The following is a 100,334-nucleotide window of genomic DNA, read 5'->3' as shown; positions in this document are numbered from 1 at the left end:
AATGCCGGGCCCTCGACATTAAACGCCACCACACACCCCCAACCGGCGCACCATCATCACCAAGACGAGTCAGTCACCCCGGACTGCGACGCATCCCGGTCGGTGGGTGCGCTGTTGATAAGCGTCCTGCAGCGATTTCCTACTCGCCTGGACGTCCTCCAGCATCTTGGCCAGCAGTTCCTCATCAGCGTTGCTCACGCCTTGCCTCCTCCCCCGACTCCTTCGACGGCAGACTCCGACCACCCGATCGGCGTCACGTTCCCGATCGCTCTCCGTCTCTCGACGTCGATGTTATGGAGCAGCTTCACGCTCTTGTCGATTCCACCGGCGAAATCTTCATTCAGGAGCTTCTCAAATGATTCGCCGCCCTTGCAAATGGCCTCGTTCTGCTTACTCCAATCCTTTTTGAAATGATCGCCCGACGCATTCGTGTCGCACAGTGGCTGCGCCATAAGCGGTTCCGTCTTCACATTCAGCGTGTCGAATACGTCATGAATATTGCTCGCAATATCTTTCAAGTCGACCGACAGTCGGCTCAGCTCGGCTTCGACCCTGATCCTTTTCGCATCCACATCCATGCCGTCCGCCTCTACCTGTCTATCCACCGACCCGATGATCCTATTTTCATATAGACCGAAGTACGGTGGTTCACCAACGCCGGGGAACGACCTACTTCAGGATGTGCCGAGCTTCTCGGTTTACGCCTGCGCCCCCTGCCGTTCCTGGAACCGCTGCTCGAAACCCTTCACAAAGGTGGTCGGCGCGATCGAGGACGAAGAGTGTTCCAGCACACCGTCATCGGCGATGTAGAAGATGGCCCGGCCGATCGCGATCTCGCCGCGCGGCACCGGCACGTACACCATCCATCCACAGCTGAACCGGTCGCCGACCAGTTGGTCCAGCGGGTAACCGGTGGTGTCGAGACCGCGGCTCTCGATGTAGCCGCGCACCCGGAAGATAGCTTCTTCCTCCGGCATCTGTTCCGGCAGCGAGGCCATCACCCCGGCTAGGGTCAGTTGGTAGATAGCCCCGTCGATGTCGAACCGGCCGTCCTCGCCGAACAGGTTCTCCACCGTCTCTTGGGTGACCACACCGACCTCGGCCGCCGACACCAAAGCCGCAGCGGCAGCGCGCTGTTCCGCGCTCGGCGGCTGGGCCGCCAGGCCCGCGACAATGCCGACCACGGTGTTCGCCGTCCACACACCGGGAACCGCGGTGGCGCACTGCTCCGCGGACGGAGACTCGCCCCGGTACCAGCGGCCACCCTCCCACCAGTACACAAACGACATCAAACCGGTGGCCGCACGGGGATTGAGCACCGGATCGGCCACCCATCCCGGCGCACCGGCATAAAAGTTCGGCATCGGCGCGCCGTCGTTGTAAGTGGCATCCAAATTCGGCGACTCCCACACCCCACCGGACAGCACCGCCCTACCACCGGGCAGCGAGTACAGCGTCGCACCGCCACGGCGCGAACTCTCGAACCAGCCCATGGACGGCAACACCCGCGGACCCCAATCCGAGCGGGCCGCGACGAACGCCGCCGAAATGCACGCCCACCGCGCCCACATCTCCGGGAAATCGGGAAACTCGTTCTCCGCCAACACCGGCCACACCTTGGCCGCCTTATCCGCCCGCGCCGCCACAGCAGCGTCCTGCGGAGTACGGGCCTGCCTGCCGCCGTGGCCGATATAGGCAGCCAACCATACTGGCAGCGTCTCGCGCGGGTACTCCTCCAGATCGGCGCGGTAGGCCTCGGGATCGAACAGCTGCCCATCCGGGAACGGCTCGTCACCGAAGTCGTAGTCGACCTCGAACTCACCCTCGGCGCTCAACCGGACCAACAACCGCCACCACGGCTCACCGTCCAGCTCCGCGACCAACGCGCGGTGCTCGCGCACCTGATCGAGAACCGGAGCGGGCGGCTCGGCCCGCATCGAACGCTCACCGTCGGCGTAGACAACCTCGGCAAAACCGGTGGTAGTGGTCAGCGCGAACACCGCATCCAGCTGCTGCCAACCCTCCGGACCGACCGCGGCCATCGCATCGGCAATCTGCCGCGCCAGCACCCGATCCCGGCTCTCGGCGGCCTCGTCCCTCTCCGGAGCAGCGGTCCCGTCCGCCCCCTCTGCCCCGTCCGGCGTACCGAAGGGCAGGCTGAAACCAACGTCCGGCGTCTCGTTGTTTTCACCAGCGTTGTCCGGGTTGTCTTTGTTCTGCTCGCTCACAGTCCGCTTCCGCTGATCGTCCGCACTCTTACGCCCGACATTTTTACACATATGAGGCCGTAACCGACTCCCAACACCGGGAAGCCTCGTCGGTAGGCGAAAATTACCCTGTACGCACCATTGTCCAGCGAGGTTGTGTTTGGCGAGACAATCCGCACTGCCATCGACACCGCGGATACCTTCGACTCCGATCACGAGCTACCGACAGGCTGCGCACCTGCGCGCCGATAACCTTCGGGAGGCCGCACTTCGAATATTCCGGCAATCAGTTCGAGCATAATCTCGGCGTTTCGATCGACGGTCATCGGGTGCGGCATCGAAATGGCCAGCGGCACTGGGAATGGCGAAAGTTCATCCACTGACCGGACACGATGTCACCACTGTTTCGGCTCGAATGATTCCATTGCCGGCCAATTGCATTCGTTGCCGGCTGCCATAACGACCGCCGCGTACGGCCCGGGTCCGAATCCAGCGGCCGGGCTGCCCATCGCGCACCGCACGATGGGCATCGCCAGTGCGGCCAACCCGGAGAGATGGAACAGTCAGCGACGGGCTTTGGCCACCACCGCGTCCACGGCCGAGGCGGCGGATATCTCTTCCGCCTCGCCGGTGAAACGGTCGCGCAGTTCGACCTTGCCCTCCGCCCAGCCGCGGCCGATGACCAGGACCAACGGCATGCCGAGCAGCTCGGCGTCCTTGAACTTGACGCCGGGCGAGGCAGTGCGGTCATCGAAGAGCACATCCAAGCCGTGGGCGTGCAGCCCGGCCACCACCTCTTCGGCCCCCGCACGCGCCGCGTCGTCCTTGTTCGCGATGACGACGTGCACGTCGTACGGCGCGACCTCGGCTGGCCAGCGCAGCCCCTTGTCGTCGTGCTGCTGCTCGGCGATCACCGCGACCATGCGCGAGACGCCGATGCCGTAGGAGCCCATGGTGAGCCGCACCGGCTTGCCGTTCTCGCCCAGCACGTCGACCTCGAACGCGTCGGTGTACTTGTTGCCGAGCTGGAAGATGTGGCCGATCTCGATGCCGCGGGCCGTGACCAGGGTGCCGCGCCCGTCCGGTGAGGGATCACCGTCGCGGACCTCGGCGGCCTCGATGGTGCCGTCGGGCGTGAAGTCACGACCGGCGACCAGGCCGACGACATGCTTGCCCGGCTGGTCGGCGCCGGTGATCCAACTCGTCCCGGTGCCGACGCGGGGATCGACCAGGTAGCGAACACCGTTGGCCTGCAACGCCTTCGGTCCGATGTATCCCTTCACCAGGAATGGGCTCTCGGCGAAATCGGCTTCGGTGAGCAACTCGACCTCGGCCGGTTCGACCGAGACGCCCAGGCGCTTGTCATCGACCTCTCGATCGCCGGGGACCCCGATGCCGAGGATCTCGGTCTTGCCGTCCGGGTGGCGCAGCTTCACCATGACGTTCTTCAGTGTGTCGGACGCGGTGACCGGGCGACCGTAGCGCTCGGCGATGCCCGCGCTGTTGGCCCAGTCGACCAGGGTCGCGATGGTCGGGGTGCCGGGGGTGTCGTGCACGACGGCCGCGGGCTGTCCTTCGATCGGCAACGGCGCGGGAGCTGACGTGACCACCGCCTCCACATTGGCCGCGTAACCGGATTCGTGGCAGCGCACGTAGGTGTCCTCGCCGACGGGGCTGTCGGCCAGGAACTCCTCCGACGCGCTGCCGCCCATCGCACCCGAGGTTGCCGCGACGATGACGTACTTGACCCGCAGCCGATCGAAGATGCGCTGGTAGGCCTCACGATGTGCGTCGTAGCTCGCCTTCAGTCCGTCCTCGCTCAGATCGAAGGAGTAGGAGTCCTTCATAACGAACTCACGCCCGCGCAGGATACCCGCGCGGGGGCGCTCCTCGTCGCGGTACTTGGTCTGGATCTGGTACAGCGTGACCGGAAGGTCCTTGTAGGAGCTGTACTCGCCCTTCACAGTGAGCGCGAACAGCTCCTCATGGGTGGGGCCGAGCAAATAGTCCGCACCCTTGCGGTCCTGCAACCGGAAAAGGCCGTCACCGTACTCGGTCCACCGGTTGGTGGTCTCGTACGGGTCCCGCGGCAGCAGCGCGGGCAGCGAGATCTCCTGGGCGCCGATCGCGTCCATCTCCTCGCGCACCACGTCCGCGACCTTGCGCAGCACTCGTAGGCCCAGCGGCAACCACGAGTAGACACCTGGGGCGACGCGGCGCACATAGCCGGCGCGAACCAAGAGTTTATGGCTGGGCACCTCGGCGTCGGCGGGATCGTCGCGGAGGGTTCGCAGGAACAGGCGGGAGAGGCGGGTGATCACGGAAGCACAGGGTAGTCGCCGACCGGATGCTGTCGACAGCGCATTACCGTATTCGTTCGTGCTGGTGCTGCTACCTCCTTCCGAAACCAAATCCGACGGCGGCGCGGGCGCGCCCCTCGCGCTGGACACCCTGGCTATGCCGCAGCTCACAGCGGTGCGTGCGCGCTTGGTCGACGAAGTGGTGCGGCTGGCGGCCGACCCGGACAACGCCCGCTCGGCGCTGGGGCTCGGCAAGGGGGCTGAGGGCGAGATCGCCCGCAATGCGGCGTTGCGCACGTCACCGACCCGGCCCGCGCTGGAGCGCTACACCGGCGTCCTCTACGACGCGCTCGACGCGGGCTCGTTCACGAAGCTCCAACGAGCCAAGGCGTATGCCCGGCTCGGTATCGGCTCAGCCCTGTTCGGCGCGGTCCGCGCGGGTGACCCCATTCCCGCCTACCGGCTCTCCGGCGGCTCCAAACTGCCTGGACTACCGACCCTTTCGGCGGTCTGGCGCGACGCGCTTGCCGAGGCGTTGCACACCGAGGCCGCGGGTGAACTCGTAGTCGACCTGCGCTCCGGCACCTACCAGCAGCTGGGCCGCGTTCCGGGCGCCATCACCGCGAATGTGCTCACCGAGCACCCCGACGGGTCCCGCACGGTGGTGAGTCACTTCAACAAGCACCACAAGGGCCTGCTGGCCCGGGCCCTCGTGCTCACCAGGGCCGAGCCGACCGACGTCCGCCGCGTCGCGCGGGTGGCGGCGAAGGCCGGGTTGCGAGCCGAGATCGCCTCACCTACTGAACTTCTCGTCATCACCTGAGCGCGGGTGCGGTCACCCGGTCACCGACGGGCGGCCGACCTCGGCGAGATCGTCGGCGTGGTGAACGCGGGGGCGGTGCGGAACCAGAGCACCCGCCGCTCGCTGCGCTGATCTGCCCGACAACCGCTACCGCTGGTCGGCCTCCTCCGGTGCGCGTGAAGCCGGAGGAGGCCGTTGTGGGTCGTCCAGGACCACTGGGAGGAATGCGTGTGAAATCCTCGGCCAGTTGTGCTGCCACCGGCCTTCACGAAGATCGTGTTCAAGCGCATGAAGCAGGCGTGTGATCCAGGGGCCTTCGTCGCGCAGTGGCCGGATCAGGCCGGTGTCAGCACAGGTCGCGACGACCGGCACGAGTGTGTTCTTGGCGTCGTCGGTCTGTCCGGCCGCCGCAAGGCAGGACGCGAGCAGCAGTTGGGCGTGTAGCGCCGCTCGTGGGCGGCGAGCGGCGTCGATGGAATTACGCAACCGTGTGGCCCGTGCGCAGGCGGCGGCGATCTGGGCGGGGATCTGGTCACGTAGCAGCACGCGTATCGCGGAATCCTCGATCAGTTCGCCGGTCAGGATCGCGATGCCGTTGTCACCCGTTGCCATTGCACGGCGGCCGGCGCCTGCCTGGTCGGGTGCTTCTACGGCCGAGGTTGTGGTGGTCGTCAGTCCGAGGCGTACCCGCTCGTTGGTGATTCGCGCGGCAAGTCGCGGCACGGCAAGCGTTCTGGCGGTCCTCGCGCCTTTGTCCAGGCGTCGCGCCGCGGCATCGAGATCACCACGCAGTGCTTTGATCCGGGCGCCGGTCGCGTAGGTGGCCATCATGAATTCCACCGGGCCGCCTTCGACTCCGACACCGCTGACTTCATCCAGCAGTTGCTCGGCCTCATCGAGTTGATCGCGTTCGTAGAGCAGCTCGCCGAGCAGCGCATCAGCCAACGCCGGGTAGGACTGGTAACTGGAGGAGCTCCTGGCGATCTTGCGAGCCTTGCGGAAACTGTGTTCGGCGGCGGAGACGTCGAGCTGTTCACGGGCCACGAGACCCAACAAGCTGTGGTTGATTATCTGGCTGAACGTTCCGCCGATCCGCTGCTGGTAAGGAGCGGCCCAGTCGAACCACGCATGTACTTGATCGAACTCGAAACGGCGGAAGGCCAAATACGCTGCGGTGCTTGCCGCAGCACCCAGTGCCCACGGACTCAACGTGTCGGTTCTGGACAGGCAATCGGCCACTACAGCGTCTACGCCCTCGAGATGGTCGCTCATCGCGCGCCCGGCGCTCTCGATGAGGGCTGCTTCGGCCGCGAGATCGGAATCGGGCCCCTCGATCGACGCGCCCGCGAGCCGCAGTGCGGTATTCAGCTCGGCGGGTCGACGCAGCAGCGTATATGTCCAGGCGAGCGCGAGTTGCAGACGCGGACGGGTTGCCACGAGCGGCGGCGGAAGCTTCGCTACCAGGCCGAGCAGCGTCGCGAACCGGGCATGCGCGACGTGGTCCATGGCCCGCTTCTCAACGAGGTCCACTGCGTGTTCGCCGTCGCCGCAGGCGAGGGCGTGATCGATGGCCTCGCTGATCATCCCGTGCTCGCCGAACCAGGTGGCGGCAGTGCGGTGCAGTTCGTCCACTTGATCGGGGCGGTCGCGCGCGAGCCGCTGACGCAGGAATTCCACGAACAAGTGGTGATAGCGGAACCATTCCCCATCCTCGTCGATACGGCGCAGGAACAAATTCCGCCGCTCGATGTTTTCCAGCAGCGCCTGCCCGTGCCGCTGCCCGGTCAACGCGGTGGCGAGGTCACCGCAGATCTTTTCGGGCAGGGAGGTCTCCAGCAGGGCAACCAACAGCGCCGGATCCACCGTGTCGAGCACGTTCTCGGCGAGGTACTCAGCGATAGCGTGATGGCGTCCCGATATGTGGCTGATCAATGTACCGGGGTCGTGGTGTCCGCGCAGTGACAGCGATGCGAGCTGCAATGCCGCGACCCAGCCTTCGGTGCTGTCGCGCAACTCCGCGACCTCACCGTCATCCAGGGGCAGACCACCCAGCTCCACCAGAAACGAGCCCGCCTCGAGAGCGTCGAAACGCAAAGCACTGGAGTCGATCTCGACGAGCTCATTGCGAACACCCATAGTCGCCAGCGGCAAGCCCTCCGACGATCTGCTGGTGACGATGATCTGCAAATGGTGGCAACCGTTCTCCAGCAGGAACCGCAGGGCGGCAGTGGCGGCGGGATCGGTAATCCGATGCCAATCATCGATTACCACCGCCACACGTTCGTGGTGCTCATGGATGTCGTTGATCAACGTCGTGAGCACATAGCGAGTTGCCTCCGAACCTTGCTCCTCGAGCATCCGGCCCAGCTCGGGCACCAGCGCCGGACGCACCCGGTGAATCGCCTCGATCAGATGCAGCAGGAACCACACGACGTTGTTGTCGTCGCGATCGGCGTTCAACCACGCGACCGCCACCTGCTGCTCCTCGGCAAGGTGTCCGGCCCACTGCGCGGCCAGAGTGCTCTTACCGAACCCGGCCGGAGCGTGGATGACAGTCAGTCGCGGTCGGGAAGCGGTCCGCAATCGATCGATCAGTCTGCCGCGATGCACCAACGCCCGCGCGGACATGGCCGGGCGGAACTTTGTTTCGGGGGTGGGCGGCGTCGTGGTCCGCCGGAATGACGGTGACCGGCCGGTAGGAGCCGATCCCGGTGCGCCGATGTCTTCCACAGTCGACGTCAGGTCGCCGTAGTCGTCGGTGCGCACCGTCATATCCTGCACCGGCATACCGTGGGACTTCTCGACACCGCGCAGCGATTCACCGAACTCGGCGGCTGACGCCGGGCGTTCGGCCGGGTTGTGCGACATACTCGCCTCGATGGCGGCACAGAGGTCGTCGGGCATGCCATCGGGCCGCAGATCCGGCAGCGGCTCGGCGGCGATCCGCAGGAACTGCGCGACCACCTGCTCGCCGGAGCGGCGCTCGAACGCGGCATGGCCGGTGATCATGCAGAACAAGGTGGCGCCCAGACCGTATACGTCGGACGCGACCGACGGGTTTCCGGATCGCAATACCTCGGGGGCGGTGAACGCGGGCGAGCCGGTGATCACGCCGGTGGTCGTCTCGAAACCACCCTCGATGCGGGCGATCCCGAAGTCGGTGAGCTGTGGCTCGCCATAATCGGTGAGCAACACATTTCCCGGCTTGATATCACGGTGCAGAATCCCGGCCCGATGCGCCGTCTCGAGGGCGCCTGCCATTTTGATCGTGATACGGATTGCGTCGTCGAGCGGCAGGCGTCCCTCTCGGCGAATACGGTCTTCCAGCGAGCCGTGGGAGTGGTACGGCATGACCAAGTACGGGCGTCCGCTGCGGGTGGTACCGACTTGGAGGATGTGCACGATGTTCGGATGGCCGGACAATGCGCCCATCGCTTGCTGCTCGCGCAGAAATCGTTCGACGTTTTCCGGCTCGAGATCCGCCGTCGCAAGCAGGATCTTGACCGCGACGTTGCGGTTCAGCGCCCGCTGCGTACAACGGTAGACCACCCCGAAACCTCCCCGCCCGATCTGTCGCGGGCCGTCGAGACCGGTGCCCTCCAGCTCTCTATCGATGTCTGGAGGCCGGTCACTCTGCGTCGCGAATGGGTCCTGGTCGGCCATCGTCTTGTCTGTGTCGGGCGCCGCGGTGCTGCCGCGCTGCCTTCCCAGTTTATGCCCGGCGAACCACCGAACCCGGGCAGATCGGGACCAGGAGGCAACTGTCGCTACGGCTGTAGCAGGTCACCGCTCCCGAATGCTCCGTATCCGGGAGCTGACGGCGGTCGGCTCATAGCTTGTCGCCCGCCGTCTGTTCGGCAGCTCGCTGACGTGCACCCCAGCGTGCGGCCGAACCAGCGATCCCCCGCCGACGACCTCGGGTTCACCGGCGTGGACCACCGACCTCGCCCACACGTCGGCCACCGAGGAAAGCACCGATGAATCGGAATAGACAGCGCGAAATCACCTACAGATCGTCGGGTCATCGGGAAGGCTTGATCAGAGTGGTATCAGCGACGTCGCGCCGCCCGAGGGAACCGCCGCACGTGGCGACGAGAGACGGCACCGCCCACGCTCACGATCGAATCGAGGAGATATGCAGACCATCGCGCACTGGCTCGACGGCAAGACTTTCGCGGGCACCAGCGAGGCGACGGCACCGGTGACCAACCCGGCGACCGGCGTGGTGACCGGGCAGGTCGCGCTGGCGAACGTGGCGGACACCCGGGCGGCCATCGATTCGGCGGCCGCGGCATTCCCGGCCTGGCGGGACACTTCGCTGGCCCGGCGCACCCAGATCCTGTTCCGCTTCCGCGAACTGCTCAACGAACGTAAGAAAGAACTCGCACACCTGATCACGGCCGAACACGGCAAGGTCCTGGCCGATGCCATGGGCGAGGTGAGCCGCGGCCTGGAGGTCGTCGAATTCGCCTGCGGCGTGCCGCATCTGCTCAAGGGCGGCTACACCGAGAACGCCTCGACGAAGGTGGACATCTTTTCCCTCCGCCAACCGCTGGGCCCGGTCGCGGTGATCTCCCCGTTCAATTTCCCCGCAATGGTGCCGATGTGGTTCTTCCCCCTCGCCATCGCCGCGGGCAATACGGTGGTGCTCAAGCCCAGTGAGAAGGACCCGTCGGCCTCGCTGTGGCTCGCCCAGCTGTGGGATGAAGCAGATTTGCCCGCAGGGGTTTTCACCGTGCTGCAGGGCGACAAGGTAGCGGTCGACGAGCTGTTGGACAACCCGGGCATCAAGGCCGTTTCGTTCGTGGGCTCCACGCCGATCGCGCGGTACGTCTACCAGCGTGGCACCACGGCCGGTAAGCGGGTGCAGGCGCTCGGCGGCGCGAAGAATCACATGGTCGTGCTGCCGGACGCCGATCTGGACTTGGCCGCCGACGCCGCGGTGAACGCCGGGTTCGGCTCCGCGGGCGAGCGATGCATGGCGATCAGCGTGGTGGTCGCCGTCGGCGGCACGGCCGACGAGCTGGTCGGCAAGATCGCCGAGCGGGCCGCGACCATCAAGACCGGCGACGGAACCCGTGCGGCCGACATGGGCCCGCTGGTCACCCGCGCGCACCGTGACCGGGTCGTGGACTACCTCGTGGCAGGCGAAACTGCCGGTGCCACAGTGGTTCTCGATGGCCGCGGCGTCGAAGCCGACGGCGCGGCCGACGGGTTCTGGCTCGGACCGACGATTCTCGACCACGTCGACACGGATATGAGCGTTTACACCGACGAGATCTTCGGCCCGGTCCTGTCGATCGTGCGGGTCGACAGCTACGACGACGCACTCGCCTTGGTCAACGCCAACCCTTACGGCAACGGCACCGCCCTCTTCACCAATGACGGCGGCGCGGCCAGGCGCTTCCACCACGAGGTGGAGGTCGGCATGGTCGGGATCAACGTGCCGATCCCGGTACCCATGTCCTATTACAGCTTCGGCGGCTGGAAGAACTCGCTGTTCGGGGACGCGCACGCGCACGGCACCGACGGGGTCCAGTTCTTCACCCGCGGCAAGGCGGTCACCACCCGCTGGCTGGACCCGAGCCACGGCGGGCTGAACCTCGGGTTTCCGCAGAACAAGTAGGTCGCCGACGAGATGACGTCCGGTTTCGGCCGCACCCAGCGGGAATGCCCTGGCGCACCGGATTGTTCGCTCAGAACGTGACCAGTACCGCTGTTCTTTCCGATGCCCTGAAGAAGTACCTGGACGAGGAGCGCGTGTTCGCCACCGCGGCCACGATCGGGCCGAACGGGCAGCCGCACCTGACCGTGATCTGGATCAAGCGCGACGGCGACGATCTGTTGTTCTCCACCACCACCGATCGCCAGCAGGGCAAGAACCTCGCACGCGACCCGCGGATCACGGTGTTGATCAACCCACCGGACAACCCCTATGTGTACGCGGAGATCCGCGGCAACGCGACGCTCACGCCGGATCCGGACAAGTTCCTGCCCGACGAGCTTTCACTGAAATACACCGGCCAGAAGTATCTGGATTTCAACCCCGCCTCGGCGCACGACGGACCGAGGGTCATCGTGCGGGTGACACCGCGCAAGGTCGCCGGCCGGCTGTAGTCCGCGGACCCGGTGGTCTCAGGCCTGCTGGGCCTCTTCCTGCGCGTGCTGCGCCAACGCCAGCTGTTGCGGGGTGAATCGCAACGTCAACGCGACCAGTCCCGCCGCGAAGGCGATCAAAGCGCACACGAACAAAACCAGGGTGTAGCCATTGCCCAGCGCGGCGATCTCGGCGGGCGTCATACCCGCCACCTTGCCGGTGCGGCCGCCGAGTGACAGCGTGCGCGAGGCGGCGATCGGCGTAAGCAGGCCGATGGCGACCGGGGTGGCGAGGTTCATGAACATCTGCCCGACCGCGGCCAACGGACCGATGTTCGCCGGTGGCACGCCGACCAACACACACAGCGGCGCGAGCACCATGGCCATGCCGACGCCCAGACCGATCACGACCAACAGGGGCAGTAGCGTCGCGAAGTACAGCACGTCTCCGTCGAGGGTCGAGCCGAACAGCAGCCCGAGGCCGAGCACGAGGGCCGCGCCCGCGAGTAGCCAGCGCGGCGCGATGTACAACGCGGCCTTGGATGCCAGCGCGCCGCCGATACCGATGCCGACAGTGAACGGGATGGCCGCGACGCCCGCCTTCAGCGGGCCGTAGCCGATCACGTTCTGCATGAACTGGGCGACGAAGAAGGTCATCGCGCCGAGTACGCCGCCGGCAAGGAAGATCAGCAGAAAGGTGGCGACGCGGTCGCGGCTGTCGAACAGCGACCACGGCAGCAGTGGGTCTTCCACCCGCCGCTCCAGTGCGACGAAGACGATCAGCAGCACGACACCCGCGATGAGTGAACCGATGATGGCCGGGTGGCCCCACCCCATCTCGGGGCCCTCGGTGGCGCCGAACACGATGGCGGCGCAGGCGAGGGTGCCGAGCACCGCGCCGGGCACATCGAGCGACGAACGGTGGTGTTCTGTGTCGGCGAGCTTGTAGACCGCGCCGAGGATGATCAGCGCGCCGATCGGAACGTTGATCAGGAAGATCCACCGCCACGACAACTGGGTCAGCGCGCCGCCGACCACCAGGCCACCGACCGAGCCGATTCCGACCATCGACCCGACGATCGCGATCGCTTGATTGCGCGCCTTGCCCGGCGCGAACGTCGTTGCCACGAGGGCGAAGGCCGTCGGCGCCGCCACCGCCGCGCCCGCGCCTTGGAGCGCGCGCGCCGCGAGCAGCATGGCCTGGTTCTGCGCGAGCCCGCAGGCCAGCGAGGCGACGGTGAACAGGACGACACCGAGGACGAGCATGCGTTTGCGCCCGAAGGCGTCGCCGAGCCTGCCGCCGAGCAGCATCAGACCCGCGAAGGTGAGCCCATAGGACGTGACCGTCCACGCGCTGCCTGCGCTGGACAGCCCCATCTCTTCCTGCAGCCGGGGCAGGGCGAAGATCACCACCGTGCCGTCGAGAACGACCATGAGCTGCAACCCGCTCAGTACGAGGATCGCGAGCCCGAAGGCCCGCTGCGTCACCGGATACTGCATCGTCGCAGCGGGATTCTGGAGCACAGTGAGCCACTGTAATTGATGCAGCCACCGCCGCCTGCGCCACGGACCCGGTGGGAAGGCCATGAACCACGATCGGGCACCACCGACCGAACTCGATCAGCCACCGCTCGAGCCGTCCGATTGCCAGCGGATCGACTCGGCCCGCCGCTGAGCGCGCTATCCGGCAGCGGAGTCGGCGTGCGATGCGGCGGAGTCGGCCGAGAATCCGGCGGTCGGTCCGATCACCACGATCGCGGGCGGCCGGATGCCTTCCGCCCGCACCCGTGCGGCGACCGTGCCGAGATCGGCGCGCAGTACGCGCTGGGTGCGCAGCGTGCCCTCCTGGATGACCGTGGCGGGCGTGTCGGACGGGCGACCACCTTCCTGCAGCACGGTGGCGAACTGCTCGATCCGTTCCACCGCCATCATCAGCACGAGGGTGCCGCGCAATCTGGCAAGCGCGGGCCAGTCGACCAGCGAGTCCGGATGATCCGGAGCCACATGCCCGCTCACCACGACGAACTCGTGGGTGACGCCGCGATGCGTCACCGGAATCCCCGCGACGGCCGGCACCGCGATGGGGCTGGTCACGCCGGGCACCACGGTGACAGGCACCCCGGCATCGACACACGCCTCCAGCTCCTCGTAGCCGCGTCCGAACACGTACGGGTCGCCGCCCTTGAGCCGCACCACGAACTTGCCCGCCTTCGCGCCCTCGACCAGCGTGCTGTTGATCGCCTCCTGCGCCATCGCCCGCCCGTACGGGATCTTCGCGGCGTCGATCACCTCGACCTCGGGCCCGAGTTCGGCGAGCAGTTCCGGCGGGGCCAGCCGGTCGGCGACGACCAGATCGGCCCTGGCCAGCAGCCGCCGCCCGCGCACGGTGATCAGGTCGGGATCGCCGGGCCCGCCGCCCACCAGCGCGACACCCGGCGCGATCGGCGTCGAATCATCGATCACCACACCGGATTGCAGTGCCTCCAGCAGCGCGTTGCGGACCGCGGCGGAACGCCGGTGCTGCCCGCTCGCCAGCACGCCGAGCGTCAGTCCGTCGTAGCGCGCGGTAGCCGGGGTCACCGCGGTGCCGAGCCGGGCGATGTCGGCGCGCACACAGAAGATCCGTCGCCGGGTCGCCTCCGCGACGACCGCCGTGTTGGTCTCCGGCTCGTCGGTGCAGGCGATCGCGTACCAGGCGCCCTCGAGGTCTCCGTCGGCATACCCGCGCAGCGTGACGGAGATCTGGCCGGAGGTCGCCATCGCCTCGACCGCGGGCGTGACCGCACGGCTCACCACATGCACGTGGGCGCCGGAGGCGATCAGCAGTCCGAGCCTGCGCTGCGCCACCGAGCCACCGCCGACCACGACGACACGCCGCCCGTTCAGATCGAGCCCGACCAGGTAGTTCGGGTCGCCGGTGGGCTGCTCCTGCGTTACGTCTGACGTGTTCGGCACAAGTTTCGAGCCTACGGCCTGTCCGCACGCCCCCATCAATCGACCGCGCCCCGAATCCCACCGCGCCTTGGCGAGCCGAACAGCGAGTCAGACACGCCAGTCCGCGTCGTCGCCGTGGAACCGGGCGGTACCAGCGTCGGCTGCTTCGCGGCCCAGCCGTGCGGACGAACTGTACGTTGCGGCCAGGGGTGGCTTGCTTGGACAGTGGACGTATGACGCAGGTGACATCGGCACAACAGCTGCTAGAGGTGGCGTACGACCAAGCGCTGCGCGGGCTCGCCGAGGGCGGAATCCCGATCGGCGCCGCCCTGTTCGACGCGGATGGCACCCTGCTCGGACGCGGCCACAACCGCCGGGTGCAGTCCGGCGATCCCAGCGTCCACGCCGAGACCGACGCCTTCCGCGCGGCGGGACGGCGACGCGACTACGGTTCCACGATCATGGTGACCACGCTCTCACCCTGCTGGTACTGCAGCGGTCTGGTTCGCCAGTTCGGCATCGGCTCGGTTGTCGTGGGGGAAGCGCGGACTTTCTCCGGCGGGCACGATTGGCTCGCCGAGCACGGCGTCGCGGTGACCGTGCTGGACGATCGCCGCTGCATCGACCTGATGACCACCTTCATCGCCGAGTATCCGGCGCTGTGGCATGAGGATATCGGCGTCGCCGACGGAATCGAGGGCTATGAGCACCAGAAGTAGGCTCGGTCCACCCTGCCCGACGGATCGTTTCGAGGCGCCGCTGCCACCCAGTGGGCCGGTTTTCCGCCCGCCATGAGACTGGAACGCGTTACAGTCTCGTATCCCAGCGCGTCGCGGGTCTGGGGTTCCTGCGTCAGGAGGACAACGATGACCGACGATCCTGATCCGGCACAGCGACAGCAACTGACCGTCAGCGAACGCGATCTCGACATGCTCGCCGAGAACCTCGCGCGCTGGCTGGATTCGAAGGTTTCCGCCGACCGTCCGCCGCGGATCTCGGAACTGTCGCGCCCGCAGTCCGGTGGCATGTCCAGCACGTCGATCCTGTTCGACGCCGAGTGGAGCGTCGGAGGCCGAGGGGAAAGCGGGTCGTTCGTCGCGCGGATGGCGCCCGACGCCGGATCGTTCCCCGTGTTCGAAACATACGACCTGGCGACCCAGTACCGGGTGATGGCGGGCGTCGCCGCCGCCACCGACGTGCCGGTGCCCGAACTGTGCTGGCTGGAGAACGATGACAAGCCGCTCGGCGCACCGTTCTTCGTGATGCGCCGGGTCGACGGGCGAATACCGACGGACAACCCGCCGTACGTGTTTGTCGGCTGGCTGTTCGAGGCCGGCCCTGCGGAGCGCCTCCGCCTCACCCACAACACCGTCGAAGTGATCGCGAAGATCCACGACATCCCTGACCCCGCGGCGCGTTTCCCGATGCTGAGCGGACCGGGCCAGTCGCTGCACCGGCATGTCGCTGCGCAGAAGGCCTGGTACCGATGGGCGCTCGCGGATGACGGCTTCGAGATCCCGCTCATCGAGCGAACTTTCGCATGGCTGGCGGAGCACTGGCCCGCCCAGCCCGAACCAGACGTGCTCAGCTGGGGTGACGCACGCCCCGGCAACATCATCTACCAGGAGTTCGACCCCGTGGCGGTGCTGGACTGGGAGATGGCCGCGCTCGGGCCGCGCGAACTCGACTTGGGCTGGGTGATCTTCATCCACCGGTTCTTCCAGGACCTCGCCACTCGCTTCGGGCAGCCCGGGCTCCCCGACTTCCTGCGCCGCGACGACGTGGTGACGAAATATCAGGAGCTCACCGGGTATATGGTGCGCGACCTCGACTTCTACCTCGTCTACGCCGCACTGCGGCACGCGATCGTCATGGCCAGGGTGAAGCGCAGGATGATCCACTTCGGCGAGGACACCGACACTCCCGACCGCGACGATTACGTCATGCACCGCACCAGCCTGGAAGCGCTGCTCGACGGAACCTACGAATGGGACTGACCATGCCTGTGCCGTTGGACGAATACCCGATCCACCAGACTCCGCTGTCGCTGGCCCGAGTGGCCAGCAGTGACCGGAACTTCTACGACCGCGCCTACTTCAACGCCCACGACCGCGACGGTGGCACGCTGCTGATCACCGGCCTCGGCGTGTACCCCAACCTGGGGGTGATCGACGCCTACGCCGCCGTCCGGCGCGGTGACACGCTGCGGGCGGTGCGGTTCTCGGACGCGCTCGGCGCACGCAGCCTCGATCAGTGCGTGGGCGGCTACCGCGTCGAGGTGCTCGAGCCGCTGCAACGCATCCGCGTGGTGTGCGAGCACGACGAGTTGGGCTTCGACCTGACCTGGACCGGCGCCTTCCCCGCCGTGCAGGAACAGCCGCACCTCATGCTCACCGGCAACCGGCCGATCATCGACGCGTCCCGGTTCGCGCAGACCGGCTCATGGGCGGGAACTCTGCACATCGACGGCGACGACATCGCGGTCGACCCGACGGTGTGGACCGGGACCAGGGACCGCTCGTGGGGCATCCGTCCGGTCGGCGAGACGGAGCCGCCCGGACGCGCGGCCACCGAGCCGTCCGGTGGTTTCTGGTGGCTGTATGTGCCGCTGCGGTTCGAGGAGTTCGCTGTGGTGGTCATCGTGCAGGAGGACCCGGACGGCAGGCGCACGCTCAACGACGCGACGCGGATCTGGCCGGACGGACGCACCGAGCAACTCGGCTGGCCGCGAATAGCGATCGAATATCGTTCCGGGACAAGACTTCCCGTCGCAGCCAGGCTGTCCATGACCACACCGGACGGCAAGCCGCTGGAAATCGAGATCACACCGGGCATCGGTGTCCCGCTGCACGTCGGCTGCGGCTACGGCGGTGACCCCGACTGGCAGCACGGCCAATGGAAGGGCCGAAACTGGGCCTCCTCCAGCCGATACGACCTCACCGACCCGTCCATCGTCGCCCGTACCCCATATGGCGTGATCGACCACGTCGCACACGCCCGCTGCGGCGACGCCGAAGGCTGGGGCCTGTTCGAACACGCCAGCATCGGTCGCCACGACCCCACCGGCTTCACCGACTGGGGCGCGGTCGCACCGTAAGTCGATGCGCCGACGTAGTCGGTCCGCCCGACCCCCGCGCACGGCCCGGCGTTCGGAAGGCTGCCCACCACGCCGATCACGCTCTACCGACACCGGGTCGTCGTAGCACCCTTGCGTGACTGGTCACATCTCGTCGAGCCTCGTCCATCCAGTGCGAGCTACGTCGTTTCGGCCCGCGGATCGGCGACCTCGCCCCTCCAGCCGCTTGCCCCATGGAGCCGGCACGTCGTCTCGACCGGAGGCGGTGTGGGCCACGACCGAAGACGAGTCGGCGGCGCTGCCGGGACGAGGTCGGCCAGGTCGGGTGGCCACGCATTCGATCAACCGAGCGCAGGCCAGAGCCGCCGTGCTACCTGGGGTGGCCCACACGCGCCGCCGCGATCACTACACCCTGCACGACCCGCTTGCGCACCACCAGCGGCCCGCCATCGGCGGCGAGGACAGCGGCGGCCTCGGCGACGCTTGCCGTCGCGACCGCCTCCAGTGTCCGGCTCGCCGGATTGGGGACATCGATCATCGCCAGGTCGGCGGCGGAGTAGGGCATGACCGGCACACCCAGCTCGGCGGCTACGGTACGCAGGCCGGGGTCCGCCGCGCGTTGCTCGAGCGTGGCCAAGCATCCGATCACCTTGTCACCCAATGCTTCTCGGAGCGCGGCGCGGATGCGATCGGCCGAAGTCCGTGGCCGAAGTCCGATGCCGACCACCAGTTCAGCAGACGGCACGAGAACTCGCGAATTCCGCCGCGGCGGTAACGAAGCGAGCTACGGCTTCGGGGTTTCCGGCGGGATGGGTATGCAGGTATGAGGCGTGCACATGCCGGACCAGCGCACCTTCACGGATGCGCTCACCGTCGGCGCCGTGCCAACCCCACGCCGAGGCGGCCGACGGCGCCGACACCAGGCGGGTCCGATGGAACTCGTGCCCGCGCACCCGCTCCCCGGCCCGCCACAGCGGGGAGTCGGCCAGCGCCACGGCATCTCGGTAACCGAGGGTCAGGCGCGGTCCGAACTCGGCGTCGGCGGCCACCACGCCTGCCATGGGGTGCCCGTCGAGAGAACGGGTCAAATAGAGCAGCCCAGCGCATTCGGCGTGAATCGGCATTCCCCGCCGGGCCGCCTCGGCCACCGCCCCCAGCAGTCCGGTATTGGCGGCCAGCTCTGCGGCATGCTCCTCCGGAAACCCGCCCGGCAATACCAGCCCAGCAGTGCCGGTGGGCAATTCGTCTCGTAGCGGATCGAACACGACCACCCGCGCGCCTGCCGCCACCAACAACTCCCGATGCTCCGCGTACCCGAAAGTGAACGCCGCCCCACCCGCGATGGCGATCGGTGGGCCCACTCGGTCGACGACATCGCGGGCGGCGACCGCGCCGTGGGTGTTCCCGGCGGATGCCTTGGAATCACCAGGACCATCGCGGTCGGTACCGACGGATGCCTGGTAACCGTCGAGACCGCGCACGGCGGCAGCGGGTTCCCATGCCGGGCCGGTGGTCGACGATCGGGCCAGCGCCGTGATCGCGGGCAAATCCACGTGGGCGGCCACGAGTTCCGTCATCGCGGAGACCGCTGCCGCTGCTGCGGCACCGTGTTCCACCGCGGGAATCAGCCCCAGATGTCTGGAGGGGACTTCCAACTCGGCCATCCGCGGCAGCGACCCGAGCACCGGCAGACCGACACGATCGCACGCCGCGCGCAGCACCAGGTCGTGCCGCGCGCTGCCGACCCGGTTCAGAATCACCCCGCCGAGCCGGACCCCGCTGTCGAAGGTGGCGAACCCGTGCAGCAGCGCGGCCAGGCTCTGACTGTGACCACGGGCGTCCACTACGAGCACCACCGGCGCACCGAGCAGGCTCGCGACCTGCGCCGTCGATCCCTCCGCCACCGGCCCGGAGTGATTCGGGTCGATCCGCCCGTCGAACAACCCCATCACGCCCTCGACCACCGCGAGATCACACCCCTGTGCCCCATGCCGATAGAGCGGCACAACACGTTCCGCCCCCACCAACACGGGATCCAGATTTCGTCCCGGCCGCCCCGCCGCCAACCCGTGATACCCCGGATCGATGTAATCCGGCCCCACCTTGAACGGCGCCACCCGATGCCCCACGCGCCGCAACGCCCCCACCAGGCCGGTAGCCACCGTGGTCTTTCCACTCCCCGAAGCCGGAGCCGCAACCACCACAGCCCTCACCCCGACCACCCCTCCGGGGCGAGTGGCACACCATGGCTGGGGCTGCTCGCGAGTTGCCCCAGCGTGGTGCCACTCGATGGAGTGCGGGTTACCATTCGATGCCTCTTTGGCCTTTGCGACCGGCGTCCATAGGGTGTTTGATTTTGGTCATTTCGGTGACCAGGTCGGCGGCTTCGAGGAGGGGTCGTGGAGCGTCGCGGCCGGTGATGACGACGTGTTGGTTGCCGGGACGGGTTCGGAGAGTGTCCACCACTTCGGCGACATCTATCCAGCCCCACTTCAGAGGGTAAGTGAATTCATCCAGGACGTAGAAGCGGTGCTGTTCCGCCTTCAGACGCCGGGCTATTTCCTGCCAACCCGCGAGCGCGGCCGCAGCATGGTCCTCGTCGGTGCCCTGTTTGCGGGTCCACGACCAGCCTTCCCCCATCTTGTGCCACTGGACGGCCCCGCCGGCGCCGGTTTCCTCGTGCAACTTGCCGAGGGCGCGGAAGGCCGCCTCCTCCCCCACCTTCCATTTGGCGCTCTTCACGAATTGGAATACCGCGACGTCGAAGCCTTGGTTCCAGGCCCGCAGCGCCATCCCGAACGCGGCTGTCGACTTACCCTTGCCAGGCCCGGTGTGCACCGCGAGCACCGGCTGATTGCGTCGCTGTCGCGTGGTCAGCCCGTCGTCGGGCACGGTTTCCGGAACGCCCTTGGGCATCGAATCTCCTTGCTACTGCTCGGCCCACCATGAACCCGACTTCGATCCGATACCGATTCACCCGGCTCGAGCGGGCCGCACCGACGCACGCCCCGAGCCGGCGCGGACAATGTCGGCGACCGAATCTCCGGTCAGCTCGGCCAGCCTCAGATATCCGCCGCGCAGGTCACGAGCGAGGTCCGCCGCGAGGCCGAGACGGATCATGCCGCGTTCGCAGTCGACCACGATCGCGGTGACCGCGTCCTTGGCGAGCAGTCCCGCGGCGGCGCGACCGCGCCCGACCGGATCGATGCCGCCGGTCGCGCGACCGTCGGTCAGCAGCACAAGCATCGGCCTGCGGCGCGGGTCGCGGACGCGCTCGCGGCGCACGACGTCGCGCGCCTTCAGCAGGCCTGCCGCGAGCGGCGTCTTCCCGCCGGTGCGCATCCCGGACAAGCGGCGCACCGCGATGTCGATCGAGGAGGTCGGCGGCAAGACGAGTTCGGCTTCGGTGCCGCGCACGGTGATGACGGCCACCTTGTCGCGACGCTGGTAGGCATCGCGCAGGAGCGCGACCACCGCGCCGGTCACGGCGGACAGCCGGTCCCGCGCGGCCATGGAACCGGACGCGTCGACCACGAACACGACGAGATTGCCTTCCCGCCCTTCGCGATATGCGCCGCGCAGATCATCGGCGGCAAGCTTCAGCGGCCCCGCACCGCGCCCACGGGCGCGCTGGTGCGGTGCGGCGGCGAACACGGTGCCGAGCAGGTGCAGGCCGGAGGAGGTGTCGGCGCTGGAACGCACAACCCGCCCGTGCCGCGATTCGGCTCGGGAGCGACGGCCGGGGGCGCCCTCACCCACACCGGGCACTTCCCAGCGCGGCGGTGCCGCTGCGGCGGACACCGGGGCGCCACTGAGCCCTTCCGGCGCCTTGCCGCCACCGGGACCGTTCGGTGGGGAAGGATCCTCCGGGTCGTCGGAGGGCCCACGTTCCCCCGGTTCCTCGCTCGACGGCGACGCGAGCTCGGATTCGCCGGTCTGCGCGGGCGACTGCGCCTCGGCCGCGGCCGCACGCATGGCGTCGTCCAACTGCTCGTCGCTGATGCCTGGCTCGTCGAACGGATCGCGCCTGCGCCGATGCGGCAGCGCCAGCTCGGCGGCGACGCGCACATCCTCTTCGGCCACCGCATCGTTGCCACGCCATGCAGCGTGCGCTGTCGCGGTCCGGGCGACCACGAGGTCGGCCCGCATCCCGTCGACGTCGAACGCCGCGCACAGCGCGGCGATCCTGCGCAACTCGACGTCGTCGAGCACGACCTGGCCGATCCGATCGCGGGCCGCGAGAATCTTCTCGGCTACCTCGCGGTCAGCCCCGGCGTACCGCGCCGCGAACCCGGCCGGGTCCGCCTCGTAGTCCAGTCGGCGGCGCACTACCGCCATGCGGACGTCCACTTCTCGCGATGCGGCCACGTCCACGGTCAGCCCGAACCGGTCCAGCAGCTGCGGACGCAGCTCGCCCTCCTCCGGGTTCATGGTGCCGACCAGGACGAACCGCGCCGGATGCGAGTGCGAGACGCCGTCGCGTTCGATGTGCACCCGTCCCATCGCGGCCGCGTCCAGCAGTACGTCCACCAGGTGGTCGTGCAGCAGGTTGACCTCGTCCACGTAGAGCACGCCGTGATGCGCGGCGGCCAGCAGGCCAGGACGGAACGCTTGCTCCCCGTCGCGCAGCACCCGCGCCAGGTCCAGTGAGCCGACCACACGGTCTTCTGTCGCGCCGACCGGCAGCTCCACCAGTCGAGCGGGACGTGCCCCGGTCTCGTCCACGACGGGCGGCAGCAGCTGGGCCAGCGCGCGCACCACAGTCGACTTGGCGGTGCCCTTCTCGCCGCGCACCAGCACACCGCCGATACCGGGATGCACCGCGCACAGGATCAGCGCCAGCTGCAGCTGCTCCTGCCCGACGACGGCCGAGAACGGAAACCCGGCCTCGCCATCCGAAGTCGGACGAACTCCGCTCAGCTGGTCGGACATCGACGCGGTTTCGGCATGGGACACGGACACGCCCCAACTCTAGGCACGCCCCGATAGCCACCGACCGGCAGCCTCCATCCGCCCCCGAACCGACCGAATCGGCCCCGCAGCCACATCCCTTGTTCCCCTCGCCCTGCCCCGGCTTTCGAGTGACGCGAGGCAGAGCATCCCGTTCGCAGCCCGAGTAAAAAGGGACAGCGAACACGCCGCGCCGCAGGCGCGCAAACCAACCGGGCTCGAGTCGTGGCCGACTACAAAACCACCGTTCCACGACTCTCAACCCATCGGGAGCGAGTCTTACGAGCGACGTTCGCGGCCCCGCTCGAACGCGAGCCATCAAGGGGCCGCGAACACGCCGCGCCGCCGGCGCGGCAAATCAGACAGAGCCCTTGCGCATGGGCAAGTGGGGGGTGCCGTCTTCGTCGAATTCGTCGCCGTCGACCTTGAAGCCGTGCTTGCTGTACAGGTCGCGCAGGTAGCTCTGCGCGTTCAGCCGTACTGTCGCCGAGCCGACCTCGGCCAGTGCCGCCTGCAGCAGCCGCGTGGTGTAGCCGTGGCCGCGTGCGGGCACCGCGGTACAGAGCCTGCTGATGCGGAAGCTCTTCACCCCACCTTCGTGCTCCTCACACAGGCGCAAGGTCGCGATGACCTCACCCTCGTCGTCGAGCCAGAAATGCCGGGTTTCGGGAAGCAGATCCTTCCCGTCCAGCTCCGGGTACGCGCACTTCTGCTCGACGACAAAAACTTCGACGCGAAGTTTCAACAGCTGGTAGAGCGTGGCGGTGTCGAGATCCTGCGCCCATGACCGTTTGAGAGCAACCGTTGACATCATCGCGCCTTGCTATCACACCTGAGCGTTCGCCGCGACCCCTACGTACTTCGGCGTGTTCGTGAGGTTCAGCGCCTTGGAGGTCCAATCCCATACTTCCTGGAACAGAGCCGGGTTGTCCGACAGCTCAATGCCCAGCGAGGGAACCATTTCCTTCAGCTTCGGCGTCCACTCGGCGTATTCCTGCGGGAAGCAGCGTTGCAGCACATCGAGCATGGCCGTGACACAGGTCGAGGCGCCCGGTGAGGCGCCGAGCAGTCCGGCGATGGTGCCGTCCTGCGCGGCGATCACGGCGGTGCCGAATTCGAGTACTCCACCGGCGCCCTTGCGGCGGATCACCTGGACGCGCTGGCCCGCGGTGATCAGCTCCCAATCCTTCGCTTCCGCGCGCGGGATGAACTCCGACAGGGTGTACACCTTGCCCGCCTCGGACTTCAGCAGCTCGCTGACCAGGTATTTTGTCAAGCCCAGCTCGGTAACGCCGACACCGAGCAGCGAGAAGATATTGTTCGGCTTCACCGACTTGAACAAGTCGGTATTCTTGCCGTCCTTGAGGAATTTCGGGGTCCAGCCCGCGTACGGACCGAACAGCAGCCCGGGCTTGCCCTTGATCACGCGAGTGTCCAAGTGTGGCACCGACATAGGCGGCGCGCCCACCGCGGCCTTGCCGTACACCTTGGCCTCGTGCCGGTGGATGAGCGCCGGGTTGACGCAACGGAAGAACTGGCCGCTGACCGGGAAGCCGCCGAATCCCTTGGCCTCTTCGATGCCTGCCTTCTGCAGCAGCGGGAGCGCGCCACCGCCCGCGCCGACGAACACGAATTTGCTGACCACCGTGCGGGTTTCGCGGGTGCGCAGGTTGCGCACCTTGACCAGCCAGGAACCGTCGGACTGTTTGGACAGGTTGCACACCTCATGGCCGAAGGCCAGGTCGGCGCCGGTGGCGCCGAGGTAGGCGAGCAGTTCCTGAGTGAGCGCACCGAAGTCGATGTCGGTGCCGCGGTCGGTCCAGTTCAGCGCGATCGGATCGGAGAAATCCCGTCCGCGCGCCATCAGCGGCAGGCGCCGGGTGAACTCCGCGGGACTGTCGATGTACTCCATGCCCTCGAACAGCGGGTGCCGCGCCAACGCCTCGTATCGTCTGCGCAAGTACTGTACGTTTTCGGCGCCGTGCACGAAGCTGACGTGCGGGATCGGGTTGATGAAGGTGGACGGATCACCGAGGATGCCGTTCTCCACGCCGTAGGACCAGAACTGGCGCGAGACCTGAAACCGCTCGTTGATGTCGATGGCTTTGCTGATGTCCACCGAGCCGTCGGCGTTCTGCGGGCTGTAATTCAGCTCACACAGCGCGGAATGTCCGGTGCCCGCGTTGTTCCACGGGTCGCTGCTCTCTGCCGCGGCGGCGTCCAGCCGCTCGAACAGGGCGATCGACCAGTCCGGCTGCAGCTGCCGCAGCAGCGCGCCGAGAGTGGCACTCATGATGCCGGCACCGATGAGTACTACATCGGTCTTTTCAGTCATGGCAGCGTTCCGCACGAGTAGATCGACTTCCTTGTCCTTCTGCGCGGGCCCACCGGGCGGGTGGACCTGCCTGGGCACGGTGTGTTGTTGTGGCCCGGGTCCGGCGTCCGCCTTCCCGAACAGCATGGCGGAGGTTAGGTTACCCGCCGTTCACCTACGCCCAATTGTGCACCTCACCACGCGCATCCCTGGCAGTCAGCCTGGGAAATGTGCGGAATGCGACAAAGATCGTCATCACTCCGAGGCCTGGAAAAGACCATGCCCTGCCTGGTCGGAGCTACCGTCAAATAGATTGGTCGGGTGACGAATGAACAGTCGCTTGTCGAGCCGGTCAGCACCTCCCCGGAGGGCGGAGGCTGGCGCACCGACGTCCTGGGCCCCCAGTACGAGCAGCGCACACTTCCGCTGGGGACCGATCCCGACGGCGAAGGCGACGTGGTCGCCACGCTGGTGCGCTACGTACCGAACGGGAGTGTCGAGCAGACCGCGGGCGCGGTGCTCTACGTCCACGGATTCACCGATTACTTCTTTCAGGAGCATCTCGCCGAGCACTTCGCCGCACGCGGTTTCCAGTTCTACGCGCTCGATTTGCGTAAGTGCGGCCGATCGCTGCGGGAGGGGCACACTCCGCATTATGTGACGGATCTCGCTTTCTACGACCGGGAACTGGACGAGTCGCTGCGGATCGTCCAGGAGGAGACCGGCGCTCCTGTGGTGCTCAACGCACACTCCACCGGCGGTTTGATCGTCCCGCTGTGGCTGGATCGGCTGAACCGCACACGCGGAACGGCCGCCGCGGGGATCACCGGGCTGGTACTCAACAGCCCGTGGTTCGACCTGCACGGCCCGTCCTACTACCGGACCATCGGAACGCCGATCATCAAGGGGCTCGGGCGGTTCCGGAGGATGGTCGAGCTGCCGGGCGGCAAGGTCAGCACCTACGGGGACAGCCTGCACCGGTCGGTGGCCGGCGAGTGGGACTACAACTTGGACTGGAAACCTTTGCATGGCTTCCCCGTTCGGCTCGGCTGGCTGCGCGCGATCCGCAACGGCCACGCGCGGCTGCACGCGGGCCTCGATATCGGGGTGCCGTCGCTGATCCTGCGCTCCAGGATGACCAAGTTCGCCAGGGAGTACGGGCCCGCCGTGGACGTGGCCGACGCGGTGCTGGACGTCAGGCAGATCCAGCGCTGGTCGGGCTGTCTGGGCGACCGCACCAATATGGTGCCGATCGACGGCGCCAAGCACGACGTGTTCCTGTCCGGCCCCGAGCCGCTCGCCAGCGCGTTCGCCGAACTCGACAGCTGGTTGGACTGGCTGGAGGCCTACCGGGTCGGCGCTGGCGAGAACTCACCAGAGGCTTGTGCGTAGCACGATCTCGGTGGCCAGCTCGTGGTCGGCTTCGGTCGCCACGTTGGTCACGTCGACCTCCACCACCCGGAACTCGCCGTAGACGAACCGCCCGGACGTGTCGGCCACCGAACGGGGCAGGTTCTTGGTGACCAGCAGCGTCGTCGGCACCTCCACCGGACGAGTTTTCGCGTCCAGCACCGTGCCGTCGGCGCCTGGAACAGCGGGGTGTCCGCGGTCGGCGACGACGAGGCTCTGGAATCGACCGAAGCCGCCCGCGCACACCTGCCAGGCCAGCGCTGCGCCCGCTCCGCGCCCGGCGACGTTCACCCAGGGCAGCCCGAGTTCATCCAAAATCGCGGTGACGCACGCCGCGTCCAGGCCTTCGATCGACTCCAGCACGAACGTGCGCAGATCCGAGGTGTGCAGGCGTGCGCACACCTGGTCGTAGACGTCCACCGCATCGCCCGCATCGGGCAGCAGCAGCACACTGTGCCGGGACTCCGGCCCGTCGATACGCACGGTCCACGCCCCGTCACCAACCGTGATCTGCCGAGATTTCATGCCGAATCACGCTACACGGATCACCGCGGCAAGGAGGGGTGTCGAGTGCGGTCGACTCAGGCGAGCAACCGCATTCCCGCCCGCTCACCCGCGTCGTGATCGAAGGTGACCGTCCTCTCACACCCCGCCTCCTGACCGACCTGCTGGATCAACGCGTCGGCGAAATCCGCGCCGTCGGCGGCTTGGCGCAGCGCCTGGCGCACGGTGTCGGCGCGCTCGACCACGATCTCAGTGCAGTCGAGCAGACCGAGCAGCACGTCGGTGACCGCCTCGGGGTCCTGCTTGTAGCCGCGGCGCAGCACCCAGTGGATCTCGGCGAGCACGAGCATCGTGACGTAGCCCGGACTGCTCTCGCTGAGTCCATCGATCACCTGGTTGGCCCGAGCGGACTGCACAGGGTCGTCCTGGGTGAGGTAGCGGATGAGGACATTCGCGTCCAGACCGATCATTGCTGCTTGCCTTCCACGACGTTGCCCGCGATCGCCTCGTTCATCTCCGCGAGGCCGATCGGCGAGCCGGACCAGCCGACGATGCCTTTCATGGACTTGATCGTGCGTGTCTCGGGCACCAGCTCATAGGTGCCGTTGGGAGTGGGTACGAACGCGACCCGCACCCCCGCACGCAAGCCCATGGCCACACGCACGTCGATCGGGATGGTGATCTGGCCTTTGCTGGTCACGGTCGCCGACACCACGTTGCCCCCTCTGCTGGTGGGCCGCTTTTCTGTCGCCATCTACCTCACCGACTGTGATCGTGTTCGCGCCGCTGGGCCCGGCGCCTTACCCGAGACCGAATTCCTTACTGCAAGGTAAGGGGCCAGCTCGGCTGCGTCAACCGATACGGCGGCAAGCTACCTGGCGTAGGGGGAAGGCTGCGGCGGCATGCCGTTTCGGGCGCCTGGCGTGGCGTCCAGAAACCGATGGAGGGAGGCCGTCATGCTGGTGACGAACGTGTCGCGAATCCGGTCGGTGACACAGTCCAGGGAGAGGTAAGGGTTGAGATCCTCCAGCTCGACCAAGAGCAGTTCACCGTCTCGGGTGCGGCAGGCGTCCACCCGCTGGATCCCGTGGTCCAGGGCATTCCAGTCGATGAAACAGCGGGCGAAGCTGAGGTCGGCGTCGGTGGGCTCGTAGGGTTCGAGGACCCAGCGTCGGGTGGGGTCGGGGGCATGGAGGGCGTAATGGAAGGTGTCGTCGACATAGTAGAACGACACCTCGTAACGGAAGTCGATACGCGGCTGGACCAGGATGTCGCCGTAGGCGAGGCCGCCCAACTGATCCCGTGGCATGAAGGTCAGGCCGATGGAGTCCGCTCCGGCCTTCGGCTTGACCGCGTACTGGCCGGTCTCGGGCAGGCAACTCAAATTCTGGGGCAGGTCGATCGTGGGGATGACCGGGTATCCGGCGGCGGTCAGGTCCAACAGATACTGCTTGCCGGCCATGTCGCCTCGGCCGGACAGCGGGTTGTAGACCCGTGTGCCGCGCACCGCGGCCTCTTTCCGGAAGGCGTCGTACTCCTTCTGGTAGTGCAGCACGGGACCGCTGTTGCGGACCACGACAACGTCGAAGGAGTCCATCAGCGCATCGACATTCCGCGGGTGGCACAGGGCGATATCGAAGTCCTCCCGGAGTCGGGAGGTCAGGAAGATGTCCTCGTCGCAGTAGCGCCGTCCCGACGCCTGGTAGGCGAGATCGGTCACGAACAGAACGCTGGGGCGGGCGAGCACGGTGGATCTCCTTCGTCGGGGTGCACCAACCTATCCATCCGCTCGGCGGTGTAGGGCCGTGCCCCGCCACTTACCGGGTGGCGCAGAGGTTGTCGCCGGCCAGGCGAGTTGGGAGCTCGAAGGAGCACCTTCCTCAACACTCACCGGAAATCAAGTACGAGCGGACTCGGTGACCAGGGTGGGCAGATCCGCGGGCGCCCCGTCGGCGAGGAGACGTTCGAACTGGGCAAGGTCGAGGTGATCTTCGACCAGGTCGGCCAACAGATCGAGCTGGGCATCGCGCACTGCGGAGACCGAGACATCCTCGGCGACAACGAAACCCGTGCGCCCCGCGGCCGACGCGACCGCGCGCAGCCAACTGCGGCGAAACCGGTCCGACTCGAGCAGGCCGTGCAGGTGGGTACCCCACACCGCGCCACGCACGCTGCCCTCCGTTTCGCCATTGATGGACAGCCAGGCCCGGTCGCCGCGGTGGACGACGCGGCCATGATGAATCTCATAGCCTCGCACGGCAATTCCCGCGCCATGTCCCTCGCTTCGGCGCAGCACTTTGGGTTCGGCGAACTCGATGGCCAGGTCGAGCAGCCCGAGCCCCTCGACCACACCCGCGCCGGACTCGACCCGGTCCACGATGCGGGTCCCGAGCATCTGGTACCCACCGCAGATGCCGAATATCGGCGCGCCCGCAGCCGCACGCGCCCGCAGCGCGTCGGCAATACCGGTGCGCCGTAACCACTCCAGATCCGACACCGTCGCCTTGCTGCCCGGCACGACCACCAAATCGGCGCCCGCCAGCCGGGACGGCTCGGTCGCCCAGCGCACCGCGACGCCCGGCTCGCAGGCCAGCGCCTCGACGTCGGTGGAGTTGGAGATGCGCGGCAGCCGGACCGCCGCGACGGTCAGCCACTCGGTGCCCACCGGCGGACGCGGGCGACCAACCGGCGCGTCGGCGACTGTGCCGAGCGAGTCCTCCGCATCGATCCAGAGGCCCTCGACGTAGGGAAGCACCCCGAGAGTAGGGCGGCCGGTGAGCTCGGTGAGGCGCTCCAGACCGGGCCGCAGCAGCTCGACATCGCCGCGGAACTTGTTGACGACGAACCCTGAGATCAATTCCTGGTCTTCCGGTTCCAGGATGGCGACGGTGCCGAACAGGTGCGCCAGCACGCCGCCGCGGTCGATGTCGCCGACGAGCAGCACCGGCAACTCGGCGGCCCGCGCCAGACCCATGTTCGCCAGATCGGTGGCCCGCAGATTGATCTCGGCGGGCGATCCGGCGCCCTCGCAGATCACCACGTCGAATTCGGCGCGCAGCGCGGCGAGTTCGGCGGCGACGACATTGCGCAGCTCCCGCCGGTGCCGGAAGTAATCGCCTGCGCCGACGGTACCGACCGCCGTGCCCCGCACCACCAGCTGTGAGCGCCGGTCGCTGCCCGGCTTGAGCAGGACGGGATTGAATCGCACGCTCGGTTCCAGCCCGCACGCCCGCGCCTGCGATGCCTGCGCACGCCCGATCTCCCCGCCGTCCAGCGTGACCACGGAATTATTGGACATGTTCTGCGCCTTGAACGGGGCCACGCGGACGCCGCGCCGCGCCAGCATCCGACAGATTCCGGCCACGAGGACGCTCTTGCCCGCATCGGAAGTCGTGCCCGCAACCAGGAGCGCGCCCTTCACCGCGGCACGCCGATCTCGAGCGCAGACCCGAAAGCAGTCGACGCACCGCATCTGACCGGAATCCGCGGCACAAAGGCAGTCACGCGCACCACCAGGACCGCCCACGTCGCGAGCCGACCTCCATCCAGCGACCCGCGCCCGGTCAGGCGACGGTTCATGGCAGGGTCAGAATCTCGGCCCCCGACTCGGTGACGACCAGCGTGTGCTCGAACTGCGCGGTCCACCTGCGGTCCTTGGTGACTACCGTCCAGCCGTCGTTCCAGATCTCGTAGTCGATGCCGCCGAGGTTGATCATCGGCTCGATGGTGAACGTCATGCCGGGTTCGATGATCGACTCCACTGCGGGCTGGTCGTAATGCAGGACGATCAGGCCGCTGTGGAAGGTGGGGCCGACGCCGTGACCGGTGAAGTCGCGCACCACGCCGTAGCCGAAGCGGTTGGCGTAGGACTCGATCACCCGGCCGATCACGTTGAGTGCCCGGCCGGGGCGGACCGCCTTGATGGCCCGTTTGGTGGCCTCCTCGGTCCGCTCGACGAGCAGGCGCACCTCCTCGTCGACGTCGCCGGCGAGATAGGTCTTGTTCGTGTCGCCGTGCACGCCGTGGATGTAGGCGGTGACGTCGATGTTGACGATGTCGCCGTCCTCGATCACGGTGGAATCCGGGATGCCATGGCAGATCACCTCGTTCAGCGAGGTGCAGCAGGACTTCGGAAATCCCTTGTAGCCCAGGGTCGACGGATACGCCCCATGGTCGCACATGTACTCGTGCGCGATCCGGTCCAGCTCGTCGGTGGTGACGCCGGGCGCGACCGCCTTACCCGCCTCTTCCAGCGCCTGTGCGGCGATCTTGCCCGCGATCCGCATCTTCTCGATCGTCTCCGCGGTCTGCACCCAAGGCTCATGTCCCTCGTTGGCGGTTTTCTTCCACGCGTATTCCGGGCGTTCGATGGTGCGGGGAACATCGCGGGTGGGCGACTGCGTGCCGGGGACAAGCGGCTTACGGGTGCGGACAGACATAGCGAACAGCGTAATGGGACGACCGAGCCGATGCCGAGAGCCAGGCGGAATAGCATCGGACCGCGGTCCGTTTAAGATGGTTGACATCGAAACAACTCAGGAAAGAGGCTCGACCGTGGAACTGGGACTCACGACGTTCGCCGAGCTGTACCCGGTCGACGACCAGCCCGCACCGACCGCGGCCGAGCGGCTGCGCGAAGTGGTCGAGGAGGCCGTCGCCACCGAGCGAGCCGGACTCGACGTCTACGGCGTCGGCGAACACCACCGCAAGGACTTCGCCGCCTCCGCACCCGCGGTCGTGCTTGCGGCGATTGCGGCGCGCACCGAGAAGATCCGGCTGACCAGCGCGGTCAGCGTGTTGAGCTCTGATGATCCGGTACGTGTGTATCAGGATTTCGCGACGCTGGACGGACTATCCAACGGTCGTGCGGAGTTGATGGCCGGACGCGGCTCGTTCACCGAGTCGTTCCCGCTCTTCGGCTACGACCTAGGCGACTATGACGAGCTGTTCGAGGAGAAACTGGCACTGCTGCTGCACATCCGGGAGGAGGGGCCGGTCACCTGGAACGGGAAGTTCCGGGCGCCGCTGCGCGACGCCGTCGTCTATCCGCGCACCGACAACCGACCGTTGCCGGTCTGGATCGCGGTGGGCGGCAGCCCGGAATCGGTGATTCGCGCCGGGCTGCTCGGGTTGCCATTGGCCATTGCGATCATCGGCGGTGAGCCCGCACGATTCAAGCCGCTGGTCGATCTGTATCACCGGGCACTGGAAGAAGGCGGGCACGCGAAGCAACCGGTGGCGGTGCACGGGCACGGCTATGTCGCCGATACCGAAGAGCAAGCCGTTGCGGATTTCTATGAGCCGTACGCGTTGGCGATGAGCACCATTGGGCGGGAACGCGGTTGGGGTCCGATGACTCGTGCCCAGTTCGATGCTCTTCGCTCGCCAAGCGGCTCGCTGTTCGTCGGCACGCCGGATGCTGTGGCGGAGAAGGTCGCTGACGTCCGCGACACCCTTGACCTGGATCGCTTCATGCTGCACACCAGCGTCGGCACGCTGCCGCACGAGAAGGTGCTGCACAACATCGAACTACTCGGCGAGAAGGTCGCGCCACGAGTTCGCTGAGCCGGTCCTTGCCGAGCTGAGCCTCGAAGGCTTCGCGGTCCGCGATACCGGGACCCTGCCGGATGACGCGGGAGCTGTCGTTGCGCCCGAAGATCTCGATCCCACGCACGCAAATCCTCCTCCACTCGCACGAGACAAGCGGTCTCCGGAAGAGGAGGTGTACATGGCCAGACTGCGTCCACGCTGGGCGGCCACGGCTACCAGTGGGCACAGGATTCGGCCGCAGTGAACAAGCCGACGGGACACTTCGAGCGGGATGGGCGCCCGCGTGCCCCGCCGGTCGACCCTGCGACACGCCGGGCAGGACGCCCCGCCGCGCTCGCCGTCACCGCCACCGGCGGCGTGAACATCCTCCTCGACGGGCTTACATTGTGGGGAGTTGTTCTCCTTGTACTACTTCGATGTCCAGGTCGATTTTGACCGTGGTTCCGATGGCGGCGACTCCGGCGCGGACCACCGCGTTGTAGTCGATGGCGAAATCGTTGCGGTGTAGCACTGTTTCGGCGTGGAACGCGGCACGAACACCACCCCACGGGTCGGGTCCGTAACCGCCATAGGTCACCTCGAGATCGACCGGACGACGCTGCCCGTGCAGGACCAACTCACCCGGCATCACCCACGTGTCAGCACCGGTACGGCGCAACCCGTTGCTGGTGAAGGTGATCACCGGATAGCCCTCGACATCGAGGAACTCCGGCGAACGCAGATGGTCGTCGCGCATCGAGACACCGGTATCGATACTCGCCGCAGCGATCTCGGCCAGCCCCGAAGACCGCTCGAACACCTCCGCGACCTCGATCCGCCCACTCACCTGCCCGAAACGCGCTTTGATACTCGCGATACCCAGATGACGCGCGGTCGCCATCACTGTCGAATGCACCGGGTCGATCGTCCACGGCCCCGGTGGCGGCAACGCGACCGCACCTGCCACCGGTACCAGCACGACCTCGCCGAGCACACCCGTGCCCGCCGTAGAGATCTGCGCGGTCCGGGCCACCGGCTGATACCCGGCGGCGGTGCATACCGCGGTGTGCGTGCCCGGGGGCAGCGGCTCGGTGGCCACCGCCCCGGTCGCGTCGGCGACCACGCGAGCGATCTGACGCCCGCGCATGTCGGTCACCGTCAGTACCGCCTCCGCTACCGGCCACCCCTCGGCAGTGCGTAGGTGAGCGGTCAACCCGCTCACGCGCGGTCCTGCGGCCCGTAACCGAGGCGCACATCGTGGGCGATGTGTCCACCGGACACGGTGACCTGACTGGTCACCGGCGGGTAGCCGCGGGCGACGATCGTGTACTGCCCCTCGGGCAGATCGGTGACCGCGTAGCGGCCCTCGTCATCGGTACGTGCCGTGGCGGTCACCTCACCTGCCGCGTCGAGCACCGTGATCTGGATATCGGCCACCGCGCGGCCGCTGTCAGCCCACGCCGATCCAGCCACGACACCCATCGCGGCCAACTCGATGTCGTGGCGCAGCAGACCGGTGTCGGGCACCGTCAAAGTGGTTGCGTGCGGGCGCCGATGCGCGGCGACAGCCACCAGCGTGTAAGTGCCCGAGACCACCTCGTGGCACACGTAGGAGCCGTCACCACCCGAGACGGCCGCCGCGACGACCTCACCACGCGGATCGGTCAACGTGATCGTCGCGCCCGCCAGCGGCTCACCACGACCGGCGCTGCGGACCACACCCGACAACTCACCCGACCCGGTCAAGGTCACATCCAGCTGCTGCGACCGCCCAGAGAGCGCCACATTGACCGCCGCGGGCTGATGCCCCGCCGCCGACACGATCAACACATAACCCCCCACCCCCGGTGCGCTGATCACATAACCACCATCGACAGCCCCCGTCGCCCGCGCGACCTGATGACCACGCTGGTCGATCAACGTCAACGCCGCACCCGCCACCGCACGACCGTCCTCACGACGGATACGACCACCCAGCGACCCACCATCGACACCGGCCCCGGACAACTCCGCGGTCACCAGCCCAGACTCCGACGAAACACCCACCCGATACCCACCATGACCATTCCGATCAACCGACGCATGCCGCCCAACCACCCCGGCAAGCACCGGCTCGGGCTCGGGCTCGGACTCGGGCAGCGCCCGCGCGGCGTCCTCCCAGACCGGGTCCTCGTCCCAGCTCGACTCGGCAACGGCCGCCGCCTCCGGCTCGCCGGTCGGCGCGGGCACCACCGCGGTCGGATCGTCCTGCAGCGGAATCTCTTTCATGAACATCAGCACCACGCAGGCCAGCAGCGCGACCGCGGCAGCAGCGTAGAACACACCGTGCATGGAGTCGGTGAAGCCGGTGAGGATAGGCACCTTCAGTTCGTCGGGCAAGGCGGCGATTCCGCTGGTGTTGCTCTGCATGCTGCTGAGCTGCTCGGAGTCGAACCCGGGCGGCAGTTGGCCACCGAAGGCGTCGGTGATCCGGTGCGGCAACAGGTTGAACAGGATGGTCAGGAACACCGCCACGCCGAGTGTGCCGCCCATCTGCCGGAAGAACGTGGCCGCCGCGGTCGAAACGCCCATGTCCGAGCGGGGTCCGGCGTTCTGCGCGGCGATGATCAACGTCTGCATGCAACAGCCGAGCCCGAGGCCGATCAGCCCGCAGTAGACCAGAGGCTGCCACAGGGCGCTGTCGTAGTGCACCTGCGCGTACAGCGTCGCGCCGATCGCGATGATGAAGGTGCCGGCCACCGGCAGAATCTTGTAGCGGCCCGTCTTCTTGGTGATCCGGCCGGCCGACTGCGAGCCGATCATGATGCCGAACACCAGCGGCAGCAGCAGCAGACCGGCCTTCGTCGGCGAGTAGCCGCGAACCACCTGGAAGTACTGCGGGACCATGGTCATCGCGCCGAACATCGCGACACCGACGATGAACCCGCCCGCGATGGTGACGCTGAAGGTCGAATTCTTGAACAGCCGCAATGGAATCAGCGCCGCGTCCTTCATCAGGAACTCGACGAAGACGAACAGCAGGAAGCCGACCGCTCCGATGCCGTAACAGATCAGCGACCGCTCGTCGGTCCATCCCCAGTTGCGGCCCTGCTCGGCGACGAGCAGCAGCGGCACGACGAAGATCGCCAAGGTCAGTGCACCGAACCAGTCGATGCGGTGGTTCTGGCGCTGGTGGGGCACATTGAGCACTTTGGCGACCACGAGCAGGGCAATCACGCCGACCGGCACGTTCACCAGGAACACCCATCGCCAGCCCTCGATGCCGCCGAGCTGGTCGTAGTCGGAGAAGAAGCCGCCGAGCACCGGGCCGAGCACGGTCGCGGTGCCGAAGACCATCATGAAGTAGCCCTGGTAGCGCACCCGCTCACGGGCGGGCACGATGTCGCCGATGATGGTGAACGCCAGCGACATCAACCCCCCGGCACCGAGGCCCTGGAAGGCGCGGAAGCCGGCGAGCTGGTACATCGAGGTGGCGAAGGTGCATGCCACCGAACCGATGACGAACAGGCCGATCGCGGTGAGATAGAACGGCTTGCGGCCGTAGATGTCGGCCAGCTTGCCATACAACGGTGTGGTGATCGTCGCGGTGATCAAATACGCGGTGGTCGCCCACGCCTGTTCATCGAAACCGTGCAGGCTGTTGGCGATCTTCACGATCGCGACGCTCACGATGTTCTGATCGAGCGCGGCCAGGAACATGCCCAGCAGCAGGCCCGACAGAATAGTCAGGATCTGCCGGTGCGACAGTGCATTGCCCTCGCCCGCGTCCAAGCCCGGCGGCGCCGCCGGTGCCTGGATGGTGGAATTCGTCATAAAAGAGCCCTACTTCTGATCGGCTGTTTGTCGTGGAGTTGTCTCGATACCGGTGTTGAGCCGGTCGAGCAGTTCGGTCAGGCTGTCCCGGTCCTCCGCAGGCCAGTCGGCGAGGATCTCGGCCAGCCACCGGTTGCGCAGAATGCGGTTCTCCTCGAACACGCGCTCCCCCTCCTCGGTGGCCACGAGTACGCACGCACGGCCATCGATCGGGTCGGCCCGGCGCTCGACCAGGCCGTGTGCCACAAGCGATCTGCTCTGTCTGCTGATGGTGGAGGTCTCGGCATGCAATAGCTCGGCGAGCTTACCGGTGCGCTGTGGACCGTCACGAACGAGGCAGAACAGCACGGAGTACGCCAGCCGCTCCAACCCGTCCGGACCATGCTTGCCCAGTTGCGACTTCGCACGGTTGATCGCTCGCATGAGCCGGACCAGCTGCACGCCGACCTGATCCGCGACATCCAGGTCAGCTGCGGTGGCAGCCTGGTCACGGGCAGCAGCAGTCATAGTCCTCACCTATTTTCCCCGAACAGCAAGCATAGTTAGCACCTACAACTAGTTGCTTTTGCCAACTATACATATGACTGTTCGCCTTGACCGAACCGCGCCCAGCGGCGAGCGGCAAGTCCCCCGGAACAGGCGAATCCGCGCACTGCTCGGACCGGGACAACGTCCGCGCCCGCGGGCAGAGCGACGGCTATCAGCTATCGAACACGGCTGGCACCGACCCACCTTCGCCGTTCGAATGTCCGCACCTACGTGCCGCTGATCGAGAGTCGTGGCGTCATGCGGTGTACTTCATCCGAGTTCGGCGAGCTGTGGGACGGTCGGCGCCATGGCGTCGATCCAGGCGGCGGGAGACCCGGTGGTCGGAGTGACGATGACGGCGTGCACGCCGAGCTTGGCGTAGTCCGCCATCTGCCGGACGAACTCGTCGCGATTATCCGGATTCGGCCGCGGATTGTTGGCCACGATGGTTTTGCGGATCTCGTCGTAGTCCCGCCCGACGTCGTCGCAGTGCCGCCGCAACACCTCCAGCTTGTGCTCGACGTCCTCGGGCGAGGAACCGAAGAGGTTGCACGCGTCGCCGTATCGCGCGACCAGCCGGAGCGTCTTGCGCTCCCCACCACCGCCGATGAGTACCTTGGGCCGGTGGATCGGCTGCGGTGAGCAGAGCGTCTCGGCGAGTTGGTAGTACTCGCCCTCGAATGGCCCGTTGTTCTCCTGGTCCCACATCTGCTGGCAGATGCGCAGCGTCTCCTCCAACCGTTCGAACCGTTCGGAGATGGGCGGGAACGGCACGCCGAGCCCATGGTGCTCGCGCTCGAACCACGCGGCGCCGATACCCAGTGCGGCCCGGCCACCGGACAGCACATCGAGCGTGGTGACGATTTTGGCGAGCAAGCCCGGGTGCCGATACGTCACGCCGGTGACGAGAAGGCCGAGTTCGATGCTGGAGGTGTGCGCGGCGAGGTAGCCGAGGGTTGTGTAGCCCTCCAACATGTTCGACTCCGCCGGCAGACCGGTCGGCTCGATCTGGAAGTAATGGTCCATGAAGGACAACCAGGTAGCACCGGACTCCTCCGCCGCGGCACCTACTCTGGCCAGTTCACCGGCAATGGCGGTGGCACCACCGTCGATGTCGAATATCGGTAGGTGAAAACCGAGCTCCATCGAACGCTCCCTCGTGTATCGACAACTCTGAACCATCACGCTACGACCTGGAGTGCACTCCAGGTCAAGTCGAGCTGATGCCGGTTTGCCATGCACGGCGACTTTTCTCGGCTACACCGCCCGTACCGCGGCGAACTGGTCGCGATGCCGCTCGGCCCATCCCCGGAAGGAGCGGGGCAGGCTGCCGGTCATCTTCTCGACGGTCGGATGCACCACTGAGGTGAACGCCTCGAGCGCGGTGGCCCGCAACGCCATAATCGCGGAGGCCAGTTCTTCCGGTACGCCGTGGTCGACGATCGCCTGCCTGGCAGCGTCCGGCGCCACTTCGACGTACCGAAGGGGTCGGCCGAGCACCTCGGCGAGGATGTCGGTCTGCTCGCCCGGCGACAGCGGCTCGGGTCCGCTCAATGGGTAGATCTCACCCGCGTGGCCGTCGGTGGTCAACGCAGTGGCAGCCACGGCGGCAACGTCATGTGGATCGACCACGGCAATGCGGCCCTGGCCGAACGGGGCATAGACCGTGTCGTGGTCGCGGATGGAATCGGCCCAATGCAGCGCGTTGGACATGAATCCCAAGGGGCGCACCATCGTCCACGCAACCCCACTGTCCCGCACCGCTTGCTCGCCGGCGCGATGCCAGGTCGGAATGGGATCGGTGGCGGTGTCGTCGCCGGTACGACCGGACGACAGCTTTACGATGTGGCCGACGCCGGCCTGTGCGGCCGCCCCAGCGAGGTTCTCGTCGTGGATGGGGATTTCAGGGCCGTTGGACAGCAGGAACACGCGGTCGATGCCGCGCATCGCACCGGCCAGGCCCTCCGGATCGCCCAGGTCCACTCGCACCACCTGAACCCCGTCGGGCAGTCCTGCGCTGTCGGGCCGTCGCGTCGCCACCCGTATCGGCACCCTCAGTGCGAGCAACTGGCGCACCAACTCTCGGCCGACGGTACCGGTTGCTCCTGTCACAAAGATCATCAACTGCTCCTGTCTCGATCTGTCGGATCCGACGACCCGCCCGTCGACCACCTTCAGCAGAAGCGACAGAACAAACCAGTAGGCACCAATTATTAGCGGATATTCTCCATCTCGAGCCCGATCATGGAAGATATTTTCCATGCTCGATGACCTCGATCGCAGCCTGATCCACGCCCTGCACATAGATGGGCGCGCACCCTTCAGCAAGATCGCCGCCGCACTGAACGTGTCGGTCCAAACCATCACCCGCCGCTACCAACGCCTGCGCGCCACCGCCGGCCTGCGCGTGGTCGGCCTCACCGACCCGAGCTGCGCCGGGCAAACCCCATGGCTCGTCCGCCTCACCACCACCACATCCACCGGCCAGAGCCTCGCCTATTCCCTCGCCCGCCGCCGCGACACCTCCTGGGTCAAACTGACCTCCGGCGGCACGGAAATCCTTCTCGTAGTGAATATCCCGCGCGGCGCTGAAGTCTCCCGCGCGAGCCTGCTGCAAGATATCCCCCGAACCGCGGGCATCACCGCCGTCTCCGCCCACTACATCCTGCACACCTACCTCGGCGGCCCTACCGCCTGGCGTGGCCACGTCGCGGCTCTCACCGACCACCAAAGAAGACTATTGGAGCCGAACCCATCCGGCCCCGCGCACCGTCGGGCTCCAGCCAACTCCGACGCCGCACTGCTAGCCGCCCTCCAGCACGACGGCCGAGCCACCCTGTCCCACCTCGCCACCGCGACCGGCTGGTCCCAAGCCACCGTCACCCGCCGCCTCGCCGATCTCCGAGCGGCCCGAGCGATCTTCTTCGACGTCGAAGTGGACGATGCTCTTCTCGGCGCCACCGCCCAAGCCCTGCTCTGGATGTCGGTGGCACCCTCGCACCTCGATCGCGTCGCAACGACCCTGTCCGAACACGACGAACTGGCGTTCGTCGCGGCCACCACCGGCCCGACAAACCTTGTCACCCAAGCGATGTGCCCGGATCCCGAGGCGCTGCACCATTACCTCACCCGACGCCTGGGCGCACTGGAAGGTATCCACACAGTGGAGACGACACCCGTCCTGGCAACCGTCAAGGCCGCGGGCCGTCTCCCGCTGGCTGCTGGATACCGGCGTCCGCCGCAATGACGGGGGTCGACTCGTCCGCGCTACCTGAGCCGCCGACAAACACGGCACGCCATGTCGCCGATGCGTAGTGATTGCGGGAGAACAGGATTCGCTTCCGGCGTGCCGCGCCGGTCAACCACGCGACACGCCGGGCGAGGCGCACCATTGCGCCCACCGTCATTGCGACCAGTGAGCTGACGTCACTGTTCGGACGGCTCGGCAGCGGGGGGTTCGCCGTTCGGACAAGCAACGCTGCCGGGCAGTGTCACCTATGGTGTCGACACCGCCCTCGCGACGAGTTCATTGTTCCGGCAAACGGCGGCGGCCACCGGCCACGTCGGCTACCAGATCAGTGTACCCATCGACCAGTTCGGCCAGCTGGTACCAGTGTTTATGGGTATTGCCGCTGCGCGCGCCCTCGGCGTCGATGACCTGATTCGCGTCCACCCAGCTACGCGCCATCCGGTCCACCACCGCACCTAGGCTTTCGGTGTGCAGGGAGGCCCCGTTGCGGTGCTGTGGCACCTCCTGGGCAATCCACTCATTGATGTCGTCGACGAGTTCACAACGGCGACAGTCCATTTCGGCTATCAAGGCAACGTCCCTGACCTGCGCGCGACGCGCGTGCAGCTCGGCGAGCGCGTGCGCGGAACGCAGTAGTTCGCGGTCTTCGAAACGCCGCCCCTGGAAAGCGGATAGCAATTGCGGCGCGGTGGGCAATGCGCCGACTGTCGGCGCGCTCACCGCGTAACTCCGAGTTCACCCGACACCAACGCTCTTTGTACGAACATAATTGGCTCTCGATTCGGTTATCCCGGTTATCGGATCGGTTGTCACAACTAGGCTAGCTGGATCATGCACGCGCCGATGCAAGAACGCAAGATTGCGTCCGCATTGCTGTGGTCAAGGCGTACTGACAGCGCGCGATGCCCACAGCGCCTCCGCGGCAACAACTTCGGAGTCCGCCCAGGCGGAGGCGCCGATGCTGCGCCGCCGCCGTGCCGCGCCGGTCTCGATGGTGCTGCCGCACTGGGACATCGTCAGCGGTAGTCGGCCAGGTGGTCGACCGCCCACATGGCGAAGGTGCGGGCAGGGACGCCGGTCACCGATTCGGAGGTGGGCCGACCGGGCTCGGGCCCATTCCACCCTCGGTCCACAGGTCGAGCACCGGACGGTAGAAGAACTCGGCCGCCTCCTCATGGCTCAGCTCGACCAACTCGACGTGTTCTTCGAGTGCGGCGGCAATGGCAGCGACCTGCTGCCGATGCGACAGGGATCGGGCCCGGTGAGGGGATAGATCTTGCCGATGTGGCCCGGATCGTCGAGTGCGGCGATAGCCGCGGCGGCCGTGTCGGCCTCGTGGATCGGGGTCGGCTCAACTCCGGGAAAGGCAGGCGCACAACGTGTTCGGCTCGCGGGTGGGGGAATCAGGTTCGGGCGTTGGCGGCGAAGGCGCCCGGTCGCAGGATGGTGAGCGGCTGAGAGGGGAAAGAATGCGACGCAACTGTTGGCCGAAGTGTTGCTCGAATATTCGCCGAAGTATTGCTCGAATTCCGCTGACTGCACGTCCATGGCGAACAACTCACGAACCGGACAGCAGCAGTGGGGCGACGACCATCCCCATCACCGCGAGCTGGAAGTCGCGGGGTCGAGATCGGCGGCGATCATACCCCGTTCTCGACGTGCCCTGGTGATGACGAGATCAGCTTCGGCGAGCGCCTGCCGGTCGATGGACGAGGTCGCATCGGGCAGCCCTCGCCACATGACCATGCCGCAATTCGGAAGGCTTGCATTGATCGGGCCGATTCGGCGGTTCGCCAGGCATAAACTGGAAATCGATCACAGGGATCGCCGATACCGATACAGAGCAGGGCCATGGTCGGTTCAGACCCGTTCACAACACAGCGCGACCGGCCTCCAGCTATCGAGAAGGAACTGGAGGACGCGGGTCTCGACGACCCCGAAGTAATCGGACATGGCGGTTTCGGTGTGGTCTACCGCTGTCGGCAACGGGCACTGAGTCGCAACGTCGCGGTGAAGGTCCTCACCGCCAGGCCGGAGTCGGAGCCGGAGAACGTCGAGCGGTTCCTCCGTGAGCAGCAGGCGATGGGTGTGCTGTCCGGGCATCCGAACATCGTGCCCGTACTGCAGGTGGGCACCACCCGCAGCGGGCAGCCGTACCTGGTGATGCCGTACTACTCGTACGGCTCACTGGAGATCCGTATCCACCAGGAAGGTCGCCTGACTTGGAACGATGCTCTCCCGATAGCGATCGGACTGGCCGGAGCCCTGGAGACCGCGCACCGGGCCGGGATCCTGCACCGCGACATCAAGCCGGGCAACGTCCTGTTCACCGACTACGGGGAGCCGCAACTCACCGACTTCGGTATCGCCCGCGTCGAAGGCGGATTCGAGACCATCACCGGTGTGGTGACTGGGTCACCCGCGTTCACCGCACCGGAAGTGCTACGCACCGGCAACCCGTCGGCGGCCTCCGATGTCTACGGACTCGGCGCGACGCTGTTCGCCATGATTACCGGCCACGCGGCCTACGAGCGCCACTCCGGTGAGCAGATCGTCGCGCAGTTCCTCCGTATCACCGCCGACCCACTTCCCGACCTGCGGCCCGAGGGCATTCCCGACGACGTGTGCGCCGCCATCGAAGCCGGTATGGCGCACCGTCCGGCGGACCGTCCCCGGTCGGCGGCCGAGTTCGGTGAGTTGCTGCGCGATGTCCAGCGCGCCCATGGCGAGCCGGTGGAGGAGATGGTCCTGCGCGTCCACGCAGACGATCACCAGGCGCGTCCGCCCGAGATCCGCCGCCCGCCGCTCTCGGTTCCGACCAGCCGCCCCACGCCCGCCCCCGAAGCCGGGTCCGGCCGGGCGCTGGTTCCGCGCGACAGACTGATCGATGTTCTGCGGAGGGACCCGCGGCCGCGGCTGGCCCTCATTCATGCTCCGGACGGGTTCGGCAAGAGCACTCTGGCGGCCCAGTGGGCCGAGTATCTCACCGAGACCGAGCGGGTCACGGTGGCATGGTTGAACGCCGACCGCGACGACGACAACGTCCTATGGTTCCTCGCGCACCTGATCGAGTCGTTCAACCGGGCGTGCCCCACGCTGGTGCCCGACCTCGCTCGGGTACTCGAACAGGGGGACGAGGGAATCTCGCGCTATGTGCTCACCACTCTGATCGATACCATTCACAACCGTGGTGAACGGTTCGCCGTCGTCATCGACGACTGGCATCGGGTCACCGCGCCGGCCACCATCGCCGCCTTCCGCTTTCTGGTGGAGCGGGGTTGTCACCACCTGCAGATCATCATCACCAGCCGTTCCCACGAGGGATTGCCGCTCAGCATCATGCGGGTTCATAACGAACTCGTCGAAATCGACGCCACGGCTTTACGTTTCGACGTCGACGAAGCGAAAGCGTTCCTCGCCGGGCAAGGCGGTCTCGCGCCCGCCGACAACGAGAGCGCCGCGCTGCGCGACCGCACCGAAGGATGGATCGCCGCACTGCGACTCGCCTCGCTGTCGCTGCGCGAGCACCCCGACGCCGCGGCGCTGATCAGCGACATCACCGGGCGACATCACGCCATCGCCGAATACCTGGCCGACAACGTGCTCGACACGATGCAGCCGGAATTGCGCGACGTCCTGCTCGCCACATCAGTTCCCGAGCGGATCTGCGGCAGCCTGGCTACCGCACTGACCGGCAAACCGAACGGGCAGTCAGTGCTGGAGAACCTCGAACGGCGCAACCTGTTCCTGCGCCGGGCCGACGAGAACGATGAATGGTTCCGCTACCACCACCTGTTCGCAGAGTTCCTCCGGCAGCGACTCGGACGTGACCATCCCGAGCGAGTGAACGAACTCCATCGGACGACCGCCACCTGGTTCCGCGACCACGGAATGCTCAGCGAGGCCATCGATCACGCGCTCGCCTGCGGGGATGACGAACGGGCTGTCGACATCATCGAAGCGAAAGCCCGGGACCTTGTGCAGGATGCACAGCTTGCGACATATCTCGGCCTGGTCGCCAAACTTCCACCGGCGTCCGCCTGCGCACGTCCGTGGCTCCAAATGGGAGTCGCGTGGGCCCACGTACTCCTGCGCCGGCCCACCGAGGCCCATGCGGCGTTGCGGCTCGTGCGGGAGTCGGCTGAAGGGGCGGCAGCCGACTCGGACCTCTCCCGCGAGGCAAACCTCATCGACTGTGTGGAGCGCGCGTTCGCCGACCGTCTCGAGGGTGTGGACGCGGCGGTCACCGACTGTCTGGCGCACACCGACACGTTGGGTCCGTGGGCATTGTGCGCGGCCGCGAACCTCGCCGCCTTCTCGGCGATCTGCCGCTTCGACTACGACCGATCCCGTGAATGGCACGAGTGGGCCGCGCCCTACCAGCAGCAGACCCGCAGCTCGTTCAGCCTGATGTACAGCCATAGCCTGGTGGGCATCGCCGCGCGTGAACAACTCGATATCGCCGCCGCCGAACACAGCTTCCGCACGGCGCTACAGGTCGCCACCACAAACTCGGGCCCGGAGTCCTATGCCGCGCGCTTGGCCGGCGCTCTGCTCGGCGAGCTGCTGTACGAGCGCGACCAGCTCGCCGAGGCCGAACATCTTCTGGACGAGGCTGGTCGACTGGGCACCGAGGGCAATCCGGTCGAATTCATGATGGCAAGCTACGCGACGGGTGCCCGGATCGAGGCACTGCGCGGACACCGCGACGCCGCCGCGCGACGCCTCGACGAAGGCGCCGAGGCCGCACAAGCCCTGAAGTTGCCACGTCTGGCCACCCGCATCGCCAACGAGCAGGTCCGGCTCCGGTTTACCAGCACTTATGTGACCGAACCAGCGGCGGGCGAAGGTGGTGTCGCGATACTGGCCGCGGAACTGCGTGAGGATTCCGCGATCCGGATGCTGATGCGATCCGGAATGCCCCGGCGGATCACAGCCGCCGCCGCGCGCGCCTCGACGTTGCACGATTCCATCGACGCCGCCCGACGCCCACGAGCCGCGGCGCAGGCACAGCTACTGCTCGCCTCCTGCCTAGCGGCGTCCGGAAATTTCGACGCGGCCGAAGACTCCCTTGTGCCGGTGTTGGCGAAGTACGCCGACGTCGGCCTGATTCGGCCGTTTCACGACGAGGGCCCGTGGATCGCATCGCTGGTTCGTGCCCTGGAGCACGACCTGCGAGCAGGTGATTGGAAAGACAGTTGGCCGAGTGTCCCACAGGCTTTCCTGCGGAAGGTGCTGGACAGCTGATAAGGGTTGCCCCGGACGAAACGCTGCGGGCCGCTCAGCCACCGGAACGGTGGAATCGCGCACCACAACTCACGGCACGGGTTGCGGTCCGCGGGTCTGGTCCGTGTCGAGAATGTGCAGTACCCACCGGCCTTTGCCATCGGCCTTCGCGCGGTACAACCCGGTGTCGGCGGCGTCGAGCAGTGACTCGGCATCCGCGCCCGCGACCGTCGTCACCACCGCCCCGATGCTGATCGACATGTGTAGGCGTCGGTCGCCTACGGCGATCGGATCGACGAACGCTTCCACGAGGCTGTTCGCTACGGTCGCGACCCGGTGGTCGCTCGCAGGCGGTGGGACCAGCGCCACGAACTCGTCACCACCGATTCTTGCGACCAGACCCCCCGTTCCGCGCACGCTCTCCTGCAGACGTGCTGCCACCGCGGTCAGGATCTGGTCTCCCGTTCCGTGGCCGTAGCGGTCGTTCACGTGCTTGAAGCGGTCGATATCTATGAAGCACAGGCCCGCGCGGTCCCCGTCGTGGGCGTCGACGATCATCGTGTCGATCCGCTCGATGAGATGCCGCCGGTTCGGCAGTCCGGTGAGGGGATCGTGGCGTGCCTGCCAGTGCAGTTCCTCGCGCATCCGGTGCTGCTCGGTGACATCTTCGCCGACGGCGAGCAGATAGTCGCTTTGTCCGTCGGCTCCCTTGACGAAGGTGATGGCGAACGACGCCCACCCATAGCTGCCGTCGGCCCGACGAATCCGCTGTTCCAGCTTCACCGCGCCTTCCCCGGTCGGGACCAGTTTCTCGTAGACGAGCGTGCGGATACCGTCCCGATCTTTGGGATGCGCGAAGTCGTAGACGGAGATGCCTCGCAAGGTTTCGATCGGCACGCCGATGATGTCGGCCAGGCCTCGGTTGACATCCAGCAGCGTGCCGTCTGTGTCGCCGATGGCGATGGCGATCGCCGCATTGTCGAAGACCGCGCGGAACCTCGCGTCGGCGGCACGGTCCGCTTCCCACACGGCAGTCTCGTCGGCGTGCTGCCCTGGACGGCGCCGTTGCAGTTCGGCTTCGTAACCCTGCCCGATCGCGGCGAGCAGCGCCGCCAGCCGTGGGCCGGTCTCCGGGGAACTCCGCTCGGCCAACCGGTACAGCACCTGCGCGGATGTACTCGGCACATCCGGATCGACCAACCCGGCGACTACCAGCGCCGAACCGATGCGAATGCCGACGCTCGCGTCGAATTGTTCGGTCTCCAGGCCGGCGACCAGCTCCTCGACCAGGCTCAGAAGCAGAACCTGCGGGTCGGGTACGGACACCGATCGACCGGTGACGGACTGGAGCGAACGCCACCACAAGTCCGCCAGAGTGCCGAACTCGATCCCTTCCACCGCAACCCCCTCGCCTTCTGGTCGCTATAGCCCCCGACGCATCGTAACTACCTTTATGCAAGAACGTCGAGAAACTTCCACCTTCGACCATTCCCATGGTTGGCGATAGCGGGATTACGCCAGGTTGTTCTCCGCGAAGACCGACGCACCCTTGTACCGCAACGTCTTGATCTGCCACACCCACGTCGCCTGAACACAGCCGACCAGGTCCTCGAAATGCGTCGACATTGTCGCCGCGAGCTCGGAATCGATCGCCCTCATGCGATCGCATCGTTCAGCGGCGGTCGCACCTACCGTTCGAAATTCCACGAGCTTCGCACGCACGATCTCGGCGGCGTGCCGCACGGCATCCTCCAGCATCCACCCCGGATGGTTCAACATGACCACGGGGATCAGGTTGAAATCCGCCAAATCGACGATGCACTCCTTCTCGAAGGAGAACACGTCGTTCATCAACGCACCGATCTCCACCGCCAAGACCCGCATACGGCGGAGGTCGCCGGCAAGACCGGCTTTCCGAATCCGATCCCAGGGCAGGTAGTCGTCTCGACCGAATTCACACAGCGCGATCGCCGGGTACATGCCCGAGACCTGGGCTCTGAGATCGATGTACTCCGCGACCCCGAGCAGTCCCCCTCGCGCACGTGCGTTCTGATCCCGAATCGCGGGCCGCAGGTGCGCGATGGTGACGGCGATGAAACGGTCGAGCCAAGCAGGTTCCGCGAGGTCGGACAGCATCGCGAGAAACGACGACGTCGATATCTCCAACTCGGTCGGATCCACTGGCGCCGACCGAGTTCGCAGTAGCTCACACAGCCGGTCTATGGCCACCCATGCCAGCGCCTGCGCGGCGCCGTCCAAGTGCCCGAACTTCTCCCGGCCGACGGTGTCGTTGAGCCAGAACAGGATTGCGTTGTACAGACCGATAATCGTCATCCGCTCGGCATTTATCGCCCCGGGATGCAGGTAGGGCGTCATGCTGTTGTAGTGCTCGCCGCCAGGCTCGAGCCAGATCCCGTGCGCGCGGCAGAACCGTTCGACTTCGGCACATGCCTCCTGACCGAACCGGTTCGGCCGGAAATCGCGGCAATAGTCGACGATGTCCCAGTCGGGTGTACTGAACAACCCGCGCAGCGACCACCGCTGCCCTGCGCGCAGCAACCTCTCGTGCTGCAAACGCATGTTCGCGATCTCCCGCTCGAGCGCCGATGTGTACTCACTGCCCACAACGACTCCCTCCCGCGGTGACCACGTCCCTTGAATTGTCATTCACATGACGCGAGCAGCACAGCCCAATCCGCGAAAACCCAGGACATCGATATCTATCCGCCTTGGTGCACTAGGCATTTGACGCCGACGACGCCGAAACATCCACACCGGCACCATCTCCTGATCCCTAGCCGGCGCCGAGTTCCCTATCGCGGCGAAGCGGCCGACAGCGCGGATCTCCGCGGGTTTTCGTCCCGTCCCGGCGGTTCCGATACCCGGCGTTCGCAAATCGGCGTCAGCGATTGAAACCGGAACAAGGACCGACAACGCCCCTGATGCGCGACACGGCCGATCACTGAAGGCCGCCGGAGGTGGCGGCCATTTCACCCGGCGGTGGCGGGCGGGGTTGCGACCCGAGGAGTTGCCCTAACCGAGGTCTATCACCGAGCCGACGGGTCGACCACCCGAGCTCGATGCGATCCGGCTCGGTCGGCGTGCAGGGTCAGCAGCAAGTGATCGAAGCTGGTCCGCAGCGAGGCCGGGCCACCACCCATGGCGAGAATTTCGGAGACCAGCAGCTGCGCCAGCGTCCGCAGCTTGGTGTTGGTTTCCTGGGAGCGCCATTGCAGTACCCCGAACGCCTGCTCGGCATTGATGCCGTAGACGAACATCAGCACGCCCTTGGCCTGCTCGATCACCGCCCGCGATTCGACGAGTCCGGGCAATGTGGCGTCGAGGATCTGCTGCCGGTTCTCCTCGAAGGCGTCGGACACGTCGACGAAGTAGCCGCTGGTACCGACAACCACGTTCCGATCATCGACCATGCGGTCGGCGACGACGATGACGTGGTGGGTATGGCCGGACGTATCGATGACCCGATGGCGTCCACAGAAGGGCTCGCCGGTCTGCACGGTGATCGCGATGGACTGCGCCACCCATTCGTGGTCATCGGGGTGTCGATGCGACAGCAGCAACTCCGTGCTCGGCTGCGTGCCGTCGGCGGCATAGCCGTAGATGGCGGCGACTTCGTCCGACCATTCCCACCTCTGATCGGCGAACCAGAAGCGGAAAGTACCGACACTCTGCGGCTTGCCCGCCACGACACGGTCGATCGCGTCAGCGTTTCTCAGTGCGAGATGATCCATTCCCGTCACCTATCGGTTATCCATCGCCAGCAGCACGAATCAGCGCCTGAACGCAGTGAAGATTACGCTTCCAGCAAACATTCCGCATACTAGATCACAACCCTACTACCTGCTGCAATGATCAAAGCGACCGCCGAATCGAACCATGGGCAATTTTGTCGCACTGGACGATGCGCCGAGCGGCTGGCCTCCCCAACCCGCCGCGTTTGCGAGGCCGATGTCGGAGTATCCAAGACCGGGAGAGCTGCGAGCAACGCCGATCGCCTGGGGCGTTCGGGCACCGAATCGGACATCCCGCGCATCGTCACACGGCAGTCCCACGGAGAATGCCGGCCGCACACTACCGACCGCGCATTCCACCGCCCAGGTGATTCGAGTCGAACATGCAGGGCCATGAGCGATCCCGCAGAACCCGCGGCCGGTCGTCGTTCCGAAGGCACCCGCCGAAATCGTGCGGCCGTGACCATCATCTTCGCCCGAAATACTGACCATAACGTGGATCACTGGAGGTAGTCTCTGATGCGGAGACCACACCTCCGTAGCAGATTTCGGCACGTTCGTATGGTCTTCCATAGACCAACGCCACACCGCGTTCTATCCAGTGCGCAGACCGAAAGGGTTGTTCTGATGGCAGGCAAGCGGACCGTCCTGACCGTCCGGTTACGACGTCTCGCGGCGATGCTGCAGGAGATGCGCGAACAGGCCCAGCTCAGCAAGGAAGAGGTCAGTTCCCAGACCGGGATCAACGTCACCACGCTGTATCGGATCGAGACCGCGCAGGCCCGTCCGCAGCGCCGCACCCTTATGGCGATGCTCGATCTGTACCGCATCGGCGGCCAGCAGCGCGAGGATGCGCTCGAGCTGCTATCGGACGCGTTGAAGCCCGGCATGTCACGCGCATACGAGGGCAGCGTGTCGGAGGTGTACGCGGCCTACATCAACTTCGAGTCCGAGGCGCTCTCGGCCCGCCACTACCAGACTTCCATCGTCCCGGGGCTTTTGCAGACCTACCAGTACGCGACGGCGGTGATCGACACCTCGATGCCGAAGCTGGAGGCGTCGGTCATGGAGAGCAGGGCGAAGGCCAGGATGGACCGCGCCGCCAACCTCTCCAAGGAGGACCCGCTCGAGCTCTGGGTGGTCATGGACGAGGCTGCGATCCGCCGTACGATCGGCGGGCCCGCGGTGATGCGCGGCCAGCTCGACCGGCTGTTACTGGAGATCAAGCGTAAGAACGTGATCCTGCAGATCCTGCCGTTCGACGCGGGCGCCCATCCCGGCATGACAGGCTCATTCACAATGCTGGACTTCCACGATCCGGCCGACCCCGAGCTGGTCTATGTAGAGGGCATCGGGCGCGACGAGCTGATCGAGGGCCACAACGAAATCCGCCGCTTCGGCGTGATCTTCGACCAGTTGCGCGCCATGGCACTGAGCCCACGCGACTCGGCGGCCATGATCATCGACGCCGCAACGCGGATGGGTTAGGCCCGGCCCGCTCTTCGGTATCCGTTCGCCACGGGCACCGCGAACAACACCATGGCGCCCGAAAGCCCTGCGCGGAACGAGTCGGAGATCCCGCAGAAGACCACCCCGCTCTGGTGAAGACATCGAGCGAGCGGCGCGTTCGGTTCACCTCACGCGACTATTCCGCCGCGCGATGGGTACCCCCGGCTCAGCTGCCTGGGGAGGTACACCCATGTCCGATGTCATTGGGGGTTCCGGTCCGGAACTGAAGCGTGTGATGGGCCCGGGCTTGCTGCTGCTGTTCGTCGTCGGCGACATTCTCGGCACCGGCATCTACGCGCTCACCGGCAAGGTGGCCAACGAGGTCGGCGGCGCGGTGTGGGTGCCGTTTCTCGTCGCGTTCCTGGTCGCGCTCATCACCGGCATGAGCTACCTCGAACTGGTCACCAAGTACCCGCACGCCGCGGGAGCGGCCCTGTATACGCACAAGGCGTTCGGCATCCAGTTCCTCACCTTCATGGTCGCGTTCGCGGTGATGAGCTCCGGGATCACCTCAGCATCGACCGCCTCGCGGGCCTTCGCGGCGAACTTCGCCGAGGCCTTCGATCTGGATATCGGCACAGGAGCCGCCGTCACAGTGACCGCCTTGGTGTTCATCGCGGCGGTGGCGGCGATCAACCTGCGCGGGGTCAGTGAAAGTGTGAAGCTCAACGTGCTGCTCACCTGCGTGGAGCTGACCGGACTGCTGATCGTCATCGCGATCGGCTGCTGGGCGTTGGGGGTCGGCGACGGCGACTTCGGGCGCATCGTCGAGTTCGACACCGGTGAGCGGACCGCGGTCGGCGGCGTCGTCGTCGCCACGACCCTCGCGTTCTACGCGATGGTCGGCTTCGAGGATTCGGTGAATATGGCCGAGGAGTGCAAGGAGCCGAGCCGGATCTTCCCGAAAGTGCTGTTCGTCGGGCTGACCATCACCGGGCTCGGCTACGTTCTCGTGTCGATCAGCGCGATCGCGCTGGTTCCCGCCGAACAGCTCGGCCAGGGCGACACCCCGCTGCTGAAGGTGGTCGAGATCGGCGCGCCCGCCTTCCCGACATACATCTTCGCCTACATCACCATGTTCGCCGTCGCGAACTCGGCACTGATCAACATGCTGATGGCCAGCCGCCTGATGTATGGCATGGCCAGGCAGGGTGTGCTCCCGCGGCCGTTCGGCCGGGTGCACGAGACGCGCAGAACACCGTACATCGCCATCGTTTTCACCACTTTGCTCGCGCTCGGCCTGATCGTGCTCGTCGGCGAGGTGCCCGAACTCGGCGGGACCACGGCGCTGCTGCTGCTCGCCGTGTTCACCGTGGTGAATATCGCCGTGCTGGTGCTGCGCCGAGATCATGTGACGCACGAGCACTTCCACACGCCGACAGCGCTGCCGGTACTCGGCGCACTCACCTGTGGATTTCTGGTGACGCCGTTCACCGACCGCAATATCGAGCAGTACGTCATCGCGGGTGTCCTACTGGCCATCGGGATCGCACTGTGTGGCGTGAACTACCTGGCCATCCGCTCGATGCGCGCGCAGCCGCTCGCTACCGAACCACCGGCGAAGTAATGGATTACGTTATTCCCCAGCGAATCAGGCGCAGACGGTTTGTCCGGATCAGCAGATGACTAGTCGCTGACCGATGGGTAAGGTGGGCGCCGATGACCAGCATGGACGCCCGTTTCGGGGACGCGACCCGGACGGTGCCCCTCCCCAACCCGTGGAACGTGACCGCGTATCTCGCCGCGGTGGCCGCGCACCGCGGACGCTCGATCAGCCTGCATCCCGTTCCCACAACGATGCTGGCCGATACGGGATGCGGCGGAGGAGGTCTGTGGGTAGCGCGTAAACACGACGACATCATCGTGTACGACGCCGACGCGACAGGCCGCAACGCGGACCACATGATCCTGCACGAAATCGGGCACATGCTGCTCGGTCACGGCAAAGATGGGGAGCGCAGCGGTCCCCTGCCGCCCGCGCTGGCCGTCATCCTGCCGTCGATATCACCGCACTCGATCGAACATGTTCTCGGCCGCAGCGAATTCGGGACCGACCGCGAGCGGGAAGCCGAAGTGTTCGCCGACATGACCATGGTGTATGCCACGCTGCCGCGGCGGCGAACTCGTTCGTTCCGGCTTTTCGGGCGCGGCAGATAACTACCAGCGGTCGTAGCGCCCCTCGGGTAGTCGCCGGGCTCCGGCGAGGAGGTCATCGATCAAATCCTGGTAACCGTCCGCCAATTCGTCGATCTGGATCCACGCGTCGTAGAAGACCGCTTCGGGCGCGTACCCGAGGACGACGAACGCCTGGGTTGTGAGCATGGCCAGTCGGTCCACCATCCTTCCCACGGTCTCGGAATGTTCGGGCACGCGGGAATCCGGAATCGGGGTGGCCAGCGTGACCCAGCGGTCGATGCCACGCGCCAGTTGTAGTCGCCGCCGGTCGAGCTTGCCGGACCGGATGGCCGGGGTGTGCTCGCGGACTTGGTGCAGCTGGGCCAGTTCCCCCGCCACCTCCAACATGGGGTGATCCAGGTGCGGCAGGCCGCGGAATGCCGCCAGCAGCAGTTCTTTTCCGGGTATCGCCCGGTCGTCGGCCGTTTGTGGCACTGCAGCGCTCCCATCCCGACCGGGGCGCGCGCGATCCGGTCGCACGTCCGCCGGTCGCGTCCTCGACGCCCCGTCTCGCCGGTGTCCCGGCACCTCCCATACCAGCCACACCAGCCAAGCGTGACCGAGACCGGCACGCAGCGCGTCGATTTCACCCACTTCCGCGAATGCGACACGCCCATCGATCACAAAGCCGGTGTCCGCTCCACCACTGAAGTCATAGCAAACACCCAGTGACAGTAGGATATCCCCCGAAGGAAAGCGATTTACTGGAACTATTCCCAGCCGAGCCGACACGCCAGCCAACGTTGGGCGAGTCGGGCAAACGACGCTTCGCGGTCGCGCAGGCGCGACGCGGCGACGCGGCGGCCCAGCTTCCGGCAGGCAGCCGCCGAACCGTCCGCCGACCGAAGCCGCGCCGCCACACCACGGCTGAACCCGCTCCGCTGATCCACGGACGCGATCTCCAGCATGATCCCGAGTCGAAACGCGAAGTAGCGCTTGACGAACTCACCGTCGGCATCCGCACATACCGGGCCTAATTGTTCGCGCGTTGGACGGAGCGTTGAACCAGGCCGCGAAGGCCGGGGAGCTGGATGGCGCGAAGCATCAGTTCGCCGGCCCAGACGTGAGCTCTGGTGGGTGGGGCGAACCGGCTCATTCCCTTGCGGGCCAATGCCTGTCGTTTGCGAACTTCGGGACGCAGGGACGCTTCCCATTCGACCAGTGCTGTGCGGATGTCGCCGGCGTGGGCGGCCACGGCGGCGCCGAGCCGGTCGGCCCCGTCCAGAGCGAGGGCCGCGCCGTAGCCTGCGAATACGGTGACACACCAGGCCGCATCGCCGAGCAGAACGACTCGGCCATGGCTCCATCGGTCCATCACGACTTGGCTGACGGAATCGAAGTAGGCGGACGCGGAGTCGGCCTCGAGCTGGCGGAGCGCATCGGAGACGCCCCGGCCCAGATCTCCGAAGGCCGCGGTGAGCGCCGATACCGGCCCAAGAGTCGATTCGGCCTCCGGATCAGGGCTGCGGTAGGCGAAAAACGCCGAGGATCGGCCCGGGCCCAAGTTCATCACCGCCGCCGTGCGTCCAGGCCCGATAAATGTGGTGCCGACTCCCTCCGGTACCTGCTCGGGAACCTGTGCCAGCGGGAACGCGCCCACCATGTGTCCCAGGTTCACCAGGCAATCGGTCTCGGTATCGAATACGAGTTCGCGAATTCGGGAGTGCAAGCCGTCGGCGCCGACGAGGAGTTCGGCTTGTACGCAAGAGCCGTCGCTCAGCGTGATGTGGACCTCGTCGGCATTCTGGGTGATGGCCTGCACGGTGGTGCCGAAACGGATTGTGACGACATCGGCCACGGCGGCGTACAGTACCGACTCCAAATCACCACGAAAGACGCTCAGCGCCCGATCGCCGACAGCGGCTTGCGCGATGGCAGCCGGCACCGTGAACTTCTCCCGGCCATCGGCCCGGACCACGACCGAGGTGAAGAAGCCGATATCGCGCGGAGCCAGCGCCGATAGCAGCCCCAGCCGCTCCATGGCGTCGTATCCCGCTCCATGCAGGTTCACCAGGTAGCCACTGCTACGACGAGCCTGGGCACGCTCGACTATGAGCACTTCCCAGCCCTCCTGGTGAAGCCTCAGCGCAGCAGCTAGGCCGGCGATACCGGCGCCCACCACAACCACCCGCTTGACCTGCGTCTCGCCGAGGCGCTGCGCCGCATCTTCGATATCTGTCACTGCCACTCCTAGGTCTGTTCCGTATCAGCAGAAGCTCCCTCGAGCGTCTACCGCCGCTCGCGTCAACTATTAGTTGACGATCCGCCAATCGTCAACCTACCGTTGACGAATGGGTCCTCGCCTGCCGCTCGTTGGCGTCATCGACTCGATCGAGAGGTCGAGTCCCCGCAGCACTCTGAGACGGGCGCCAGAGGCAGTGACGTTGCCGCGCACTACACGCAGCTGGCCGATCGACTGGTTGCTCCGCAGCCGCCGACGGGCTGCCTGCGTCCTTTTCAGCTCGCCCGGCCATCGGGGGCGCCGGTGCCCGGCACCCGACCCGATCGGGTATCAAGCGTCCAACGGCGAGCGTGCAGAGGTGGGCGCGGCGGCAAGGTGACGCGGCGCCCACGACGGAGCCGCGCCGGAATCTCCGCGCGCACGCCCAGCTGCTCAGACGGTTATTTCTCGCCCGTCGAGGTAGTCCTGACCGCCGATATACGTGGTGTGGCCCGGATCGGCGGGACTGGTGGTGGCCAAGGAGACAGCGGTGGCGAATTCCGTGACCGTCGGCAGGGTTCCGTGGTCGCGCCGGGCCGTGACGGCGTCGGGGTTCCGGCGCTCCAGGAGTTGGACGATGATCGTGCCGTCGATCATGTCGCCGGAGACGACGTGCAGGGCAACTCCGCGGGCGGTGAGTTCCGGGATCATGGCGCGCAGCACGTCCTCGCCCGCACGTTTGCTCGCGGCGATGGGCTCGTACTCGGCCGGGACCGGCTTGCGACCGTGGAAGTGCGCCTGATGGCTGGTCACGAAGACGATACGGGAGCCGAACGGCATGTGCGGCACTGCGAGTCGCACCAGTCGTTCCTGTGCGTCGCGGTTGAGCGCCATGGCGTAGTCGGGTCCGGCGTGCAACTCGAGCCCGCCAGAGGCGTTGAGCACCAGCACATCCAGGCGGCCGAACTCCTCGACGATCCCCCCGACGAGCGCACGGACGGAGTCGGCGTCGGAGATGTCGGCTCCCGCGATCGACGCACTGCCGCCCGCATGCCTGATCGAGTCGGCCAGGGCCCCGGCCCGCTTCGCTTTCTCGCGGTAGTTGACGACCACATGATCGCCACGCGCGGCCAGCACCCGCGCGGTCTCCGCGCCGATGCCGCGGGAGGCGCCCGTGATCAGAACGATTCGCTGTCCAGCCGTATCCTCCACCGTCACCCTTTCGATCACACCCGGGCACCCGAGCTCCTGCTTCTATTTCAGAACTACTATGGTAGTTCTAAATGAGAAGCGCAAACGAAGCAAAGCCACCCAGAGGCCGGGACGCGCCGACGCTGGCCGCGATGGATCTACTCGGTCAACGCTGGATGCTGCGCATCCTGTGGGAGCTGGAACCCGAACGCCTCGGTTTCCTCGAATTGCGCCGCCGCATGGACAACTGCTCGTCAAGCATGCTCTCGGTGCGGTTGCAGCACCTCCAATCCGCAGGCTTGATCGCGAAGAATCCCGACAAGACCTACGAATTGACCACCGCGGGAATCGAACTCGGCGCGGCACTGCAATCCGTCTGGGAGTGGTCGCGACGGTGGCGAGTGTCGCCGACCGATCCGCGGGCCGACTGAACCTGTGTTATCCCACCCCGCACGATCCGAAGTGCGGCCTGACCGTCCGGATGTCGCCTCGCTGCTGCCGCCATAACCCAGCCGAGCCTGAACCGGCCGGGATCGCTCATGCTCGCTCGCCAGTGATCGATCCGTCAGTGACCAGGCGAATCGGCCGGCAATTCCGAGCCATCCCGACCGGGCAGTCTCGGTGGCTGCCCGTCCGATTCTCGGCTACGGCCACTTCCGGAATCGGACCGGGCGAGCCGTCCGACGGTGTCGAGGTGTCGCAAGGCATGGGCATAGGAAGTGACCAGCCCAGTCTGACAGTAGGGCAGCCCGAGGTCAGTGCAGAACTTCGCGACAATCGGCTGGGCTCGGCGCAAATTCGGCCTCGGCATGGATGGGAACAGGTGATGCTCGATCTGGTAGTTCAAGCCGCCCAGCGCCGTATCGACGACTCGACTGCCACGGACATTACGCGACGTGAGCACTTGACGACGCAGGTAGTCGGTGTCGTCGTCGGCCGCCAGTACTGCCATTCCCTTATGGTTGGGCGCAAACGTGCAGCCCATGTAGAACCCGAACAGACCCTGCTGTACAGCGACGAAGACCATCGCCTTGACCGGGGAAAGCATCGCGAACACCACGCAGAGGTACCCAGCGGCGTGTGCGATCAGCAGCACCGCCTCCCAGCCGCGCTGCGGAATCTCCCGCCGCACGATCGCCCGGACGCTCGAGTAGTGCAGGCTGCCCGCCTCGAGCAACAGCATCGGGAAGAACAGCCAGGCCTGATAGCGGAAGATCAGTCGGCGCAGACCCTGACCCGCTCGCGCTCGATCGCCGGAATGCGCCAGCACGCCCATGATGTCCGGGTCGGCACCCTCGGTATTGGGGTGGGAGTGGTGCCGGTGATGATTGCTCGTCCACCAGCCGATGCTCACCCCGATGCCGAGGTTTCCGAAGAGTAGGCCGAACAGGTAGTCGGCTCGCCGGGAACCGAAGATCTGCCGGTGCCCAGCATCATGGCCCAGAAAGGCCATTTGGGCGAAGACCACGGCAAGGAATGTGGCGGTGATGAGCTGCCACCACGAGTCGCCGCCCAGGATCACAGCTGTCCAACCGGCCGCCCACGCGACCGAAGTGGCCACGCTCTTCCACGCGTAGTACCGCAATCGCCGGTTCAGCAGACCCGCCTGCCGTACCTGCCGCAACAACACCGAATAGTCGCTGCGACGCTCGGTCCGCGCTGCCGATTTCCCTGGTGGCAGTATCTCGTTTCCGTCAAAAGGAACACCGCTCTCGGCGGTAGCTGCCGTCATTTTCGTCTCCCGACCCTTCCGAGGTGTCACATCACCGGCGAATCGTTCCATCACCGCAGCCACCTACCGTCATGCCGACTGTTGCGCACACCGCGCTCTTCGTCTAGTCGGCCTGATCTGATCCCCTGTGCCGAAGTGAGATCAGGTCGAGGTCCAGCGCGCTCGCTGCTGATGTCGAGTTGGCACGATGTGCGCACGATGCCACAACGCCTTCGTCCTGTCTATCACGCATCGGTCCACCGAGTAGATCCCGATCGACGACAGCGAAGAGTTGCTCGGTCGTACGGGTGTTGATCCAGGTAGCCGCGACTTCGTAGCCACGGTCGAGAAGTTCCCCTGAAGAACGTGTCGGGGTCTGCAGAGCCGATCCATATGGCATCCCAGCCCATCCACAAGCGGACAAAACGCTATAAGGTCATCGATGCCATGCCGCGCTCGGCATGATCGAAACCGGCACCTACCGTGTTGCCGTCGCCGTCGCCGAACAACCCTGGTTGCCCAACGGCCCATCCCGTTCGAGGTGGACTGCGCACTTGATAACGACCTGCTGCGGGCTCCGAGCGAGCTGGCCGGCTCTGGAGCCCCCCGATGCACGATCCCGCTTCCCCGCCACGGAGGTACGGCAGTGACCACCGTAGTCGTAGCACCGAGGTACCTGCGGACGCCGCATCGATCACGCATCAAGAAGAAGGCGCACCGATGACTCTTTCCCCTATGTCACCCCCTCAGAGCCAGTTGTCTCGAGCATCGGCCGCGACCGATGCCGAGGTCGTCATGGCGATAGCGCACATCGGGCGAGAGCTGAAGTCGCGCGAACGCGAGATCACCGAGGGAATGAGTGCCCTGATGGCCCGTGAAATCGACCATCTCGACGATGATCCGCAGCTGGTGGAAATGCTCGAGGCGAGTGTGCACGGCAACGTTGCCACCGTCATCCACGTACTGGTCAACGACATTCCCGTCGACCATCTCCAACCCACCACCGCAGCCGTCGAATACGCGCGCCGGCTGGCCCAGCGCGACGTTCCATCCAACTCTTTGGTACGGGCATACCACATGGGCCAGCACGCGATGCTGCGCATCTGCCATGACGAGATCGGCGGACGCGAATTGCCCGCGCCGCTGACACTGGCCGTCATCAAACGACTCACCGAGATCATCTATAGCTACGTCGATTGGATCACGCTCTACGTCTTCGATGCCTACGAAGCCGAACGCACTCGGTGGATGAATGCTCGCGGCAGCGTGCGCTCCGCTACCCTGCACGCGGTACTCTCAGCCGACAGACCCGATACCGCCACCTTCGAAACCGAGACCGGTTATCGGCTGATGCAAACCCACCTGGCGCTCATCCTCTGGCGCCCGGGCCCTGAGCAACCGAGCACACTCAACATGCTGGACACTCAGGCACGGGCGATCGCCAAGGCCCTGCATACCAACGGCCCTCCGATTGTCGCGGCCATCGACCGACGAACAGTCTGGGTGTGGTTACCGTTCGGACGCTGCCACCCTGTCACCGATACCACCAAGCTGCGCGCGGTCGTGGACCTCGCCGACGGGACGCGGCTGGCCCTCGGACTGCCCAGCCACGGCCTGGAGGGATTCCGCCGCTCGCATCAACAGGCTGGTGCCGCCTACTTCATCGCGACCGTGCCCGGAGCCTCGTCCCCGCATCCCGTCATCGGATTCGGGGACCCGGGCGTCGCAGCGGTCTCCCTCCTGGCCAAGGATCTGGGTTCCACCAGAGCCTGGGTTCGGGAGGTTCTCGGGGAGCTCGCCGAGGACACCGACCAAGCGGCGACCCTGCGCCTCACCCTCAGCACCTACTACGCCAAAGGCGAAAGCCATGTGCGCACCGCCCAGAGTCTCACCGTGCATCGCAACACCGTCAAATACCGAATCACGAAGGCAGTCGCGGCAACCAGCAGCGCCGCACCGTCCGACAAACTCGATATCGCACTGGCCTTGCAGGTGTGCCGTTTCCTCGGCGCGGGTGTTCTTCGTCGGCCCCGCGACGATGCCCGCTGACTACCCTGATCGCTGAGCACTACGACGACTTGCTGCGGCCGACCGGATCGGGGCGCGGTGTCAGTCGCGGGTCTTGGCAAGCAGTTCAACGATCTCGGGGGTGGAACCGGTCTCGCCGAGGAGAGGGAAGATCCGTTCAATGCTGTTGCGGTGCGCCTCGATATCCAAATCGGCCATGGCGTCCGTCGCGAGCGTGACGTGGTAACCGTGTTCGTAGGCGGTGCGGGCGGTCGACTCCACGCCGATGCTGGTGGTGAGCCCGGATAGGACGATCTGTGTGACGCCGCGGCGGCGCAGTTGCAGGTCGAGGTCGGTTCCGTAGAAGGCACCCCAGGTGCGCTTGGTCACTGTGATGTCGTCAGGGTGGTCGGCGAGGTCATCGACGATGGCATCCCAGCCGTGGGGCAAGGAACCGGGCAGGCTCGGGATTTCGTTGCGACCTGGCGCGGCATCCGATCCGTCCGCACGGGCCGTGACCCGCACCAGGACGACCGGGGCGCCGTATTCGTGGAAGGCGCGGGCCAGCTCGACCGCCCGGGCCACGACCTCGGAGCCGGTATAGGGGACCGTGGGAGCGTCGACGATGGCGTTCTGCAAGTCGATGATGACCAGCGCGCTGGACGAGTCGAGTGCGGTGACAGTCATGAATTGTGCCTTTCTGCATGGGCGGCTGAGAATGGCGATGGAGGCGCTGCTGCTGAGCGACCAGGCGGCTGGAGTGCAGCACCAGCACGGCGATCAGCGGGAACGCACCGAACCCCAGCCCGGAGCCATAGGCGCTGACTGCGTAGGCGTTCCACAGCCATCCGAACTGCCGGCCCAGGGATCGTCTGGCCACCAAGCTCCGACCTCCTGCTTCGACAACCCACTGTTGACTGCTTGTGATCAAAGCAAGGACAAAGGGGCGGAATCAAACAACTGAGCTGGCGGCGAGCCACAACCATACGTTGTACAAGTAAGTTTGCTGCCGTGGATCTCACCCCCGCACTACGCGATCGGGCCATCGAAGGTGAGTTGCTCTGGCCGAGCGATCGAGTCGGTCAGAGCGATGCCAGCTCCAGCAGCGATCGGGTGTCCCAAGTATGTAAGTTGTTGTGATGAACCGAGAACCCTTGTCGGTAAACGGAATTCACGAAAGAATGCCCCCGATGAGGTACATCGTTGTGAAATACGCCGCCGCGGCTGGCGTGTTGGCTCTTGGATCGGTAGCAGCAGTCGTCACCAGCGCCGCCGCGCAGGCAGAGGGAATGCCCGACCTGGAGGTGTCGGTAATCTGCAGTTCCAGGGCGCCGATGGGGCAACCGCTTCCCGCGCAGGGCATGGTTCGTAATCTCAGCTCGGCCACGGCGCACGACGTGCATGTCGAGTGGTCCATCGACGGAGGCCCGATCGGCAGTCACGACTATTCTCGCCCCGTCGAACCCAAACAGGTCAACCTCTTCGGCTTCGGCAACGAACCCATCACCCGCCACGTACGCGTATGGGCTCGAGTGACCAGCAGCGACCAGGACGCCGATCCTGCAAACAACGAAGTCACCACGGAAATCGAATGCTCGGAGATCGGCCAGGGGTGACCAGCGATAACTGCCCGCAGCCGCCACTGCATCCTGATCGTGAAGAATAACTGTCGTTTGCCAGGCGGAAAGCCTTCACCCGGTGACCCCCGGACAGGAGCCAACCAGCAACGGCGCGCGAGATCGGCCACCGTGCGCAGCGCGGCGGTGCTACCGACTCGAACGCCGCCTGCAGTCAGCCGTTCGGGTCTGACGGCTGGCATCTGTTCGACGCTGACGCGATAAAGACAGCGGCGTTGGGAGTTCACGCCCATTTCTCGGTCTCGGTAGCTGGGCCGCAGCGGCGAAGATGTCGAACAGCGCCCGTCGCTGGTGTCGTTCTTGTCTTCGCCTTGTCCGGTTACGATCGTTGGCGAGACACCCTGTGGGACAGGGCGTTTCCGCAGTAGCATCGCCGAATTCGAGCACGCCCTGATGTCCGAACGCACCCGCGACGTACTCGCGGCGGCGCGCGCCCGCGGACGCACCGGCGGCCAGAAGCCGAAAGGCCGGGCGGAAGAGGTAGCCGAGGAAGGCGGCGAACCGGTTGGGGCGGGGCCGAAGCCCACCTTGGTGGGATCGAACCAGTTCAAGGGTGCACTGTCGTGCACCCTGGGTGTCCTTTCGGCGCGGTCCAGCGTCAATGAGGCTGGACGACAACGTCACCACGACAGCGGGACCGCCCCGCTACACGAACACGAAGGAGCACCCAGCATGACCACGACCCGCCGCACCCACCGGTTCGCCCGCGCCCTGACCATCGCTGTGACACCCGCCCTGCTGGGCGCGGGCCTGGCTAGCGCCGGGGTGGCACAGGCCGGTCAGGATCCCAACCTGCCGACTTGCTCCTGGCCGAACCTGGCGTGCGGCCAGCAGACCGATCTGACCCCCGGCGGCCAGACCAACCTCACTCCGGGCGCCCCCGCCGACCTCACCCCCGGCTCATCGACCGAGAGTTCCGGCTACTGATCACAGAGCCGACGCGCGGCCCCGCCACACACGGCGGTCCGGCACGGCCCGCGCGAGCGTCGCCTCAACCGGCATTCATAGTGGTCTGCTGAGCCACGGTGATGCGACGGCGGCGCGATGGGAGCATCGACGTCGGATGCGAGATGCTCCAGGCCGCGCTCTTGCAGACCAGTTCTTTGAGGCGCGCGGCTGACCTGCCGGTGAAGGCGGACGACTTGGGCTGGTCGTCGGGGGTGACCCACTGCACCATGGCGTCGCGGCGACCGAGACTGATGCACTGGCCGGTGTAGCCGATCGCATTGCGGGGCACTCCGCGGCCGGTCAGACGTGCGGCGATGGCGTCGGCGGCCTGGTAGGCCGTAGGAACGCCGGAGGCGCAGGACATCCGCAACGGTTCGCCGCTCGCCCCGGGTGCGAGTGCGGCGTCGCCAACGGCGTACACGTCGGGGTGCGAAACCGACCGCATCGTGTCGTCGACGATGATCTGCCCGGACGGTGAGACCCGCAGGGTTGTGGCCGCGGCGATGGGATGCACGGCGAAACCGGCCGTCCACACGGTCGCCTGCGCCGCGATCGTGCGCCCCTCGGCGGTAACGACGCCGCTGGCCTGGACGTGCGCGATGTCGGTGTTCTCGTGCACGGTGATGCCGAGCCGGTCGAATGCCTTGCGCAGATGCCGCTGAGCCTTCTCGCTCAGCCAGTCGCCGACGCCGCCGCGAGCAGCGAGTGCGACGTGGAGGTCCGGGCGGGCTTCGGCGATCTCGGTGACTGCTTCGATGCCGGTGAGGCCACCGCCGACGACCAGTACGGGCGAGCCTGCGGGCAGGACTGCCAGCCGGTCTCGCAGCCGGAGCGCGGACTGCTTGCCGGCGATGTCGTAGGCGTGCTCGGCCACGCCGGGGACACCGCAGTCGGCGGCGGCGCTGCCGAGGGCGTAGACGAGAGTGTCGTAGGCGATCCTGCCGGGGCCGTCCGCGTCGATGATGTCGACGGTCTTGCGTTCGGCGTCGACGGCGGTGACCCGCGCCAATACCACTCGCACTCCCGTCCCTGCGAAAACGTCGGCCAGCAGGCGGCGCTTCAGGTTCTGACCGGTCGCGAGCTGGTGCAGGCGGACCCGCTCGACGAACTCCGGATCGGTGTTGACGAGGGTGATCTCGGTGCCGGCGGGGTGCAGCCGCTTGGCCAGGCGACCGGCGGCGTTGGCTCCGGCGTATCCGGCCCCGAGGACGACGATGCGGTGGGTCATGGTCTCGCTCCTGTCTGGGTGGTGTTCGCTTTCTGAACCGGGCAGCGGCTCGAAACCTGACAGAAGTGGACTGTGATCTAGATCACCAGTTTTCGATGAGGGGGCCACCGTGCTCGAACGTGGCCCACTGGCGCGTGGCGCGGTCGAGCTTGGCGGGGTTGGCCTGGGTGTGGACGGCCGCGATGCCATCGGTCGTCACCTCCAGGGTGATGACGCCGACGATCCGGCCGCCGGCCACGATCACCAGTGCGGGCATGCCATTGGCCATCGCGGCGAACAGGGCAGCGCGGCCGCCGATGGTCTCCCACTTGGCGGCGGTGGGCTCGAACAGTCGCCGCAGGAACCGCGCCACCCGCAGCGCGCCCGTGATCGGCTGCGGCAGAGACACGACCACGCCGCCACCGTCGCCCACGCTGATCGCATCATCGGTCAGCAGCCGCACCAGCGAGTCGGTGTTGCCGCTCAGCGCCGCGGCGAGGAACTCCTCGACGATCCTGCGGGCAACGGCCTCGTCGATCTCCACGCGGGTTCGGTCGGTAGCTACGTGTTGCTTCGCGCGCCGGTAGATCTGCTGACAGTTCGCCTCGGTGAGGTCGAGGATTTCGGCGATCTCACCGTGCGAGTATCCGAATGCCTCGCGCAGCACGTAGACCACGCGTTCCTTGGCCGTCAGCCGCTCCATGAGCCTGAGCATCGCGATCGAGACCGATTCGCGCTGCTCGACGGTGTCGGCCGGGCCGAGCATACGGTCTGTGGCGAAGACCGGTTCCGGTAGCCACTGGCCCACATATGTCTCCCGCCGGGACCGGGCCGAGGCGAGCTGGTTGAGACAGATGTTGGTGAGCACCTTCGTCAGCCACGCCAACGGCGTCTCGATGAACTCACGATCGGCAGCCTGCCAGCGCAGGAACGTCTCCTGCACCGCGTCCTCGGCGTCGCTCGCCGAACCCAACAGGCGATACGCGATCGCTTCCAGACGCGCCCTGGCGTTCTCGAACACCTCGACCTCATGCGTATCGACCAGCATGGACCGAAGTCAACCACGGAACGTGGCAGACCGCCGGTGATGGCCACCCGCCAGTAGGAGTGGTCGAAAACCATTGTGTGCGAACCGCGTCAGCACGGTAGTTATCGACGATGACCCAGACCCTGCCACCTTGGCCCGACGACCCACCAACCTGGGGGTCGATCGTCCTACGGGAGTACACCGATCACGACTCTCACCTCGCAGCCGAGTTGGCACAGGATCCATATATCCCGCTCATCGGCAGCTTGCCGGCGTCCCCGACCCCGAACCAGGCACTCGAGTGGGTGCGCCGGCAACGGGGCCGCCATGCCGAAGGAATCGGGCTGGCCTTCGCCATCGCCGATACCGAAACCGGCACTGCTGTCGGCAGCGTCGGTCTATGGCTGAAAGATCTCCAGAATGGGCGCGCGTCAGCAGGCTACTCAGTGGCACCGCATCGCCGCGGTCGCGGCATAGCCAGCGGCGCGATGCGCGCTCTGACGACATTCGCCTGGACGATCCCGGCCCTGCATCGGATCGAGCTCCACATCGAACCGTGGAATGCGAGCTCGATACACGTCGCTGAGGCGTCAGGTTACCTACGAGAAGGCCTCCTACGAAGCCATCAGGCTATCGGCGGCACACGCCGCGACATGCTCCTCTATGCCACAACCAGAACGCAGACCAGTGGCGGTTCAGTATTCGACCGGATCGACGGGCGACTGCGCGGCAGGGTCGACTCGTGACCGTGTCCCGAGTCTGGCCAGCAACACCAACGCTGTCACCACTACGACGTGTGCTCCGAAGAGTGCCAGCATCGGAAGCGCGAAGCCCTCGTCAGTGAAGGCGCCGCGTTCGCCCACGCAGTACAGGGTGTAATTGACCGACGTGCCCTCCGAATCGTGCATGGTGTCCGAGACGACCATCGGCTCCGTCGCGGACGAACAAAAGAGGGGTGCGGTCAATGTGGCTTCGCCCGGCCAGATCGCTACCGGAACCACTGCGGTGAGGACGCCGGCGGCAATACCGGTCGAGGCCGCGGTCACCAGGAATCGGGTCATCGATTACACCTGCTGCATTCGCAGGAAGGTGCCCGTGCGGTCGAACTCGGCGATCATCTCCGACCGTGGTGACACCACATTGGTGACTATCCGGATCTCGCTGCCGAAACGGCTCACCACAATCGCGTTCACCTGCCCGTCGGGAAGCCCGCTCTGGGTGCGGGCGGTGTCGACGATGTCCTCGATCTGTGACAGGCCGGTCACTTCGCTGAGGTGGAAACCCTCGCCGTCGAGGTCGTCGAATGCCGAAACCCGCACCGGCTGTGCGGAACCGAGTGTAGCGAGGGTGAACGAATAGTCGTCGAGTTGCCGGGATCGGTCCGGGTGGCGGATGCGCAGGCGGAGGGTGGGTTCTCGTGTGGCCAGGTCGTCGCGTCCGGTGAGGAACCGTGTCACTTGATTCGGCTGATTGTTCAGGACCAGCCGGAACTGGGTCGAGTTCGGTGCGGTGAGGAGGATGACGTTCGCCTGCGGGTCGGTGGTGCCCAGTCGCTTGGTGAGTGCGGCGATGGCATCGCGTGGCAGTGTGTTGACGAGTCCACCGCCACGTGTGCGTATCTGCTGCTCGAAGTCCGCGCGATCGACCGCACCGAGACATCCGCTGGTGCCGATCACGGTCAGGCACATCAGGATCGGAAGCCAGCTGCTACGGCGCATACCCTGAATGCTAGAGGCGGATCTCCGATTATGGTGTCGAGCACGGTCCTCCTCGCCACTCTCCCACCGCGCCAACCTCTTACCCCACGTCTGGAGGCAGACCCGATCGTTCACACTGGGGCTGGGCTCGCGGGCGAGCCGCCCCGTCGAGTGCACGATCACCGTGTCGCCGTCACGGACGTATTCGATCAGCTCGTCCAATTGCGGTCGAGCGGTGTCCTTCCCGGAAGCCCTCGGTGAAGGTGCGTTCGACGTCGACCTCCCGTTGGATACGCATTCATTCTCTGACTAGAGTCAGAGAATGAATGCGAAGCAAATCGATCGTGTGCGGCGGTTCAATCGCACCGTCACCGAATGTGTGGGCGTGCTCCACGACCACTACCTGGGCCGGGATCGGCCCATCGGTGAAGCCCGGCTGCTGTGGGAGATCGGCGACCAAGGGCGGGACGTACGGTGGTTGCGAGAGCGTCTGGGGCTCGACTCCGGGTATGTCAGCCGACTGCTGCGTTCCCTGGAGACCGACGGCTTGGTGACGGTAGAGCCGCATCCTCGCGACAGGCGTGTCCGTACAGTTCGGCTCACCGCCGCCGGCTGCGCTGAGCGCGTTGTGCTCGACCGCCGCAGCGACGAATTGGCCGGCTGTCTGCTCGAACCGCTCAACGCCGCCCAGCGCGCCCGGCTGGTCGCCGCCATGACCGAGGTCGACCAGTTATTGACCGCCACGGCGGTCACGCTGGACGCCGTCGCTCCGGATCACCCCGACGCCAGATATTGCCTGCGCTCCTACTACACCGAGCTGCAGGAGCGCTTCGAGACCGGTTTCGACCCTGCGCAGAGCCTTCTGCCTGACACGGGCGAACTGCAACCTCCGCACGGCCTGCTGCTGGTCGCCCGGCTGTACGGCGAGCCTGTCGGTTGCGCCGGCCTGAAGCTGCCGCCCGATCGGGCGGCCGAGATCAAACGCATGTGGGTCGCGCCCCACGTCCGGGGTCTCGGCCTCGGACGCAGGTTCCTGGCCGAACTGGAGGCACAGGCTGCCCGGCACGGTTGCGATGCACTGCGCTTGGACACCAACAAAGCGCTCACTGCCGCCATCAACCTGTACCACTCCTATGGCTTTCAAGAGATCGCCGCCTTCAACGAGGAGCCGTACGCCCATCACTGGTTCGAGAAGCGGATCACCACATCATCGTCAGAGTGAAACCACATCCACAGGAAGGTTGCGCCCTGCGGATTCGGGACTCGAGTTCTCACTAGCTGATCGTTGTCTATGGCAACGCCTCGCCAATGCACTTGACATTGTCACTGTGTCAAGGCCTTCACTGGCAGTCGGAGGTGGTCCCCATCAATTCGACACACAGGAGTCCACAGGACATGCGATTGCTCGACGCATTGGCAGCTGACAACTCGTCAACGCGGCTCGAGGTGGCCCTGACAGTCGGCACGCATCCCGAGCCCGGTTTCGTCGATGCGCTCGTCGAACGGTGCGCGATCGAGCCAGACTTCTTCGTGCGCGACATGCTCACATGGGCGCTGACCCGTCACCCGTCGGAGATCACGGTTCCGAAACTCCTCGCGGAACTTTCTTCCGAGCGCGCTCAGGCCCGAAGCCAAGCGTTGCACACTCTGTCCAAGATCGGGGACCCGACCGCCTGGTCGGCGATCACGCGGTCGTTGCTGCACGACGCCGATGACGAGGTCGCGCGGAGTGCGTGGCGCGCTGCCGTCGTTCTCGTGCCCGACGGGCAGAAGGAAGGCCTTGCCGCGGAACTGGCCATGCAGTTCGGCCGTGGTGATCGAGAGGTCCGGCTGAGTCTGAGCCGTGCCCTCGTTACGCTCGGAGACGTGGTCGAGCCGGCCCTTCGGACGGCGATGGCAAGCCACGACCCGACGGTGCGGGCACATGCGAGCGTCACGCGGCGGCTCCTGCGCGACCCGGATGCCGGATTCGACCTCGCAGTTGAGGAAGCGAGACGGGTGGTCGCGCTCGGTCCGGATCAAGAGCAGACAACCGCATGCTGATCGGCGAGGTTGCGCGCCGCTCGGGGGTGAGCGCCCGGATGCTCAGGCACTACGACACCCTCGGGCTGGTACGACCCACAGGCCGCACCGTGGGTGGCTACCGGGAATACTCCCCCGACGACATCCGGCGGATCTTCCACGTCGAGGGGCTACGGTCCCTGGGATTGTCACTGAGCCAAATCGGCCGCGCCCTCGACGATTTCGGATTCACCCCCTCCACACTGGTCGGCGACCTCATCCGAAAAACCGAAGAACGACTGAACCGGGAGCGAGAACTCCTCGAGCATCTCCGTATGGTCGATGCGGCCGAGCCCTCCGGTTGGCAAGATGTCCTGCGCATCGTCGAGCTTCTACACGGACTCGGTTCGCCGAGTGCCGCCCGGCGGCAGCAGGCCGCCCTCGCCCCGGCCGATGACCTGTCGATGCCCGCCGAGCTGCTGGCCGAGGCGGTCCTCACCGAAACCGATCCGAACGTTGCCGGGGCCCTACGGTGGGCCCTCGCGCGGGCCGGCGGCGACGGTGTGGCGAGCGTGGCATCCGGCATGGCCTCAGAAGACGTCGACATCCGGCGCCGCGCGGTCCTGGCGCTCGCGGAGCTACCGGGCGACGAGGCGACCGCGGCGCTCACGGACGCGCTCGGAGACGCGGACACGACGATCCGCAGACATGCTGCTCTCGCACTGGGTGCGCGGGGCGTGACCCTGGCTGTGCCGGCACTCGTCGGCACGGTGGTCGAGGGCCCGAACGATGTCGAGGCGGCCGAGCTCTTGGGAAAGTTGGCACGGGACGCGAAGTGGGCAGACTGGATCCTGGGTGCGCTGGTCGACGAGCTCACCGCACACGCAGCGGACCCGGCGGTGCGGATGCGACTGACCCAGGCACTCGCCGAGATGCCGGGGACTATCGCGCTGGAAATCCTGCAGCAACTGGCCTACGACAATGATCGGGTTGTGGCCCTGATCGCCTCGGCTCTCGCGAAAACGCTCGAAGAACGGCTGGACGAGGAAGCTGAGACACCGCAGATAGGCTAACCGACAGTCGGTGAGCTACTGGACCGTCCGGCTGTCGTTCCTCGCGACGATGTCAATCACCTCGAGCTGATTCGGCCGTGGTCGTCGTTTCGCGCCATTACCCGGTTATCTGGGCCGGACGGAGCTGTCCGCCAGGTTGCTGGTGATCTTCGACTGCAGCGCAGGCGCCGCCCCTATCACCGAACGAACCCGATCCAGCGAAACCACCACTGCGACCGGGCGATGCTCCGTGCCTGACGGAGCATCACTGGTGACCACCGCTCACCAGCCGCCCTTCACTCACCCGAGGAGACACCTGAGCAATAGTGCGCCGGCCCGCCATGCGGAAGGGTGGTGCGCCGTTCAGCTGTAGTTGGTCAGCTCGGCGACTCGCCTGCACCTGAAGGAGAAGCTCATGAACCTCGCCCTCTGGGTCGTTGCCGGGCTGCTTGCCGCCCTCTCCCTGTTCGGTGGCGCCACCAAAGCGTTCATGCCCAAGGCCAAGCTGGACGAACTGGGCGCGAAGTCCGGCGGGGGATGGACCCAGCACGCAAGCGCAGGTTTCGTCAGAACCCTCGGGGTCCTCGAGATCCTGGCCGCGGTCGGCCTGATCCTGCCCGCCGCGCTCGACATCGTACCGGTAACAGCCGTCTGCTGGATCCTGTTGATGGTCGGCGCGATGATCACCCACGCCCGCTACGGCCAGTACAAATACGTCGCGCTGAATCTCAGCTACCTCGCTCTGGCCGCCTTCGTGGCCTGGGGGCGCTTCGGCCCCGAGTCCTTCACCGGCTGATTCAGGTAAGCCGCCAGCGGGTCGCGCCATGCGGTTCGACGGTCCGCGACAATCGAATACGCGATCTCACCAGACCGCGCCTACCCGCGCTGCACGTTCTCCCGGTAGAACTGGTTGTTGTTGCCCACCATGTTGCCGGCCGGGTTGTACTGGGCGACGACGTATTGCCCACCTTTTCCGCCGGTGTTGCAGGCGACCCCGACCCCGAGCTTCGTGCTGGCCTTCCAGACCACCTGTGTGAAATGCCCGGTCTGCATGGAGAACCCGGTCGGTGTGTCGAAGTTGTAGTCCTTGATCTCGTCGTACCACGTTTTCGTCGCCGAGAAGCCGGTGTGCCGGCCGCCCCAGATGGCGGCGAGGTTCTCGCCGTTGCCCGAGCCCCGCGAGTGCGCGAGATTTTGTGTGCTGGCCAGATTTTCGGCCCACTTCTGGGCCGAAGCTGACACCGCCGGATCGAGCTCCATTCTCGGCGAGCCGTGTTTTGCCCGGTACTGGTTGTGTGCGTTGAGCATGTCCTGGGCGAACGACGCCCCTCCGCATGTGGAGTCCACTCCGGCGGTGGCGTCGCCCGCCGCACCGAGGGCGGCGGCCATCAGCACAGCCACACAAGCCGACAAAAACCGTCCACGACGCATATCGATCTCCCGGGTGAGTAGGCCAGACGAGTAGGAAGCCAACGAGGAAGCAGAGGCACCACCGGTAATCCGGCAAGGGCGCCGAGAGGTTCGGCGATCAACCTACCGTGACTTCTCTTGAATCAGCTTCGGACCCACCACAAATCTTTCCGCGGTCGTTCATAGGGGTCGACGCGCTGCGCGGCGAGCTGATCCGGCAGATCGCCGCCGCACTCGATGGCCTGGTGTAGCAGGCCGAGCGGAAGCGCACCGAACGCAGCGGCACGGACGGGGAGCGGATCGACGGGCCGCTTGCCGAACTGCGTCCGATGGCAGAGCAGGCACACGACCAGATGAGGGCAACGCCTGCGAAGACCCTGTCGAAAAGCTTTCGTTCTCCGGCGCTCGACGATCGGAGCGGAATTGCAGTGTGACGCGCAGCTGTAGATGGCGGTGTTCTCGCACTATCGGGTGTCCGCAACCGCCGCCTCCACCCGCACAGCCTCACGCGTTGGGAGACACACCGTGGTCCTCATACCGGCCATGGTGATATTCGATCACTTCATCGGCACTGCAGCACAATGGAATTTCAGTCCGCAGCTCAGCGAGCGAACCCGATCTGGGACAGTTCGGAGCGCGTGCGGCCGAGTTCGTCGCGACGATCGACCAGCAGCCTGGTCGGTCGTATTTAAAAGCTCCGTAGCTGTCTAGATGCGGCGGGAGGAGTAGGCATGGCCGGCAAGGGCATGGTCGGGGTGAATCTCAACAGGCGGAAACCCGGAGCGAGTCGGGAATGAAGCAGTAGCGGCGGCATGTTGATCACCGCTGACCGACCCTCCTACCTGGGAAGAAGGCAGGCCATGACGTCCTCGCCGACCACTATGCGCGCCGTCCGACTCTCCGCCCCTGGCCCCATCGAGAACTTGCGGCTGACCACTCTGCCTCTCCCGCCCGAGAGGGACGGTTGGGTGCGCATCCGCGTCGAGGCGTTCGGCCTCAACCGCTCGGAGTTGAAGCTTCGGCTGGGTGTGAGCGTGGGCGTCAGTTTTCCCCGGGTGCCTGGCATCGAGGCGGCCGGCACCGTCGACGCGGCCCCGGCCGGCAGCGGGCTGGCTGTTGGGCAGAAGGTTGTCGCCATGATGGGAGACATGGGGCGCACTTTCGACGGCGGCTATGCCGAATACACCTCGGTGCCGCTGTCCCAAGTCATCCCCGTCGACACCGACCTGCCGTGGGAGGTGCTGGGCGCCCTGCCGGAGATGGTGCAGACCGCCTACGGCTCGCTCACCATCGGCTTGGACCTGCAGCCCGGTCAGTCCGTGCTGATCCGCGGCGGCACCTCCTCGGTAGGGCTGGCTGCCGCCGCCCTGGCCACATGGCGCGGTGCCACGGTGCTGTCCACCACCCGGCGGGCCGGCCGCCTCGCTTCGCTGAAGGAGCGTGGCGTCGACCATCCGCTGCTCGACACCGGCGAGGTCGCGCCCGCCGTGCGCGAGCTGTACCCGGATGGCGTCGATGCCGCCCTTGATCTCGTCGGCACGCCGACCCTGCCCGACACATTGCGCGCGGTGCGCGTGCACGGAACGGCCTGCTTCAGCGGCAGCCTGTCCAACCAGTGGACGGTGCGGGACTTTTCTCCCAACGAGTACCTGCCCAGGGGTGTACGCCTGGCGGGCTACTTCGGCGACGCCGCCGACCTGCCTCGGGAAGCCTTCCAGGAGATCCTCGATGCGGTCGCGGGCGGCGAGCTGGCCTTCCCCGTGGATCGCGTCTACGACGGCTTGGAGCAGGTGCCGCAGGCCCACGACGACATGGAGCACGACCGCGCCACCGGCAAACTCGTCGTCCGCGTCCGGCATCAGGCCGTGTTCAGAAGCTCCGTGGCCAGACATTGATGGCAGCGATCTGTGCCGTCGCGATGAAGCGGACGGCGAGTTTGTCGAACCTCGTTGCCACAGTCCGGCCTTGACCGGAATCGTGGCCGAGATACCCCGCCGCCGTAGGTAGATCCGGTTCCCACGCGAGCTGGGCATGACCGCGACGAACGGCCCTCCTCCGCATTCGGCGGATGAAGGCCGTCCGTTCAGCAAGGTGGCTAGTTCACGCTGCGGCTCACTGGGCAGGCGCCAGTACCGGGCTGTTGTGATAGGCGGCGATCAGCCAGTGGCCATCGCGCTTCTCGAAGACCCAGGTCGCGTTCACCTTGCGCTCGTCGGCGGGAACTTCGGTCTCGCCGGCGAACAGGATGGCGGATTCGCTGATGACGATCGCGGCGTCCCTGCCGACGAAGCGGATGCTGAGCTGCTTGTTGTAGGTTGAGCTGCCCGCGAGCGGCCCCTCGAAGGCCAGTGCCATGTTCTGGCGGATCACCTCACAGCTGTCGCGGAGCGAGCCGGTCATGATGGCGGTCGCGTCCGCGGTGTAGTTGGCGACCATAGCGTCGGCGTCGCCCGCCTCCCACGCCTTGTAAGAATCCGCCAGTACGGCCTGGATTGCGGCCTCGTCTGCGCCACGATTGTTCGACATCGGAGTCTCCTTTGTTGATCGGCTCGCCTGGAGTGTTCCGGCGACCTCGGGAATACATACCGGCGGCGGCGTCCGAACTCATCGCGCCCGCTGAAAAGAGAACAGACCATTCCATGAACAGGCCGTAGTTGCTGCGGCCGGAAAACCAGTCCGCGCCCGCTGCAGGGAGCTGTTCACCGATACGACGGTGGTGTCGAGGATTTCCGCCGTCTCGGCCCGCTTTCGCCGCGAGGCACGCGGCGTCGTGGATCGGAGACATTCGCCAAACGCCCACGGCAGCAGGATCATCGCCAGACGCCTCGCGCCTCAGTGCTGAACCAAACCACCGACTGGCACGGCAGCGACATGACCTGTTGCCGGAAGCGTCCGAGCCAGAGCGAGGCCGATATCCACGAGCGAGGACCGGCGCAGGCGGTCGACGTCGGGGATCGGGGTCCAGGTCGGCTCGGTGGTCGCACCGTTGGGTTCAGGGCGGAGCTGGCCGCCGGTGACACGGACTCGGTAGAAAATCCCGACATTCTGGTGCTCGGCTCCCGAATGCGAGGCCGCGGCGGAGATCACCCTCGAGTCCACGCCGAGCAGGCGTTCGATGGTTCCGTGGTAGCCGGTCTCTTCAGCGAGTTCCCGGGTCACCGCATCGAACGGGTCTTCGGTGTGCTCGACCTTGCCGCCCGGCAGAGTCCAGTTGGTCTCACCGCTGGCCGGTATATACCGAGCGAGCAGCACCTGCCCATCCTCGATGCATACGGCGTAGGCCGCCAACCTGAAACTCATCCCCACAACCTCCACGACCCGATGGCGCTGCCGAAGATTACCGGTGGATCGGCCTGCCACATCGCGTTCGGATACTCGGCGCGGCGCCGGTAGACCAGCTCGTAGGTGTCACCGGAACGCGGCGGCGCCCTCATGGGCCAGGGCCGGCATCCCCGGATCGTGGCCGCTGCCATCAGTTTCCGTTTGCATGATCGCCTCTCGAGCAGCACTCAGCCGAACCAGACGACCAGGCGAACGTTTTCATCCCCGTGCTCGGCAGCGAGATCCCGCATCGCCGTCCACACTCGGGACCAGCGCTCCTCGTCCGGAGGAGCGAACATCCTCGCAGTCAGGACCACGGGCCGGTACACCACGCCGTCCAAACACACCTCACCACCCGGCGGCCACTCCGGCGGTGCGAGGAGCAGGTCCCCGCCGAAGGTGTCGACCGCCGCGTCGGCCAGATCGGTCGCTGCCCATACGATGTCGTGCAGGACAAGTTCGCCGTCCTCGCCCGGCCGCCACTCGCCGGCCCAGTAAAAGGCAGGCCCGTCGGGAAGCGGCGCGTCCCAGTCGACCGCAGCGACTTCAGCCCACGTGGCGTACGTATGGCCGTGCTGGTAGTCGTTGTCAGTGTCAGTGCTCATCTCCCGCACCGGATCCGAGACGTCGTTCGGCAACCCTCTGTGGGAGAGGAGTGCACGCACATCCTCCACCCCGCGGACGTCGAACAGGCAGTTCCACGCGTTGTAGTCCCGCCCCAGCCGGAGATCCAGCAGGTCGATCTCCACCTTCCAACACCCGTCGGCCGAGCGACTCTCGATGACGCCATCAATGTCTGTTCCCATCAGCACAACGCTCTCAGCATTCCGATGGTGGGGATATGCGCCTGGCTGGAGCGCTCTCATCTGGGACCGAACCCGGGCATCGAGGACGCCAGTACGCCCTGACCGGACCTGAGCTGATAACTCCTCGCCAACAGGTCGAAACCATCGCTTCGGTCCTCGGACATCCACTCTCGGTCACCGAGATCAGCCGTGCGCAAGCGCGCGAACGGATGATTCCGGGTATGGGACCGCAAACAGCCGACGCGCTTCTCGATGTCATGGGCGGTGACACCAACGACGAGCTGCTGGCGGTCCGTGACACAGTTGCTCAGGTAACCCGGTCTCCGGCTCAGACGTTCCGCGACTGGGTTTCCCAGAACATTTCCGCGTTCATCAATCGCCATACCGCGTGGGCCACGTCAATCCGTGGCGAGACCCTCGGCAGCCTCGCGACCGGCGATGATGACGCGGTCGAGGAAATCGGCCAGTAGTCCGAGTTGGTCGGGGGTGTAGTCGGCGCACAGGTTGTCGACGGCGGTGTTCATTCCTGACAGCAGGTCGTAGACCTCGCCGAGCCGCTCGGGGCGGGAGCAGACGACGACCGCGCGGCGGTCGCCGGTGGCGCGTTCGCGCATGATCCAGCCCGCGCGTTCCAGGCGGTCCAGGATTCCGGTGAGCGTCGCAGGGTGGAAACCGGCTTGTTTCGCCAGGGTCCTGGGGCTCAGCGGGCCATGGCTGTTGATCAGGTCCAGGCAGTCGAAGTCGACGTCCTCGAGGTCGAGGCGGGTGCCGACCTGCCGGTTGAGCAGCGCCAATTGGCTGCGCACATCGCGTAGCGAGCCCTTCACGCGGGTGGCCAGGCGTCGTCGGTGACGAGCATCACGCCGGTTTTCTACGGAATCCATATCATCTCCAGGCCATATTAAATAATATGATTTTCATATATTACGGCATCGATAGGGACGCATCGGCGACCCACCGGAGAAGAAGGGAAGGCCAACCATGTTCGTCATCATCGGAGCCACCGGAACGATCGGCCGGGAAGTCGTCACGCAGCTACGGGCGACCGGCGCGGCCGTCACCGCCGTGACCCGGGACCCCGGACAGGCACGGATGCCGAGAGGAACCGTTGTGGTGGGGGCCGATCCTTCGGTGCCGAGCATTCCCGCCGAAACCTGGGACGGCGTCGAGGGGGTACTGCTGAGCTCGCGCGCCATCGTGGCCTCGGCACCGGAAATCCTTTCCGCCGCAGTTGATCACGGAGCGCGCCGGGTGGTCGTGATCTCCGCGTCGACGATCGAGTACCCCGCCGGGGAGCCGCGGTTCATGGCCGGATTCCGGGCATTGGAGGCTGCGGCCGAGGCATCGGGGCTAGCGTGGACATCGTTGCGCTGCGCGGATTTCGACGCCAACACCTTGGCCTGGGTACCGCAACTGCGCGCCGGCGACGTGGTACGCGGCGCGTACGGCAAGGCCGCCACCTCGCCTATCCACGAGCGCGATATCGCCGCCGTCGCAGTCCGCGCGCTGACCGAGGACGGCCACGCGGGCCGCCACTACCTGCTGACCGGCCCCGAGGCGCTGACCCAGTACGACAAGGTCCGCATCCTGGGCGAACTCACCGGCCGCGACCTGTCGTTCCTCGAACTCACCGCCGACCAGGTGCGCGCCGGAATGAGGGCACAGGGACTGCCCGAGGAGGTCCCGGCCCGGCTGCTCGGCTCACTGTCCGATTACGCCCGCGTCCCGGGTCCCACCACCGGCACCGTCGCCGAGCTACTCGGCCGCCCCGCCCTCGATTTCGCCACCTGGGCCGCCGAAAACGCCGCCGCCTTCACCCGCTGAAAGGGTCGATCATGTCCATCGACTTCACCATCATGTACGCCACCCACGACGCGTTCCGCCGCGACCTGACCCGACTGGCCACCGCCGCCGCGGCAGGCCGCGCCGACGCCCCCGGCGTCCACGCCGGCTGGGCGAACTTCACCCGCCAACTCCACGTCCACCACACCGTCGAAGACGCCGCCCTCTGGCCCCCGGTGCTGGCGCGCCTGACCGACCGCCCCGCCGACACCGCCCTCATGGCCGACATGGAAGCTGAACACGCCTCCCTCGACCCTGCTCTGCACGCCGTCGACAAGGCGTTGCGTACCCAGTCCGCAGACCTCGCCGAACACGTCCACACACTGACACGCATCCTCACCGACCACATGGCCCACGAGGAAACCGCCGCCCTCCCCCTCGTCGACGACGTGCTGACGCCCAAGGACTGGAACGCCTTTCGCGGCGCGATGGCCCGCAAACAAGGCCCCTCCGGCGCGGCGGCCTACGTCCCCTGGGTCCTCGACTCGACCACATCCGAACAGCGGCGACACTTCCTGGCCGCCATGCCGGGCCCGGTCGCGGCGATCAACAAGCTGTTCTGGGAAAGTCGATACCGCAACCGGGAGCTGTGGCGGCACTGACCGAGACCTGGTGGCTGAATCCGGGGCGGTGTTTCACCGCAAGGTCAGGTGGTTTTCGGATTCGATACGGGTCGGTTCAGCGGGGTTGCGGACGAAGTAGAGGCCGGTGATGCGGTCTCCGTCGATACCGATCGCCAGGATGCCGTCGAGTTCACCGTCGACATGAACCGCCAATGCCGCAGTGCCGTTGACGGTGACGGGTTCGCCGGTGAGCGATACCGCGCTCGTACCGAGCCCGCCGACGATGAAGCGGGCCACCTTGTCGGCGCCAGTGACCGGCCGTATCGCGGTCCGTTCGACGCCGCCACCGTCACAGACGAGGACGACGTCGGGAGCCAGGACCTCGAGCAGGACCTGCGGTTCTCCGGTTTCGAGTGCACGCTGCAACGATTCCGCTGCCGCACGGGCCCGGTCCGCGGAGACCGCCCGATGGGGGCGGCGGACGGTGACATGGCGGCGGGCGCGATACGCGATCTGACGGACCACGGCAGTGGTCGTGCCGACCGCGTCGGCGATCTCGTCGTAACCGAGGTCGAACGCCTCACGCAGGACGTACACAGCGCGCTCGGTCGGCGAGAGTGTCTCGAGGGCCAGCATCAATGCCATCGACATGCTCTCGGCGAGTTCGACATGGTGGGCGGTGTCCGCAGTGGTCGGCAGCGGCTCGGGCAGCCACGGGCCGGCTGAGGATTCTCCGCGGCGTTTCATCGACCACAGCCGGTGCAGGGACCGGCGGGTGAGGGTCCGAACCAGGTAGGCGCGCGGGTCGCTGACCTGGCCGGAGTTGATGTTCCGCCAGCACAGCCAGGTTTCCTGCAGGACGTTTTCGGCATCGGCGGTGGATCCGAGCATTTCGTAGGCGACGGTGAAGAGCAGGTTACGGTGCGCGAGAAAAGTTTCGGTCGACTCGATGATGGCGGGGTCACCACCGTTGCGGTCCGCGACCTGCCGCCCACCGGGGTCGGGTGTGGTGTTCATATAGTCCTCTCCGGTTGTCGTCAGGTCCGGCCTCCGGCCACCCCGTGCGCGGCGTCCGCGAGCGCAGGCATCGCCGGACGGGGTGGCCGAGTCACCATCGCTGGGCGAGATGAGGGCTTTCGGGCCCTACCCGACCGATACGGTCGTGTTCTCGCGCTGGGCCAGCAGCAGCGCCGGCCGGTGCTTGCCGTCTTTCAACCAGCGGTGTGAGCCGGGCTTGCGGGCCTCGGTCGCCAGGTGCTTGATGCCGGCTTCGCAGGCGATTTCCTTCAGTTTCTTACCCATGGACCCGCTGAAGTAGAGCCGCATGCCGGTCTCGTTCTTATGACCGAGCTGGTAGATCCCGGCTTCCCGCCCGAAGCTGAGGCACATGGCGATGAACGACAGGTCGATCGCCGAGGGCTGCTCACCCGAGATCCGGCGCAGCAGGGTGTCGGCGGCGTGCGCGCCCAGGCAGTAGGCGACGTAGGCGCTCATCCGGAACGGCAGATTCGACGGTGCCGAGGAGTCGCCCGCCGCGACAATGCGTTCGTCGTCAACGCTGGTCAGGGTCTCGTCGGTGAGCAGGCGCCCGGCGGCATCGGTGCGCAGCCCGCTGCGGTCGGCCAGATCGGGCACCCCGAAGCCCGCCGTCCAGATCGTCACGTCACTCGCCAGCGTCCAGCCACCACCGAGCTGCACGGCCTCCCGGGTCACCGCGGTGACGGCCGCCTCGGAGCCCTCGATGACGGTCACTCCCAGCTCGGCGAGGTACTTGTGGGCCGTGCGCCGTGCCTTGGGATGCAGGTACGGGACGAGGACATCACCGCAGACCAAGGTGACTGCGCGCCCCTGCTCGGCCAGCTCGGCGGCGGTCTCGACTCCGGTCGGGCCGCCCCCGACCACTGTCACCGCGGCCGTCATGGGCGTGTCGAGGAGTACCGACCGTAACCGCTGTGCCGCCTCCAAAGTCGCTACCGGGTAAGCGAACTCGGCTGCACCCGGCACCTGCGGCGTAGGGCTGCCGCTGCCCACCGCGTAGATGAGGTAGTCGTAGCCGATCGTGCCGCCGTCGGTCAGTACCACCGTGCGTTCGGCCGCGTCGATCCGCTTCACGCTGTCGACCACCAGCTCGACACCCTCGGCCAGGATGTCCTGGTACTCGACGACCGCCTCGTGGGTTTCGCCCACCAACTGGTGCAACCGCAGCCGCGGGACGAAGACCGGGCGGGGGTTGATCACGGTCACCCTGACGTCGTCGCGCTGCGTCAGGCGATTGGCGGCCATCACGCCGGCGTATCCGCCACCGACCACGACGACTTCGTACTTGTTCATTGTCTTTCCTTTGTTTGGTGCGGGTTTCGGGCACAGGACACCGTGTGCCCCGTCCCTGTGACTGCCGGTGCGGCGGGGTCGAGGACTTTCGGATTCAGTGGTGGGTGGCCAGCGGCGCACCGGGCAATGGCGTCGAGTCGAGGTAGCGGACCTCGTATACGCGCTCGCTGAGCCTCCACCCGTCCGGGGTTCGCTGGTAGCGGTCGTGGTAGAGGGCGTAGTTGCGGTGCGAGCTACCGTCGAGCATTCGGCCGAACTCCTCGATATAGACACGACCGACAGCGGTGTCACCGTCGAGCCGGAGGAAGCCGGGGTGGACGTTCTGGACGAAGAACTCCCACAGTCCTTGCCCCCACTCGATCCCCGTGCGGATCTCGTGCCGCCCGACGAACTCCTTGTCGATGTGCGGCCACCGCACCACCGCCTCGGGTGTGAACAGAGAGGCGACACGGTCGAAGTCACGCATCATCACCGCGTCGGTGACCTCGCCACACAGGGCGGTGATCTCGACCCGGTCCGCGATCACCAGCGGGTTGCTCATCGGGTTGGCCTCTCTGTCGGTCTGTCCACCGGGGCCTGTGCCGCGGTGACAAACCCAGCTTCGCGGCAGACCGACAACCGATCAACGTAAGCTTCGTGGACTGATTGATAACTCTGGAGTTATTCGTGGAGCTACGCGATATCGAGATCTTCCTGACGCTGGCCGAGGAATTACACTTCGGCCGCACCGCCGAACGCCTGCACGTGTCCCAGGCCCGCGTCAGCCAGGCCATCCGCACACAAGAACGACGCATCGGCACGGCACTGTTCGAACGCACCAGTCGCCGCGTGCAGCTGACACGGGTCGGCCGGCGCCTGCGCGAAGACCTGCAGCAAGTCCATGACCTGCTCCAAGCCGCGCTCGCCCGCGCCGAAGCCGCCGGGCTCAGCGCAGGCCAGACCCTCAAGATCGGAGTGTTCGGGCACGCCGGCCACGAACTGCGGCCCCTGTTCGAGACGTTCCGCACCCGCTATCCGGGTAGCGACGTCACGTTCGGCGAGGTCAACGGCGCCGACCCGTTCAACGCGCTCCGCAGCGGGGAACACGATGTGAACGTGCTGTGGCTACCCGTCCTCGAACCCGACCTCACCGTCGGCCCCACCGTGCTCACCGGCCGCCGCGTACTGGCCGTCGCCACCGACCATCCACTGGCCCAACGCGGCTCCGCGTCCCTGGAAGATCTCGCCGACAACCGTGTCGTCGACTTCGGTCCCGATGCCCCCGACTACTGGGTTGCGTCCATGGTCCCCACCCACACACCGCAGGGCCGTCGCATCCCACGCGGGCCGATCGCACGGACCTTCCACGAGATCCTTTCCCTGGTCGCGTCCGGGCAGTGTGTCCACCCGCTGGGCGAGCTCGCAGCCCGCTACAACAACCCCCCAGGCATCGCTTTCCTGCCCATGCCCGACTCCCCCGAACTGCAATGGGCCCTGACCTGGCGCTCCACCGCCGACAGCGCCGCGATCCGCGCCCTGGCCCGCACCGCCGCCGAATTCGGCCCAATCCAACTGTGACCCAACAGAATCCGCCATTCGACCATTCCTGGTTCCGGTCGCAGTCGGGCGCGTCGAGGCTCGGGCGATGGGCCAGCCCTTACCGACGTACTTTCCGCGGTAGCAGCGACGGCCGGCGAGGAGATTGTCGCTGCTCGCCTCAGACGACGGTGACGCGATGTAGCCGAGGTAGTGCGCGCAGCAGGACCCATCGTTGCACCGGATTGCTCCCGGTCAGGCGGCGTAGTTGTTTGGTTGCGTCGCCGACTGCTCGGAATGCATACGGCACCATCTCGGCTTGGTAGGCCGACAGCGCGTGCTCGAGTGGATCACCTTGCGCTACAGCATGTTCCAGCTTGGTTGCCAGCAGGGCCGCATCCCGCAATGCGGTATTGCCGCCGTGGGCTCCCACGGGTGGCATCGCATGTACCGCGTCCCCCATCAGCGTCACCCGCGACATCCGCCACCCACGAGGGCGAGGGGCGGCCATGAGTTTCACCTCCATGGTGTATTCGGGCTGGGACTCGGCGATAAGTTCCTGTACGGCAGGATGGAATTCGCCGACCAGGGTGCCGGCGAATTCGTCCAGCTGCGGCAGTGTGGGCTGGCGATCGGTGAATGGACTGTCGGCGCCTGGAAAGACCAGTCCCCACATCACATAGTCGTCGTCGACGGGGGCGCCGGTCCCGGGCGCCAGCCGCTCGAAGGCTGCCGCGGGTTGCTCACCGAAACGCATGGAGGTGAAGAACGCGCATCGTCCTGGCCTGTCACCGACGGCCAGCACTCCGCTCTTGGTCAGAGCTGGCGGAACCATGCACCGGCCGCGGATCTGCAGCGGTGTGCGGCCGTACAGCGCACGCATGCCGGAGTCGATCGGTTCGTGGTCGGGGAGCGTGGCCGCGCGTAGTACCGAGCCGATGCCGTCGGCGCCGACGACCAAGTCCGTGCGTGTCGAACTGCCGTCGGCCAGATGTAACACGGCACCGTCGCGGTCCTCCTCGACACCGACCGCTCCCTTGCCGAAATGCACCCGGTCCTCGAGGCCCCGCAGCAGGATCGTGCGCAGCGTCTGGCGATCCATCTGGCCCGCGCCGTCGGGAACGTTTTCATCGAAGTGCAGGGTGATGGCGTCGCGCAGATCCTTGTTGGTGATCCGGAAGTATCCGCCGGGGGCGCCCGCGACCGCCGATATCAGTTCGAACAATTCGGCGGGAACGCACTGCCGCAATGCCGCTCTGCCGTGTTTGTCGACCGTAATGCGGTATCCCTGGCGGCGCACGAACGGCCCGGAGTCCCGCTCGTACACCTGCACCTCGATCCCGGCCTTGTGCAGTGACTGCGCCAGGCACAGTCCCGCGAGCCCGGCACCGGCGATAGCGACACGAGAACGATTGGTAGCCATAAAATTTCTGCCCATCGATGTCAGATCCGGCTCCAGCCGAACCGATTCGGATAACGCGAGCCCGCCCGCTGCTGGTGCCGAACCCCGAGCGAGGACCAGGACTCGATCAACCGGTCGAGCAGCCGGGTGAGGGTGACGACATCCTCGGCGGACCAGTCGGCGATCACCGCGCCGAATACCTCGTCTCCCACTTCCAGGAATTGCTGGAGCTCGGCCCGGCCGGCGTCGGTGGCCTCGACCAGCACCGCACGCCCGTCGGCCGGGTCCGGCGAGGTCTGCGCCAAACCTGAATCAACCAGGGCACGAACATGCCTGGTGACCGACGACGGCAACGCATCCAGCCGCTCGGCGATCTCACCGGCCCGCACCGGCCCGGACTCCACCGCGCACTGGAGCACCCCGACCCGCACCGGGTCGAACGCCCGCGAGGTACCTTGCCGGATCGCCTCGGCGAAGCGAGAGGTCATCCGCGTCAGCTCCGACACCTGCTGCTTATTTGCTTCCACGAATCAAGTATATCATTTGTTTCACTGAAGCAAATAACTCAGGCTATCCGGGCCTTGGGCGCGGAGTGCCGCGGTCTTGCTGGATTGATCAGGATCGGGCCAGCCTTGGGCGCGGAGTGCCGCGGTCTTGCTGGATTGATCAGGATCGGGCCCTATCGCGTCGGTAGGAACAACCTTAAATCCACAGTCCCGGCGTGAATGCGGGGGTACAGTCGAAATCCCTTGTGTGACTGTCGATCTTAGGGGCGTGTTCGTGCGGACGTGGCGACGTTGTTTGGATGCGGCAGGGGTGCGGGGGGACACGGCGCGTGCCGACTTTTCGGCTGCGGCGCGGCATTGGCGGCGCAGTCATTTCAATCTCTGGGTGTCACTGCGGACGTTGGCTCCGCCGGAGGGCCAGCCGCACATATTCGCGGCGTCGGCGTTCGCGCGCTACACCGATGACCTCTGCGACACCGGCCCTGTCGAGGGGCGGAGACAGCGGCTCGAGGAATGGGCCGACCATGTGAACACGGCGCTGGACACCGGAAGCTCGGAACATCCGCTGATGCGTGCGTATCTGCACTCCGCCGGTCTGCTGAACCTGTCCCGCGCGTGGATCGACGCGTACCTGGCGGGCACGCGAATCGACCTGGAGTTCGCGGGATTTGCTCAGGAGGCAGACTTCCAGCGTTACCTAGATACAGTTTCGCTGCCGTCTTTCATGCTTGGTTTCGGGGTTGTGCCGTTTCTGGTCCCGGAGCAACGCTTCATATCCTCCGTCCGCTTGCTCGTGGACGCGGGGCAGCGGACAGACAACCTCACCGATTTGTTCGAGGACCTGCGCGACGGGCGGCTGTGCCTGCCGGTCTCCGCCCTCGACCGGCACGGCGTGACGCGTGCGGACCTGGAGCAGGGACGCGACACCCCTGGAGTGCGGGCGTTGCTATCGGCCACAGCGAGTTCCGCGCGTGCCACCCTCGTAGAGGGTGAACGTGTCCTCGGTGACATCGACCCTGACTACCGCCCAGCTTTTCGATTCGTAATCGGCGTGGGCCACAACGCTTTGGACGATGTCGAGACCCGTGGGGTCGCTGTCATCCGCCGCCCACATCACGACCGCCCGGTGGCGAGCCTGTCCCTGCTGGTGCGTTCCCGTCGTATGGGTGCATCGACCGAGGCCCAGGCTGGTCGGGGCGCCCATCACAACCGCGTCCGCAGCGGTGATCCGCTGCACGGTCGTTGATCACCGCCCACCGAGCGACGGACTCAGCCATGCAGAGTGGGCCGGTAGATGAGCTCTTGAATGTTGCCGTCGAGTGTCCGGCTCTCGATCAGCTCGAGGTCGAAGTCGGCCGCACCCCGAAAGATCGGGTCCACCCCGGTCTGGCCGGTAATCACCGGGAAGAGCGTCACCTGGACGCGGTCGACCAGACCGGCGGCCATCAACGCCCGGTTCATCGACAGACTGCCGTGCGAGCGCAACGGAACCTCGGACTCCTTCTTCAGCCGGGCGACGACATCGACGGCGTCACCGCGCACGACGGTCGCGTCCGGCCAGTCGAGGGGCCCTTCCAATGTCGTCGAAACCACCGTCGCAGGCAGGCTCGTCATCCGCGTCGCCCATGGGTCACGCATCCCGGACTCCTCGGCGCTCGAGGCCAGCATCTGCGCGAACAGCCGATAGGTGTTGGCCCCCAGAATCATTCGCTGCTCCTCGCTGTACAGGGCGAGGCGGCGGTCGAGCAGCTCGGGACCTTGCTTACCCCAATAGCCGCCCCAGTCGCCGCCGTCGTAAGAGCCGAAGCCGTCGAGACTGGAAAAGATGTCGAAGGTGTAGCTGGCGGTCACGATGCGCTCCTCGCGTGCGGTGGACTGGGTACAGAGATTCAGACCGGAAACCACGGCGAAACTCATCGCTACTCCTGGAGTCCGGCCGCACCCGGATACGGCCCCTTGGCCGCGCAACGCCCTGACCTGGCGCGACCAGGTGGAGCACCGTTGTCAGTGGACGTGTCAGGGTGGTGTCAGCGTGGTGTCAGGCCGGACGCTGATAGTTGCTGTCATGACGAAGAACAGCACTTCCTCGATCAAGTCGAAATGGACCGGCATGGTGCCGGTCGACGATACGGCCCTGGCTGTCACCGACACCGGCGGTCCCGGCGTCCCCGTGGTCTACCTCAATGGCCAGTTCGCCACTCAGGGGTACTGGCGGAAGGTCATCGCCGAACTCGGTCCCGGATTTCGGCACATCACCTACGACGAGCGGGCTCGCGGCAAATCGCGGCGTTCAGCGGACTATTCCTTCGAGGCCGCCGTCCGGGATGTCGATGCCGTCCTGGCGGCCAGGGGTGTGGACCGGGCGCTGGTGGTGGGCTGGTCCTACGGGGCAGTCGTCGCGGCACACTGGTCCTGCCGGAATCCGGACCGTGCTGTGGGCGCGGTCCTGGTCGACGGCGCGTTCCCGTATGACTGGCTGGACGAGGCCATGGAGCAGCGGATCCGCAAGCTGTTCAAGCGGCTGGGGTGGTTCATGCCGTTGCTGCGCCCGACCGGGCTGACCCCGCGGATGACCGCCGAACAGCAGGCCAACAGCAACATCGAGCTCGGCAGGCTCTCCCGCGAGCGGGAGCTGGGTCCCTTGCTGGACAGCATCACCGTGCCGGTGCGGTATGTGGTTGCTTCGGGGATGTCCTTCGGAAGCCGCGGTGATGAGCAGGAACGGATCCGCACCAGCCTCGATGCGGTGACTGCCCGCAACCCGAACATCCGCGTCAGTGCGAAGGTCGCCAGCAACCACGGCGCCCTCCTGCGCAAGGACTTCCGCGCCATCGCCGAGGCCGTACGCGAGACGGCAGCATCCCACGACCAGGAGGGTTCGCCGAGAGCAATCTGAATACCCCGGGCACCAACAGGACGTTATTCCACCAACGATCCGTTCAATCGAACTTCACCACAACAGATTCGAAGGAGAACACCACCATGTCGATCACCCTTACCAACCAGGACCAGGCCACCCTGCGGACCGCCGCGTACGGCGCCGTGTCGCTGATGGCCGCCGCCGATGCCACCGGCAAGCCGCACAAGGTCGCCACGAACGGCTCCCTCGCGTTGTCCTCCGCGACCGGCCTGGTCGGGCACGTCCTCGCCGCGAAGTCCAAGGACATCGAACTGAAGGGCAAGACTGTCGCCGAGCTCGCCGATCACGTGCTTCCGGCGCTGACCGCCACCATGAGCCTGCTCGAGAAGCAGGATCCGGCCGAAGCCGACAACTTCCGCAGCACCGTCCTCGTCGCCATCGACGCAGCCACCCGGACCCACCACGGTGAGCCCAGCCCCACCCTGGCCGAGATGACCCGCAAGATCACCACAGCCCTCAACGCCGCTTGAGGGGATGCCGACCCGCGCTGCCATGAAGCGCGGGCCCGCTGGCCGCTATGTCGGGTACATCAGACGCGGTCAGCGCCTTGGTTTCTCATTGCTGGAAGCTGCCGCCGCCGGGAAGCTTCTTGAAGTCGACAGTGGTGCCATAAGCAGCGCCCTTGGCGCCTGGCGCCACGGTGCCCGCGGCGTTTCCGGTGCAGTTGTCGGACTGGTAGATGTACGCGGTGCGGTTGCTGGTGTAATTCTCCACGGTGATGTCCATCGGGCCGACCTTGATGCATCCGTTGAGGTCACCGTACTTGTCCTGGTAAACGAGGCCGTTGATGATCGCGATCTCGTCGGTGGCCGCGGTGGTAACGGGTGCCAGAGCGGTGAGGGTTGCCGCAACGATCCCGGCTGCGATGGCGAATGTCTTCATGTTCGATCCCTTCGGGTGATGGGTCGTCCCCGCCCATAGTGCGACTCACTGTCCCAGGTGCGCGAGGACTTGGGCACGGCGAAATCTATTCGATCATGTCGTACACGAAAATTCTTGCTGGACAATCTATTCAGAAGAAATTTAACTTGCGGCTAAGACTGTGTCTCACGTGGGTGTGGTTCATTTCGGCTGCGTCGGATCCCGCTGGTCTGCCGACATGTGCGGCGGGCTGGGCCCAGCAAGCGTCCCGCTTGATCAATCGCTTGTTCCAGCGCGGCGGATCCGGCAGGGCTGAAGACCGCTCCACCTGACGTTTGAAATGCCAATTGATTTCAAAATCAATGTCCTATGTTTTGAGACAGCGGTATACGGTGGCGCGTGAGACGCCGAGACGTTCGGCTATCTCCGCCACCTGACGCCCGGCCGCGTACAGGTCGCGTGCCTGCTCGGACTCCGGTTCGGTCAACGCGGCGGGTCGGCCCCCGCTGCGCCCTCGTGGGCGCCCGCGTGGACGTGGGCTGCTGGTCACCTCGGTGTGCCGGCTGGCGGGAGCGGGGACCTCCTGTGTGGGGTCGGAACGTGTCAGCAGGGCCTTGGCACCGTCGAGGATGAGGCGTTTGAGCCGTTCGGGGGGCACGTTCATGAAGAGCACGACTGGGTCGCTCAGCCCTGCGACGACCTGCGCGGCGCGTACTCGCTCTGCCAGGCTGCGATTCGGCCCGCACACCAGGACGTTGGCCAGGGCCATGGCCGCGCGGAACCGGTCCGCCACCGGCGCCTGGACCAGCAGTGTCATGTCTCTGACCAGCATCAGCAGTGTTTCCCGATGATGCAGGTAGACGTCGATGTAGCCCTCGATGGCGCGCCAGCGCACGGCTTCCGGGTCGCTGGCCGCCTCGGCTTCGGCGAGTGCGCTCTCCAGTTCGTCCAGCAGCGGCAGGGTGAGATGGCGGAGGAGTTCGTCCTTGGACGCGAAGTGGTAGTAGAGCGCCGCTTTGGTGATGCCGACCTGATCCGCGATGGCCTGCATGGACGTGGCGCGGTAACCGCGTGCGGCGAACAGTGCGCGTGAGGCCGCCAGGATCCGCTGCGGGGTTGCGCTCATATGACTCCTCGATGCGTCGGCACGCCCACTTAACGCCGGTCTAGTTTTCGTCTAGCCTGCTTACCATCGGTAAGTCTAGAGGATGGGAGAGCCGTGAACGAGCGGATCAAGGTAGCCTTCGAGTCAGGTGGCACCACCTGCGCGGGATACCTCTACCTGCCACCCGCGCCGGACGGGCAGTTGCCCTGTGTCGTGCTGTGCCATGGGTTCAGCGGGACGATGGACCGGCTGTTCCCGCACGCCGAGCGGTTCGCCGCCGAGGGCATGGCGGCCCTCGTGTTCGACTATCGCGGCTTCGGGGAGAGCGCCGGCGAACCGCGCCAGCTCGCCGGCATCGACGGCCAGCAGGAGGACCTGCGGGCCGCCATCGCGTTCGCCCGCAACAACGAGCACGTCGACCCCGGCGCCGTGATGCTGTGGGGCAACTCGCTCGGCGGGGCCCACGTCATCTCCGTCGCCGCCGGCGACCCGGACATCGTCGCGGTGGTGGCACAGATCCCGTTCAACGGGTTCCCCAAGCGCGTGGAGGGACGCTCGACGTGGCAGACGTTACGGCTGCTGGGGGCCATCGGCTGGGACGCGCTGCGCGGCAAGCTCGGCCTGCGGCCGTACTACATACCCATGGTCGGCCGACCGGGTGAGCTCGCGGTCGCGGCCACGGTCGAGGCCGAGCAGCACATCCAGACACTCACCGGCGGAGAGGCGACTTCCTTGTGGCGCAACAGCGTCGCTCCACGGGCGTTGTTGAGCATGATGCGCTACCACCCCGACCGGGCCGCCGCCCGCCTGACTATGCCGCTGCTGGTCTGTGTCGCGGCCGACGACCACGAGACGCCCATCGAGACGACCCGGGCGCTGGCGGAGCAGGCCCCGCGCGGGGAGCTACGCAGCTACCCCGGCACGCATTTCACCTTCTACACCGACCCGGCCACACGCGAGCACGCCCTCACCGACCAGACCACCTTCCTACGCCGCTGCCTTCAGCCTCAGCAGAGCTGAGTCACGTCCTTCCGCTCGGCTAACTGCCCTCGCCTTGCGCGCTCATTTGAGCTTCAGGAGCTTCTACCTCGGTTTCACACCTAAACTCGTAAACTCGTCGCGTTTCTGATGTATCAGGGCGCATCATTACCCGAAGCCAGCGATGTTGCGCAGATCGCGATGGTCGAGGCATGGCGGAACTGGTCCGACATCCAGCATCCCCAGGCATGGGTGCGCAAGGTCGCCGGCCGCGCCCTCGTCCGGCGAATTGCGAGTATCGAAAAAACTCCAGATCTTGGCATCGCTGAGCGCTCGGCCTTGATACGGGACGACCTCGAGATAGCAGCGTGGGAGCAACGCCACGACATCCTGCGAGTCCTCAGAGAGCTGCCGCCCCGGCAACGGCAAGTTATGGCGTGGACCCTCGCCGATTACACGCCTACAGAGATCGCCTCGATCCTGCCCCCCTTAACCCCGGAGGCTGTCCGTTCCAGCCTCCGACGAGCCCGGCGGAATCTCGCAATCCGTCTGAAGGCGAGTGAAGAACAATGACCGATCCCACACACGCTGTTGACGAGCGGTTACAGATCCAGCAAGCCACGCTGGAGGCCGCCCTCACCACCGGAGTACTCGACCTCGAAGCTGGGCTCGTGGCCATCGTCCCCGAGTCGCGCCCGCTCGCAAGGGCACAAGAATGGGCGCTGCTGCGCACAACCTCGACTACACAGTCCTTTAAGGGACGGGATGGGACACCGCAGTTTACGAGCTGCCAACGGGCCGATCGGCCCCGCAGCCAGCTCTGAACGAATACGCGGACCTGATCACGATTGATCAAGGGGCTGGTGCCGACGTCGGAATTCACCAGCGACACCACACCGCCGGGTTGACCTCCGACCTGGTTGAGACTCCATGATGGCCAGGTGACGAGTTCGGAGTTCGAAGGGTTGATCACGATCGGCGTGCTCGCACGGGCCAGTGGGCTCACCACGAGCGCGCTGCGGTTCTACGACGACTGCGGTCTGCTGATCCCGGCCCGGGTCGATCCGATCACCGGGTACCGCTACTACCGCGAGGCCCAGCGTGAACGGGCGGCACTCATCCGGCAGTTGCGCGCGATCGACCTACCGCTGGAAACGATCGCGCGGATTCTGTCCGGCGCCCCGGCCGTGGCGCGGCAATTACTCGACCACCATGTGGACGACCTGGCACAACGTGCACGCGAGGCCGCGCGGATCGTCGAGGCAGTCAAAGAGTCGCTCGAAATGAACCCGCACGTGGCGATTTCCGCGACCGCGCTCGCCGAGGCTCTGGAGCAGGTCCGCGCCGCCGCGGCCCGAACGCGGGAGATCCCGGTGCTGGCAGGCGTTCTGGTCGAGGCAGGCGCCAACGCGCTGACGCTCACCGCGACCGACCGCTACCGGCTCTCGACCCGCACCTTGGTGCCGCACCGGCAGCACGGCGGCACATGGTCACTCGTGCTCGACCCGAAAGGACTCGCTGCGGTCACCGCCTGGCTGCGCGACGCGGACGAGATCGTCGCGACTCCGACGGAGCATGCCCTGATTTTGGCTGGGGACGGCGCCGAACATCGTTCCGCCGTCATAGCTGAACCATTCCCCGACCACCGCGCCGTGCTGTCGGCACTCGGGCCGGTGCGCACCAGAGTAGTCGTCGCCCGCCAATCGCTGCTGGAACTGCTCGAAAAGGCCGAAGCGACAGTGCAATTGGTGATCGACCAGACCGGCATCACAGTGTCGGACAGCAGCCACCTGCCCGCCTCTGTCACCGGCTCCCCCATCACCCTCTCGTTCGACCCCCCCCACGCTACTTGCCGCTGTCCACACCGCACTCGGCCCCGACCTGATGCTCGACATCGCCGCCACCGACCGGCCGGTAGTCCTGCGCTCCGCCACCGACGGCGACCTCACCACCCTGGCCATGCCCACCCGGCCCGCCACCGCTCCAGAGGAGAACACGTGACCACTCAGACCGACGACACCATGGCCGCCATCACCCGCGCGGTCGCGCTCGGCCACGAGGGCCGCCCGCACGACGCGCGCGAGGCCCTGCTCACTCTCTGGACTTCGCTCGGCCCCCAAGGCGACCCCCTGCACCGCTGCACCCTGGCCCACTACCTGGCCGACCTGTACGACGACGCGGCCGAGGCGCTCACCTGGGATGTACGGGCGCTGGACGCCGCAGCGGAGCTGTCCGACGACCGCGCCCGCCGCTACGACGGATCGCTGCATGTCGCCGCCTTCTACCCCTCGCTGCATCTCAACCTCGCCGACGACTACCGCAGGCTCAGCTCCTTCACCGCGGCGCAACGCGAGATCGACGCCGCCCGCGCCCGCCTGCACACACTCGGCGACGACGGCTACGGCGCGACCATCCGCACCGCCGTCGAGGAGGTCGCGTCGGCAATCCGCGAGCGGCGCACCGAACCTCGGCCGTCGGCGCCTACGGGAGGCCGATAACGCACAGCGGCCCGCACCGTTGGGTGCGGGCCGATATGTGGAACAGGCTTACTTCGAACGGAACTTGCCGAACAAGCCGTCCTTCTCGTCCTCCGGGCCCGCGGTGAAGTAGAGCGAGTCGGCGTCGCCGAGGCCTTCACCGTTGCCGAACATCAGCGCCCACAGTCCTTCCACCGCGACCGGCTTGCCGTCACCGTCACGCAGGTAGTCGACGAACTTGCCGGTGGCGTCGTCGTAGGCCACCACGTGACCCGCGCCGCCGAAGTTGCCGACCAGCAGTTTGCCGCCGAGTGGACCGAAGTCCTGGGGCGCGAGGGTCACCGCCCACGGCGCGTTCAGGTGCTTGCCGTCGTCCAGGATGCGGACCAGCTTGCCGGTGGCGTCGAACTCGGCGACCTTGCCCTTGTCGGGTTTGCCGTTCGCGTCCTTCTCCTGGTCCTTGTCCAGCGAGTCCTCCTCGCCCGCGTCGAACTTGGTCGCGTCCTTCTCGTCGGGCTTGGTGGCGGCATAGGAGACGAACACGCGATTGCCGACGGTGGAGACGTTGAACGGCGCGGGGTCGCCTGGCTTGGCCTTCTTACCCTTCTCCGGCGCGGCCGCGTCGATCGCGTCGCCGGTGGCGAACGGGTTGGCGAAACCGACGGTCGGGATCAGCTGCCAGTTCCTGTCGAACGTCCGGACCTGCGGATCAGCGCCGAAATCGGCCGCGAGCAGCGTGTCACCGGACGGGGCGAGCGCGATGCCGAAGAACTGCATGCCTTGCGGCTGGCCGTCGAAGACCAGGTTGGCCGGGCCGTCCCGCCGCACGATCTGGCCTTCGAGGCCCTGCTCGGTCCACGCCGAGATCTTGCCGGAATCGGTGGCGAAGATGAACCGCGCCGAGCCGTTCAGCAGCTGCGGTGCGCCGTCCACGTCGACCGGCTGGTCGTGCACGACGAACAGATCGGAGGTGATCGGCGCCGGGTTGAACACCACGCCGGTGGTCTTGCCCGCACTGGCGTCCGAAGTGTCGGCATCCGCGCCGGGGATCGTGACGATCTTCAGCGGGTCCTGGAAAAGCTTCTGCACATGCGGGTCCGAGGACTTTGTGACGTCACCGACGAACTGGAACGACTTGCCGCCCGCCCCGACCCAGAAGTGCCCGCCCGCACCCTTCGGCCGGTCGGCCAGACCCCAGGCGTTCACCATGTCGGGGAAGGTGAACTCCGCGTTGTACTCGGCTTCGTTGGCGGCCAGATTGGTTTGGACGTACTTGTTGCCGTCGAGGCCGGGCACTTCGTCGGCGTTCGAGGTCGAGCAAGCGGCGGCGACCAGCGCCACGCTCAGTACCGACACCCGCAGCAGACCGTTTCTGGCCCGCGACCGCGGTGCACCCCCGCGGCGCAACTCATTCCAGCGTCCGTTCAACTTTTCTGTTCCTTTCCGACCACGCACCACTCTTGGCGATTAGGCGACGCTAACCTTAGCGTGAAGTAATTTCGGGACTAACAGAGCGCCCCGTGAGGTACGGGTTTAGGCTGTTCGCCGTGGTCGAAACCCAATCACCGATAGCTTTGCATCCCGATATCGCCATGCTCGCACCACTGCTCGGTACGTGGCGCGGCAAAGGACAGGGTGAATACCCGACCATTGAGCCATTCGGCTATGTCGAGGAAATCCGATTCGGTCATCTGGGCCGTCCGTTTCTCACCTACCGGCAGAAGACCCGCGCCGGCGACGACGGGCGCCCGATGCACGCCGAAACCGGCTATCTACGCCGGCCGCGGCCCGACCGCGTCGAATTGATCCTCGCCCACCCCACCGGAATCACCGAAATCTGCGAGGGCTCGCTCACCATCGATGGCGACCGTGTGCAGATGGAATTGGACTCCACCAATATCGGCCGCAGCAGCACCGCGAAATTGGTGACCGCACTCGGCCGGACGATCCGCCTGTCCGGCGGCACGATCGACTACACACTACGCATGGCGGCAGTGGGTGAACCGCTCCAGCATCATCTCGCCGCCACCCTGCACCGGGATTGATTCGGCCGCGCAGCCGAGCAGCGGTGGCTACAGCGGGTTGTTCATCTGTTCCGGCTGTCGACGTTGACCGGTGTCCCGCACGACCACCCATTGGTGAATCGCGCGGGACAACCCGCTTTGCCGGCAAAGCGGGACTTACACCCCGGTATGCGCCGGGTCGGCGGCCGGGTGGTAGATCTCCTGCCGCAACCGTTCCAAGTCCGGCGCCGCGGACGCGAAAGGTTGCTTGTACCGAGAGCTCTCCCGCCCTCGCAGCGACCCGTGCGCCAGGCTCTCGTACATCGACGCGTACTTCTTTCCCTGACCCGACAGGCCGGGAAGCACGCGCAAGAGTCCAGGGAGGTAGCGGAGCACCGCGGCGAGCTGGGCGCGTTGCTCGACCACTTGGCACTCGACCTGCTCGATGGCTTCGCGGCGGGTGCACCCGGTCTCGTGAAGGATCATCCTGACCAAGTTGTAGGGGGCGTTGTCAGCGTCGTCCTGATCCAGTGACATCAGGTCGTTCTCCACGAGGTTCACCATGAAGGCGATTTCCTCGAGACGGCGGACCACGGGGTGGCGCCGCAGTTTCGGCGGCAGTTCTCGATCCAAGTACATCTCGCCCACGGCGACAGCGATGTCCAGACCCCCGGTCGACAGCCGCAGCGGCCGGTAGTCCGCCACCGAGGGAATGTAGCCGTTGATGCGATGGTGGGCTTCGCGTTCAGCGGCTTCGAACCATTCTTCGACGCTGTCGAGGAACCGCTCCTGCCAGTCGTTGCTGCGGCCCGCACGCACGCGCGGCCACAACGATGCCCACGCCGTCGGGATGGCGCCGTTCCTCCACGGTTTCTCTGGATCTTGGCGCAGTGTGGCCACCAGGCCCCGCCGCAGAGCGGTGACGGCTTGCGGGTCGGTCAGCCGCGGATCGTCGAAAAGGTCATCCCACATGAAAGCCAGCACGGCCATACCGTGGAAGGTCTGTTCACGCGTCGCGTCCGCCGGGGGCAGCGAACCCTGCGTCGCGACATGGAGCACTCCTGCCCACCGGTGGTAGTCGGCCTCGGCGGCGGAGGTGGCAAGGCCGGTGTCGAGCATCCAGCTCCTCAACCATCCCCTGACATGCGGTGGGAGCGCATCGGGGACTTGGGGTGGCTGCGCCCGCTGCGGAGAGACCGCGGGGCGGGCAACTCGCCGATCGAGTATGGACTGGGCGTAGGCCGTTATCGCGTGATTCGCGCGCGGGTCGACAGCCAACCCGGCGAGCTGACCGACCGCCTGGTCTATGAATTCATCGGCCACCTTTTGCGCTTCCTGCACGGCGCCGGAGGCGATGACGAGCTCACGGGCACGGGCGGCTTCCTCGGCCGTCATCGCTCTGCGCAGCAAGCGGGCAAGACCGCGGTCGCGGGCGGCCGCGCGGATCACGGGCAGCGTGTAGATCCCCTCAGGCAGATCGGCGTTGACGGGTTTGCCCATTTCTTCGGCGGTCGAGGTCAGATCGAGGATGTCGTCATAGAGCTGGTAGGCCAACCCGAAGTGCCGGCCGAACCGCGCCAACGCCTCCTCGTGATCCTCGGATCGCCCGGCCTGCATGGCGCCGAGCCGGCATGCCAGCGACAGCAGTGCCGCGGTCTTACCGTCGATCGAGTCCAGATAAGCCTGCTCGCTGCGGGACACCTCGTAGAGGTCGGCAGCCTCCATCACCACGCCGGCACACATCTGCTTGCTTGCGACAATCGACGCCAGAGCTTCGCGCTGGCCGAGTTCGACCAGCAGATGTGTGCCCTCCATGGTCACCGAGTCCCCACCCAGCACAGCCATGTGCGAACCCCACACGGCATTCGCGCTGGGACGGCCCCGACGCTCATACGCGTGATCGATGACATCATCGTGATAGAGCGAACCCAGATGCAGCAATTCCACCGCGGCGGCGGCCTGCACCACCCGGTCGTCGGCCGGCACCGAAGGATCAGTGAGCAGGTAATACGACAGCAACGTCAACGTGGGCCGGACAAGACGCCGCGACGTATCCGTGCCCTGGTCGGTGAGCGGGGTCAACTCCGGCCTGCCCCGGAACCGGACAGGCCCGATAACATCGCGGACGCGGTCCAAGTCCGTCTCCAAATACGGGAAAACGGCAGAATCGATTTCACTGGGCACGCGCACGCTCCTGACTGGGTACATCGGTCATCCACAACCGTAATCAAAGGAATTCGACCACCCCGCGCGAAAATTATTGGTGCAACTCGTTTTTGACCTCTCGATGCTCAGAGACCTCGGGGATGATCGGAAAGCCAAGGCGCGTGCCGGTGCTCGAGCGTGTCACGTTCAGCGGTAGTGGGCAGCAAAACATCCGCGCCACCGTCGTAGGGGTGGTGAATCCGCTCCAAACCCAGACCAGCGATCATGACTCCTGCGGTGGCGTCGTCGGCGACGGCACGCAGAAGTTCGTCTACAGCGCCGCGCCGCCAGGGGATCTGGCTGACGAACAGGTGGGTGCAGGAGATCAACTCAGCGTCGGTCTCGGTGGGGTTCTCGCAGACAGACGTCCAGTAGCGGGCACCGGGATGCCACCGTGCGTGGTCATCCGGCCGCGCGCCTGGCTCAGCATGGTCGGACCAGTCGCAGGTGATGAGGTAGACCTCCTGTCCGATGAACAACTCGTCCAGGACCGTGTTGTACCGGTCGAGGACGATGCCGTACTCGTCAGCAGTTCCTGGATAGCGCTTCGAGCCAGGCAGGCTATGGAACCGCACCCACCGATCCGGATAGGCATGCTTCAACTCATCAGCCAACGGGGGACACAGCGGCCACCGTCGTTGCCAGAGCTCCAACAGATCTCGACTACACACCCGGTCACAATATCCACGGGTTGAACGGCAAGTTCAGAGCGCGTTCGGCAGCCGACGACGCCCCGTCGCGAGTTCGGTGACCAGATCCTCATAGGCGACGGCCGACTCCGCCAGGCGCTCCCATGCGAACCACAGGTCCCATTCCGCGTCGTCGGCCAAGGCCGCGTACGCGCGGGCGCTGAGCCGGGCGAGGCGGTCGATCACCGCGCCCAGAGATTCGGTGTGCAGGTAGGCGCCACCGTGTGCGGGTGGCAGCCGCGCCTCGGCCCAACGGTCGATGTCCCGGACCAGGTGAGCGCGCTGCTCCTCGAGGTCGGCGACAACCGCGGGGACCGCGCCGAGACTGCGTGCGTGCAGGGCGGCGAGTGCGCGCGCCCGGCGCAGCACCGGATGATCCGGCAGCGGGTTCCCGTCTCGGCAGGCGTGCAGCAATTGGCTTCTCGTCGGCAGACCATCGTTCACCGCGCGCCCCTCCGGCCTGCGCAGGTCAACACGCAATCCACGATCACCGCGCCGGATGGACGGAACGTGTCGCGCGGCGCCACCACCCACTGCCTGAACCCGCCGCTCGCTTCGGCGGGCGAAGGCAGCGCGATCTCGCCACCGAAAGGCACGATGGAGACGTCGAGCCGGAACAAGGCCGAGAACAACCGCATATCGTTGGGTACATCGGGTCTGCATAGGAAAGTCCATCTCCGAGAACGGATATGGGCGACCACCGGACCCTGCGGATGCCCACGGAAGACCAGGTCATCACGCACCCGCTGCCCCAACCCGCCGGGCATCGTGATCCCGCCGACCACTCCCGCTTTTACAACGATCCGGCCGACCTCCGGGTCTATTCCGGCCGGTAGCCCACAGGTGCGCCGGTAATAGGCGCAGCGGGAGGCAGGCGTATCCGCGAATGCCGCATGATCCATTCGCCATCCTCGATTCACATCGTCCGGTAAGCGACAACGCCCGGCGCTGGACCTGGAACCGTTGTCGCGGTTAAGGTTTCAGGACTTCTTCGATTCGGACCGGGGCGCGTTCAGTAGAGCACCGGGTATTGCTGGGCGGGACATTCTCAGTTGTGGAATCCGGCGAAAATCGCCCAGGTTCCAAGGCACCCCGCCAAAACGTTCCAGTTTGATACCTGGCCAATAGTTTGGCTACGAAAGGGAATTCGTCGTGACTCCAACCGGATCCACCCTCCCCCGCCGCATGCTGGGCCGACAGCTGCGCGAGCTGCGGGTCAACTCGGGCGTCAGCGCCGAGGTCGCCCGCGAGGCGATCGGTGTGGGAAAACAGACCCTGTGGCGGATGGAGACCGGGCAGCCGGTCCGGCTGAATCCGCTGTTCATCGAGCGGTTGTGCAAGGTGTATGGCGCGTCGGAGGAACGGACCGCCGTGCTGCTCAGACTGACCGAGGAGACCAAGCACACGGGGTGGTGGTACTCCTTCGACGACGCTATCCCCAAAGGGTTCAGCTACTTTGTGGGATTGGAAGCGGCCGCCCGTCGCGTCTCCTCCTACCAAACAACGCTTCTGCCCGGGCTATTGCAGACCAACGAATACCGGCGAGCACTGATTTGGGTCGACTACCCCACCATGCCAGGGCATGAGGTCGAACGACGTATCGAAGTGTTCACTCGCCGAAAGGCCCGCTTGGACAGCGGCTCGGATCGACTGCATCTCGATGCGGTCCTCGATGAGTCGGCTCTTCGCAGACCGATCGGTGGCCCATCAGTCATGGCGCATCAGCTTGATCATATTGCGAAAGTGGTTGAGCGACCGAATATTTCGGTGCGAGTGATTCCGCTCGAGTCGGAGGCATACCCGGGCCTGCGTGTCGGGCCGTTCGTGATGCTCGAGTTCCCCACACACCCAACCGCACATCTCACCGAGCCGCCGATCGTATACATGCAGGGCTTCACTGGAGACCTGTATCTTGAGAATGTCGAGGAGGTTCAGGCGTATCGGCAGGCGTACGCCGACATCCAACGATCGGCACTTGATGAGGCCCGCAGCCGAGCTCTCCTCCACAAGATCGCAAAGGAGCACGCCGAATGAACCTCAAACTATCCAATGCCACATGGTTCAAGAGCAGCTACAGCAGCTCGGAAAAGGAGTGTGTCGAGGTCGCGTTCCTGGACAGCGGCTTCGTGGGTGTTCGGGACTCGAAAAACCCCACCGGCCCGGCCCTCGTATTCACCCCGAACGAGTGGGACTCGTTCACAACTCGCCTAACCAGGGGCGAACTCGACCTGCCGTAGTCCTGACCAAGCCCTCCGCCGCAGCCCCCGGACCCGCCTTCGCTGGAGGTTCCGGGGTGCTCACTCAGCCCGGCGGCTTCGTGACGGTTGACCTGCATGTCAGGTCGCTTGCACCCGAGGAAACCCACCGGTAGCGTCGACATTCGCTAAACAGGGGGCGGAAGAGCCGGTCCGGTCCCTGGCGAGGTCGACTACAGGAACGGGCGGGGGAATCCCATGACAAGCAGATCCCATATGCGCCAACTGGTATTTCTCGCTATCAGTGCAGCATTGGCGCTGGCTGGGTGTTCAAGTTCCGACGCCGGCGGCGACCAACCGACCGGGCCGAACGGTGCATCCTCAACAGGGAGCCTCCCCCCAGACGTGCCTTCCGGCTACCGTCCGTGTGACGACGTCCCCAAGAGTGTGCTGGACTCCGAAAAACTGCTCGACAAGACACCCGATGACTCCGACGCCGCTGGTGGAGTGAAATGGCGTGGATGTATGTGGGTTCAGACCGACGGGTACGCGGCCACTATCCAGTCTACGAACATCAGCGTGGACATGGTTCGGAAGAAAAGCTTCCGCGATGCCCACGAGTTCACGATCAGTGGCCGTCAGTCGATCTCGACACGGCAGGTCGACGATCATCCGGAGGCGGCTTGCACTGTGAACGCCGAGATGAAAGGCGGCAGCCTCGAGATCAACCTCTCCAATCCGGCGTCGAACCGCAATACCGGCTCCCTCAATACTTGCGACCTTGCACGCACGTTGGCAGAGAAGGTCGTGCCGACAATACCTGCGAACGCGTAACCAACTGATCTCAATTGGACTCACCGGGAGGGGTGAATCATGGGTGACGACAAACCAGCTCGGCCAATGGCTAATCTGGTCACAGCAGCACGTGAAGGCAATGTGACGGTCCATATGACTCCAGAGGACTTCGTCTACATCGACCGCGACTGCGAATACTTCAAACGTACGATCCGGCGAATCCAGACAACGATGGACGAGGTGGCGCGACAGCCACACTGGGGACTCGGAGAGAACAATTCCGACATGGTGTCTGCGTACACATTGGTCGACCGGTTCAGGAACAAGGCGAAGGGTGCTGGAGACAACAACAGCGTTTACGCCGTCATGGAAGACCACTACCGCATCGTCGAAGACATCCAAGAGACTTATAAGATCGTCCGGGATCGAATGACTCAGGCGGACAGCGATTTTGCTGCCGAGTACAACCGCTTGAACACCACACTTCCCGATCGCCCACCCGCCCAGCTGCCAGTGGGACCGGCCCTGCTCCCGGACGGGACAGGCAGATGAGCGGATACGAGAACACGCGCATCCCGAACGGCGGCGAGCAGCCCGACAGCTGGGAGCACCCACGTATCAACAACGCGTTCAATCCGCTCGACACCCTCGATGCGGTAAATCAGGCCAGCAAATACTGGAGCGCCCGCAACCAGTGGGAACAGGGCGTCGAGACCTTCGCCCGCTCGATTCAGAATTCGATCGCCCAAGCCTGGTCCGGTCCAGCAGCGGAGCAATCCAAGAATACGATCGCCAAATACACCAGCGACGCACAGAATCTGACCAACTCCCTGGAAGAGCTGTACTGCCGGGTCCGCGACGCCGCCACGGCGATCGCCAATACGAAAAAAGCGCTCCCCGACCCCGTCTTCGTCACCTGGACCTCATGGGCGTGGCCCCCGCACCGCTGGGACCTGCAACGCGACCAGTCCGAGGCCGAGCAGACGGCGCGGGCCGCGATGCGAGACTTCTATGTGAAGCCCTTCAGCGAGATGGACGGCAAGATCCCCGTGCTGCCTACACCGGTGGGTCCCACTGCGTCCGTGGACATTCCGCCGCCTCCGCCGGGCGGCTACCAGGGCGACGACAACGGCGGCGCGCCGACCTCATCCACTCCGAGCAACGGCCCCGACACCACCGATTCCGGCGCCCCAGGTGACAAAGAGGGCAACGGCAAGCCCGACGAGTCGAGCACCGAAGAACAACCCGGCGACCAGCTGACGCATGAGCAACTACCCGCCGCGACGACACCCACTACGCCTACCGGCCTGGACCCCACAGCGACGACTCCGGCCAACACAACGGACCCCACCAAGACCGTGCCGACCAGCACCGGAACCCCGAGCAGCCCGGGCAC

General features: G+C 66.2%; 97 protein-coding genes and 3 pseudogenes. 42 read left to right on the top strand and 58 right to left on the bottom strand.

What is annotated here, in order from left to right; translation table 11 throughout:
* Positions 1 to 69: 69 nt before the first annotated feature.
* The 4 genes from AB0H00_RS24995 to AB0H00_RS24980 form a co-directional block, all read right to left on the bottom strand.
* Positions 70 to 198, bottom strand: a complete 129-nt coding sequence (locus tag AB0H00_RS24995) for a hypothetical protein (RefSeq protein ID WP_357270602.1) — start codon at positions 196 to 198, stop codon at positions 70 to 72.
* On the bottom strand, positions 195 to 605 hold the full coding sequence (locus AB0H00_RS24990; protein ID WP_357270600.1) for a hypothetical protein: 411 nt from the start codon (positions 603 to 605) through the stop codon (positions 195 to 197). The genes AB0H00_RS24995 and AB0H00_RS24990 overlap by 4 nt, the downstream gene beginning before the upstream one ends.
* 93 nt (positions 606 to 698) lie before the next feature.
* Entirely contained in the window at positions 699 to 2,228 is a 1,530-nt protein-coding gene (locus AB0H00_RS24985; protein ID WP_357270597.1) for a hypothetical protein, read from the bottom strand.
* Positions 2,229 to 2,770: 542 nt separating this feature from the next.
* Entirely contained in the window at positions 2,771 to 4,528 is a 1,758-nt protein-coding gene (locus tag AB0H00_RS24980; protein ID WP_357270595.1) for a proline--tRNA ligase, read from the bottom strand.
* 58 nt (positions 4,529 to 4,586) lie between these two features.
* Between AB0H00_RS24980 and yaaA the strand changes: the two genes are divergently transcribed.
* Entirely contained in the window at positions 4,587 to 5,330 is a 744-nt protein-coding gene (yaaA, locus tag AB0H00_RS24975) for a peroxide stress protein YaaA (RefSeq protein ID WP_357270627.1), read from the top strand.
* A gap of 126 nt (positions 5,331 to 5,456) precedes the next feature.
* Here the strand turns inward: yaaA and AB0H00_RS24970 are convergent, their stop codons facing one another.
* A complete protein-coding gene (locus AB0H00_RS24970; protein ID WP_357270592.1) occupies positions 5,457 to 8,972 on the bottom strand; it encodes a protein kinase in 3,516 nt (1,171 codons plus the stop codon).
* 472 nt (positions 8,973 to 9,444) lie between these two features.
* Here AB0H00_RS24970 and AB0H00_RS24965 point away from each other — a divergent pair, with 472 nt between their 5' ends.
* Positions 9,445 to 10,935 carry a CoA-acylating methylmalonate-semialdehyde dehydrogenase gene (locus AB0H00_RS24965; protein WP_357270589.1) on the top strand — a complete coding sequence of 497 codons (1,491 nt, stop codon included), beginning with the start codon at positions 9,445 to 9,447 and terminating at the stop codon, positions 10,933 to 10,935.
* Between the two features lie 77 nt (positions 10,936 to 11,012).
* The gene (locus AB0H00_RS24960) at positions 11,013 to 11,426 is read left to right on the top strand and encodes a PPOX class F420-dependent oxidoreductase (protein ID WP_357270586.1); all 414 of its coding nucleotides are present in this window, start codon (positions 11,013 to 11,015) and stop codon (positions 11,424 to 11,426) included.
* 18 nt (positions 11,427 to 11,444) lie between these two features.
* Here the strand turns inward: AB0H00_RS24960 and AB0H00_RS24955 are convergent, their stop codons facing one another.
* Positions 11,445 to 12,905, bottom strand: coding sequence for an MFS transporter (locus AB0H00_RS24955; RefSeq protein WP_357270624.1), 1,461 nt, complete (start codon positions 12,903 to 12,905; stop codon positions 11,445 to 11,447).
* 180 nt (positions 12,906 to 13,085) lie between these two features.
* Entirely contained in the window at positions 13,086 to 14,360 is a 1,275-nt protein-coding gene (gene cobA / locus AB0H00_RS24950) for a uroporphyrinogen-III C-methyltransferase (protein ID WP_357270583.1), read from the bottom strand.
* 239 nt (positions 14,361 to 14,599) lie between these two features.
* Here cobA and AB0H00_RS24945 point away from each other — a divergent pair, with 239 nt between their 5' ends.
* The 3 genes from AB0H00_RS24945 to AB0H00_RS24935 all read left to right on the top strand — a co-directional run bounded on the left by AB0H00_RS24945 (position 14,600) and on the right by AB0H00_RS24935 (position 17,436).
* Positions 14,600 to 15,058 (top strand): nucleoside deaminase, encoded by a 459-nt coding sequence (locus tag AB0H00_RS24945; RefSeq protein ID WP_357270621.1) that lies wholly within the window; start codon positions 14,600 to 14,602, stop codon positions 15,056 to 15,058.
* A 147-nt stretch (positions 15,059 to 15,205) separates the two neighbouring features.
* Positions 15,206 to 16,336 carry a phosphotransferase family protein gene (locus AB0H00_RS24940; RefSeq protein WP_357270580.1) on the top strand — a complete coding sequence of 377 codons (1,131 nt, stop codon included), beginning with the start codon at positions 15,206 to 15,208 and terminating at the stop codon, positions 16,334 to 16,336.
* Positions 16,327 to 17,436, top strand: a complete 1,110-nt coding sequence (locus tag AB0H00_RS24935) for a hypothetical protein (RefSeq protein WP_357270577.1) — start codon at positions 16,327 to 16,329, stop codon at positions 17,434 to 17,436. The genes AB0H00_RS24940 and AB0H00_RS24935 overlap by 10 nt, the downstream gene beginning before the upstream one ends.
* A 349-nt stretch (positions 17,437 to 17,785) precedes the next feature.
* On the opposite strand, the gene AB0H00_RS24930 is transcribed toward AB0H00_RS24935, so the two are convergent.
* The 6 genes from AB0H00_RS24930 to mqo all read right to left on the bottom strand — a co-directional run bounded on the left by AB0H00_RS24930 (position 17,786) and on the right by mqo (position 24,700).
* Positions 17,786 to 18,160 (bottom strand): cobalamin biosynthesis protein, encoded by a 375-nt coding sequence (locus AB0H00_RS24930; protein WP_357270575.1) that lies wholly within the window; start codon positions 18,158 to 18,160, stop codon positions 17,786 to 17,788.
* Positions 18,147 to 19,637 carry a cobyrinate a,c-diamide synthase gene (locus AB0H00_RS24925; RefSeq protein ID WP_357270572.1) on the bottom strand — a complete coding sequence of 497 codons (1,491 nt, stop codon included), beginning with the start codon at positions 19,635 to 19,637 and terminating at the stop codon, positions 18,147 to 18,149. The genes AB0H00_RS24930 and AB0H00_RS24925 overlap by 14 nt, the downstream gene beginning before the upstream one ends.
* A gap of 79 nt (positions 19,638 to 19,716) precedes the next feature.
* On the bottom strand, positions 19,717 to 20,331 hold the full coding sequence (gene cobO, locus AB0H00_RS24920) for a cob(I)yrinic acid a,c-diamide adenosyltransferase (protein ID WP_357270569.1): 615 nt from the start codon (positions 20,329 to 20,331) through the stop codon (positions 19,717 to 19,719).
* Between the two features lie 57 nt (positions 20,332 to 20,388).
* The gene (locus AB0H00_RS24915; RefSeq protein WP_357270616.1) at positions 20,389 to 22,347 is read right to left on the bottom strand and encodes a magnesium chelatase subunit D family protein; all 1,959 of its coding nucleotides are present in this window, start codon (positions 22,345 to 22,347) and stop codon (positions 20,389 to 20,391) included.
* Positions 22,348 to 22,723: 376 nt separating this feature from the next.
* A complete protein-coding gene (locus AB0H00_RS24910) occupies positions 22,724 to 23,179 on the bottom strand; it encodes a GNAT family N-acetyltransferase (protein ID WP_357270567.1) in 456 nt (151 codons plus the stop codon).
* 12 nt (positions 23,180 to 23,191) lie between these two features.
* The gene (gene mqo, locus AB0H00_RS24905) at positions 23,192 to 24,700 is read right to left on the bottom strand and encodes a malate dehydrogenase (quinone) (protein WP_357270564.1); all 1,509 of its coding nucleotides are present in this window, start codon (positions 24,698 to 24,700) and stop codon (positions 23,192 to 23,194) included.
* A gap of 372 nt (positions 24,701 to 25,072) precedes the next feature.
* Between mqo and AB0H00_RS24900 the strand changes: the two genes are divergently transcribed.
* Positions 25,073 to 26,071, top strand: a complete 999-nt coding sequence (locus tag AB0H00_RS24900; protein WP_357270613.1) for an alpha/beta hydrolase — start codon at positions 25,073 to 25,075, stop codon at positions 26,069 to 26,071.
* Here AB0H00_RS24900 and AB0H00_RS24895 read toward each other — a convergent pair.
* From AB0H00_RS24895 to map, 6 genes are all read right to left on the bottom strand, one after another.
* Positions 26,051 to 26,614: an alpha/beta hydrolase gene (locus AB0H00_RS24895; RefSeq protein ID WP_357270561.1), complete on the bottom strand. Its 564-nt coding sequence runs from the start codon at positions 26,612 to 26,614 to the stop codon at positions 26,051 to 26,053. The two genes, AB0H00_RS24900 and AB0H00_RS24895, sit on opposite strands and share 21 nt — an antisense overlap.
* A gap of 56 nt (positions 26,615 to 26,670) precedes the next feature.
* Positions 26,671 to 27,063, bottom strand: coding sequence for a type II toxin-antitoxin system VapC family toxin (locus AB0H00_RS24890; RefSeq protein WP_357270558.1), 393 nt, complete (start codon positions 27,061 to 27,063; stop codon positions 26,671 to 26,673).
* Positions 27,060 to 27,347, bottom strand: a complete 288-nt coding sequence (locus AB0H00_RS24885) for an AbrB/MazE/SpoVT family DNA-binding domain-containing protein (protein WP_357270555.1) — start codon at positions 27,345 to 27,347, stop codon at positions 27,060 to 27,062. Before AB0H00_RS24885 ends, AB0H00_RS24890 begins: the two co-directional genes overlap by 4 nt.
* A gap of 117 nt (positions 27,348 to 27,464) precedes the next feature.
* Positions 27,465 to 28,340 carry a hypothetical protein gene (locus tag AB0H00_RS24880; RefSeq protein WP_357270552.1) on the bottom strand — a complete coding sequence of 292 codons (876 nt, stop codon included), beginning with the start codon at positions 28,338 to 28,340 and terminating at the stop codon, positions 27,465 to 27,467.
* 150 nt (positions 28,341 to 28,490) lie between these two features.
* The gene (locus tag AB0H00_RS24875) at positions 28,491 to 30,065 is read right to left on the bottom strand and encodes a cobyric acid synthase (protein ID WP_357270549.1); all 1,575 of its coding nucleotides are present in this window, start codon (positions 30,063 to 30,065) and stop codon (positions 28,491 to 28,493) included.
* A gap of 103 nt (positions 30,066 to 30,168) precedes the next feature.
* The gene (map, locus tag AB0H00_RS24870; protein WP_357270546.1) at positions 30,169 to 31,032 is read right to left on the bottom strand and encodes a type I methionyl aminopeptidase; all 864 of its coding nucleotides are present in this window, start codon (positions 31,030 to 31,032) and stop codon (positions 30,169 to 30,171) included.
* 115 nt (positions 31,033 to 31,147) lie between these two features.
* Here map and AB0H00_RS24865 point away from each other — a divergent pair, with 115 nt between their 5' ends.
* Entirely contained in the window at positions 31,148 to 32,158 is a 1,011-nt protein-coding gene (locus AB0H00_RS24865; RefSeq protein WP_357270543.1) for an LLM class flavin-dependent oxidoreductase, read from the top strand.
* 364 nt (positions 32,159 to 32,522) lie between these two features.
* On the opposite strand, the gene AB0H00_RS24860 is transcribed toward AB0H00_RS24865, so the two are convergent.
* From AB0H00_RS24860 to AB0H00_RS24840, 5 genes are all read right to left on the bottom strand, one after another.
* The gene (locus AB0H00_RS24860) at positions 32,523 to 33,344 is read right to left on the bottom strand and encodes a YceI family protein (protein WP_357270540.1); all 822 of its coding nucleotides are present in this window, start codon (positions 33,342 to 33,344) and stop codon (positions 32,523 to 32,525) included.
* Positions 33,341 to 35,935 carry an MFS transporter gene (locus AB0H00_RS24855; protein ID WP_357270537.1) on the bottom strand — a complete coding sequence of 865 codons (2,595 nt, stop codon included), beginning with the start codon at positions 35,933 to 35,935 and terminating at the stop codon, positions 33,341 to 33,343. Before AB0H00_RS24855 ends, AB0H00_RS24860 begins: the two co-directional genes overlap by 4 nt.
* Positions 35,936 to 35,944: 9 nt before the next feature.
* Positions 35,945 to 36,442: a MarR family transcriptional regulator gene (locus tag AB0H00_RS24850; RefSeq protein WP_357270534.1), complete on the bottom strand. Its 498-nt coding sequence runs from the start codon at positions 36,440 to 36,442 to the stop codon at positions 35,945 to 35,947.
* Positions 36,443 to 36,733: 291 nt separating this feature from the next.
* Entirely contained in the window at positions 36,734 to 37,609 is an 876-nt protein-coding gene (locus tag AB0H00_RS24845) for an LLM class F420-dependent oxidoreductase (protein ID WP_357270532.1), read from the bottom strand.
* A 111-nt stretch (positions 37,610 to 37,720) separates the two neighbouring features.
* Positions 37,721 to 38,584 carry an NAD(P)H-binding protein gene (locus tag AB0H00_RS24840; protein ID WP_357270529.1) on the bottom strand — a complete coding sequence of 288 codons (864 nt, stop codon included), beginning with the start codon at positions 38,582 to 38,584 and terminating at the stop codon, positions 37,721 to 37,723.
* Positions 38,585 to 38,723: 139 nt separating this feature from the next.
* Here AB0H00_RS24840 and AB0H00_RS24835 point away from each other — a divergent pair, with 139 nt between their 5' ends.
* Entirely contained in the window at positions 38,724 to 39,710 is a 987-nt protein-coding gene (locus tag AB0H00_RS24835) for an Lrp/AsnC family transcriptional regulator (protein ID WP_357270526.1), read from the top strand.
* Between the two features lie 279 nt (positions 39,711 to 39,989).
* On the opposite strand, the gene AB0H00_RS24830 is transcribed toward AB0H00_RS24835, so the two are convergent.
* On the bottom strand, positions 39,990 to 40,433 hold the full coding sequence (locus AB0H00_RS24830; RefSeq protein WP_357270523.1) for a DUF4254 domain-containing protein: 444 nt from the start codon (positions 40,431 to 40,433) through the stop codon (positions 39,990 to 39,992).
* Between the two features lie 879 nt (positions 40,434 to 41,312).
* Positions 41,313 to 41,459, bottom strand: coding sequence for a hypothetical protein (locus AB0H00_RS24825; protein ID WP_357270520.1), 147 nt, complete (start codon positions 41,457 to 41,459; stop codon positions 41,313 to 41,315).
* A 105-nt stretch (positions 41,460 to 41,564) separates the two neighbouring features.
* Between AB0H00_RS24825 and AB0H00_RS24820 the strand changes: the two genes are divergently transcribed.
* Positions 41,565 to 44,960 (top strand): protein kinase, encoded by a 3,396-nt coding sequence (locus AB0H00_RS24820; protein WP_357270517.1) that lies wholly within the window; start codon positions 41,565 to 41,567, stop codon positions 44,958 to 44,960.
* Between the two features lie 69 nt (positions 44,961 to 45,029).
* Here AB0H00_RS24820 and AB0H00_RS24815 read toward each other — a convergent pair whose 3' ends face one another.
* From AB0H00_RS24815 to AB0H00_RS24805, 3 genes are all read right to left on the bottom strand, one after another.
* Positions 45,030 to 46,337 carry a sensor domain-containing diguanylate cyclase gene (locus tag AB0H00_RS24815; protein WP_357270514.1) on the bottom strand — a complete coding sequence of 436 codons (1,308 nt, stop codon included), beginning with the start codon at positions 46,335 to 46,337 and terminating at the stop codon, positions 45,030 to 45,032.
* Positions 46,338 to 46,451: 114 nt separating this feature from the next.
* Positions 46,452 to 47,564 (bottom strand): terpene synthase family protein, encoded by a 1,113-nt coding sequence (locus AB0H00_RS24810; RefSeq protein ID WP_357270511.1) that lies wholly within the window; start codon positions 47,562 to 47,564, stop codon positions 46,452 to 46,454.
* A gap of 422 nt (positions 47,565 to 47,986) precedes the next feature.
* A complete protein-coding gene (locus AB0H00_RS24805; protein WP_357270508.1) occupies positions 47,987 to 48,691 on the bottom strand; it encodes a PAS and ANTAR domain-containing protein in 705 nt (234 codons plus the stop codon).
* Between the two features lie 627 nt (positions 48,692 to 49,318).
* On the opposite strand from AB0H00_RS24805, the gene AB0H00_RS24800 reads away from it, so the two are divergent.
* From AB0H00_RS24800 to AB0H00_RS24790, 3 genes are all read left to right on the top strand, one after another.
* Positions 49,319 to 50,179, top strand: coding sequence for a helix-turn-helix transcriptional regulator (locus tag AB0H00_RS24800; RefSeq protein WP_357270505.1), 861 nt, complete (start codon positions 49,319 to 49,321; stop codon positions 50,177 to 50,179).
* Positions 50,180 to 50,390: 211 nt separating this feature from the next.
* Positions 50,391 to 51,767, top strand: coding sequence for an APC family permease (locus tag AB0H00_RS24795; RefSeq protein WP_357270502.1), 1,377 nt, complete (start codon positions 50,391 to 50,393; stop codon positions 51,765 to 51,767).
* Between the two features lie 92 nt (positions 51,768 to 51,859).
* Complete coding sequence (locus AB0H00_RS24790) at positions 51,860 to 52,357, top strand: hypothetical protein (protein WP_357270500.1); 498 nt, start codon at positions 51,860 to 51,862, stop codon at positions 52,355 to 52,357.
* On the opposite strand, the gene AB0H00_RS24785 is transcribed toward AB0H00_RS24790, so the two are convergent.
* The 3 genes from AB0H00_RS24785 to AB0H00_RS24775 all read right to left on the bottom strand — a co-directional run bounded on the left by AB0H00_RS24785 (position 52,358) and on the right by AB0H00_RS24775 (position 55,754).
* Complete coding sequence (locus AB0H00_RS24785; protein WP_357270497.1) at positions 52,358 to 52,810, bottom strand: hypothetical protein; 453 nt, start codon at positions 52,808 to 52,810, stop codon at positions 52,358 to 52,360.
* Positions 52,811 to 53,348: 538 nt separating this feature from the next.
* Positions 53,349 to 54,557 (bottom strand): FAD-dependent oxidoreductase, encoded by a 1,209-nt coding sequence (locus AB0H00_RS24780; protein WP_357270494.1) that lies wholly within the window; start codon positions 54,555 to 54,557, stop codon positions 53,349 to 53,351.
* Between the two features lie 432 nt (positions 54,558 to 54,989).
* The gene (locus AB0H00_RS24775; protein ID WP_357270491.1) at positions 54,990 to 55,754 is read right to left on the bottom strand and encodes an SDR family oxidoreductase; all 765 of its coding nucleotides are present in this window, start codon (positions 55,752 to 55,754) and stop codon (positions 54,990 to 54,992) included.
* Between the two features lie 65 nt (positions 55,755 to 55,819).
* Here AB0H00_RS24775 and AB0H00_RS24770 point away from each other — a divergent pair, with 65 nt between their 5' ends.
* Positions 55,820 to 56,158, top strand: a complete 339-nt coding sequence (locus AB0H00_RS24770; protein ID WP_357270488.1) for a helix-turn-helix domain-containing protein — start codon at positions 55,820 to 55,822, stop codon at positions 56,156 to 56,158.
* Positions 56,159 to 56,292: 134 nt separating this feature from the next.
* On the opposite strand, the gene AB0H00_RS24765 is transcribed toward AB0H00_RS24770, so the two are convergent.
* Complete coding sequence (locus AB0H00_RS24765) at positions 56,293 to 57,459, bottom strand: acyl-CoA desaturase (protein ID WP_357270486.1); 1,167 nt, start codon at positions 57,457 to 57,459, stop codon at positions 56,293 to 56,295.
* Between the two features lie 372 nt (positions 57,460 to 57,831).
* Here AB0H00_RS24765 and AB0H00_RS24760 point away from each other — a divergent pair.
* Both AB0H00_RS24760 and AB0H00_RS24755 read left to right on the top strand, forming a co-directional pair.
* Positions 57,832 to 58,162 (top strand): annotated as a pseudogene (locus AB0H00_RS24760) (DUF3556 domain-containing protein); the annotation flags it as partial.
* The gene (locus AB0H00_RS24755; RefSeq protein ID WP_357270483.1) at positions 58,159 to 59,487 is read left to right on the top strand and encodes a helix-turn-helix domain-containing protein; all 1,329 of its coding nucleotides are present in this window, start codon (positions 58,159 to 58,161) and stop codon (positions 59,485 to 59,487) included. The pseudogene AB0H00_RS24760 and the gene AB0H00_RS24755, both read left to right, overlap by 4 nt.
* 60 nt (positions 59,488 to 59,547) lie before the next feature.
* Here AB0H00_RS24755 and AB0H00_RS24750 read toward each other — a convergent pair whose 3' ends face one another.
* A complete protein-coding gene (locus AB0H00_RS24750) occupies positions 59,548 to 60,132 on the bottom strand; it encodes an isochorismatase family protein (protein WP_357270480.1) in 585 nt (194 codons plus the stop codon).
* A 518-nt stretch (positions 60,133 to 60,650) separates the two neighbouring features.
* On the opposite strand from AB0H00_RS24750, the gene AB0H00_RS24745 reads away from it, so the two are divergent.
* Together AB0H00_RS24745 and AB0H00_RS24740 are read left to right on the top strand one after the other, a co-directional pair.
* Positions 60,651 to 61,061, top strand: a complete 411-nt coding sequence (locus AB0H00_RS24745; RefSeq protein WP_357270477.1) for a hypothetical protein — start codon at positions 60,651 to 60,653, stop codon at positions 61,059 to 61,061.
* 414 nt (positions 61,062 to 61,475) lie between these two features.
* Positions 61,476 to 62,009 carry a hypothetical protein gene (locus AB0H00_RS24740; protein WP_357270474.1) on the top strand — a complete coding sequence of 178 codons (534 nt, stop codon included), beginning with the start codon at positions 61,476 to 61,478 and terminating at the stop codon, positions 62,007 to 62,009.
* Between the two features lie 64 nt (positions 62,010 to 62,073).
* On the opposite strand, the gene AB0H00_RS24735 is transcribed toward AB0H00_RS24740, so the two are convergent.
* Positions 62,074 to 63,258 carry an FAD-dependent oxidoreductase gene (locus AB0H00_RS24735; RefSeq protein ID WP_357270471.1) on the bottom strand — a complete coding sequence of 395 codons (1,185 nt, stop codon included), beginning with the start codon at positions 63,256 to 63,258 and terminating at the stop codon, positions 62,074 to 62,076.
* An 82-nt stretch (positions 63,259 to 63,340) separates the two neighbouring features.
* Complete coding sequence (gene sigJ, locus AB0H00_RS24730; protein ID WP_357270468.1) at positions 63,341 to 64,285, bottom strand: RNA polymerase sigma factor SigJ; 945 nt, start codon at positions 64,283 to 64,285, stop codon at positions 63,341 to 63,343.
* Positions 64,286 to 64,395: 110 nt separating this feature from the next.
* Between sigJ and AB0H00_RS24725 the strand changes: the two genes are divergently transcribed.
* On the top strand, positions 64,396 to 65,010 hold the full coding sequence (locus AB0H00_RS24725; protein ID WP_357270465.1) for a GNAT family protein: 615 nt from the start codon (positions 64,396 to 64,398) through the stop codon (positions 65,008 to 65,010).
* Here the strand turns inward: AB0H00_RS24725 and AB0H00_RS24720 are convergent.
* The 3 genes and pseudogenes from AB0H00_RS24720 to AB0H00_RS24710 all read right to left on the bottom strand — a co-directional run.
* On the bottom strand, positions 64,960 to 65,325 hold the full coding sequence (locus tag AB0H00_RS24720; protein WP_357270462.1) for a hypothetical protein: 366 nt from the start codon (positions 65,323 to 65,325) through the stop codon (positions 64,960 to 64,962). The genes AB0H00_RS24725 and AB0H00_RS24720 overlap by 51 nt on opposite strands.
* A gap of 3 nt (positions 65,326 to 65,328) precedes the next feature.
* Entirely contained in the window at positions 65,329 to 65,982 is a 654-nt protein-coding gene (locus AB0H00_RS24715) for a hypothetical protein (protein WP_357270629.1), read from the bottom strand.
* A gap of 129 nt (positions 65,983 to 66,111) precedes the next feature.
* A pseudogene (locus AB0H00_RS24710) lies at positions 66,112 to 66,241 on the bottom strand (recombinase family protein); the annotation flags it as partial.
* A gap of 42 nt (positions 66,242 to 66,283) precedes the next feature.
* Between AB0H00_RS24710 and AB0H00_RS24705 the strand changes: the two are divergent.
* The 4 genes from AB0H00_RS24705 (at position 66,284) to AB0H00_RS24690 (ending at position 69,810) form a co-directional block, all read left to right on the top strand.
* Positions 66,284 to 67,183, top strand: a complete 900-nt coding sequence (locus AB0H00_RS24705) for a helix-turn-helix domain-containing GNAT family N-acetyltransferase (RefSeq protein ID WP_357270459.1) — start codon at positions 66,284 to 66,286, stop codon at positions 67,181 to 67,183.
* A 173-nt stretch (positions 67,184 to 67,356) separates the two neighbouring features.
* Positions 67,357 to 68,004, top strand: coding sequence for a HEAT repeat domain-containing protein (locus AB0H00_RS24700; RefSeq protein ID WP_357270456.1), 648 nt, complete (start codon positions 67,357 to 67,359; stop codon positions 68,002 to 68,004).
* Positions 67,998 to 69,035 carry a MerR family transcriptional regulator gene (locus tag AB0H00_RS24695; protein WP_357270453.1) on the top strand — a complete coding sequence of 346 codons (1,038 nt, stop codon included), beginning with the start codon at positions 67,998 to 68,000 and terminating at the stop codon, positions 69,033 to 69,035. Before AB0H00_RS24700 ends, AB0H00_RS24695 begins: the two co-directional genes overlap by 7 nt.
* 394 nt (positions 69,036 to 69,429) lie before the next feature.
* Complete coding sequence (locus AB0H00_RS24690; RefSeq protein WP_357270450.1) at positions 69,430 to 69,810, top strand: DoxX family protein; 381 nt, start codon at positions 69,430 to 69,432, stop codon at positions 69,808 to 69,810.
* Positions 69,811 to 69,890: 80 nt separating this feature from the next.
* Here the strand turns inward: AB0H00_RS24690 and AB0H00_RS24685 are convergent, their stop codons facing one another.
* Positions 69,891 to 70,445, bottom strand: a complete 555-nt coding sequence (locus AB0H00_RS24685; protein WP_357270447.1) for a CAP family protein — start codon at positions 70,443 to 70,445, stop codon at positions 69,891 to 69,893.
* Between the two features lie 107 nt (positions 70,446 to 70,552).
* Between AB0H00_RS24685 and AB0H00_RS24680 the strand changes: the two genes are divergently transcribed.
* Positions 70,553 to 70,675: a hypothetical protein gene (locus tag AB0H00_RS24680; RefSeq protein WP_357270444.1), complete on the top strand. Its 123-nt coding sequence runs from the start codon at positions 70,553 to 70,555 to the stop codon at positions 70,673 to 70,675.
* Between the two features lie 717 nt (positions 70,676 to 71,392).
* The gene (locus tag AB0H00_RS24675; protein ID WP_357270441.1) at positions 71,393 to 72,319 is read left to right on the top strand and encodes a zinc-binding dehydrogenase; all 927 of its coding nucleotides are present in this window, start codon (positions 71,393 to 71,395) and stop codon (positions 72,317 to 72,319) included.
* 217 nt (positions 72,320 to 72,536) lie between these two features.
* Here AB0H00_RS24675 and AB0H00_RS24670 read toward each other — a convergent pair whose 3' ends face one another.
* The 5 genes from AB0H00_RS24670 to AB0H00_RS24650 form a co-directional block, all read right to left on the bottom strand.
* Positions 72,537 to 72,950, bottom strand: coding sequence for an SgcJ/EcaC family oxidoreductase (locus AB0H00_RS24670; protein ID WP_357270438.1), 414 nt, complete (start codon positions 72,948 to 72,950; stop codon positions 72,537 to 72,539).
* A gap of 306 nt (positions 72,951 to 73,256) precedes the next feature.
* A complete protein-coding gene (locus AB0H00_RS24665) occupies positions 73,257 to 73,724 on the bottom strand; it encodes an NUDIX domain-containing protein (protein ID WP_357270435.1) in 468 nt (155 codons plus the stop codon).
* The gene (locus AB0H00_RS24660) at positions 73,721 to 73,858 is read right to left on the bottom strand and encodes a hypothetical protein (protein WP_357270432.1); all 138 of its coding nucleotides are present in this window, start codon (positions 73,856 to 73,858) and stop codon (positions 73,721 to 73,723) included. Before AB0H00_RS24660 ends, AB0H00_RS24665 begins: the two co-directional genes overlap by 4 nt.
* A 75-nt stretch (positions 73,859 to 73,933) precedes the next feature.
* On the bottom strand, positions 73,934 to 74,551 hold the full coding sequence (locus AB0H00_RS24655) for a hypothetical protein (protein WP_357270430.1): 618 nt from the start codon (positions 74,549 to 74,551) through the stop codon (positions 73,934 to 73,936).
* Between the two features lie 398 nt (positions 74,552 to 74,949).
* The gene (locus AB0H00_RS24650) at positions 74,950 to 75,435 is read right to left on the bottom strand and encodes a MarR family transcriptional regulator (protein ID WP_357270426.1); all 486 of its coding nucleotides are present in this window, start codon (positions 75,433 to 75,435) and stop codon (positions 74,950 to 74,952) included.
* Between the two features lie 97 nt (positions 75,436 to 75,532).
* Here AB0H00_RS24650 and AB0H00_RS24645 point away from each other — a divergent pair, with 97 nt between their 5' ends.
* Both AB0H00_RS24645 and AB0H00_RS24640 read left to right on the top strand, forming a co-directional pair.
* On the top strand, positions 75,533 to 76,375 hold the full coding sequence (locus tag AB0H00_RS24645; RefSeq protein ID WP_357270422.1) for an NAD(P)H-binding protein: 843 nt from the start codon (positions 75,533 to 75,535) through the stop codon (positions 76,373 to 76,375).
* Between the two features lie 11 nt (positions 76,376 to 76,386).
* Entirely contained in the window at positions 76,387 to 76,995 is a 609-nt protein-coding gene (locus AB0H00_RS24640; protein ID WP_357270419.1) for a hemerythrin domain-containing protein, read from the top strand.
* A 33-nt stretch (positions 76,996 to 77,028) separates the two neighbouring features.
* On the opposite strand, the gene AB0H00_RS24635 is transcribed toward AB0H00_RS24640, so the two are convergent.
* From AB0H00_RS24635 to AB0H00_RS24625, 3 genes are all read right to left on the bottom strand, one after another.
* Positions 77,029 to 77,973, bottom strand: a complete 945-nt coding sequence (locus tag AB0H00_RS24635) for a sigma-70 family RNA polymerase sigma factor (protein WP_357270416.1) — start codon at positions 77,971 to 77,973, stop codon at positions 77,029 to 77,031.
* 126 nt (positions 77,974 to 78,099) lie between these two features.
* Positions 78,100 to 79,287, bottom strand: coding sequence for an FAD-dependent oxidoreductase (locus AB0H00_RS24630; RefSeq protein WP_357270413.1), 1,188 nt, complete (start codon positions 79,285 to 79,287; stop codon positions 78,100 to 78,102).
* A 94-nt stretch (positions 79,288 to 79,381) separates the two neighbouring features.
* Positions 79,382 to 79,828: a nuclear transport factor 2 family protein gene (locus AB0H00_RS24625; RefSeq protein WP_357270410.1), complete on the bottom strand. Its 447-nt coding sequence runs from the start codon at positions 79,826 to 79,828 to the stop codon at positions 79,382 to 79,384.
* A 125-nt stretch (positions 79,829 to 79,953) separates the two neighbouring features.
* Here AB0H00_RS24625 and AB0H00_RS24620 point away from each other — a divergent pair, with 125 nt between their 5' ends.
* Complete coding sequence (locus tag AB0H00_RS24620) at positions 79,954 to 80,844, top strand: LysR substrate-binding domain-containing protein (protein ID WP_357270407.1); 891 nt, start codon at positions 79,954 to 79,956, stop codon at positions 80,842 to 80,844.
* Positions 80,845 to 80,983: 139 nt separating this feature from the next.
* Here AB0H00_RS24620 and AB0H00_RS24615 read toward each other — a convergent pair whose 3' ends face one another.
* Together AB0H00_RS24615 and AB0H00_RS24610 are read right to left on the bottom strand one after the other, a co-directional pair.
* Positions 80,984 to 82,225, bottom strand: coding sequence for an NAD(P)/FAD-dependent oxidoreductase (locus tag AB0H00_RS24615; RefSeq protein WP_357270404.1), 1,242 nt, complete (start codon positions 82,223 to 82,225; stop codon positions 80,984 to 80,986).
* A 20-nt stretch (positions 82,226 to 82,245) separates the two neighbouring features.
* Positions 82,246 to 82,731 (bottom strand): MarR family transcriptional regulator, encoded by a 486-nt coding sequence (locus tag AB0H00_RS24610; protein WP_357270401.1) that lies wholly within the window; start codon positions 82,729 to 82,731, stop codon positions 82,246 to 82,248.
* 364 nt (positions 82,732 to 83,095) lie between these two features.
* Between AB0H00_RS24610 and AB0H00_RS24605 the strand changes: the two genes are divergently transcribed.
* The gene (locus AB0H00_RS24605; protein WP_357270398.1) at positions 83,096 to 83,956 is read left to right on the top strand and encodes a squalene/phytoene synthase family protein; all 861 of its coding nucleotides are present in this window, start codon (positions 83,096 to 83,098) and stop codon (positions 83,954 to 83,956) included.
* Positions 83,957 to 83,979: 23 nt separating this feature from the next.
* Here AB0H00_RS24605 and AB0H00_RS24600 read toward each other — a convergent pair whose 3' ends face one another.
* Positions 83,980 to 84,561, bottom strand: coding sequence for a dihydrofolate reductase family protein (locus AB0H00_RS24600; RefSeq protein ID WP_357270610.1), 582 nt, complete (start codon positions 84,559 to 84,561; stop codon positions 83,980 to 83,982).
* A gap of 214 nt (positions 84,562 to 84,775) precedes the next feature.
* On the opposite strand from AB0H00_RS24600, the gene AB0H00_RS24595 reads away from it, so the two are divergent.
* Positions 84,776 to 85,606, top strand: coding sequence for an alpha/beta hydrolase (locus AB0H00_RS24595; protein WP_357270396.1), 831 nt, complete (start codon positions 84,776 to 84,778; stop codon positions 85,604 to 85,606).
* A gap of 86 nt (positions 85,607 to 85,692) precedes the next feature.
* Positions 85,693 to 86,100, top strand: a complete 408-nt coding sequence (locus AB0H00_RS24590) for a hypothetical protein (RefSeq protein ID WP_357270393.1) — start codon at positions 85,693 to 85,695, stop codon at positions 86,098 to 86,100.
* Positions 86,101 to 86,185: 85 nt separating this feature from the next.
* Here AB0H00_RS24590 and AB0H00_RS24585 read toward each other — a convergent pair whose 3' ends face one another.
* Both AB0H00_RS24585 and AB0H00_RS24580 read right to left on the bottom strand, forming a co-directional pair.
* Entirely contained in the window at positions 86,186 to 86,512 is a 327-nt protein-coding gene (locus AB0H00_RS24585; protein WP_357270390.1) for a hypothetical protein, read from the bottom strand.
* A 346-nt stretch (positions 86,513 to 86,858) separates the two neighbouring features.
* On the bottom strand, positions 86,859 to 87,617 hold the full coding sequence (locus tag AB0H00_RS24580; protein WP_357270387.1) for a TetR family transcriptional regulator: 759 nt from the start codon (positions 87,615 to 87,617) through the stop codon (positions 86,859 to 86,861).
* 93 nt (positions 87,618 to 87,710) lie between these two features.
* Between AB0H00_RS24580 and AB0H00_RS24575 the strand changes: the two genes are divergently transcribed.
* From AB0H00_RS24575 to AB0H00_RS24555, 5 genes and pseudogenes are all read left to right on the top strand, one after another.
* Positions 87,711 to 88,616, top strand: a complete 906-nt coding sequence (locus AB0H00_RS24575) for an alpha/beta fold hydrolase (RefSeq protein ID WP_357270384.1) — start codon at positions 87,711 to 87,713, stop codon at positions 88,614 to 88,616.
* Between the two features lie 102 nt (positions 88,617 to 88,718).
* Positions 88,719 to 88,859: pseudogene (locus tag AB0H00_RS24570) on the top strand (hypothetical protein); the annotation flags it as partial.
* A 54-nt stretch (positions 88,860 to 88,913) separates the two neighbouring features.
* Positions 88,914 to 89,147: a sigma factor-like helix-turn-helix DNA-binding protein gene (locus AB0H00_RS24565; RefSeq protein WP_357270607.1), complete on the top strand. Its 234-nt coding sequence runs from the start codon at positions 88,914 to 88,916 to the stop codon at positions 89,145 to 89,147.
* Entirely contained in the window at positions 89,144 to 89,398 is a 255-nt protein-coding gene (locus AB0H00_RS24560; protein ID WP_357270381.1) for a hypothetical protein, read from the top strand. Before AB0H00_RS24565 ends, AB0H00_RS24560 begins: the two co-directional genes overlap by 4 nt.
* A gap of 117 nt (positions 89,399 to 89,515) precedes the next feature.
* Entirely contained in the window at positions 89,516 to 91,072 is a 1,557-nt protein-coding gene (locus AB0H00_RS24555) for a MerR family transcriptional regulator (RefSeq protein WP_357270378.1), read from the top strand.
* Positions 91,073 to 91,120: 48 nt separating this feature from the next.
* On the opposite strand, the gene AB0H00_RS24550 is transcribed toward AB0H00_RS24555, so the two are convergent.
* Entirely contained in the window at positions 91,121 to 92,398 is a 1,278-nt protein-coding gene (locus tag AB0H00_RS24550) for a TIGR03118 family protein (RefSeq protein WP_357270605.1), read from the bottom strand.
* 200 nt (positions 92,399 to 92,598) lie between these two features.
* Between AB0H00_RS24550 and AB0H00_RS24545 the strand changes: the two genes are divergently transcribed.
* Positions 92,599 to 93,096 carry a peroxynitrite isomerase gene (locus AB0H00_RS24545; RefSeq protein WP_357270376.1) on the top strand — a complete coding sequence of 166 codons (498 nt, stop codon included), beginning with the start codon at positions 92,599 to 92,601 and terminating at the stop codon, positions 93,094 to 93,096.
* A gap of 135 nt (positions 93,097 to 93,231) precedes the next feature.
* Here the strand turns inward: AB0H00_RS24545 and AB0H00_RS24540 are convergent, their stop codons facing one another.
* The 4 genes from AB0H00_RS24540 to AB0H00_RS24525 all read right to left on the bottom strand — a co-directional run bounded on the left by AB0H00_RS24540 (position 93,232) and on the right by AB0H00_RS24525 (position 96,850).
* The gene (locus AB0H00_RS24540; RefSeq protein ID WP_357270373.1) at positions 93,232 to 95,238 is read right to left on the bottom strand and encodes a polyprenyl synthetase family protein; all 2,007 of its coding nucleotides are present in this window, start codon (positions 95,236 to 95,238) and stop codon (positions 93,232 to 93,234) included.
* A 107-nt stretch (positions 95,239 to 95,345) separates the two neighbouring features.
* The gene (locus tag AB0H00_RS24535) at positions 95,346 to 95,873 is read right to left on the bottom strand and encodes a hypothetical protein (RefSeq protein WP_357270370.1); all 528 of its coding nucleotides are present in this window, start codon (positions 95,871 to 95,873) and stop codon (positions 95,346 to 95,348) included.
* A 90-nt stretch (positions 95,874 to 95,963) separates the two neighbouring features.
* Entirely contained in the window at positions 95,964 to 96,392 is a 429-nt protein-coding gene (locus AB0H00_RS24530) for a DUF4254 domain-containing protein (protein WP_357270367.1), read from the bottom strand.
* Entirely contained in the window at positions 96,389 to 96,850 is a 462-nt protein-coding gene (locus AB0H00_RS24525; RefSeq protein ID WP_357270364.1) for a DNA-directed RNA polymerase subunit beta, read from the bottom strand. The genes AB0H00_RS24530 and AB0H00_RS24525 overlap by 4 nt, the downstream gene beginning before the upstream one ends.
* A gap of 250 nt (positions 96,851 to 97,100) precedes the next feature.
* Between AB0H00_RS24525 and AB0H00_RS24520 the strand changes: the two genes are divergently transcribed.
* From AB0H00_RS24520 to AB0H00_RS24500, 5 genes are all read left to right on the top strand, one after another.
* Complete coding sequence (locus AB0H00_RS24520; protein ID WP_357270361.1) at positions 97,101 to 97,982, top strand: helix-turn-helix transcriptional regulator; 882 nt, start codon at positions 97,101 to 97,103, stop codon at positions 97,980 to 97,982.
* Positions 97,979 to 98,185 (top strand): DUF397 domain-containing protein, encoded by a 207-nt coding sequence (locus AB0H00_RS24515; protein WP_357270357.1) that lies wholly within the window; start codon positions 97,979 to 97,981, stop codon positions 98,183 to 98,185. Before AB0H00_RS24520 ends, AB0H00_RS24515 begins: the two co-directional genes overlap by 4 nt.
* Before the next feature lie 234 nt (positions 98,186 to 98,419).
* A complete protein-coding gene (locus tag AB0H00_RS24510) occupies positions 98,420 to 98,977 on the top strand; it encodes a DUF3558 domain-containing protein (RefSeq protein WP_357270355.1) in 558 nt (185 codons plus the stop codon).
* 39 nt (positions 98,978 to 99,016) lie between these two features.
* A complete protein-coding gene (locus tag AB0H00_RS24505) occupies positions 99,017 to 99,490 on the top strand; it encodes a hypothetical protein (protein ID WP_357270352.1) in 474 nt (157 codons plus the stop codon).
* Positions 99,487 to 100,334 (top strand): hypothetical protein (locus tag AB0H00_RS24500; RefSeq protein WP_357270349.1); only part of this gene is annotated, 848 nt, incomplete at its 3' end. The genes AB0H00_RS24505 and AB0H00_RS24500, both read left to right, overlap by 4 nt.

This window comes from Nocardia sp. NPDC023852 (genome assembly GCF_040639505.1).
Lineage (GTDB): Bacteria > Actinomycetota > Actinomycetes > Mycobacteriales > Mycobacteriaceae > Nocardia.
This window is presented reverse-complemented; position numbering and strand designations above follow the sequence as displayed.

What these genes read in the sequence shown, in the direction of transcription:
- AB0H00_RS24970 (WP_357270592.1), bottom strand. Translation starts at nt 8,972, where the DNA reads ATGGCCGACCAGGACCCATTCGCGACGCAGAGTGACCGGCCTCCAGAC.
- AB0H00_RS24965 (WP_357270589.1), top strand. Translation starts at nt 9,445, where the DNA reads ATGCAGACCATCGCGCACTGGCTCGACGGCAAGACTTTCGCGGGCACC.
- AB0H00_RS24955 (WP_357270624.1), bottom strand. Translation starts at nt 12,905, where the DNA reads ATGCAGTATCCGGTGACGCAGCGGGCCTTCGGGCTCGCGATCCTCGTA.
- AB0H00_RS24940 (WP_357270580.1), top strand. Translation starts at nt 15,206, where the DNA reads ATGACCGACGATCCTGATCCGGCACAGCGACAGCAACTGACCGTCAGC.
- AB0H00_RS24935 (WP_357270577.1), top strand. Translation starts at nt 16,327, where the DNA reads ATGGGACTGACCATGCCTGTGCCGTTGGACGAATACCCGATCCACCAG.
- cobO (WP_357270569.1), bottom strand. Translation starts at nt 20,331, where the DNA reads ATGCCCAAGGGCGTTCCGGAAACCGTGCCCGACGACGGGCTGACCACG.
- AB0H00_RS24915 (WP_357270616.1), bottom strand. Translation starts at nt 22,347, where the DNA reads ATGTCCGACCAGCTGAGCGGAGTTCGTCCGACTTCGGATGGCGAGGCC.
- AB0H00_RS24910 (WP_357270567.1), bottom strand. Translation starts at nt 23,179, where the DNA reads ATGATGTCAACGGTTGCTCTCAAACGGTCATGGGCGCAGGATCTCGAC.
- mqo (WP_357270564.1), bottom strand. Translation starts at nt 24,700, where the DNA reads ATGACTGAAAAGACCGATGTAGTACTCATCGGTGCCGGCATCATGAGT.
- AB0H00_RS24895 (WP_357270561.1), bottom strand. Translation starts at nt 26,614, where the DNA reads ATGAAATCTCGGCAGATCACGGTTGGTGACGGGGCGTGGACCGTGCGT.
- AB0H00_RS24890 (WP_357270558.1), bottom strand. Translation starts at nt 27,063, where the DNA reads ATGATCGGTCTGGACGCGAATGTCCTCATCCGCTACCTCACCCAGGAC.
- AB0H00_RS24885 (WP_357270555.1), bottom strand. Translation starts at nt 27,347, where the DNA reads ATGGCGACAGAAAAGCGGCCCACCAGCAGAGGGGGCAACGTGGTGTCG.
- AB0H00_RS24875 (WP_357270549.1), bottom strand. Translation starts at nt 30,065, where the DNA reads ATGCGGTGCGTCGACTGCTTTCGGGTCTGCGCTCGAGATCGGCGTGCC.
- map (WP_357270546.1), bottom strand. Translation starts at nt 31,032, where the DNA reads ATGTCTGTCCGCACCCGTAAGCCGCTTGTCCCCGGCACGCAGTCGCCC.
- AB0H00_RS24855 (WP_357270537.1), bottom strand. Translation starts at nt 35,935, where the DNA reads ATGACGAATTCCACCATCCAGGCACCGGCGGCGCCGCCGGGCTTGGAC.
- AB0H00_RS24850 (WP_357270534.1), bottom strand. Translation starts at nt 36,442, where the DNA reads ATGACTGCTGCTGCCCGTGACCAGGCTGCCACCGCAGCTGACCTGGAT.
- AB0H00_RS24845 (WP_357270532.1), bottom strand. Translation starts at nt 37,609, where the DNA reads ATGGAGCTCGGTTTTCACCTACCGATATTCGACATCGACGGTGGTGCC.
- AB0H00_RS24840 (WP_357270529.1), bottom strand. Translation starts at nt 38,584, where the DNA reads ATGATCTTTGTGACAGGAGCAACCGGTACCGTCGGCCGAGAGTTGGTG.
- AB0H00_RS24835 (WP_357270526.1), top strand. Translation starts at nt 38,724, where the DNA reads ATGCTCGATGACCTCGATCGCAGCCTGATCCACGCCCTGCACATAGAT.
- AB0H00_RS24825 (WP_357270520.1), bottom strand. Translation starts at nt 41,459, where the DNA reads ATGGTCATGTGGCGAGGGCTGCCCGATGCGACCTCGTCCATCGACCGG.
- AB0H00_RS24820 (WP_357270517.1), top strand. Translation starts at nt 41,565, where the DNA reads ATGGTCGGTTCAGACCCGTTCACAACACAGCGCGACCGGCCTCCAGCT.
- AB0H00_RS24805 (WP_357270508.1), bottom strand. Translation starts at nt 48,691, where the DNA reads ATGGATCATCTCGCACTGAGAAACGCTGACGCGATCGACCGTGTCGTG.
- AB0H00_RS24800 (WP_357270505.1), top strand. Translation starts at nt 49,319, where the DNA reads ATGGCAGGCAAGCGGACCGTCCTGACCGTCCGGTTACGACGTCTCGCG.
- AB0H00_RS24795 (WP_357270502.1), top strand. Translation starts at nt 50,391, where the DNA reads ATGTCCGATGTCATTGGGGGTTCCGGTCCGGAACTGAAGCGTGTGATG.
- AB0H00_RS24790 (WP_357270500.1), top strand. Translation starts at nt 51,860, where the DNA reads ATGACCAGCATGGACGCCCGTTTCGGGGACGCGACCCGGACGGTGCCC.
- AB0H00_RS24770 (WP_357270488.1), top strand. Translation starts at nt 55,820, where the DNA reads ATGAGAAGCGCAAACGAAGCAAAGCCACCCAGAGGCCGGGACGCGCCG.
- AB0H00_RS24765 (WP_357270486.1), bottom strand. Translation starts at nt 57,459, where the DNA reads ATGACGGCAGCTACCGCCGAGAGCGGTGTTCCTTTTGACGGAAACGAG.
- AB0H00_RS24755 (WP_357270483.1), top strand. Translation starts at nt 58,159, where the DNA reads ATGACTCTTTCCCCTATGTCACCCCCTCAGAGCCAGTTGTCTCGAGCA.
- AB0H00_RS24750 (WP_357270480.1), bottom strand. Translation starts at nt 60,132, where the DNA reads ATGACTGTCACCGCACTCGACTCGTCCAGCGCGCTGGTCATCATCGAC.
- AB0H00_RS24740 (WP_357270474.1), top strand. Translation starts at nt 61,476, where the DNA reads ATGTCCGAACGCACCCGCGACGTACTCGCGGCGGCGCGCGCCCGCGGA.
- AB0H00_RS24735 (WP_357270471.1), bottom strand. Translation starts at nt 63,258, where the DNA reads ATGACCCACCGCATCGTCGTCCTCGGGGCCGGATACGCCGGAGCCAAC.
- sigJ (WP_357270468.1), bottom strand. Translation starts at nt 64,285, where the DNA reads ATGCTGGTCGATACGCATGAGGTCGAGGTGTTCGAGAACGCCAGGGCG.
- AB0H00_RS24725 (WP_357270465.1), top strand. Translation starts at nt 64,396, where the DNA reads ATGACCCAGACCCTGCCACCTTGGCCCGACGACCCACCAACCTGGGGG.
- AB0H00_RS24720 (WP_357270462.1), bottom strand. Translation starts at nt 65,325, where the DNA reads ATGACCCGATTCCTGGTGACCGCGGCCTCGACCGGTATTGCCGCCGGC.
- AB0H00_RS24715 (WP_357270629.1), bottom strand. Translation starts at nt 65,982, where the DNA reads ATGCGCCGTAGCAGCTGGCTTCCGATCCTGATGTGCCTGACCGTGATC.
- AB0H00_RS24705 (WP_357270459.1), top strand. Translation starts at nt 66,284, where the DNA reads ATGAATGCGAAGCAAATCGATCGTGTGCGGCGGTTCAATCGCACCGTC.
- AB0H00_RS24700 (WP_357270456.1), top strand. Translation starts at nt 67,357, where the DNA reads ATGCGATTGCTCGACGCATTGGCAGCTGACAACTCGTCAACGCGGCTC.
- AB0H00_RS24695 (WP_357270453.1), top strand. Translation starts at nt 67,998, where the DNA reads ATGCTGATCGGCGAGGTTGCGCGCCGCTCGGGGGTGAGCGCCCGGATG.
- AB0H00_RS24690 (WP_357270450.1), top strand. Translation starts at nt 69,430, where the DNA reads ATGAACCTCGCCCTCTGGGTCGTTGCCGGGCTGCTTGCCGCCCTCTCC.
- AB0H00_RS24685 (WP_357270447.1), bottom strand. Translation starts at nt 70,445, where the DNA reads ATGCGTCGTGGACGGTTTTTGTCGGCTTGTGTGGCTGTGCTGATGGCC.
- AB0H00_RS24670 (WP_357270438.1), bottom strand. Translation starts at nt 72,950, where the DNA reads ATGTCGAACAATCGTGGCGCAGACGAGGCCGCAATCCAGGCCGTACTG.
- AB0H00_RS24665 (WP_357270435.1), bottom strand. Translation starts at nt 73,724, where the DNA reads ATGAGTTTCAGGTTGGCGGCCTACGCCGTATGCATCGAGGATGGGCAG.
- AB0H00_RS24660 (WP_357270432.1), bottom strand. Translation starts at nt 73,858, where the DNA reads ATGAGGGCGCCGCCGCGTTCCGGTGACACCTACGAGCTGGTCTACCGG.
- AB0H00_RS24655 (WP_357270430.1), bottom strand. Translation starts at nt 74,551, where the DNA reads ATGGGAACAGACATTGATGGCGTCATCGAGAGTCGCTCGGCCGACGGG.
- AB0H00_RS24650 (WP_357270426.1), bottom strand. Translation starts at nt 75,435, where the DNA reads ATGGATTCCGTAGAAAACCGGCGTGATGCTCGTCACCGACGACGCCTG.
- AB0H00_RS24645 (WP_357270422.1), top strand. Translation starts at nt 75,533, where the DNA reads ATGTTCGTCATCATCGGAGCCACCGGAACGATCGGCCGGGAAGTCGTC.
- AB0H00_RS24640 (WP_357270419.1), top strand. Translation starts at nt 76,387, where the DNA reads ATGTCCATCGACTTCACCATCATGTACGCCACCCACGACGCGTTCCGC.
- AB0H00_RS24635 (WP_357270416.1), bottom strand. Translation starts at nt 77,973, where the DNA reads ATGAACACCACACCCGACCCCGGTGGGCGGCAGGTCGCGGACCGCAAC.
- AB0H00_RS24630 (WP_357270413.1), bottom strand. Translation starts at nt 79,287, where the DNA reads ATGAACAAGTACGAAGTCGTCGTGGTCGGTGGCGGATACGCCGGCGTG.
- AB0H00_RS24625 (WP_357270410.1), bottom strand. Translation starts at nt 79,828, where the DNA reads ATGAGCAACCCGCTGGTGATCGCGGACCGGGTCGAGATCACCGCCCTG.
- AB0H00_RS24615 (WP_357270404.1), bottom strand. Translation starts at nt 82,225, where the DNA reads ATGGCTACCAATCGTTCTCGTGTCGCTATCGCCGGTGCCGGGCTCGCG.
- AB0H00_RS24595 (WP_357270396.1), top strand. Translation starts at nt 84,776, where the DNA reads ATGACGAAGAACAGCACTTCCTCGATCAAGTCGAAATGGACCGGCATG.
- AB0H00_RS24590 (WP_357270393.1), top strand. Translation starts at nt 85,693, where the DNA reads ATGTCGATCACCCTTACCAACCAGGACCAGGCCACCCTGCGGACCGCC.
- AB0H00_RS24585 (WP_357270390.1), bottom strand. Translation starts at nt 86,512, where the DNA reads ATGAAGACATTCGCCATCGCAGCCGGGATCGTTGCGGCAACCCTCACC.
- AB0H00_RS24580 (WP_357270387.1), bottom strand. Translation starts at nt 87,617, where the DNA reads ATGAGCGCAACCCCGCAGCGGATCCTGGCGGCCTCACGCGCACTGTTC.
- AB0H00_RS24560 (WP_357270381.1), top strand. Translation starts at nt 89,144, where the DNA reads ATGACCGATCCCACACACGCTGTTGACGAGCGGTTACAGATCCAGCAA.
- AB0H00_RS24525 (WP_357270364.1), bottom strand. Translation starts at nt 96,850, where the DNA reads ATGGATCATGCGGCATTCGCGGATACGCCTGCCTCCCGCTGCGCCTAT.
- AB0H00_RS24515 (WP_357270357.1), top strand. Translation starts at nt 97,979, where the DNA reads ATGAACCTCAAACTATCCAATGCCACATGGTTCAAGAGCAGCTACAGC.
- AB0H00_RS24510 (WP_357270355.1), top strand. Translation starts at nt 98,420, where the DNA reads ATGCGCCAACTGGTATTTCTCGCTATCAGTGCAGCATTGGCGCTGGCT.
- AB0H00_RS24505 (WP_357270352.1), top strand. Translation starts at nt 99,017, where the DNA reads ATGGGTGACGACAAACCAGCTCGGCCAATGGCTAATCTGGTCACAGCA.